At 70.4% G+C, this 114810-nt stretch carries 108 protein-coding genes and 1 pseudogene (2 of these 109 cut by a window edge); 64 read left to right on the top strand and 45 right to left on the bottom strand.

Features of this window, described 5'->3' with window-relative positions; translation table 11 throughout:
* From mshD to LWP59_RS39690, 6 genes are all read left to right on the top strand, one after another.
* A protein-coding gene (gene mshD / locus LWP59_RS39665) for a mycothiol synthase (RefSeq protein WP_144642829.1) crosses the window boundary here: on the top strand, positions 1-468 show its 3' portion. 450 nt of this gene lie to the left of the window's left edge; the window shows 468 of its 918 coding nt (coding positions 451-918); its start codon lies beyond the left edge, outside the window; its stop codon occupies positions 466-468.
* Between the two features lie 212 nt (positions 469-680).
* Complete coding sequence (pstS, locus tag LWP59_RS39670) at positions 681-1808, top strand: phosphate ABC transporter substrate-binding protein PstS (protein WP_144642871.1); 1128 nt, start codon at positions 681-683, stop codon at positions 1806-1808.
* A gap of 138 nt (positions 1809-1946) precedes the next feature.
* Positions 1947-2891, top strand: a complete 945-nt coding sequence (gene pstC, locus LWP59_RS39675) for a phosphate ABC transporter permease subunit PstC (RefSeq protein ID WP_144642828.1) — start codon at positions 1947-1949, stop codon at positions 2889-2891.
* A 3-nt stretch (positions 2892-2894) separates the two neighbouring features.
* A complete protein-coding gene (gene pstA / locus LWP59_RS39680; protein ID WP_144642827.1) occupies positions 2895-3821 on the top strand; it encodes a phosphate ABC transporter permease PstA in 927 nt (308 codons plus the stop codon).
* Positions 3822-3832: 11 nt separating this feature from the next.
* Positions 3833-4612 carry a phosphate ABC transporter ATP-binding protein PstB gene (pstB, locus tag LWP59_RS39685; protein ID WP_144642826.1) on the top strand — a complete coding sequence of 260 codons (780 nt, stop codon included), beginning with the start codon at positions 3833-3835 and terminating at the stop codon, positions 4610-4612.
* 123 nt (positions 4613-4735) lie between these two features.
* Positions 4736-5644, top strand: a complete 909-nt coding sequence (locus LWP59_RS39690) for an EamA family transporter (RefSeq protein ID WP_229857369.1) — start codon at positions 4736-4738, stop codon at positions 5642-5644.
* A gap of 94 nt (positions 5645-5738) precedes the next feature.
* Here the strand turns inward: LWP59_RS39690 and phoU are convergent, their stop codons facing one another.
* The 5 genes from phoU to LWP59_RS39715 all read right to left on the bottom strand — a co-directional run bounded on the left by phoU (position 5739) and on the right by LWP59_RS39715 (position 12857).
* Positions 5739-6404, bottom strand: a complete 666-nt coding sequence (gene phoU / locus LWP59_RS39695) for a phosphate signaling complex protein PhoU (protein ID WP_144642825.1) — start codon at positions 6402-6404, stop codon at positions 5739-5741.
* 76 nt (positions 6405-6480) lie between these two features.
* Positions 6481-7890 carry an LCP family protein gene (locus LWP59_RS39700; RefSeq protein WP_229857388.1) on the bottom strand — a complete coding sequence of 470 codons (1410 nt, stop codon included), beginning with the start codon at positions 7888-7890 and terminating at the stop codon, positions 6481-6483.
* 1887 nt (positions 7891-9777) lie between these two features.
* Complete coding sequence (locus LWP59_RS39705) at positions 9778-10515, bottom strand: GGDEF domain-containing protein (RefSeq protein WP_144646276.1); 738 nt, start codon at positions 10513-10515, stop codon at positions 9778-9780.
* A gap of 243 nt (positions 10516-10758) precedes the next feature.
* Positions 10759-11106: an MmcQ/YjbR family DNA-binding protein gene (locus LWP59_RS39710; protein WP_144646278.1), complete on the bottom strand. Its 348-nt coding sequence runs from the start codon at positions 11104-11106 to the stop codon at positions 10759-10761.
* A gap of 50 nt (positions 11107-11156) precedes the next feature.
* The gene (locus tag LWP59_RS39715; RefSeq protein ID WP_144646280.1) at positions 11157-12857 is read right to left on the bottom strand and encodes a bifunctional metallophosphatase/5'-nucleotidase; all 1701 of its coding nucleotides are present in this window, start codon (positions 12855-12857) and stop codon (positions 11157-11159) included.
* Positions 12858-13036: 179 nt separating this feature from the next.
* Between LWP59_RS39715 and LWP59_RS39720 the strand changes: the two genes are divergently transcribed.
* On the top strand, positions 13037-13669 hold the full coding sequence (locus LWP59_RS39720) for a VanZ family protein (protein WP_144646282.1): 633 nt from the start codon (positions 13037-13039) through the stop codon (positions 13667-13669).
* Positions 13670-13909: 240 nt separating this feature from the next.
* Here the strand turns inward: LWP59_RS39720 and LWP59_RS39725 are convergent, their stop codons facing one another.
* Complete coding sequence (locus tag LWP59_RS39725) at positions 13910-14542, bottom strand: class I SAM-dependent methyltransferase (RefSeq protein ID WP_144641876.1); 633 nt, start codon at positions 14540-14542, stop codon at positions 13910-13912.
* Between the two features lie 17 nt (positions 14543-14559).
* Positions 14560-14922 carry a VOC family protein gene (locus LWP59_RS39730; RefSeq protein ID WP_144641875.1) on the bottom strand — a complete coding sequence of 121 codons (363 nt, stop codon included), beginning with the start codon at positions 14920-14922 and terminating at the stop codon, positions 14560-14562.
* Between LWP59_RS39730 and mug the strand changes: the two genes are divergently transcribed.
* The 3 genes from mug to LWP59_RS39745 all read left to right on the top strand — a co-directional run bounded on the left by mug (position 14921) and on the right by LWP59_RS39745 (position 18442).
* A complete protein-coding gene (gene mug, locus LWP59_RS39735) occupies positions 14921-15475 on the top strand; it encodes a G/U mismatch-specific DNA glycosylase (protein ID WP_144641874.1) in 555 nt (184 codons plus the stop codon). The genes LWP59_RS39730 and mug overlap by 2 nt on opposite strands.
* Before the next feature lie 198 nt (positions 15476-15673).
* On the top strand, positions 15674-16468 hold the full coding sequence (locus LWP59_RS39740) for a response regulator transcription factor (protein ID WP_144641873.1): 795 nt from the start codon (positions 15674-15676) through the stop codon (positions 16466-16468).
* A gap of 132 nt (positions 16469-16600) precedes the next feature.
* Complete coding sequence (locus tag LWP59_RS39745; RefSeq protein WP_144641872.1) at positions 16601-18442, top strand: acyl-CoA dehydrogenase; 1842 nt, start codon at positions 16601-16603, stop codon at positions 18440-18442.
* Between the two features lie 220 nt (positions 18443-18662).
* Here LWP59_RS39745 and LWP59_RS39750 read toward each other — a convergent pair whose 3' ends face one another.
* The gene (locus tag LWP59_RS39750; protein WP_144641871.1) at positions 18663-18983 is read right to left on the bottom strand and encodes an ArsR/SmtB family transcription factor; all 321 of its coding nucleotides are present in this window, start codon (positions 18981-18983) and stop codon (positions 18663-18665) included.
* Between the two features lie 112 nt (positions 18984-19095).
* On the opposite strand from LWP59_RS39750, the gene LWP59_RS39755 reads away from it, so the two are divergent.
* Positions 19096-19371, top strand: coding sequence for a GlsB/YeaQ/YmgE family stress response membrane protein (locus tag LWP59_RS39755; protein ID WP_144641870.1), 276 nt, complete (start codon positions 19096-19098; stop codon positions 19369-19371).
* A gap of 54 nt (positions 19372-19425) precedes the next feature.
* Here LWP59_RS39755 and LWP59_RS39760 read toward each other — a convergent pair whose 3' ends face one another.
* The 4 genes from LWP59_RS39760 to LWP59_RS39775 form a co-directional block, all read right to left on the bottom strand.
* On the bottom strand, positions 19426-19803 hold the full coding sequence (locus tag LWP59_RS39760) for a hypothetical protein (RefSeq protein WP_229857368.1): 378 nt from the start codon (positions 19801-19803) through the stop codon (positions 19426-19428).
* 58 nt (positions 19804-19861) lie between these two features.
* Positions 19862-21730, bottom strand: a complete 1869-nt coding sequence (locus tag LWP59_RS39765) for a VanW family protein (RefSeq protein ID WP_144641869.1) — start codon at positions 21728-21730, stop codon at positions 19862-19864.
* An 18-nt stretch (positions 21731-21748) separates the two neighbouring features.
* A complete protein-coding gene (locus LWP59_RS39770; protein ID WP_144641882.1) occupies positions 21749-22042 on the bottom strand; it encodes a GroES family chaperonin in 294 nt (97 codons plus the stop codon).
* Between the two features lie 61 nt (positions 22043-22103).
* Positions 22104-23465 carry a carboxypeptidase regulatory-like domain-containing protein gene (locus LWP59_RS39775; protein ID WP_144641868.1) on the bottom strand — a complete coding sequence of 454 codons (1362 nt, stop codon included), beginning with the start codon at positions 23463-23465 and terminating at the stop codon, positions 22104-22106.
* 56 nt (positions 23466-23521) lie between these two features.
* Here LWP59_RS39775 and LWP59_RS39780 point away from each other — a divergent pair, with 56 nt between their 5' ends.
* Entirely contained in the window at positions 23522-24115 is a 594-nt protein-coding gene (locus tag LWP59_RS39780) for a TetR/AcrR family transcriptional regulator (RefSeq protein WP_144641867.1), read from the top strand.
* Here the strand turns inward: LWP59_RS39780 and LWP59_RS39785 are convergent.
* Positions 24093-25889 carry an NHL domain-containing thioredoxin family protein gene (locus LWP59_RS39785; RefSeq protein WP_144641881.1) on the bottom strand — a complete coding sequence of 599 codons (1797 nt, stop codon included), beginning with the start codon at positions 25887-25889 and terminating at the stop codon, positions 24093-24095. The two genes, LWP59_RS39780 and LWP59_RS39785, sit on opposite strands and share 23 nt — an antisense overlap.
* 312 nt (positions 25890-26201) lie before the next feature.
* Here LWP59_RS39785 and LWP59_RS39790 point away from each other — a divergent pair.
* Positions 26202-26631: pseudogene (locus tag LWP59_RS39790) on the top strand (FxsA family protein).
* Here the strand turns inward: LWP59_RS39790 and LWP59_RS39795 are convergent.
* Positions 26615-27178 (bottom strand): SCP2 sterol-binding domain-containing protein, encoded by a 564-nt coding sequence (locus LWP59_RS39795; protein ID WP_229857367.1) that lies wholly within the window; start codon positions 27176-27178, stop codon positions 26615-26617. The pseudogene LWP59_RS39790 and the gene LWP59_RS39795 sit on opposite strands and share 17 nt — an antisense overlap.
* A gap of 45 nt (positions 27179-27223) precedes the next feature.
* On the opposite strand from LWP59_RS39795, the gene LWP59_RS39800 reads away from it, so the two are divergent.
* The gene (locus LWP59_RS39800) at positions 27224-27877 is read left to right on the top strand and encodes a TetR/AcrR family transcriptional regulator (RefSeq protein ID WP_144641866.1); all 654 of its coding nucleotides are present in this window, start codon (positions 27224-27226) and stop codon (positions 27875-27877) included.
* On the opposite strand, the gene LWP59_RS39805 is transcribed toward LWP59_RS39800, so the two are convergent.
* Together LWP59_RS39805 and LWP59_RS39810 are read right to left on the bottom strand one after the other, a co-directional pair.
* Positions 27837-28739 carry a MaoC family dehydratase gene (locus LWP59_RS39805; RefSeq protein ID WP_186383364.1) on the bottom strand — a complete coding sequence of 301 codons (903 nt, stop codon included), beginning with the start codon at positions 28737-28739 and terminating at the stop codon, positions 27837-27839. The two genes, LWP59_RS39800 and LWP59_RS39805, sit on opposite strands and share 41 nt — an antisense overlap.
* Complete coding sequence (locus tag LWP59_RS39810) at positions 28739-30082, bottom strand: 3-oxoacyl-ACP reductase (protein WP_144641864.1); 1344 nt, start codon at positions 30080-30082, stop codon at positions 28739-28741. The genes LWP59_RS39805 and LWP59_RS39810 overlap by 1 nt, the downstream gene beginning before the upstream one ends.
* A gap of 85 nt (positions 30083-30167) precedes the next feature.
* Between LWP59_RS39810 and LWP59_RS39815 the strand changes: the two genes are divergently transcribed.
* Positions 30168-31439 carry an acetyl-CoA C-acetyltransferase gene (locus tag LWP59_RS39815; protein ID WP_144641863.1) on the top strand — a complete coding sequence of 424 codons (1272 nt, stop codon included), beginning with the start codon at positions 30168-30170 and terminating at the stop codon, positions 31437-31439.
* Position 31440: 1 nt separating this feature from the next.
* Here LWP59_RS39815 and LWP59_RS39820 read toward each other — a convergent pair whose 3' ends face one another.
* A complete protein-coding gene (locus LWP59_RS39820) occupies positions 31441-31947 on the bottom strand; it encodes a DoxX family protein (RefSeq protein ID WP_229857366.1) in 507 nt (168 codons plus the stop codon).
* 184 nt (positions 31948-32131) lie between these two features.
* Here LWP59_RS39820 and LWP59_RS39825 point away from each other — a divergent pair, with 184 nt between their 5' ends.
* The 4 genes from LWP59_RS39825 to LWP59_RS39840 all read left to right on the top strand — a co-directional run bounded on the left by LWP59_RS39825 (position 32132) and on the right by LWP59_RS39840 (position 35057).
* On the top strand, positions 32132-33328 hold the full coding sequence (locus tag LWP59_RS39825) for an ATP-binding protein (protein ID WP_144641862.1): 1197 nt from the start codon (positions 32132-32134) through the stop codon (positions 33326-33328).
* A 169-nt stretch (positions 33329-33497) separates the two neighbouring features.
* Entirely contained in the window at positions 33498-33659 is a 162-nt protein-coding gene (locus tag LWP59_RS39830; RefSeq protein WP_186383367.1) for a hypothetical protein, read from the top strand.
* Between the two features lie 185 nt (positions 33660-33844).
* Positions 33845-34774, top strand: coding sequence for a bifunctional helix-turn-helix transcriptional regulator/GNAT family N-acetyltransferase (locus LWP59_RS39835; protein WP_144641861.1), 930 nt, complete (start codon positions 33845-33847; stop codon positions 34772-34774).
* 1 nt (position 34775) lies between these two features.
* The gene (locus tag LWP59_RS39840) at positions 34776-35057 is read left to right on the top strand and encodes a hypothetical protein (RefSeq protein ID WP_144641860.1); all 282 of its coding nucleotides are present in this window, start codon (positions 34776-34778) and stop codon (positions 35055-35057) included.
* Positions 35058-35090: 33 nt separating this feature from the next.
* Here the strand turns inward: LWP59_RS39840 and LWP59_RS39845 are convergent, their stop codons facing one another.
* From LWP59_RS39845 to LWP59_RS39855, 3 genes are read right to left on the bottom strand one after another with little or no spacing between them, the layout of a single operon-like run.
* Positions 35091-35651, bottom strand: a complete 561-nt coding sequence (locus tag LWP59_RS39845) for a peroxidase-related enzyme (RefSeq protein WP_144641859.1) — start codon at positions 35649-35651, stop codon at positions 35091-35093.
* A 1-nt stretch (position 35652) separates the two neighbouring features.
* Entirely contained in the window at positions 35653-37317 is a 1665-nt protein-coding gene (gene mctP, locus LWP59_RS39850) for a monocarboxylate uptake permease MctP (protein WP_144641858.1), read from the bottom strand.
* The gene (locus LWP59_RS39855; protein WP_144641857.1) at positions 37314-37592 is read right to left on the bottom strand and encodes a DUF3311 domain-containing protein; all 279 of its coding nucleotides are present in this window, start codon (positions 37590-37592) and stop codon (positions 37314-37316) included. Before LWP59_RS39855 ends, mctP begins: the two co-directional genes overlap by 4 nt.
* A gap of 181 nt (positions 37593-37773) precedes the next feature.
* On the opposite strand from LWP59_RS39855, the gene LWP59_RS39860 reads away from it, so the two are divergent.
* Positions 37774-39378, top strand: coding sequence for an alpha/beta hydrolase (locus LWP59_RS39860; protein ID WP_144641856.1), 1605 nt, complete (start codon positions 37774-37776; stop codon positions 39376-39378).
* Here the strand turns inward: LWP59_RS39860 and LWP59_RS39865 are convergent.
* Entirely contained in the window at positions 39333-39509 is a 177-nt protein-coding gene (locus LWP59_RS39865) for a hypothetical protein (RefSeq protein ID WP_186383363.1), read from the bottom strand. The two genes, LWP59_RS39860 and LWP59_RS39865, sit on opposite strands and share 46 nt — an antisense overlap.
* 123 nt (positions 39510-39632) lie before the next feature.
* Here LWP59_RS39865 and LWP59_RS39870 point away from each other — a divergent pair, with 123 nt between their 5' ends.
* Positions 39633-39878, top strand: coding sequence for a helix-turn-helix domain-containing protein (locus LWP59_RS39870; RefSeq protein WP_144641855.1), 246 nt, complete (start codon positions 39633-39635; stop codon positions 39876-39878).
* Positions 39879-40010: 132 nt separating this feature from the next.
* On the opposite strand, the gene LWP59_RS39875 is transcribed toward LWP59_RS39870, so the two are convergent.
* From LWP59_RS39875 to LWP59_RS39895, 5 genes are all read right to left on the bottom strand, one after another.
* Positions 40011-41834 (bottom strand): phosphoenolpyruvate carboxykinase (GTP), encoded by a 1824-nt coding sequence (locus tag LWP59_RS39875; RefSeq protein WP_144641854.1) that lies wholly within the window; start codon positions 41832-41834, stop codon positions 40011-40013.
* A gap of 340 nt (positions 41835-42174) precedes the next feature.
* Complete coding sequence (locus tag LWP59_RS39880) at positions 42175-42858, bottom strand: DUF6802 family protein (RefSeq protein WP_144641853.1); 684 nt, start codon at positions 42856-42858, stop codon at positions 42175-42177.
* 98 nt (positions 42859-42956) lie between these two features.
* Positions 42957-44783, bottom strand: coding sequence for a dynamin family protein (locus LWP59_RS39885; protein ID WP_144641852.1), 1827 nt, complete (start codon positions 44781-44783; stop codon positions 42957-42959).
* Positions 44780-45223 (bottom strand): nucleotide exchange factor GrpE, encoded by a 444-nt coding sequence (gene grpE / locus LWP59_RS39890; protein ID WP_186383362.1) that lies wholly within the window; start codon positions 45221-45223, stop codon positions 44780-44782. Before grpE ends, LWP59_RS39885 begins: the two co-directional genes overlap by 4 nt.
* 5 nt (positions 45224-45228) lie before the next feature.
* Entirely contained in the window at positions 45229-46743 is a 1515-nt protein-coding gene (locus LWP59_RS39895; protein WP_186383366.1) for a dynamin family protein, read from the bottom strand.
* A 179-nt stretch (positions 46744-46922) separates the two neighbouring features.
* On the opposite strand from LWP59_RS39895, the gene LWP59_RS39900 reads away from it, so the two are divergent.
* Both LWP59_RS39900 and LWP59_RS39905 read left to right on the top strand, forming a co-directional pair.
* Complete coding sequence (locus LWP59_RS39900; RefSeq protein WP_444541906.1) at positions 46923-48083, top strand: sensor histidine kinase; 1161 nt, start codon at positions 46923-46925, stop codon at positions 48081-48083.
* Positions 48080-48736, top strand: coding sequence for a response regulator (locus LWP59_RS39905; RefSeq protein ID WP_144641849.1), 657 nt, complete (start codon positions 48080-48082; stop codon positions 48734-48736). The genes LWP59_RS39900 and LWP59_RS39905 overlap by 4 nt, the downstream gene beginning before the upstream one ends.
* Positions 48737-48773: 37 nt before the next feature.
* Here the strand turns inward: LWP59_RS39905 and LWP59_RS39910 are convergent, their stop codons facing one another.
* Positions 48774-49673 carry an SDR family NAD(P)-dependent oxidoreductase gene (locus LWP59_RS39910; RefSeq protein ID WP_373299417.1) on the bottom strand — a complete coding sequence of 300 codons (900 nt, stop codon included), beginning with the start codon at positions 49671-49673 and terminating at the stop codon, positions 48774-48776.
* 223 nt (positions 49674-49896) lie between these two features.
* Here LWP59_RS39910 and LWP59_RS39915 point away from each other — a divergent pair, with 223 nt between their 5' ends.
* The 4 genes from LWP59_RS39915 to trmB all read left to right on the top strand — a co-directional run bounded on the left by LWP59_RS39915 (position 49897) and on the right by trmB (position 53301).
* Complete coding sequence (locus LWP59_RS39915; RefSeq protein ID WP_144641847.1) at positions 49897-50838, top strand: ABC transporter ATP-binding protein; 942 nt, start codon at positions 49897-49899, stop codon at positions 50836-50838.
* Between the two features lie 14 nt (positions 50839-50852).
* Complete coding sequence (locus tag LWP59_RS39920; protein ID WP_144641846.1) at positions 50853-51623, top strand: ABC transporter permease; 771 nt, start codon at positions 50853-50855, stop codon at positions 51621-51623.
* 291 nt (positions 51624-51914) lie between these two features.
* On the top strand, positions 51915-52490 hold the full coding sequence (locus tag LWP59_RS39925) for a hypothetical protein (RefSeq protein WP_144641845.1): 576 nt from the start codon (positions 51915-51917) through the stop codon (positions 52488-52490).
* 106 nt (positions 52491-52596) lie between these two features.
* Complete coding sequence (gene trmB / locus LWP59_RS39930; RefSeq protein ID WP_144641844.1) at positions 52597-53301, top strand: tRNA (guanosine(46)-N7)-methyltransferase TrmB; 705 nt, start codon at positions 52597-52599, stop codon at positions 53299-53301.
* 46 nt (positions 53302-53347) lie between these two features.
* Here trmB and LWP59_RS39935 read toward each other — a convergent pair whose 3' ends face one another.
* Together LWP59_RS39935 and LWP59_RS39940 are read right to left on the bottom strand one after the other, a co-directional pair.
* The gene (locus LWP59_RS39935; protein ID WP_144641843.1) at positions 53348-55561 is read right to left on the bottom strand and encodes an FtsX-like permease family protein; all 2214 of its coding nucleotides are present in this window, start codon (positions 55559-55561) and stop codon (positions 53348-53350) included.
* The gene (locus tag LWP59_RS39940; protein ID WP_144641842.1) at positions 55558-56259 is read right to left on the bottom strand and encodes an ABC transporter ATP-binding protein; all 702 of its coding nucleotides are present in this window, start codon (positions 56257-56259) and stop codon (positions 55558-55560) included. The genes LWP59_RS39935 and LWP59_RS39940 overlap by 4 nt, the downstream gene beginning before the upstream one ends.
* Before the next feature lie 108 nt (positions 56260-56367).
* On the opposite strand from LWP59_RS39940, the gene LWP59_RS39945 reads away from it, so the two are divergent.
* The 3 genes from LWP59_RS39945 (at position 56368) to LWP59_RS39955 (ending at position 60091) form a co-directional block, all read left to right on the top strand.
* Complete coding sequence (locus LWP59_RS39945; protein ID WP_144641841.1) at positions 56368-58074, top strand: sensor histidine kinase; 1707 nt, start codon at positions 56368-56370, stop codon at positions 58072-58074.
* Complete coding sequence (locus tag LWP59_RS39950) at positions 58071-58721, top strand: response regulator (protein ID WP_144641840.1); 651 nt, start codon at positions 58071-58073, stop codon at positions 58719-58721. Before LWP59_RS39945 ends, LWP59_RS39950 begins: the two co-directional genes overlap by 4 nt.
* Before the next feature lie 65 nt (positions 58722-58786).
* Positions 58787-60091, top strand: a complete 1305-nt coding sequence (locus tag LWP59_RS39955; protein ID WP_144641839.1) for an amidohydrolase family protein — start codon at positions 58787-58789, stop codon at positions 60089-60091.
* A 28-nt stretch (positions 60092-60119) separates the two neighbouring features.
* On the opposite strand, the gene LWP59_RS39960 is transcribed toward LWP59_RS39955, so the two are convergent.
* A complete protein-coding gene (locus LWP59_RS39960) occupies positions 60120-60809 on the bottom strand; it encodes an SDR family oxidoreductase (RefSeq protein ID WP_144641838.1) in 690 nt (229 codons plus the stop codon).
* 55 nt (positions 60810-60864) lie between these two features.
* Here LWP59_RS39960 and LWP59_RS39965 point away from each other — a divergent pair, with 55 nt between their 5' ends.
* Positions 60865-62193 carry an MFS transporter gene (locus LWP59_RS39965; RefSeq protein WP_144641837.1) on the top strand — a complete coding sequence of 443 codons (1329 nt, stop codon included), beginning with the start codon at positions 60865-60867 and terminating at the stop codon, positions 62191-62193.
* On the opposite strand, the gene LWP59_RS39970 is transcribed toward LWP59_RS39965, so the two are convergent.
* Both LWP59_RS39970 and LWP59_RS39975 read right to left on the bottom strand, forming a co-directional pair.
* Complete coding sequence (locus tag LWP59_RS39970) at positions 62190-63407, bottom strand: MFS transporter (protein WP_144641836.1); 1218 nt, start codon at positions 63405-63407, stop codon at positions 62190-62192. The two genes, LWP59_RS39965 and LWP59_RS39970, sit on opposite strands and share 4 nt — an antisense overlap.
* Positions 63397-63849, bottom strand: coding sequence for a MarR family winged helix-turn-helix transcriptional regulator (locus LWP59_RS39975; protein ID WP_373299416.1), 453 nt, complete (start codon positions 63847-63849; stop codon positions 63397-63399). Before LWP59_RS39975 ends, LWP59_RS39970 begins: the two co-directional genes overlap by 11 nt.
* A 64-nt stretch (positions 63850-63913) precedes the next feature.
* Here LWP59_RS39975 and LWP59_RS39980 point away from each other — a divergent pair, with 64 nt between their 5' ends.
* Entirely contained in the window at positions 63914-64549 is a 636-nt protein-coding gene (locus LWP59_RS39980) for an HAD family hydrolase (protein ID WP_144641834.1), read from the top strand.
* On the opposite strand, the gene LWP59_RS39985 is transcribed toward LWP59_RS39980, so the two are convergent.
* From LWP59_RS39985 to LWP59_RS39995, 3 genes are all read right to left on the bottom strand, one after another.
* Positions 64546-65196 carry a TetR/AcrR family transcriptional regulator gene (locus LWP59_RS39985; RefSeq protein ID WP_144641833.1) on the bottom strand — a complete coding sequence of 217 codons (651 nt, stop codon included), beginning with the start codon at positions 65194-65196 and terminating at the stop codon, positions 64546-64548. The two genes, LWP59_RS39980 and LWP59_RS39985, sit on opposite strands and share 4 nt — an antisense overlap.
* A 160-nt stretch (positions 65197-65356) precedes the next feature.
* Positions 65357-66448, bottom strand: a complete 1092-nt coding sequence (locus LWP59_RS39990; RefSeq protein WP_144641832.1) for an inositol-3-phosphate synthase — start codon at positions 66446-66448, stop codon at positions 65357-65359.
* A gap of 60 nt (positions 66449-66508) precedes the next feature.
* Positions 66509-67093: a PadR family transcriptional regulator gene (locus LWP59_RS39995; RefSeq protein ID WP_144641831.1), complete on the bottom strand. Its 585-nt coding sequence runs from the start codon at positions 67091-67093 to the stop codon at positions 66509-66511.
* 236 nt (positions 67094-67329) lie between these two features.
* Between LWP59_RS39995 and LWP59_RS40000 the strand changes: the two genes are divergently transcribed.
* The 3 genes from LWP59_RS40000 to LWP59_RS40010 all read left to right on the top strand — a co-directional run bounded on the left by LWP59_RS40000 (position 67330) and on the right by LWP59_RS40010 (position 71999).
* A complete protein-coding gene (locus tag LWP59_RS40000) occupies positions 67330-67728 on the top strand; it encodes a DUF5318 family protein (RefSeq protein ID WP_144641830.1) in 399 nt (132 codons plus the stop codon).
* 63 nt (positions 67729-67791) lie between these two features.
* Entirely contained in the window at positions 67792-70386 is a 2595-nt protein-coding gene (locus tag LWP59_RS40005) for a transglycosylase domain-containing protein (protein WP_144641829.1), read from the top strand.
* 68 nt (positions 70387-70454) lie between these two features.
* Positions 70455-71999 (top strand): glycosyltransferase family 87 protein, encoded by a 1545-nt coding sequence (locus LWP59_RS40010; protein ID WP_229857365.1) that lies wholly within the window; start codon positions 70455-70457, stop codon positions 71997-71999.
* Between the two features lie 7 nt (positions 72000-72006).
* On the opposite strand, the gene LWP59_RS40015 is transcribed toward LWP59_RS40010, so the two are convergent.
* Positions 72007-72780, bottom strand: a complete 774-nt coding sequence (locus LWP59_RS40015; RefSeq protein ID WP_144641827.1) for a deoxyribonuclease IV — start codon at positions 72778-72780, stop codon at positions 72007-72009.
* Positions 72781-72896: 116 nt separating this feature from the next.
* On the opposite strand from LWP59_RS40015, the gene LWP59_RS40020 reads away from it, so the two are divergent.
* The 12 genes from LWP59_RS40020 (at position 72897) to dnaB (ending at position 82431) form a co-directional block, all read left to right on the top strand.
* Positions 72897-73655, top strand: a complete 759-nt coding sequence (locus LWP59_RS40020) for a hypothetical protein (protein ID WP_144641826.1) — start codon at positions 72897-72899, stop codon at positions 73653-73655.
* Between the two features lie 80 nt (positions 73656-73735).
* Positions 73736-74602, top strand: coding sequence for a hypothetical protein (locus LWP59_RS40025; RefSeq protein WP_144641825.1), 867 nt, complete (start codon positions 73736-73738; stop codon positions 74600-74602).
* A 127-nt stretch (positions 74603-74729) separates the two neighbouring features.
* A complete protein-coding gene (locus tag LWP59_RS40030; RefSeq protein ID WP_144641877.1) occupies positions 74730-75599 on the top strand; it encodes a hypothetical protein in 870 nt (289 codons plus the stop codon).
* 78 nt (positions 75600-75677) lie between these two features.
* Complete coding sequence (gene rpsF, locus LWP59_RS40035) at positions 75678-76001, top strand: 30S ribosomal protein S6 (RefSeq protein ID WP_144641824.1); 324 nt, start codon at positions 75678-75680, stop codon at positions 75999-76001.
* 7 nt (positions 76002-76008) lie between these two features.
* Positions 76009-76503, top strand: a complete 495-nt coding sequence (locus tag LWP59_RS40040) for a single-stranded DNA-binding protein (protein WP_144641823.1) — start codon at positions 76009-76011, stop codon at positions 76501-76503.
* Positions 76504-76539: 36 nt separating this feature from the next.
* Positions 76540-76788 (top strand): 30S ribosomal protein S18, encoded by a 249-nt coding sequence (gene rpsR / locus LWP59_RS40045; protein ID WP_144641822.1) that lies wholly within the window; start codon positions 76540-76542, stop codon positions 76786-76788.
* A 13-nt stretch (positions 76789-76801) separates the two neighbouring features.
* Positions 76802-77260 carry a 50S ribosomal protein L9 gene (rplI, locus tag LWP59_RS40050; RefSeq protein WP_144641821.1) on the top strand — a complete coding sequence of 153 codons (459 nt, stop codon included), beginning with the start codon at positions 76802-76804 and terminating at the stop codon, positions 77258-77260.
* A gap of 148 nt (positions 77261-77408) precedes the next feature.
* Positions 77409-77819, top strand: coding sequence for a hypothetical protein (locus LWP59_RS40055; RefSeq protein ID WP_144641820.1), 411 nt, complete (start codon positions 77409-77411; stop codon positions 77817-77819).
* Positions 77816-78427, top strand: coding sequence for a DUF3558 domain-containing protein (locus LWP59_RS40060; protein ID WP_144641819.1), 612 nt, complete (start codon positions 77816-77818; stop codon positions 78425-78427). Before LWP59_RS40055 ends, LWP59_RS40060 begins: the two co-directional genes overlap by 4 nt.
* 15 nt (positions 78428-78442) lie before the next feature.
* Positions 78443-79789, top strand: a complete 1347-nt coding sequence (locus LWP59_RS40065) for a PPE domain-containing protein (RefSeq protein ID WP_191334790.1) — start codon at positions 78443-78445, stop codon at positions 79787-79789.
* A 1-nt stretch (position 79790) separates the two neighbouring features.
* A complete protein-coding gene (locus LWP59_RS40070) occupies positions 79791-80573 on the top strand; it encodes an ESX secretion-associated protein EspG (protein WP_144642910.1) in 783 nt (260 codons plus the stop codon).
* Between the two features lie 454 nt (positions 80574-81027).
* Positions 81028-82431: a replicative DNA helicase gene (gene dnaB / locus LWP59_RS40075; RefSeq protein ID WP_144642909.1), complete on the top strand. Its 1404-nt coding sequence runs from the start codon at positions 81028-81030 to the stop codon at positions 82429-82431.
* Position 82432: 1 nt separating this feature from the next.
* Here dnaB and LWP59_RS40080 read toward each other — a convergent pair whose 3' ends face one another.
* Positions 82433-82825: a hypothetical protein gene (locus LWP59_RS40080; protein WP_144642908.1), complete on the bottom strand. Its 393-nt coding sequence runs from the start codon at positions 82823-82825 to the stop codon at positions 82433-82435.
* 126 nt (positions 82826-82951) lie between these two features.
* Here LWP59_RS40080 and LWP59_RS40085 point away from each other — a divergent pair, with 126 nt between their 5' ends.
* Positions 82952-83728: a dioxygenase family protein gene (locus LWP59_RS40085; protein ID WP_144642907.1), complete on the top strand. Its 777-nt coding sequence runs from the start codon at positions 82952-82954 to the stop codon at positions 83726-83728.
* 69 nt (positions 83729-83797) lie between these two features.
* On the opposite strand, the gene LWP59_RS40090 is transcribed toward LWP59_RS40085, so the two are convergent.
* Together LWP59_RS40090 and LWP59_RS40095 are read right to left on the bottom strand one after the other, a co-directional pair.
* A complete protein-coding gene (locus LWP59_RS40090; RefSeq protein ID WP_144642906.1) occupies positions 83798-86806 on the bottom strand; it encodes a hypothetical protein in 3009 nt (1002 codons plus the stop codon).
* A gap of 168 nt (positions 86807-86974) precedes the next feature.
* Positions 86975-87925 carry a hypothetical protein gene (locus tag LWP59_RS40095; RefSeq protein WP_144642905.1) on the bottom strand — a complete coding sequence of 317 codons (951 nt, stop codon included), beginning with the start codon at positions 87923-87925 and terminating at the stop codon, positions 86975-86977.
* A gap of 385 nt (positions 87926-88310) precedes the next feature.
* Between LWP59_RS40095 and LWP59_RS40100 the strand changes: the two genes are divergently transcribed.
* Genes LWP59_RS40100 through LWP59_RS40115 form a run of 4 tightly spaced genes read left to right on the top strand, consistent with a single transcriptional unit; the run spans position 88311 to position 91943 of the window.
* Complete coding sequence (locus LWP59_RS40100) at positions 88311-89489, top strand: AI-2E family transporter (protein ID WP_229857364.1); 1179 nt, start codon at positions 88311-88313, stop codon at positions 89487-89489.
* Positions 89486-90631, top strand: coding sequence for a MacS family sensor histidine kinase (macS, locus tag LWP59_RS40105; protein WP_144642904.1), 1146 nt, complete (start codon positions 89486-89488; stop codon positions 90629-90631). Before LWP59_RS40100 ends, macS begins: the two co-directional genes overlap by 4 nt.
* Entirely contained in the window at positions 90628-91272 is a 645-nt protein-coding gene (locus LWP59_RS40110) for a response regulator (protein ID WP_144642903.1), read from the top strand. Before macS ends, LWP59_RS40110 begins: the two co-directional genes overlap by 4 nt.
* A gap of 53 nt (positions 91273-91325) precedes the next feature.
* Complete coding sequence (locus LWP59_RS40115; protein WP_144642902.1) at positions 91326-91943, top strand: DUF1707 SHOCT-like domain-containing protein; 618 nt, start codon at positions 91326-91328, stop codon at positions 91941-91943.
* On the opposite strand, the gene ptsP is transcribed toward LWP59_RS40115, so the two are convergent.
* On the bottom strand, positions 91909-93552 hold the full coding sequence (gene ptsP / locus LWP59_RS40120) for a phosphoenolpyruvate--protein phosphotransferase (protein ID WP_144642901.1): 1644 nt from the start codon (positions 93550-93552) through the stop codon (positions 91909-91911). The two genes, LWP59_RS40115 and ptsP, sit on opposite strands and share 35 nt — an antisense overlap.
* 417 nt (positions 93553-93969) lie before the next feature.
* Here ptsP and LWP59_RS40125 point away from each other — a divergent pair, with 417 nt between their 5' ends.
* Positions 93970-94713, top strand: coding sequence for a TetR/AcrR family transcriptional regulator (locus tag LWP59_RS40125; RefSeq protein WP_144642900.1), 744 nt, complete (start codon positions 93970-93972; stop codon positions 94711-94713).
* A gap of 4 nt (positions 94714-94717) precedes the next feature.
* Here the strand turns inward: LWP59_RS40125 and leuS are convergent, their stop codons facing one another.
* A complete protein-coding gene (gene leuS / locus LWP59_RS40130) occupies positions 94718-97549 on the bottom strand; it encodes a leucine--tRNA ligase (protein ID WP_144642899.1) in 2832 nt (943 codons plus the stop codon).
* Positions 97550-97601: 52 nt separating this feature from the next.
* Here leuS and LWP59_RS40135 point away from each other — a divergent pair, with 52 nt between their 5' ends.
* The gene (locus LWP59_RS40135) at positions 97602-98000 is read left to right on the top strand and encodes an SdpI family protein (protein ID WP_144642898.1); all 399 of its coding nucleotides are present in this window, start codon (positions 97602-97604) and stop codon (positions 97998-98000) included.
* On the opposite strand, the gene LWP59_RS40140 is transcribed toward LWP59_RS40135, so the two are convergent.
* The gene (locus tag LWP59_RS40140) at positions 97997-98569 is read right to left on the bottom strand and encodes a YqgE/AlgH family protein (protein WP_144642897.1); all 573 of its coding nucleotides are present in this window, start codon (positions 98567-98569) and stop codon (positions 97997-97999) included. The two genes, LWP59_RS40135 and LWP59_RS40140, sit on opposite strands and share 4 nt — an antisense overlap.
* A gap of 296 nt (positions 98570-98865) precedes the next feature.
* Here LWP59_RS40140 and LWP59_RS40145 point away from each other — a divergent pair, with 296 nt between their 5' ends.
* Genes LWP59_RS40145 through LWP59_RS40155 form a run of 3 tightly spaced genes read left to right on the top strand, consistent with a single transcriptional unit; the run spans position 98866 to position 103078 of the window.
* Positions 98866-100104, top strand: coding sequence for an MFS transporter (locus tag LWP59_RS40145; protein WP_144642915.1), 1239 nt, complete (start codon positions 98866-98868; stop codon positions 100102-100104).
* Positions 100105-100132: 28 nt separating this feature from the next.
* Positions 100133-101230: a TNT domain-containing protein gene (locus tag LWP59_RS40150; RefSeq protein ID WP_144642896.1), complete on the top strand. Its 1098-nt coding sequence runs from the start codon at positions 100133-100135 to the stop codon at positions 101228-101230.
* A 9-nt stretch (positions 101231-101239) separates the two neighbouring features.
* Positions 101240-103078 carry a TNT domain-containing protein gene (locus LWP59_RS40155; RefSeq protein ID WP_144642895.1) on the top strand — a complete coding sequence of 613 codons (1839 nt, stop codon included), beginning with the start codon at positions 101240-101242 and terminating at the stop codon, positions 103076-103078.
* Here the strand turns inward: LWP59_RS40155 and LWP59_RS40160 are convergent.
* The 3 genes from LWP59_RS40160 to LWP59_RS40170 form a co-directional block, all read right to left on the bottom strand.
* On the bottom strand, positions 103075-103407 hold the full coding sequence (locus LWP59_RS40160; RefSeq protein WP_144642894.1) for a hypothetical protein: 333 nt from the start codon (positions 103405-103407) through the stop codon (positions 103075-103077). The genes LWP59_RS40155 and LWP59_RS40160 overlap by 4 nt on opposite strands.
* Before the next feature lie 97 nt (positions 103408-103504).
* Complete coding sequence (locus LWP59_RS40165) at positions 103505-104755, bottom strand: sensor histidine kinase (RefSeq protein WP_233922009.1); 1251 nt, start codon at positions 104753-104755, stop codon at positions 103505-103507.
* A 91-nt stretch (positions 104756-104846) separates the two neighbouring features.
* The gene (locus tag LWP59_RS40170; RefSeq protein WP_267903810.1) at positions 104847-106268 is read right to left on the bottom strand and encodes a CCA tRNA nucleotidyltransferase; all 1422 of its coding nucleotides are present in this window, start codon (positions 106266-106268) and stop codon (positions 104847-104849) included.
* A gap of 132 nt (positions 106269-106400) precedes the next feature.
* Between LWP59_RS40170 and LWP59_RS40175 the strand changes: the two genes are divergently transcribed.
* The 7 genes from LWP59_RS40175 to trxB all read left to right on the top strand — a co-directional run.
* On the top strand, positions 106401-106925 hold the full coding sequence (locus tag LWP59_RS40175) for an NUDIX hydrolase (protein WP_144642892.1): 525 nt from the start codon (positions 106401-106403) through the stop codon (positions 106923-106925).
* A complete protein-coding gene (locus LWP59_RS40180) occupies positions 106922-109048 on the top strand; it encodes a DUF6049 family protein (protein WP_144642891.1) in 2127 nt (708 codons plus the stop codon). The genes LWP59_RS40175 and LWP59_RS40180 overlap by 4 nt, the downstream gene beginning before the upstream one ends.
* Positions 109049-109362: 314 nt before the next feature.
* Complete coding sequence (gene murJ / locus LWP59_RS40185) at positions 109363-111195, top strand: murein biosynthesis integral membrane protein MurJ (RefSeq protein WP_144642913.1); 1833 nt, start codon at positions 109363-109365, stop codon at positions 111193-111195.
* An 82-nt stretch (positions 111196-111277) separates the two neighbouring features.
* Complete coding sequence (locus LWP59_RS40190) at positions 111278-112855, top strand: protein kinase family protein (protein WP_144642890.1); 1578 nt, start codon at positions 111278-111280, stop codon at positions 112853-112855.
* Between the two features lie 10 nt (positions 112856-112865).
* Entirely contained in the window at positions 112866-113471 is a 606-nt protein-coding gene (gene sigM, locus LWP59_RS40195; protein WP_191334789.1) for an RNA polymerase sigma factor SigM, read from the top strand.
* Positions 113472-113523: 52 nt separating this feature from the next.
* On the top strand, positions 113524-114270 hold the full coding sequence (locus tag LWP59_RS40200) for a hypothetical protein (RefSeq protein WP_144642888.1): 747 nt from the start codon (positions 113524-113526) through the stop codon (positions 114268-114270).
* 96 nt (positions 114271-114366) lie between these two features.
* Positions 114367-114810: the 5' portion of a thioredoxin-disulfide reductase gene (gene trxB, locus LWP59_RS40205; RefSeq protein ID WP_144642887.1), read on the top strand. It continues 552 nt past the right edge of the window; only the first 444 of its 996 coding nucleotides appear in the window; the start codon lies at positions 114367-114369; the stop codon falls past the right edge of the window.

Here is a 114810-nt window from a genome sequence, read left to right on the forward strand (position 1 = left end):
CCGTCGCTGCCCCAGGGCGTCACGCTGCGCACGTTCGTCCCCGGACAGGACGAGCAGGCGGTCGTCGACGTCAACGCACGCGCCTTCGACTGGCACCCGGAGCAGGGCGCGCTGACCGTCGAGGAGCTGCGCGCGACCGAGGAAGAGGACTGGTTCGACGCGGCCGGGTTCTTCCTCGCCGAGCGCGACGGCAAGGTGATCGGATTCCACTGGACCAAGGTGCATCCGGCCGATCCGGACCGGTTCGACGGCGAGCCGGTGGGCGAGGTCTACGTCGTGGGCGTCGACCCGGGGGCGCAGGGCGGCGGCCTCGGCAGGGCGTTGACGCTGGCCGGCCTGCGTCATCTGCGCGAGCGAGGTCTGGGACACGTCATCCTCTACGTCGAAGGTGACAACGCGCCGGCGATCGCGGTCTACTCGCGGCTGGGCTTCACCCGGTACGCGGTGGACGTCCAATACGCACGGTAATCGCATCACGGGCGAGGTTAACCGACGGCCAACGACCCGTCACAGACGGCGAACTCCCTGGTCACAGCTAGGACACAGGGCGCTTTCGGTGGCGTACACCACGCTGTTCCAGCACCTCTGTTCACCTTGCGTTCATCCATCCACGGTCACCCGTCCACCCTGTCTGCCTAGTGTCCGATTGCGACAAGCTCAGACAGCTGGAGGACATGACAGTGAAGATCATGCGGCCGATGGGCGCAGTCGGCATCGTGGCGAGCGCCGCCCTCGTCCTTGCCGCCTGCGGCTCGGACCCGGCCTCGAACAGCAGCGGCACCCCCACCTCGGGTGCGGCGGCTGCGGCGACCGGCACGGCCAACGTGGTGTGCGGGGGCAAGACCCCGCTCTCGGGCGAGGGTTCCACCGCCCAGAAGACCGCGGTGGACGTCTTCGCCCAGCAGTACGCCAAGGCCTGCCCGGGCCAGGTGGTCAACTACAACGCGACCGGTTCGGGCGCGGGCGTCAAGCAGTTCAACGCCAAGCAGGTCGACTTCGGTGGCTCGGACTCGCCGCTGAGCGGTTCCGACGCCGACGGCGCGAAGGCCCGCTGCGCCGGCAACCCGGCCTGGGACCTGCCGATGGTCATCGGCCCGATCGCGATCGGCTACAAGCTCGACGGCGTCACCTCGCTCACGCTGAACGGCGAGGTCTCGGCGAAGATCTTCAACGGCCAGGTCAAGACCTGGAACGACCCGGCGATCGCCGCCCTCAACCCCGGCGTGAACCTGCCCGCGAAGCCGATCCAGGTGTTCTCGCGCTCGGACGACTCGGGTACCACCGACAACTTCCAGCACTACCTGGCCGCCGCCTCCAAGGGCGCGTGGACCCAGGGCACCGGCAAGGCGTTCAAGGGCGGCGTCGGCAACGGTGCGTCGGGCTCGAACGGCGTGGCCTCGGCCATCCGCGCGGCCGACGGCGCGATCGGCTACCTGGAGTCCTCCTACGTCAAGGACGGCATCACCGCGGCCAAGATCGACAGCGGTTCCGGCGGGGTCGAGCTGAGCCCGCAGAACGTCGGCAAGGCGCTCGACGCGGCGGTGTTCAAGAGCCCGGGCAGCAACGACCTGGCGATGGACCTCGACAAGATCTACGCCGCCAACACCCCGGGTGCCTACCCGCTGCTGCTGGCCACCTACGAGCTGGTGTGCTCGAAGGGCTATGACGCGGACACCGCCAAGGCGGTCAAGGCGTTCCTGACGGTCTCGGCCACCACCGCCCAGCAGCCGATCGCGGACAAGGGCTTCGTGCCGCTGCCGCAGAGCCTGCAGAACAAGGTGCTGACGGCCATCAACGCCATCTCGTAGTACCGGAAGACCCGGAATTGGGTTGGACTGGACATACCCGATGAGCGAGCCAACCTCGACGCGGAAGCCCACCGGACACCCCGGTGGGCTTCCGTCGTCGTCCGAAACCCCCCGGAGGCCACGATTTCGGCGCAACCAGTGACCCGGGACCGGACCAAGGTCCGGCCAGGCGATCGCATCTTCAAGAACCTGAGCACGGGCGCGGGCGTCTTCGTCGTGGCCCTCATCGGACTGATCGGCCTTTTCCTGCTGGTGCAGGCGATCCCGGCGCTCAAGGCCGACAACGTCAACTTCCTGACCTCGCGGGCCTGGTCGACCGGCGACCCGGGAAACCTGCAGTTCGGCATCCTCGACCTGTTGCTGGTCACCGTGTACTCGTCGCTGGTGTCGCTGGTGTTCGCGATGCCGATCTCGCTCGGCATCGCGCTGTTCCTCACCCAGTACGCACCGCGACGGCTGGCCCGGCCCTTCGCCTACGTCATCGACCTGCTGGCCGCGGTGCCGTCGATCATCTTCGGCCTGTGGGGCATCCTCGTGCTCGCGCCCGTGCTCGCGCCGGTCTCGCAGTGGATCAACCGCACGCTCGGCTGGATCCCGGTCTTCGGGCAGGGCAACGTGTACCCGAACTTCACCGGCACGATCTTCACCGCGGGCGTGGTGCTCGCGGTGATGCTGCTGCCGATCATCACCTCGCTCTCGCGCGAGGTGTTCGAGCGCACGCCCACCACGCACATCGAGGGCGCACTGGCGCTGGGCGCGACGCGCTGGGAGGTCATCCGCACGACGGTGCTGCCGTTCGGCAAGGCCGGCTACATCGGCGCGTCGATGCTCGGCCTCGGCCGCGCGCTCGGCGAGACCATCGCCGTGACGGTGATCCTGTTCATCCCGCGTGGCGGGCACTTCGACTGGACGATCTTCGACGGCGGCGCGACCTTCGCCTCGCAGATCGCCACGAACGCCAGCGAGTTCAACAACCCCACCTCGGCCGGTGCTTACATCGCGTCGGGGCTGGTGCTGTTCGTGCTGACCTTCGCGGTGAACTTCGGGGCGCGAGCCATCATCGGTGACAAGAAGGGCGACTGAGTCATGACGAGCACGCTCTCCGAGACCGAGCGGCCGGCGATCTCACCGGCGTTCCAGCAGATCAGCACCGCCCGCAAGGTCAAGAACGGCGTCGCGACGGTGCTGGTGTGGCTGTCGTTCCTGGTCGCCGTTGTGCCCCTGGTGTGGGTGCTCTACACGGTGGTCGCCAACGGCATCAAGCGCATCCCCTACACGAACTGGTGGACGCAAGACTTCGGCTCGGTGCTGTCCGACGAGGTCGGCGGCGGCGTGCTGCACGCGATCATCGGCACCCTGGAGCAGGGGCTGGTGTGCGCGGTCGTCGCGGTGCCGCTCGGCCTGCTGGTCGCCATCTACCTCGTCGAGTACGGCCGCGGCACCAGGCTCGCGAAGCTCACCACGTTCATGGTCGACATCCTCTCCGGGGTGCCCTCGATCGTGGCCGCGCTGTTCGTCTACGCGCTGTGGATCACCACGCTGGGCATGCCGCGCAGCGGGTTCGCGGTGTCGCTGGCCCTGGTGCTGCTGATGATCCCGGTGGTCGTGCGGTCGGCGGAGGAGATGCTCCGCATCGTGCCGGACGACCTACGCGAGGCCTCGTACGCGCTGGGCGTGCCGAAGTGGAAGACGATCATGAAGGTCGTGCTGCCCACCGCGTTGTCCGGCATCATCTCCGGCATCATGATGGCGCTGGCCAGGGTGATGGGCGAGACCGCGCCGCTGCTGGTGCTGGTCGGCTACTCGGCCTACGTCAACTGGAACCTGTTCGACCACGAGCAGGCCGCGCTGCCGCTGCTGATGAACAACGAGCGGGCGACCAACACCATGGATCCCGGTAGCGTCGGCTTCGACCGCATCTGGGGAGCTGCGCTGACGCTGGTCCTCATCATCGCCCTGATCAACCTCGTCGCCACGGTGGTCTCCCGCCTGGTCGCACCGAAGAAGAAGTGAGCTGATCCGCCATGGCAAAGCGAATCGACGTCAAGGATCTGGACATCTACTACGGCAAGTTCCACGCCGTGGACAGCGTGACGCTGTCGGTGCCGCCGCGGATGGTCACCGCGTTCATCGGGCCGTCGGGGTGCGGCAAGTCGACAGTGCTGCGCACACTGAACCGGATGCACGAGGTGATCCCGGGCGCCCGCGTCGACGGCGAGGTGCTGCTGGACGGGGAGAACATCTATGCGTCCAATGTGGACCCGGTGCAGGTGCGGCGCACCATCGGCATGGTGTTCCAGCGGCCCAACCCGTTCCCCACGATGTCCATCCGGGACAACGTGGTCGCCGGGCTGAAGCTGGCGGGCGGGGCGGGCAACAAGAAGCAGCTCGACGAGATCGCCGAGCGGGCGCTGCGCGGGGCGAACCTGTGGAACGAGGTCAAGGACCGGCTGAACAAGCCGGGCGGCGGGCTCTCGGGCGGGCAGCAGCAGCGGTTGTGCATCGCGCGGGCGATCGCGGTGCGCCCCGACGTGCTGCTGATGGACGAGCCCTGTTCGGCACTGGACCCGATCTCGACGCTGGCGATCGAGGACCTGATCGGTGAGCTGAAGAAGGACTACACGATCGTCATCGTCACCCACAACATGCAGCAGGCGGCGCGGGTTTCGGACCAGACGGCGTTCTTCAACCTCGCCGGCGTCGGCCAGCCCGGCCGGCTGGTCGAGCTGAACGACACGGAGAAGATCTTCTCCAACCCGAACGAGAAGGCGACCGAGGACTACATCTCCGGCCGCTTCGGCTGAGGTTCTGCGGGTTTGCGGCGGCTCGGCGACCGGCGGCGCGGTGCGCGGCCCGCACCGCGCCTGACCCGTCATCCCGGAAGACCTCTGTCGGAAACTGTCGGACCCCCCGGTTACGGTCGGGACGTGGTTTCGGTACACGTGGAAGACGCCGGGAACCGGCTGCCCCGGCCCCGGCCGCCGGCGAGCGCCGGCCGGGTGCTGGGTCTCGTCCCGGCACCGCTGCAGGTCCTGGTCGGGATCGTCAGCGTGCAGGTCGGCGCCTCGCTGGCCAAGCAGCTGTTCTCCGTCGCGGGCCCGGCGGGCACGGTCGCGGTGCGGCTGTTCTTCGCCGCGCTGGTCCTGCTGCTCGTGTGGCGTCCGGCGCTGCGGCTCGGCCGCCGCGCGTGGCCGGTCGTGCTCACCTACGGCGTCGTGCTGGCGCTGATGAACCTGAGCTTCTACCAGGCCCTCGCCCGGATTCCGCAGGGCATCGCCGTGACGATCGAGTTCCTCGGCCCGCTGGTCGTCGCGCTGGCCGGGTCACGCAGGCTGATCGACGCGCTGTGGGCGCTGCTCGCAGCGGGCGGCGTCGTGCTGCTCGCCGAGACGCGCGGCGACCTGTCCACGGCCGGTCTGCTCTTCGCGCTCGGCGCGGGCGTCTGCTGGGGCGCGTACATCCTGCTCAGCGCGGCGCTGGGCAGCCGCACGTCCGAGGGCAAGGGGCTCGCACTGGGCATGGCCGTCGCGGCGATCATCGCGATGCCCGCCGGCGTCACCGAGGCCGGCACCGGGCTGCTCTCCCCGTGGATCCTGCTGATCGGGCTCGCGGTGGCGCTGCTGTCGTCGGTGATCCCGTACTCGCTGGAGCTCGAGGCACTGCGCAAGATCCCACCCCGCGTGTTCGGGGTGCTGATGAGCCTCGAACCGGCGGTGGGCGCGCTGGCGGGCCTCGTGCTGCTGGGCGAGTCGCTGCACGCCCTGCAGTGGGCCGCGCTGTGCTGTGTCGTGGCGGCCTCGATCGGGGCCACGCGCTCCGCCAGGCCGGAGGTGTGACCTCGACTCAGCGAAGTGACGGCAGGACCGTGGACACGCTGCGGTACAAGGGACTCGAGCCGAGCATGTCCGTGCTGCGCAAGCGAATTCGCCGCTAGATGTCCTCGGCGGAGCCGTAGCCGGGCATCTTGCCGGTGGCGACGAAGACCATCCGCTTGGCGACCGACACCGCGTGGTCGGCATAGCGCTCGTAGAACCGGCCCAGCAGCGTGACGTCGACGGCGGCGGGCACGCCGAACTCCCAGTCCTTCGCCATGATCACGCTGAACAGGTGGCGGTGGATGTCGTCGACCTTGTCGTCCTCGGCCTCGAGCGAACGCGCGGCCTCGACGTCCCTGGACTTGATGACCTCTTCGGCGCGCAGCGCCAGCTTCACGACCGCGTCGCCCATCTCGGCGAAGTACGGGCGCACCGGCTCGGGCAGGGCGTGCTCGGGGTGCCGGCGGCGGGCCGCCTTGGCCACGTGCAGGGCGAGGTCGCCCATCCGCTCCAGGCTCTCCGCCGCGTGGATGACCGCGAGCACCGTCCGCAGGTCGGTCGCGACCGGGGCCTGCAGCGCCAGCAGGGCGTAAGCCTGCTCCTCGCACTCGGCCCTGATGTCGTCGATCTTGGCGTCGTCGCCGATCACCTGCTCTGCCAGGGCGAGATCCGCCCCCAGCAACGCCCGGGTGGCCTTCTCCATGGCGTTCGCGACCTGAACGGACATGCCCGCCAGGTTCCCGGCCAGCTGTTCGAGTTCGACGTGGTAAGCCTCGCGCATGGCCACACCTTACGGGCTGAGCAGGGCGAACACCGCATCGCAGGATGAACCGGCGGTGAACCCCGCCTAACGAATGCTACTGATCGGACTGGTGGCTGCCGGCCGCCGTGCCGTTGCCGGCCTGGTTTTCCGGCGGAGGCGACGCCGGGGCGGTGCCCGGTAACGCTGTGTTGTCGATGAGCGCCTGGAACACCGCCTTGGCCTTGCTCTCCAGCAGCACCTCGTTGCCACGCGAGTTCGACTCACCGGTCGTCGGCACGGTCATGAAGTTGACCTTGGACGGGTCGAGGCCCTTCATCGACTGGGCCAGGGTGAGCATCTGGTCCACGCCGATGTTGTCGCCGAAGGTCGACTTGGCGAACGCGGTGACGAAATCCGACAGCTGCGTCGGGTTGGTCAGCACGCCGTGCGACATCACCTTCGCCATCAGCGCGCTGATGAACTCCTGCTGACGCTTGATACGGCCGTAGTCCGAGGTCGGGTCGCCGATCACGTGCCGGGCCCTGACGAAGCTGAGGGCCTGGTCGCCGGAGATCGTCACGTCGCCGGTCTGGGAGACGACCATGCCGAGCACGCTGTCCTTGATCGGCGAGTCGACGTGCACGGTCACACCCTGCACGGCGTCGACCATGTCCTTGAACCCGCTGAAGTCGATCCCGACGAAGTGGTTGATCTTCATCCCGGTCAGCTGCTGCACCCACTTGGTGAGGCAGCGCGGGCCGCCGACGGCGTACGCGGTGTTGAGCTTGACCTTCGTCGCCGCGGGGACGAGCTCGCTGGTGTAGTCGTTCTTGGCGGAGTCGAACCGCTCGCAGGCGGGCCGGGAGATCTCCAGGTCGCGCGGGAACGAGATGACCACGGCGCGCTTCCGGTCGGCCGGGATGTGGGCGAGCATCACGGTGTCGGACCGGGCGCCCTCGACGTCGTCGGCGCTGCCGACGTTCTCCTCGGCCGTCGCGCCGGCGCGGGTGTCGGACCCGGCGATGATGAAGTTCTCGTCGCCGAGTTGCGCGTTGGCGTTCTGGATGTCGGTCGAGTTCTCGTCCAGCGCGGCGATCTGGGTGAACTTGCTGTTGAACCAGGTCTTCGTGCCCCACGCGGCGCCGGTGCCGAGGAAGACGAGCACCGCGAGCACGACGACGGTGATCCGTCCGATTCGGACGGTGCGTTCGTTGTGCCGCTGTTTCTTTTCCTGCAAACGGGTTTGTGGCGCGACCTCTTCGGCGGACTGGGCTTCTTCGACGGCTTCCGCCGGGGCGACCATGCGAGTGGCGGCGTCCTTCGCGGGACCGACGACGCGCTGCAGCCGGGTGCGGGTCTGCTCGAGCAGCTGCGCGGGGCGCGCGGTGAGCTTTTCGAGACGCTGCTTGCGTTTCGCCTCTTCGGCCTCGAGCTGGTCGTGGGCCGCGGAGAACCGGGCGAGGGTATTGTCGATCTTGCGACGCACCATGGTGCTGTCGTCGATCGGCTCCATCTCGTCGGTCATCGTCAGCCGGTCCTCCGGCGTGACGACGCGAGCCTTGGGTCTGGCCGGGCGAGCGGGGCTCGCTCCCTCGGCCGGCAACTCGGCCACCGGCTGCCCCGACGCCGCGTCGGCAGTGGGGCGGCCGTCCGCGCCGGCTTCCGGCGACGGGGCGGCACGCCGCGGCGGCTCGGCCGGCCCACGACGACCACCCGGCACCGGCACGTTGGCACCGACGGGACGACCGTTCGCTTCGGCCACGGGAGGCTCGGCGGGCCCGCGGCGATTGCCGGGCAACGGCATGTTCGGTGCCGACCGGCGGCCTTCCGGTTCGGCGGGCAGGTCGGTCGCCGAGCGGCGGGGGTCCGGCTCACCGGCGAGGCGGCGGACGGCCGGCGGCTCCGCCGCGAACCGCCGGGACTCGGGTTCCGGCGCCGCACGCCGGCCCGCGGGAAGCGGGCGGGAGGTCGGGCCCAGTGCTGGCTCGGCCCCAGCGGGACCGGGCCCCGCCTGCCGCGGGCCGCCACGCCGGGCATCCGGCGGCGGAGCCTGGCGGGATTCGGAGGGCTCCGGCGCAGACCAACGCCCCTCCAGCGACTGCGGCCCACCCCGCCGAGCCTCCGGCGGCGGAGCCTGGCGCGCATCAGGTGGCTGCGGGGCGACTCGGCGTTCCGGCGGCGGAACCTGGCGAGACTCCGAAGGCTCCGGCGCTGACCAGCGCGGCGGCGCAGGCGTCGCGTGGCGGGATTCCGGCGGCGGCACAGCACGACGCGATTCGGAAGACTCCGGCGCGGACCAGCGCGGCTCGGGAGGCAGTGGCGCAGCATGGCGCGACTCGGTCGCTTCCGGCGGCACAGCACGACGCGACGCGGGCCCCGGCGCACGGCGAGGATCCGAAGGCTCGGGCGCAGCACGGCGAGAGTCGGCGGGCGGGGGAACCGCACGGCGGGACTCGGAGGTCTCCGGCGCGGACCAGGGCTGTCCCGGCGCAGCGCGGCGCGCACCGGAAGGCGGCGGTACCGCGCGGGGCGGCTCCGGCGCGGAATGCCGGTTTTCCGGGACCTCCGGAGCGCCACGGCGACCATCGGGGCGCGGGCCCGAAGGCGCACCGGAGTGAGGTGGAGCGGGTGGCTCGGGCACCGCGTGGCGGGACTCGCCAGTCGCTCCGTGCTGCGGCTCCGGCCGCGCCGGCGGTTCGGCAGGCACACCCCGCCGCGCATCAGCAGGCACACCACGCCGGGACTCGGGCCGCGCGGGCGGCTCGGCGGGTACACCGCGTCGGGGCTCCCGCGGCGACGGCTCGCCACTCACACCGGGCTGTGGCTCCACCGGCACCGCGTGCCGCGACTCCGGCTGCTCGGCGCCGTGCCGGGGGGCGGAGTGGCGGGACTCGGGCGGGTCCGGGACCACGCGCAGCGGCGGGCGGCGCGTCGCGGGGGGCGGGGCCGCCGGCCGCCGGGGGACCGGGGGGTCCGCCGCGGGACGACGGTTCGCCGGGGGCAGCGACGGGTGCGAGTCCTTCGCATTGCGTTCGTGGGAGCTGGGGGTCTCCGTCGCCTCGAAGGTCGGCCGGATGCCGGTGTGCTGGGCCAGCACGTCGGACACGCTGATCCCGCCATGGGTGTCTATCGAACGACGCCGACGGGCACGCGAGTGCCCACCACTGCCACGGGAACCGGGGCCGGCGGCATGATCGTCTGGCACCCGGTCTCCTTCCAGTCTCTATCGACAGGCGAAATGCTGTCCCAAACCTTGATCGCCCGAACGGCGAGCATCGTTATCGTACGGATACTTGCTGTTCCTGACGACACCCTCCCGCGACTTTTTTCACATAGAGTGCGAGAAGGGGTGCGAGCTGCGACAAACGGGGTGAACCGATTGGCCTAATACGGAGGAAATACCCTCCGGAAACTACGGACAGTATTCGACGACCTGGTCGCCCGTCCGGTCCCGGTAAGCGACCCGATTGCGCCCCGCGTGCTTCGCGGCGTATAGGAGGTCATCCGCCTCCAGCACCTGCCCGCGATTCGCGACCGCCTCTCCCGATTCGTACGCGAGACCCACGCTGATCGTCACCGAAAGCCCCTGACACAGAGCTGACCAGGGATGATCTTCGACTCGTGCCCGTGCCAGCTCGGCGATGCGGACCGCGGTGTCGGGTGGGACCGCGGGCAACACCAGCATGAACTCCTCGCCACCGTAGCGTGCGCAGAAGCCGTGCGACGGGAGGCCTTCCCGCAAGAGCGTGGCGACCCGCCGCAGCACCTGGTCGCCGACGACGTGACCGAACGTGTCGTTCACGTTCTTGAACAGATCGATGTCGACGAGCGCGACGGCGAGCGGCTTGTGGGCATCCGACAGCAGATCCTCCAGCCGTCGGTCGAGATACCGCCGGTTGTACACGGCGGTGAGCGCGTCGCGCAGGCTCTCCTCGCGGGCCTGCGCCCGTTCGCGGCGCAACCGGTCCACCTCACGGCGCAGCTGCTCGGGAATCGACGGTTCGGCGCGGGCCAGATCCAGCGCCACCCGCAGGTGTTCGTACGCGCGACGCCAGTCGCCCTGCGAGGCGAGCGTGCCCGCGATCGACTCGTGCAGGCTTGCCTCGCCGGGCGCGACCTGCTTCGGCGTCACCGCTTCCACCTCCGTCACCCAGTTCTTGTCGTCTACATAGAGGCACGGCTTGAGTGATGAGTACGAGCAAACACGAATATCGCTCAACCGGACGACGACAGGTGGCTCTGTGTGTCCGTCACTACGACAGACGAGGCCCGTCGGCCCTTGCCCGAAGTGGCGTCGATCACCACCCGCAGCAGGTGAAATCCTTGTCTCAAAAGGAAAGTAACGAGGCCCGGCGGTTTCGGGTGAAAAGCTGGCGAGTACTCGGAGGGAGAATTAATGGCTTTCCGAATCGAATGCGTTGCGTAACTTCACCGAAGCCCTACGGCGCCAGGATTCCGTAATCAGCTCGGCCAGTTGTGTGCGGCCGACCCGCTCTAGATCGACGAGAATCGACGGGTAGCCGTCGTAGTGCGGGGTGGTGAAGAAGGCCGGGTCACCCGAAGCGAGCAGCGCTTCCTTCTCTGCGTGATCGCACATCAGCACCAGGCCGCCCTCGGCCTCGGTGCGCAGCCGGGCAAAGCCCTTGCCCGCGACCTTCAGCGCCGGGGTGCGGTACCACGTCGACTCCTCGACGCCGGGCAGCGCTACCCCGATCGCCACCACTTCTTCCCAGGTCGGCATGCGGCCCATTGTGCGCGAGCCACATGCCGACCGGCTTGGAGAAAACGGAACTACGGCACCACGGTGATGCGGTCCGCCGGCGGCGGGGCGATGCCCGGGTGCGTGCCGAGGTAGGCGACCAGCGCGTCGAGGTCGACCGGGCCACCGGCGAGATCCGTGCCCTTGGTGAACTCGGTGAACCCGTCCCCACCGGCGGCGAGGAAGTTGTTCACCGACACCCGGTAGCTCCCGTTCGGGTCGACGGGCACCCCGGCGACGGTGATGGCCGAGACGCGGGAGCCGATCGGCGCCGACTGCGAGTACGTGTAGTGCAGCGACGAGGAGATCTGCAGGATCCGCGTACTGGTCGCGGTCCACTGCTGCTCCAGCACGTTCTTCAGGTTCGCCCCGGTCAGCGTGATCGTCTGCATGATGTTCGAGAACGGCTGCACGGTGAACGCCTCGCCGTAGGTCACCACGCCGTCGCCCTCGCCGTTCGGCGAGGACGCGTAGGTCAGGTCGGCGCGGATACCGCCCGGGTTGGTGATCGCGAGCTGCGGGTTGTTCGCCGCGGTGCCCTCGAGCTGCGCGTCGGCGATCACGTCGCCCAGCGCCGACTCGCCGGACGGCGCGCCCGCGGCCCTCAGGTCCGCGGTGATGGTGCCGACCTGCTTGTTCGCGGTGGGCGCCGACTCCGTCGTCGCCTTGTCGACCAACTTCTGCACCGCCGGGTCCGGGGTGACGTCGCGGGTGACGATCTCGTTGTGCGCCGTCGTGGCCGAGCGCACCACGTCCCGGGTCCTGGTGTCGATCTTCAGGTCGACCACCGACAAGAGCCTGCCGAACGAGGCGCCCTGGATGACTGTGCGCGGGTTGCCCGCGGGGTCGTTGATCACGCAGTTGTACTGCTGGTGGCTGTGCCCGGTGAAGATCGCGTCGACGCTCGCCGAGACGTTCTTCGCGATCTGCGTAGCGGCACCGGGCGTGACGTTGCAGTCGTCGGGACCGCCGGTGGGCGCGTTGTCGCCCTGGTGCAGCAGCACGACCTGCGACCTGATGCCCAGCCGGTCGAGCCAGCCCGAGGTCCGGTTGATCGCCTCGACCTCGTCGTCGAACTTCAGGCCCTCGATCGCGGTCGGGGTGACGACGGTCGGCAGGTCCTCCAGCGTCGCGCCGATGACGCCGATCGGCATGCCGCCGGAGATCTTCACCGTGAACGGCAACAGCGCGGGCAGACCGTTGTCGAAGTAGACGTTGCTGCCCAGGAACGGGAAGTTCGCGCCCCGGTAGGACTTCTCGTACTGGCAGCCGTCGGTCGGGTGGCAGCCACCGAACTGCATGCGCTGCAGCTCCTGGTACCCCTCGTCGAACTCGTGGTTGCCGACCACGGAGGCCTGCACACCGATCTCGTTCAGGAAGTCGATCGTCGGCTCGTCGTGGAACAGCGCCGAGGTGAGCGGTGAGGCGCCGACGTTGTCGCCCGCCGACAGCAGCAGCGAGTTGCGCACCTGCGACTCCAGCTGCTTGACGTGCGTCGCGAGGTACGCCGCGCCTCCGGCGTCCACGGTGGTGCCGTCCGACAGCGTGACGCGGCCGGACGAACCGGCGGGAGGCTCGAGGTTGCCGTGGAAGTCGTTGAGCGTGATCAGCCGGACATCCGTGGTCGGGTCGGGCCGCTGCGCGGACGCCGGTGCGGCGGTGGCCACGAGACCGGCGAGCACCGCGGCGGTCACCGCTACCGTTCGCCGCAACAGGCGGGGTGAAAGCGTCATTTTCCCTCCAAAAGGCGCACAACCCGCTGGATCTTGCCTCCGCACCGCAACGGCCACCAGGTCCGAACGGCGGAAGCCGGCGTAAACGTCAGGTGATCGGCCATCCGGCCGATGCCGGACGCCCGGGTCCGGCTGGTCGACCGATCCGCGGCGGCACCTCCCGGCCATACGGTCGGATCATGACATCAGCGCAGGTCACGGCCTTGGCCACCGGACTACTCGTGTTCCTCGGACTCTGGGCGACCGTGCTCGTCCCGCAGCTCATCGTGCAGCGGGCGCGGTTCGGCCGGGTCGTCCCCGGCCGGGTGGCGGCAACCGCGGCGCTGCTCTGCTACGCGTGCCTGGCACTGGCGGTGGTGTTCCTGCCGCTGCCCGGTCCGCACGCGCGCCAGCTCTCGCAGACCATTCAGCTGGTGCCGTTCCAGTGGATCGCCGACGTGCACCGGGACGCGGCCGGCCCCGGCCTGCTCAACGCGCTGAGCACTACGGCGTTCGAGCAGATGACGCTGAACGTCGTGTTGTTCGTGCCGCTGGGCATCTTCGCGCGGATGCTGTGGCGACGCGGCTTCGTCGGGACGACACTGCTGGGCTTCGCGTGCTCACTGCTGATCGAGGTCACGCAGCTCACCGCGAACTGGGGCACCGCGCCGTTCCAGTACCGGATCTTCGACGTCGACGACCTGATCACCAACACCAGCGGTGCCGCACTCGGCTGGATCGCCGGTGCGTTGATGCTGGCCCTGCGGGCTTCAGCGGTCCGTGCGGAGACGCGCCGCGGGGTCGAACTCAGTGGCGCGCAGCGCCTCCGTTGAGGGTGGCGGTGGGAGACGGGCGGGCGGGTCCACCTCACCCAGGCGCGCTAGCCGCGCGGCTCGGCGAACGGCTTCCCGGCGAGCGGCCCGACGGTCCTCGAAGGCCACAGTCACCCCAGCGGCCGCGAAGATCAGCACTACGAGGCCGAGGACGATCGCGAGTTCCACGCCGCCTCCCTTGGCGTCGTCCTTGTGTGGCAGATCACACAGAGTACGCCTTCGGTGTGCTTTTAGCCACTGTTAGTCCGAAGAGGCGGAGAACCAGGTGGCGGTCGGGGTGAGGAAGCGGTCGAACACGAGGCCGGCCCCGGCGAGCAGGGCTTCGAGTTGTGGCTGATCCAGGCGCCGCGCGGTGAAGGACTGGGCCCACGAACGGCCGTGAGCCGTGTATCGAACAGTCGCTTCAAGAAGGTCGGCGTCGCGGGCGATCCCGGACAACCTGATCCCGACCTCGCCCAGCACGCCGCCCGCCCCGTCCTCGACGGTGTCGAACCACGCGGGCGGATGCCATTCGACGATCGCCCGGCCGCCCGGCGCGAGGTGCCGCGCGACCGCGGCGAGCACCGGAGCGCTGTCCGGTGCGTTGATCAGGTGGCTCGCCAGCAGGACCGCGTCGAAGCGGCGGTCCAGCCGCAGGTCCTCGATGCGGGAGCAGACCCGCTCCGCCCGCACGTGCGCCAGCATCTCCGGCGAGTCGTCGACCGCGGTGACCGGATGGCCCAGTGCCATCAGCCCGTGGGCGACGCGGCCGGTGCCGCACCCGAGGTCGAGCACGGCCGCCCCCGCGGGGACGGCGGCGTGCACGATCTCCGCCTCGCCGGCGGGTGGCAGGAGCGTGTAGAGCTCGACCGAACAGCCGTCCGCGGTCGTCATCCCGCCAGCCTGCCAGGTCAGCGGGCGGGCAGTACGCAGAACTCGTTGCCCTCCGGGTCGGCCATGACCACCCACGGGAACTCCGGCTCGTCCGCCAGCTGCTTCGCGCCGAGGCCGATCAGGCGCCGGACCTCGTCGGACTGGCCGCCCTCGACCGGGAAGAGGTCCAGGTGCAGGCGGTTCTTGACCACCTTCTCGTCGGCGACCGGCTGGAACAGCAGCATCGGCTCGCCCTCGCCGCCCTCGATCTCCACGTACTCGACCCCCTTCGCGTCCTTCCAGCGCTTCGTCACGCGGTAGCCGAGCGCGCCGCACCAGAAGGCGGCCAGCGCTTCGGCATCACGGCAGTCAACGGCGATGGCTAGGATCCGGCTGTTCATGACTTCCTTCCGACCGACCAAGGCGCAGCTCGCGGCCGCCCACGGCACGACGATCCCCGATCTCGTCGCGCCCGGCCTGCGAGTGCTGTTCTGTGGCATCAACCCGGGGCTCTACTCCGGCGCGACCGGATACCACTTCGCCCGTCCCGGTAACCGGTTCTGGCCGGCCCTGCACGCGGCCGGCTTCACCCCGCGCCGGCTCGACCCGAGCGAGCAGCACGAGCTGCCGGCCCTCGGCCTCGGTATCACCAACCTCGTCGCGCGCGCCACGGCCCGTGCCGACGAGCTGACCGACGCCGAACTGCGCGAAGGCGGCGAACTCCTGACGCAGAAGATCGAGCGGTACCGGCCGCGCTGCCTCGCCGTGGTCGGCATCACCGCCTATCGCAGTGCGTTCGGCCGGCCGAAAGCCACGATCGGCTTACAATCCGATTCGATTGCCGAAACTGCCGTTTGGGTATTGCCCAATCCGAGCGGGCTGAACGCCCACTGGACACCCGCGACGCTCGCACAGGCGTTCGCCTCGCTCCGGGAAAAATTCTACTCAGAGTAGTCCTGCACTCGGCTGGGTGAACCCGCGTCACACCCCTCCGCCCGGCTACTCCCACAATGGACGAGGAGTCAGGCCCGGCCGGTCCCAGCAGGGGGGATCGGATTGTGGCGCCGGGAGCGCCCGGAAGGACCGTCGAGGGGGCGGCCCGTCCGGACCCGGCGCCCCCAGGCGCTGACCGTGCGAGACGGAGTTGTTCTGATGACGCGCAGTAACGAACCCAGCCGGGCGCCACAGGGCTCTCCACCGGCCCGCAGCCTCGGCGTCGCGGCCGTCGACCCAGTTCCGTTCTGCCGCGAAGGACTCTCCTCGATCGTCCAGCGCACTCCCGGCCTGCACTGGGCCGGGCACGCGGGGAATCCGCACGCCGCCCTGCAGCTCGCCGAACAGGTGCATCCGGACGTCATCCTGCTCGACTCCGGGCTCGACCCGAACGGTCATCTGACCAAACTGCTCGTCGGCGGTGACCCGGCATTGCTGGTCATCGTGCTGGTCCGGGAGGCGCACCGGACCGCGGCCTACCTGCAGACCGCGACACTCGCGGGCGCGCACGGCGCGCTGCCGCGGACGGCCGAAGGCCGCCGCCTCGTCGAGGCCATCCGCCGCGTGCACCTCGACCGCCGTTACCTCGACCCGGCGCTGGCGCCCCTGACGAGCCAGCAACGGCAGGGCGGCCTGCGGCCCGGCGACCCCGTCGTCGCGGCCCGCCGGCCGCGGATGCCGTTGTCGCGGCGGGAGTTCCAGGTGCTGCAACTGGTGGCCGAGGGCCTGGAGAACGCGGCGATCGCGAAGATCCTGTACCTGTCGGTCGAAACCGTGCGAACGCACGTGAAGAGCATCCTGCGCAAGCTCACCGCACGAGACCGCACGCACGCCGTCACGATCGCCTTCCGCGGCGGCATCCTGATCGCCCAGCCCGAGGACTCGCCCGAGCTCGGAACGCCTGGTCAGACGCCACTTCCGCCGTCCGGGATGGCCGAGCACCGGGCGCGCTGACCGGTGATCTCCGGATCACAACGGGCTGGTTTTCCTTGCCGTGGTTACCGGTAGGTAATATCCTGAAGTTACCGGCCAGTAGGGGACCAGCATGCGCCCAGCCGGAAGACTCGATACCAACGGAGCGACGACATGGGCCACTACAAGAGCAATGTCCGAGACCTGGAGTTCAATCTCTTCGAGGTGCTCGGCGTCCAGAACCGCCTCGGCAAGGGCGTACTCGCGGACTCCGACGAGGAGACCGCGCGCGGCGCGCTGGCCGAGCTGAACAACCTCGCCACGGGCCCGCTGGCGGAGTCCTTCGCCGACGCCGACCGCAACCCACCGGTGTACGACCCGAAGACCTTCTCCGCGACGCTGCCGGAGTCCTTCAAGAAGAGCTACCAGCAGCTCTGGGACGGCGAGTGGTGGCGGCTGGGCCTGACCAACGACCTCGGCGGCCTCGGGCTGCCCCCCACCGTGCAGTGGGCCGCCTCCGAGCTGATCCTCGGCGCGAACCCGGCGCTGTTCATGTACCTCGCGGGCCCGAACTTCGCGATGATCCTCGACCGCAACGGCACCGAGGAGCAGCAGCGCTGGGCGCGGATCATGATCGAGCGCGGCTGGGGCGCCACGATGGTGCTCACCGAGCCGGACGCCGGCTCCGACGTGGGCGCGGGCCGCACCAAGGCCATCAAGCAGGAGGACGGCTCCTGGCACATCGACGGCGTGAAGCGCTTCATCACCTCCGCCGAGCAGGACATGACCGAGAACATCATGCACCTGGTGCTGGCCCGTCCCGAGGGTCCCGGCATCGAGTCCCGGCCGGGCACCAAGGGCCTGTCGCTGTTCCTGGTGCCGAAGTTCCACTTCGACACCGAGACCGGCGAGCTCGGTGAGCGCAACGGCGCCTTCGTCACCAACGTCGAGCACAAGATGGGCCTGAAGGTCTCGACCACCTGCGAGCTCACCTTCGGCCAGCACGGCACCCCCGCCAAGGGCTGGCTGCTCGGCGAGGTGCACGACGGCATCGCGCAGATGTTCCAGGTCATCGAGTACGCCCGGATGATGGTCGGTACCAAGGCCATCGCGACCCTGTCGACCGGCTACCTCAACGCGCTCGAGTACGCCAAGGAGCGCGTGCAGGGTGCGGACCTGACCCAGATGCTCGACAAGGCGGCGCCGCGCGTCACCATCACCCACCACCCGGACGTGCGCCGGTCGCTCATGCTGCAGAAGGCCTACGCCGAGGGCCTGCGCGCGGTGTACCTGTACACGGCGTCGTTCCAGGACCAGATCTGGACGCAGGAGGGCGACGAGGCGTCGCTGAAGCTGGCCGAGCGGGTCAACGACCTGCTGCTGCCGATCGTCAAGGGCGTGGGCTCCGAGCGGGCCACCGAGCAGCTCGTGCAGTCGCTGCAGACCCTGGGCGGCTCCGGCTTCCTGCAGGACTACCCGATCGAGCAGTACATCCGCGACTCGAAGATCGACTCGCTGTACGAGGGCACCACGGCCATCCAGTCGCAGGACTTCTTCTTCCGGAAGATCGTCCGCGACAAGGGGCAGGCGCTGGGCCACATCGCGAACGAGATCACCCAGTTCATCGAGTCCGAGGCGGGCAACGGCCGGCTCAAGAACGAGCGGCAGCTGCTCAAGCAGGCCCTCGAGGACGTGCAGGGCATGCTCGGCACGATGATCGGCTACCTGACCGCCTCGCAGGAGGACGCGAAGAACCTGTACAAGGTCGGCCAGCACACCGTGCGGTTCCTGCTCTCGGCCGGTGACCTCCTCGTGGGCTGGCAGCTGCTGCGCCAGGCGGAGGTCGCGCTGACCAAGCTGGACGGCGCCTCGGCCAAGGACCAAGCGTTCTACCAGGGCAAGCTCGCGGTGGCGTCGTTCTTCGCCAAGAGCGTGCTGCCCGAACTGACCGCACGCCGCGCGGTCGTCGAAGGCGCCGACAACGACCTCATGGAGGTTCCGGAAGCGGCCTTCTGATCCGCTCTCACCGCGAAGGGCCCCGTCGACGCGACGGGGCCCTTCGTCGCTTCAGGACCAGGCGGGTCACCGTCCTCGGCCAGCTCGTAGCGGACCACGCTGTCCTCCACGATGCGCTGGTGCCACTCGTGTTCCAGGACGTGCGGAGGGCCCCGGACCAGGATCTTCCCGGTCATCCGCTTCGCGCCGGGTGGCGCGGGCGGATCGTCGGCCAGCGAGGTCATCGCTCGTCGGGGGACTCCGTCCGGGAGAGGTGCGCTTGCAGTGCGTCCAGGTGCCGCGGCCAGTACCGGCGGTACCGGCTGATCCACGCGTCGATCTCGAACAGCTTGTCCACACGCAGGGCGTAAATACGCCGCTGACCGTCCGGTCTGACCTCGACCAGCCCGGCCTCGCGCAGGATGCGCAGATGCCGGGAGACGGCGGGCTGGGTGAGCCCGGGCAGGCTCGCGACCAGCTCGCCCGCGGGGCGCTCACCCTCGGCGAGCAGGTCCAGCAACACCCGACGGTGTGGTTCTGCCACCGCTTCGAACACATCCACCTGCGAATTATCACATCATGCGTATATAAGCGTCAACGTATATATCCCTGTCCGGTTTGGCAACGGAACCACCGCGGTATCCCCAAGCAAGCCAGCGACATAAGGAGTTTCGATGACCATCACCAACATCATCATGGCGATCATCGTTGGTCTCATCATCGGCGTGCTCGGACGCCTGCTCGCCCCTGGCAAGCAGAGCATCCCGATCTGGCTGACCATCGTGATCGGCATCGTCGCCGCCTTCATCGGGACGGCGATCGCGCGAGGCATCGGCTATGCGGACACCAAGGGGTTCGACTGGCTCGAACTCATCACCCAGGTGGTGCTGGCCGCGATCGGAGTCTCGCTGGCGAGCGGCATGTACGGCCGCCGCAGGGTCAACAGGTAGCTGCTTTCCCGGGACCGGTGGGGGAAGGCGCGGCGGGCGCCTTCCCCCACCTCTTCATGCCCGGAAGACCGCGCAGCCGACGGCCACGTAGGACTTCTGGGGCGCACGCCAGGCCACCTCTGCCCACCGGTTGTCGGTGAGCTGCTTGCCGTCCGACCCGACGCAGGTGTAGACCCCGCCGGTCGCGTACGGCCCGCACGGCACGTCCGTCGCCGAGACGCACGTCGTGTAGTTGGTGCAGCTCAGGGTGGCGAGCAGGGTCGAACCGACGTCGGCGCCGGCCCGCACGTTGAGCTTGCAGTCGTTCTGCGGCGAGGCGTGCACCAGCGCCTGTTCCGGTTCCGCCGCGCTCGCCGCGTGCGGCAGGACCACCATCGCACCCGCGACGCTCGCCCCGACGACGAGCAGCTTGGCGGGTGACCACGTTCTCAAGACAACAACCTCCAGAGCACAGAGTTACAACTGGCAACGGAGAGTATCGGGAGTGGCGCTAGCAGATGACTGCCGCCCTCGGCGCATACGTCACGGCGCGGCTGTCTCGGCGGACCTCGGCGCCTGAGGCCAGGTCGTAGAGCACGCGGGTGTCGCTGGTGCTGAAGCCGACCGAGCCGGGCGAACGTTGGCAGCCCGGAGGGGCCGGCTGGATCGGCGGCGGCGTGAAGTTGGTGCGCGGGCCGGTGCTGCTCTCAACGCGGTACTTCCGGGTGCCCCAGATCCGGACCGTCACCGTCGAGCCCGACGAGTAGGCCTGGATCGCGACGCCGCTCGCCAGGTTGTCCGTGAACTTCAGGTCCACGGGCGAACCGTCGTCCCCGATGGCCGTCGCGTCGCGGGCGGGCGGGTAGCGGTCGAGGTAGTAGGGGTGCTCGCTGTGCCCGGCGTCGGCGAGGCCCGCGAAGTACTCGGCGTTGTACAAGGTCGTCGCGAACTGGGAGACGCCACCGCCCCTGACGACGGGGCCGGTGCCGTCCTCGTTCACCGGCGCGGGCACGAAGCCCGAGCCGAACGAGCCGGTGCGGGCGAGCAGGCTGAACGTCTCGCCGGGCTTGAGCAGCGCGCCGTTGACCTTCGCCGCCATCGCCTGCACGTTGCTCGCCGCGGCGCCGGAGAGGCCGCCGGTGCTGAACTCGCCGACAACCTCCTTGACGCCCAGTGCGTTGGCGTCGTCGGTGCTCAGCTTCGGTTTCTGGGTCTGGTACCGGACCGGCACCTCGCGGCCGTCGGCCTTGACGAAGATCGTCATGAGCGGTTTGAGCGTGTCGGTCCAGTCGATCCGGCGCGCGTCCTCCGACGGCTGGACCACCGGTGCCCCACCGGCGAACACGATCTGCGCGTCCTTGCCCGGCTTTTCCGTCATGCTCAGCTGTGGCTGCAGGTTCTGTTGCAGCTTCGCGGGATCCACCCGGACGTCGAGCCCGCCGTCGGCACGCGCGACGAACCGCATCGCGGCGGAGATGGCGATGGGCTGGAGGACCCCGTCCGCACCGTCGCCGTGGACCACCACGGGCTTGGCCACCGCGGGACGCACGATGGTGTCCAGTGCCGCGTGCACGCCGGCGGAGGTGGCTTTGACGGGGGTGAGGTCGACCGGCAGCCGCACCCCGCTCTTGTCGAGCCAGCGCGCCTTCACGATGCTCGCGGCGCCGGGCACGTCCGTGAGCGTCTGACCGGCGCGCGGCTCGATCGCGAACGCGCTCACGCCACCGTCGTTCCCTTGTGCGGGGCGGAAACCGATGCTGCCCTCGGTCGGCGGGTGGTCGAGCTGGTCGCTCGCGAGCCTGCCGACGGACCGGCTCAGCGAGTCCGGGTCCACCGTGGTCACGACCTCGACGTCGCGCTTGGTGAAGAACGAGCGGATCCGGGCGAGCGGGTCGAGCGGCTGGTGCCCGGCCTGCGCAAGGGTGGACGGCCAGTCCAGCCCCAGCCCGGAGTGCACGGGGTCGAGGCTCGTCCGCACGTCGCCGGCGACGACCGGAACCGGCTCGGTCAGCCGGGGCTCCAGCTCGCGCCGGAGCTTCGCCTCGGCGTCGGCGCGGCTCAGCCCGCCGACCTCGACCCCGGCGACGACCACGCCACGCGGCACCTCGCCGGCGCTGAGCAGGAGATCCACCGCGTAGAGCACGACGCCGACGATGAGCACGCCGCCGGTGACCATGAGCACGCGGGCGAGAAAGCGCTTTCCGGCAGACCGTGGCGCGAAGACTTTCCGGTCGCCCTGCAGCAGTTCCTCGACCAGCGCGTCCTCGTGCGCGTCGAGCGGTTCCTCGGCCAGGAACTCGGGCGATGTCTGCGGGCCGATGATCCGCTCTGTCGGCTGATCGTCGAAGTCCCAGTCCGGCCAGTAGTGCTCCTCGCGCACCGCGCCCCTCCCGGCGAGCTACAAGTACAGCCCCGTTCCGTGCTCCGTGCGTTCCGTCGCGACCGCGTGGATGTCGCGCTCCCGCATCACCAGGAGCGCCTCGCCCTGGACCTCGACCTCCAGCTGGTCCTCGGGGTTGAACAGCACCCGGTCGGAGACCTTCACGTTCCGTACGTTACTGCCCACCCCCAGTACATCGCCCCAGGCGAGGCGACGCGCCACCTGGGCCGTCGCGGGGATCACGATGCCTCCACTGCTGCGGCGCTCGCCCTCGTCGGAGGACAACCGGACCAGTACCCGGTCGTGCAGCATCTGAATCTCTAGTTTCGGGCTGGGACCCGGCAGACTCGTGGCATCCGACACCCGGGTAATGCTACGCACCCGCCCCGGCCGCTACCGGCTGACGCCTGTCCTCGAGCGCGAAGTCCTCGCGCCGGGTGACCCCCTCGCGGACGGGGATCCGTCGCACCGCCGAAAGCAGCCCGGGAGCCGAGACCACCACGTCGACGAACTGCTCGGTCAGCCCGGTCACCGCATAGGCGCCGTCGTCGCCGGCGATCGTGCGCACGAGTTGCTGGCCTCGCCCGTCGGTGATGGTGACGACCGCCCGGCGCACCGGTTCGCCGTCGACGGTCCGGACGGTCCCGCGGACCATGGGCTCGAGCCTGCCGAAGTGGCGCGAGTGCGCGGGAAGTGCCGTGGGGCGCGGCATTTCCAGGGCCGGGTCCTCCACCGGCGGCTCGGCGACGGCCTCCACGGCTTCGTCGCTCCGGCGCCGCTGCCACAGGGCGTGCCCGGCGATGAGCAGCACACCGACCAGCACCCACGCGCACAGCACGAGGACCGGTCGCAGGACCCCTACGCCGTGGAAGTAGAAGACACCGCGGGCGGCTTCGATCAGGTTGCCCATCGGCATGAACGGGTGCAGCGCGCGGAAGAAGCCGGGCACCAGCTGCACCGGCACCGCGCCACCGCTCGACGGCATCGACAGCAGCACGAACAGGCCCATCGCCACGCCGGGGAAGAACTGTTTGGCGAGCGGAACGAGCCCGAAGGAGGTCAGCGAGATGCCGAGGCTGAGCAGGAAGGCCAGCGGGATGATCTGCGGGTCGTTCGGGATGACGTGCATCGCCAGCCCGCCGAGGTAGCCGGCGACGCTCAGGAACGCGGCCCAGCCGACGAGGGTCCACAGCTTGGCGCGACGGGTCATGGTGACCGCACGCAGCAGCATCATCACCACGATGTAGCTCGGGATGTTCCACACCAGCACCAGGTAGAACATGCCGGTGCCCATCGGGTCGCCGCTCGCGGTCGGGGCGAGCTCGACGGTCGCGAGCGTGCCGCCGCCCTGCGCGGCGATCGGCGTGAACGTCTGGGTCAGGATCGACTCGAGCATGTAGCCGTCGGCCTTGGCGACGTACAGGGTCGGGTGCGCCGGGTCGGCGGAGAACCCGGCGGTGGCGTCGCGGTCGAGCACCGACTGGCGGGCGGCGTCAGCGGTCGGCGCCGACACGACGTCGAACGCGCCCGGGCTGGCCTTGCCCAGCGCGGACTCGATCTTCGTGGCGGCGGCCGGGTCGGCGACGGCGACCTTGACGTGGTGCGGCGTCGGCTGGTGGAACGCGAGCAGGTAGCAGACCAGGAACCCGCAGAAGAAGAACACTGGGAACCAGAGGCTCTCGGCCAGGGTGCGTACGAGTGACTGCTTCGGTTCCGTATCCGCTTGTTCCGCCATGGGTACCACCGTACCACTTTTTGCATTATCTGCAAAAATGCATTAGTGTAAGAAGGGTGACAGAACCGGGACTCCGTGCGCGGAAGAAGGAAGCGACACGAGAGGCGCTGCGGCACGCGGCGATCACGCTCTATCGCGAGCACGGGCCGCAGGCTGTCACCGTCGAGGACATCTGCGCGAAGGCCGACGTCTCGCCCAGGACCTTCTTCAACTACTTCGAGACCAAGGACGAGGCGGTGCTCTCGCTCGACGTCAGCGCGCCGATCGTGCGGCAGCGGATCGTCGACCGGCCTGCGGACGAGAGCCCGCTCACCGCGCTGCGGGCCGTGTTCGCGGAGCGGTTCGCGCAGGTGACCGGCAGCGAGACGTTCCGCGAGCGCACGCTGCTGCTGCGCGAACACCCCGAACTGGTGCCCCGGCTGACGCACACGAACAAGGCCTTCGAGGAGGCCGTCGTCCAGGGTGTCGCCGAGCGCGTCGCGCTGCCGCCGGAGGACGTCTACGTGCGCACCACGGCGGCCGCCGGGTTCGGCGCCAACCGGGCGGCGCTGATGTGCTGGCAGCCCGACGAGGGACCCGACCTGGTGACACTGCTGCACCAGGCGATGGACGTCCTCGAGCGGGGTTTTACGCCGTCCCGGCCAGGATGAGCTGGAGGCTGCCCGGCCCGCCGTCCTCGAACCGGATCGGCACACCCCAGTCCTGGCGCGTCACGCGGCAGACCGGGTGCTCGGCGTCGGAGTCGCAGCTCGCCGCCTGCGCGACGACCTGCAGCACACCCTCGCGGTGGCCTTCGGCCAGCGTGATCCGGCGGGTCAGCTCGGTGCCCGTGCCCCCGCCGTCGACGAGCAGCTCGGGCGGCGACGCACTGACCTCCAGCCGGGTCGACGGGCCGAACCTGTCGTCGAGCTTCTCGCCGGGCGGCGGCGTGAACACGACGGACAGCTCCACCTCGCCCGGCGCGAGCACGCTCGGCGGGCGGCGCACCGCGTGCGCGTCCCCGGCGTGCTGGGTGCCGTCGGCCGAAAGCGAGAGCGTGCGCAGCTGGTGTGCGGCCGACTCGACGACGAGCAGGGCGTCCTCGGTGACGAGCAGTCCGGACGGCTCGGCCAGGCCGTTCGCGAGCGTGGCCACCTCGCGGCTTTCCGGGTCGTAGCGGCGGATCGCGCCGTTGTAGGTATCGGCGACGGCGATCGTCCCGTCGGGCAGGGCCGCGACGCCCAGCGGGTGCTGCAGCAGCGCGTCGTCGGCGTCCCCGTCGCGGTGCCCGAAGGAGAACAGGTCCGTGCCGACAGCGGTGTGCACCTCGCCGTCCTCGATCCACCGCAGCGCGGAGGTCTCGGCGTCGGCCAGCCAGAGCCGGTTCCCCTGCACGGCGAGACCCGAGGTCTGCGCGAAGAACGCCTCGGCGAGCGCGCCGTCACGAAGGCCCTCGACCGTGGTGCCCGCGTAACGGGAGATGGTGCCCTTGACGGGGTCGAACAGGTCCAGCGTGTGGTTGCCCGCCATCGCGACCACGACACCGCCGGCCGGCTCCCACCACGCGACGTCCCAGGGACTGGTGAGGTCGATCTCGCGGGCCGGGCCGTCGGTCTCGCCGTTGCGCCACTGGTTGCCGGTACCGGCCACAGTGGACACTTCGCCGTTGATGAGGTTGATGCCGCGCAACAGATGTCCGGCCGTGTCCGCGACGAGCAGGTGGTAACCGACCTGCTCCGCGACCGCTGCGGGCAGCAGCGTCAGGCCAGAGGGCTCGGCGAAGGTGGCGATGTCGAACGCGCCGTCGGCCGCGCCACGCCCGCCGCTGCCGAAGCGCCGGACGACGGTCTCCCCGTCGGAGGCGAACTCGACGACGGAGTGGTGTGCGGTGTCGGCGACGAGGATGCGGCCCTCGGCGGTCGCGACTGCCTTGCTCGGGAACGCCAGTTCCGCCTGCTGCTCCTCGGCCGGCACGTACAGGCTGCCGCCGCGGCGGAGTGTGCCCTTCGCCTCGTGCTCGGCCACCAGCTCGCCGATCACCCGGCGCAACCCCTCGGCGTGCCCCTCACCGGCGGCGACGTGCACGACGTAGCCCGCCGGGTCGACGAGCACCAGCGTCGGCCACGCCTTCACCGCGTACTGCGACCACGTCCGCATGTCCGGGTCGTTGAGCACCGGGTGGTGCACCGCGTACCGGCGGACGGCCGCCTCGATCGCCGCGGCCTCGCCCTCGTGCAGGAACTTCGGTGAGTGCACCCCGATCGTCACCAGGACGTCGGCGAACTCCTCCTCCAGCGGCCGCAGCTCGTCGAGCACGTGCAGGCAGTTGATGCAGCCCGAGGTCCAGAAGTCGAGGAGCACGATCTTGCCGCGCAACTCCGCCAGCCGCACCTGCTTGCCGCCGGTGTTGAGCCACACGTCACCTGACAGCTCGGGCGCGCGCACGCGGGCCTGGCGTTGCACAGAGTTCACATCCAGGAGCAACGAGGCGTTCACGGCGGGTTGTTCCCGGTGACGGGCATGTGGAACTTCACAGCGTTCGTGCCACGCTGACGACGTGAGACTGGTCTTCGTGCACGGCGCGCTGGTCCGCGACGGGGCGTGGTGGTGGAGACGGTGACTTGCACGACGCCGCCGCGGCGGGGGCGACGGCACGGCTGACCGAGCAGTCGGAGGTGGTGTTCAGCCAATCTCCGCGGTCGATCGGGTGGCGTCCGCCGCCGGGAGCAAACCGGGCACGCTGCGCGTTGAAGGGGTATGGCTGCTTTGTTCCTGCTCTACGTGGTTGCCGAGGTGGCCGCCGTCTGGGCGGTGGGCTCGGCCGTGGGCGTGCTCGGCACGCTCGGGTTGCTGCTGGCCGGCGCCCTGCTCGGCTCCTGGCTCGCGCGCCGGGAAGGCGCCCGTGCCGGTCGCGCCTTCATGGCCGCCGCCCGGGCGGGACGGTCGCCGCAGGCCGAGGTCACCGACGGGATGCTCGTCGGCCTCGGCGGCCTGCTGATCCTGGTGCCCGGGTTCCTCAGCGGACCTCGCCGGGCTGCTGCTGCTCCTGCCGCCGTCCCGCGGTGTACTGCGCCGCGCGTGGTTGCGTCGCGCCGAGAAGCGGATGACCGCGAGCGATCGCGTGATCGTGGTCGACAGCGAGGTCGTGCCGGACGACCGCGCGCATCCGGTCATCGAGGGGCGCTAGGAATGTCGAAGTAGCCGGACAGCCGCACCGCCGGGGCGTACTCGCCCTTCACGCGCACCCGGCCGGTCACGAACATCGTCGCGACCGCCGCGTTGCCGGTCGCCACGCGGAAGAAGTCGTCCGCCGCCATGGTGATCGTGGTGTCCGGCTCGCGGCCGAGGTCCGCCCCCGACACGCACATCCCGTCCTCGATCACCGTCTGGAACCGGTCGTAACCGCCGTCCCCGTCGCCGCCGGAGAACCGCCAGTTCACGACGACGGACGAGTACCTTGCCTTTTCCGGCAGGAAATGGTCCGTCATCCGCCGGAAGATCTCCTCCAGGAACACCCGCCGCAGCTCCGGATGCTCCGCCACCGCGTGCAGCTGCTCCTTCGACGCCCGGCCCACCACGTCGACCAGCGTCTCCGTCGACATGCCGCGCATCTCCACCCCGGCTCCCGCCGAGCCGAGCATGTGCAGGGTTTCCAGCAGCCGGATGAACTGCCCGGCGCTCAGCTTCGACAGGTCGAGCCGGCGCGCGAACGCGTCGATCACCTCCGAAGACACGGGAAGGATCGTACCGGTGCGGAGCCGACGATGTAGCTTCTCACTGTGACCGACGACGTGAAACCCCCGCCGCCCCGGTCGCGGCGCCTGCCCAGAGCCGTCCGCGAACGGCAGATCCTCGACGCCGCCGTCGAGGTGTTCTCCCGGCACGGCTACCACTCGGCGTCGATGGACGAGATCTCCGACGTCGCGGGCGTCTCCAAGCCGATGATCTACTCCTACCTCGGCGCCAAGGAAGACCTCTTCGCCAAGTGCATCCGGCGCGAGGCCACTCGTCTGCTGGAGGCGGTGCGCGAGGGCGTGCGCTCCGAACTGCCGCCGGACATGCAGCTGTGGTACGGCCTGCGCGCGTTCTACCGCTTCGTCGCGGAGTACCGCGACTCGTGGACGGTGTTGCACCGTCAGGCGCTCACCGTCGGCGGCCAGTTCGCGGGAGAGATAAACCTGTTGCGCAGCAAGGCGATCGACATGGTCGCGGCGCTCGTGGTCACCGCGGGCACCAAGAAGGGCCTCGGCCAGATCGCCGAGTTCTCCGGGCCCGCGCTGGCCGTTTCCCTCGTCGGCGCCGCCGAATCGCTCGCCGACTGGTGGCTGGACCATTCCGACGTGTCCGACGGCGTGCTCGCGTCGTGGTTGATGAACCTGGTGTGGCTGGGGTTCAACGACCTGATCGAGGGTGAGGTCTGGCAACCGAGCTGATCGTGCCTTCCAGGTGTGGCTTGGGCTTCTTCGCGTTCCAGAGTTCGAACGCCCACCCCCCCGACCGCCGCCCCTCATCGGGGCGCTCCGCGCCGCTGTTATCCGTCTGCCACGAGGTGAACGCCACCTTCGCGGGCAGCAGCACGGGCAGCTTGAACCGCACGTCCACGGTGTAGGCCTCGGGCAGCCTGCCTTCGAACGCCGCGAGCGTGCGGGCCTTGGTCCACATGCCGTGCGCGATCGCGGCCGGGAAGCCGAACAGCCTGGCCGTCAGCGGATGCAGGTGGATCGGGTTGCGGTCACCGGAGACCTCCGCGTAGCGGCGGCCGATGTCGCCGGGCACCCGCCAGATCGCGTTCGGCGACGGCGCGGCGAGCTGCTTGCCCTGCGAGGAACCCGCACCGCCACCGCGCCGGAGATAGGTGGAGACCTCGCTCCACACCACACCGTCCTCAGTGGACAGTTCGCTCAGCACGTCGAACTGGCGGCCCTTCTCGTGCGGCCGCAGGTTTTCCGCGCGCACCCGGACGGTCGCCCGCTCGCCGAGGCGGACGGGACGGAGCTGGGTGATCCGGTTGGCCACGTGCACCATGCCCAGCAACGGGAACGGGAAGTCCTGCTGGGTCATCAGCGCCATCTGCAACGGGAACGCGAGCATGTGCGGGTAGGTCGCCGGCAGCTCATCGCTCAGCCGGAACCCGCACACCTGGTTGTACGCGGCCAGATGCGCCGGATCGAACTCGATGCCCGAGCGCACGTATTCGGTGTCGGGCAACGCCTCGCCGCCGTGCGAGGGCAGCAACGCCTTGGCGTACAGCGGCGCCAGCCGTGGTGCGCCGTGCAGTTCCTTCGTCGTCGTCATCACGCCCCCAGCAGAGCCTGGCCGCACACGCGGACCACGTTGCCGTTGACCGCGGCCGACGCGGGGTTCGCGTACCAGGCGATGGTCTCCGCGACGTCCACGGGCAGCCCGCCCTGGCCGAGGCTGGACAGCCGACGCCCGGCCTCGCGGATGAACAGCGGCACCGCGGCGGTCATCTGCGTCTCGATGAACCCGGGGGCGACGGCGTTGATCGTGCCGCCGTACTCGGCGAGCTTCGGCGCGCCCTCGTTCACCATCCCGATCACGCCCGCCTTGCTGGTGGCGTAGTTGGTCTGGCCGACGTTGCCCGCGATCCCGGCGATCGAGGAGACGCCGATGATGCGGCCGTTCTCGCGCAGCACCTTGTCCGCGAGCAGCTTGTCGTTGACGGCGAGCTGCGCGGCCAGGTTCACCGTCAGCACGGCGTCCCAGCCGCCTTCGGTGAGGTTGCCGAGCGTCTTGTCCCGCGTGATGCCCGCGTTGTGTACAACGATGTCGACGCCGCCGTGCCGCTCCTTCAGGTACGCGGCGAGCTTCTCCGGCGCGTCGGCGCCCGTGATGTCCAGCTGCAGCGCCGAGCCGCCGATCTTGTTCGCCACCCGCGACAGGTCCGCGCCCTGCGCCGGGATGTCGAGCGCGACGACGTGCGCGCCGTCGCGGGCGAAGACCTCGGCGATCGCCGCGCCGATCCCGCGGGAGGCACCGGTGATGAGCGCGACCTTGCCCGCCAGCGGCTTCTCCCAGTTCTCCGGCGCGGACACCGCCGGAATGCCCTGCGCGCCGACGCGGATGACCTGGGCGTCGACGAACGCCGACTTGGCCGACAGCACGAACCGCAGGGTCGACTCGGCGGCCTCCTCGGCGCCGGGCGCGACGTAGATCAACTGCGCGGTCGCGCCCCGCTTGAGCTCCTTGCCGACCGACCGGACGAAGCCCTCCAGCGCGCGCTGCGCGATCCGCTCGCGGCCCTCGGCCAGCTCGGGCGGGGTGCCGAGCACCACGACCCGGCCGGACGCGCCGACCTTGCGGATCACCGGGTGGAAGAACAGGTACATCTCCCGCAGCTGCGCGGGATCGGTGATACCGGTGGCGTCGAAGACGAGCGCGCCGTGACGCCGGTCGTCGGCGGGCACGGTCAGCACCTCGATGCCGGCGTCGGACAGCTGCGTCTTCACCGTCTTGTCCAGCCGTCCGCCGGGCGCGGCACCGAGAAGTGCGGGACCATCGAGTGGCGGCTGACCAGGCCGGTAGCGGCGCAGCGTGGTGGGATTGGGCAGGCCCAGCTTGGGTACCAGGAACTTCCCGACGGGTGTCTTGGTGAACTGCTGATAGCGGTCGGCCATCAGGCCCTCCTTGCGCTCGCACACAACCTACTCATCAGTAGGTTACACTGTTCGCAGAGTTCCACCATCGGAGCGGGAGGAAACCATGGACGTCCGCAAGGTCGCGATTCTCGGCGGCAACCGCATCCCGTTCGCGCGCTCGAACGGGCCGTACGCCCAGGCTTCGAACCAGGACATGCTCACCGCCGCGATCGACGGGCTGGTCAGCCGGTTCTCCCTGCAGGGCGAGCGGATCGGCGAGGTCGCCGCGGGCGCGGTGCTCAAGCACGCACGCGACTTCAACCTGGCCCGCGAAGCCGTGCTCGGCAGCAAGCTCGCGGCCGAGACCCCCGCCTCGGACGTGCAGATGGCCTGCGGCACCGGCCTGCAGGCGATCGTCAACGTGGCGAACAAGATCGCGCTCGGGCAGCTCGACTCCGCCATCGCGGGCGGCGTCGACACCACCTCCGACGCGCCGCTGGCCGTGAACGACGACCTGCGCCGGATCCTGGTCCGGGTCAACGCGGCGAAGTCGCTGGGCGAGCGGCTGCGGCTGCTGACCAAGATCCGCCCCGGCCAGATCGCGCCGGAGATCCCGCGCAACGCCGAGCCGCGCACCGGACTGTCGATGGGCGAGCACGCCGCGCTGACGGCGAAGGAATGGGACATCTCCCGCGAGGCACAGGACGAGCTAGCCGCGACGAGCCACCAGCGGCTCGCGGCCGCGTACGACCGTGGCTTCTTCGACGACCTGGTCACGCCGTTCCTCAAGCTGACCCGGGACCAGAACCTGCGCGCGGACTCGACGGCCGAGAAGCTCGGCAAGCTCAAGCCGGTGTTCGGTGGGTCGTCCGGCACCATGACGGCGGGCAACTCCACCCCGCTGACCGACGGCGCGTCGACGGTGCTGCTGGCGAGCGAGGAGTGGGCGAAGGCGCACAACCTGCCGGTCCAGGCGTACCTGACGTTCTCGCAGACCGGCGCGGTCGACTACGTCCACGGCGGCGAGGGGCTGCTGATGGCGCCCGCGTACGCGGTGCCGCGGATGCTCGCGCAGGCCGGGCTGACGTTGCAGGACTTCGACTTCTACGAGATCCACGAGGCGTTCGCGTCGCAGGTGCTGGCGACGCTGAAGGCGTGGGAGGACCCGGGCTTCGCCAAGGAGAAGCTGGGTCTGGACGCGCCGCTGGGCTCGATCGACCGGGCGAAGCTCAACGTCAACGGCTCGTCGCTGGCCGCGGGGCACCCGTTCGCCGCCACCGGCGGCCGGATCGTGGCCACGCTCGCGAAGCTCCTGCACGAGAAGGGCTCCGGGCGCGGGCTGATCTCGATCTGCGCCGCCGGTGGTCAAGGCGTCACCGCGATCCTGGAGAAGTAGCTCAGCCGGGGAGGATGTCCCGGGCCGCGCCCGCCGTGTCGGCCACGTGCTTGGAGGCCTTCCTGGTGGCGCGGCGGGCACGCCAGCCCAGCGAGGGCTTGCCCTCGGTGTCCGCGGCCGCGATCAGCAGGCCGCCCGCGAGACCGGCGTTCTTCAGGAAGTGGATGATCTGATCCTGCTTCTCACCGTCGTCCTTGGCCTCCCAGAACGGGTGGCCGGCGGCGGTGGTCGGCACGAGGCTGCCGATCAGGGCGAGGGCGGACAGCCGCGGCAGCTTGCCGAACGCGAACGCGGTGCCGGCGACGATCTTCACCGCGGCGTCCACCTTCACCAGGGTCACCGGATCGGTCGGCAGCTGCTCCGGCAGCTTGCCCTGCTGCTGACCGACGGTCTTGTCGAGCAGCGGTTTCGCCACCTCGGCGTGCCCCTCCGCCTGGCGCAGGGCGTTGATTCCGCCGTAGATGAAGATGGAGGCCAGCATGGGCCTGGCCAGTCGACGCAAGATCACGGTCGTCGCCTTTCTCCGGTTGCCGTTCTGTTGCTCCGCGAAGTACCCATTCCACCGCGTCTTCAAAGCTCTAGGCAATTATTGGCTAGATCCTAGATAGTTCTATAAAGCGGTAGCGACACGCCGATAGCACTATCTCGGCAAATATCCGGCGAGCACTAGAAAGCTGGATACCGTCGTAGCCGTGGATCCCATCCGCAACCCCTTCGCGCCTGGCGCCGGGCAGCGGCCACCCGAGTTGGCCGGACGGGAACGTGAACTTCACGCGTTCGAGGTGGTGCTGCAGCGGGTCGCGCGGGGGAGGCCCGAGCGGAGCCTGATCCTGACCGGGCTGCGTGGTGTCGGCAAGACGGTGCTGCTCGGCGAGCTGCGGTCGATGGCGGTGAAGCACGGCTGGGGCGCGGGCAAGATCGAGGCGCGGCCGGACGCCGAGCTGCGGCGTCCACTGTCGGCGGCGTTGCACCGGGCGATCCGCGACCTCGCGGTCCGCCATCGCGCGCCGGACCGCGTCGAGGAGGTCCTCGGCGTGCTCAAGGCGTTCGCGCTCAAGGCCAACAAGCCCGACGCGAAGCTGCGGGACCGCTGGCAACCCGGTATCGAGGTGCCCGCGGCGCAGGGGCGCGCCGACTCCGGCGACATCGAGATCGACCTCGTCGAGCTGTTCACCGACGTCGCCGAACTGGCGGCGGACGTGGGCACCGGTGCCGTCATCCTCATCGACGAGATGCAGGACCTGAAGGCACCGGACGTCTCGGCGCTGTGCGCCGCGTGTCACGAGCTTTCCCAGTCCGGCGCGCCACTGGTCGTCGTGGGCGCGGGCCTGCCGCACGTGCCTGCCGTGCTGTCCGCGTCGAAGTCGTACTCCGAGCGGCTGTTCCGGTACGCCCGGATCGACCGGCTGGACCGCGACGACGCCGACCGCGCGGTGCTCGCGCCGATCGAGCGCGAGGAAGCGGACATCGAGCCGGAAGCACTGGACGCCCTGTTCGACGCCTCCGGCGGCTACCCCTACTTCATCCAGGCGTACGCGAAGGCCGCCTGGGACGCCGCGCCGGCGGACCCGATCACCATGCAGGACGTGCAGGTCGCGGCACCCGAGGCCGAGCAGGAGCTGGCTGTCGGCTTCTTCGGCTCCCGCTACGAGCGGGCGACCCCGGCCGAGCGCGAGTACCTGCTCGCGATGGCCGAGCTGACGCAGGGTCGCGACGAGGGGGCCGGCACCTCGGACATCGCCGTCTACCTGGGCCGGAAGCCCTCGTCGTTGTCGCCCGCGCGCGACAACCTGATGAAGAAGGGCCTGGTGTACTCCGCGGAACGCGGGCTCATCGCCTTCACGGTGCCGCACTTCGGGCACTACCTGCTCGGTCGCACCGACGATTGATCGGGTCTTCTACGAATTTCTAGGTTTTTGACTAGATATCAAGATCGTTCGCAATAGGGCTCCTCAGCCTACGAATCATCGGCCCGTGCGCCAGATCACCGGACGATCGTTGGTACCCTTGTGAAAAAAGGCGCATACTGGGAGCACAACCACCAAGACATCTGAGGGGATGCGAAAACCCATGGGCAACATCGCCGCCAAGCTCCGGGCCCGCCGCGCGGAGACTCGTACCCGCCGCGCGGTGAACCGGGCGATCGACACCGCGGCCAGCGCCACGGTGCGCCAGGAGCTCATCGCGATCGCGCAGGCGCATCAGACGCACATGCGCTGAACGAGTGACCTGGACCACATAAGATTCTTGGTGTAACGCCGGCCCCGAATGCGGCGATACCCCTTACGACCCCGTGATGCTGGCGGACCCCCGACCTGGCAGCATCACGGGGTTTTCCATTGCCCTTTTCCGGTTGACTCGCTCGCTACTCTTTGACTAAGTCAACGAGTTGGTTGAGGTGGGCAATGAACGATCGGAAGCTGCTGGACCGCGTCACCCGTGTCCGCGAGTTCAACAGGCTCTACACCGGTGTGATCGGCGTGCTCGACGAAGGACTGGTCGGCACGGAGTACTCGCTCAGCGAGGCGCGCGTCCTCTACGAACTCGAACAGCAGGGCGTCACGGAAGTGACGGAGCTGCGGCGCAGGCTCGCCATGGACGCCGGCTACGCGAGCCGTCTGCTCGGCAAGCTCGAAGGCCGCGGCCTGCTCACACGTGAACGCTCGGACACCGACGCCCGCCGCCAGCTCGTCCGCCTCACCGAGGCCGGTCGCGCCGCGCAGCATTCGCTCGAGGAGCGCACCATCGAGCAGATCGGCGAGCTGCTGGGCCGGTTCACCGACGAGGACCAGCACCGCCTCCTCAGCTCGATGGCAGCGATCACGACGGTGGTCGGCGAGCGCGCGCGGGACAGCGCAGTCGTCCTGCGGCCGCCCCGGCCCGGCGATTTCGGCTGGGTCGTGCAGCGCAATGGCGCTCTCTACGCCCAGGAGTACGGGTGGGACGCGACCTACGAAGCGCTCGTCGCCCGCATCGTCGCCGACTACGTCGACAAGCACGACCCGAAGCGCGAAGCGGCGTGGATCGCCGAAGTCGACGGCGAGCGCGCGGGCTGCGTGTTCTGCGTCCGTGGCTCCGACGAGCACACCGCGAAGCTCCGGCTGCTCATCGTCGAACCGAGCGCACGCGGGCACGGGCTCGGCAAGCGGCTCGTCGCCGAATGCGTCGCGTTCGCCAAGGCCCACGGCTACCAGGGCATGGAGCTGTGGACCAACAGCGTGCTCGTCGCGGCGCGGGCGATCTACGCGAAGACCGGGTTCGAGCTCGTCGCGAGCGAGCCGCACCACAGCTTCGGCCACGACCTGGTCGGCGAGACGTGGCGACTGGAGTGGTGAGGTGTTCCTCGTCTACTGCCCGACCTGCGACCGGCACAGCCTCCTCGGCGTCGACGAGGTCGACTGCGTGCACAACCTCTCGCCCGGGGTGATCTCGGTGTCGGGCACCTGCCCGCGCGGGCATCCGGCCGTGCTGCTGACCGGCGAGGCCTTCACCCCGCGCGCGGACCCCAGGGTCTGGCAGCCCTCGCCGTGGGTGCGCCTGGCCGGCCGGCAGCGGCGCTGGTGGTCGCGGCTGTTCGAGATCCGCCGCGACCTGCCGGCGATGTTCGCCCGGTTCTAGCCGGTCGAGCAGGCCGCCGAGAACTGGCCAGGCCTAGCGGCCCATCCCGTAGAACTCCGGGTTGGGCCGCAGCGCGGTGAGGTGCGCGAGCCGGTTGGACATCGCGAACAAGGCCGTGATCGCGCCGACGTCCCAGATCTCGTCCTCGGTGAGGCCGGCTTCGCGTGCCGCGGCCAGGTGCTGCTCACCGAACAGGTGCGAGTCCTGCGCGAGCGCCAGCGCCAGTTCGACGATCGCACGGCCGCGCTCGTCCAGCTCGACCTGCCACGGGTTGCTCGACACCTTGTCGGCCAGCTCGGGGTCCTTCGCGCGGATCCGCAGGATCGCACCGTGCGCCACCACGCAGTAGGTGCAGTGGTTCGCGCCCGACGTGGCGACCACGACCAGCTCCCGCTCGGCCTTGGTCAGCCCGTCGGCGCGATCCATCAGGGCGTCGTGGTAGTCGAGGAACGCCCGCAGCTCCGCCGGCCGGTGCCCGAGCGCCCGGAAGATGTTCGGCACGAACCCGGACTTCTCCGCGATCACGCCGACCCGGTCGTGGAGGTCGTCGGGCAGCCCGTCGAGCTCCACGACCGGGAAACGGCTCACTGCCATGTCAGTGCACCCCGATCGCGCGGAGGTCCTTGTCGTGCTCGTCGGCGTGGTAGTCCGTCCCCTCGGTGTCGTCGGTGCCGTTGAAGATCTTCAGCTGCCGCGCGATCACCGTGCCGATCACGGCGACGACGAGGTTCGCGACCAGCGCGACGAACCCCGGGTAGATCTGCGTCGTGACGCCGGAGAACGGGTGCCAGCCGAAGATCGACAGGTTGCCCAGCGGCATCGCCGAACCACCGAAGTGCGCCTTGCCGGTGTTCGGGTTGGGGATGTTGTAGAGCATGATCAGGCCCCAGCCCATGCCGACGACCCAGCCCGCGATCAGGCCCCAGCGGTGCAGCCAGCGGGTGTAGAGCGAGATCGCCACCGCGGGCAGCGTCTGCAGGATCAGCACGCCACCGATCAGCTGCAGGTCGATGGAGAACTGCGGGTCGATGAACAGGATGAACGCCACCGCCCCGAACTTCACCACCAGCGAGGCCAGCTTCGCCTGCTTCGCCTCCTGCCTCGGCGTCGCGTCCCGCCTCAGGTACTCCTTGTAGATGTTGCGGGTCCACAGGTTCGCCGCCGCGATCGACATGATCGCCGCCGGGACGAGCGCGCCGATCCCGATCGCCGCGAACGCGATGCCCGCGAACCACGACGGGAACTGCAGGTCGAACAGCACCGGGATGACGGTGTTGGAGTCGGCGTTGCCGGTGGCCGCGTTGGTGATCGGCTTGACCCCGGCCGCGATCGCCACGTACCCGAGCAGCGCCAGCAGGCCCAGCAGGAACGAGTACGCGGGCAGCGCCATCATGTTCCGCTTGATCACCTTGCGCCCGCGCGAGGCGAGCACGCCGGTCACCGAGTGCGGGTAGAGGAACAGCGCGAGCGCCGAGCCGAGCGCCAGCGTGATGTACTGCAGCTGGTTGGTCCCGGTCAGCAGCACCGACCCGGCGGGCTTGCCGGTCTTGGGGTTCGGCTGCGCCAGCTTCGCGGCGGAGGTGTCGATGATGTGCGACCAGCCGCCGAGCTTCGCCGGCAGGTAGAACACCGCCACCAGGATCACCACGTAGATCAGCCCGTCCTTGACGAACGCGATCAGCGCCGGCGCGCGCAGCCCGGACTGGTAGGTGTAGAGCGCCAGGATGATGAAGGCGATCAGCAGCGGCAGGTGCCCGACGATGCCCGAGCCGTTGAGGCCCATCGTGCGCAGCACCGCCTCGAGGCCGACCAGCTGCAGGGCGATGTACGGCATCGTCGCGACGATCCCGGTGATCGCGATCAGCAGCGCGAGCGTCGGCGAACCGAACCGGCCGCGCACGAAGTCCGCCGGCGTGACGTAGCCGCGCGAGCGCGAGACCGACCACATGCGCAGCGCCGGCAGGAACACGATCGGGTAGAGGATCACCGTGTACGGCAGCGCGTAGAAGCCGAGCGCGCCGGCGCCGAAGACCAGCGCGGGCACGGCGACGAAGGTGTACGCGGTGTAGAGGTCACCGCCGACTAGGAACCAGGTGACCCAGGCGCCGAACTTGCGCCCGCCGAGGCCCCACTCGTCCAGGTGGTCCAGCGAGGCGGCCGACTTCCAGCGCGCCGCCACGAACCCCAGCACCGTCACGAGCAGGAACAGCACCACGAAGACGCTCAGCTCGGTCCACTGCAGCCCACTGCCCGGTGTCATCGCTCGTTCCCCTCGTCCAGCTCCTCCATGGCCAGCCGGTCCGGCTTGCCCTTCACCACGGGCGCGTCCTTGGTCATGACGTAGACCAGGGCGACCGAGGCGACCCCGACGAACACGAAGACGAACTGGAACCAGTAGAAGAACGGCAACCCGAGGAACCTCGGCTTGTCGAAGTTGAACCACGGCGTGACCAACATCAACAACGGGATCAACAGGACAAGGTTCCACGGGCTGAACTGCAACCCGGTCACCTTGCCGGGCGCTTTGCCAGACATGGGACCTCGCTAGGACGATCGGACGGCCGTCAGAACCTTAAGTCCTCCGGCGGGTCCCGTCACGCATGTCCGGTGTATCGATTCGATCGGCGAATGCCCGACCAAGGCAGGTTGCCGGGATCTCCCCCGACCGATATCAATGTGCGACCGATCGGTGCCGTCAAGTGACGAAGGGGAGAGTATGAGGTCGTTACGCTACGCGGTGGTGATCCCGGCATTGGCCGGCACCCTGCTGGCGGGAAGCACCGTGGCCTTCGCGGCCCCGGCCGGGCCAGAGCCGTTGAACTCCACCGGCATTCCCGGCAGGTACGCGAGCCAGACGCTCGGCTGGCACACCTGCACCTCCGACGAGTTGTCGGGCCAGACCCCGCCCGCCGGCGCCGAGGGCATCGAGTGCGCCACGTACCGGACCCCGCGCGACTGGTACCACCCGGGCGACAACGTCGACCTGACCATCGCGGTCAGCAGGCTCAAGGCGACGGGCGACGCGACCGCCAGCGTGCTGGTCAACCCCGGCGGCCCCGGCGGCCCGGGACTGATCTTCCCGGCGCGGCTGCGCAACCAGGCGAAGCTGCGCGCGCACCAGGAGATCGTCGGCTTCGACGTGCGCGGCACCGGCAAGAGCACGAACATCACCTGCGGCGGCGCGATCGACACGGGGAAGACGCTCGACCCGCGCGACCGCAGCAAACCGAACCTCAACCTGATCCTGGACGCGACGAAGTACGCCGCCGACTCGTGCCAGGTGAAGTCGGGCGACCTCGGGCCGCTCATCAACACCGACCAGACCGTGCACGACCTGGACCTGCTCCGGGTGCTGCTGGGCAGGCAGAAGGTCAACTGGGTCGGCTACTCGGCGGGCACCTGGCTGGGCGCGCACTACGCGCAGGAGTTCCCGGACCGGGCCGAGCACTTCGTGCTGGACTCGAACACCGAGTTCACCACCACCTGGCAGAAGTCGTTCGACTGGCAGCCGCTGGGCTTCGAGCGCCGCTGGCGCGAGGACTTCCTGCCGTGGCTGGCGAAGTACGACAGCCTGTACCACTTCGGCACCACCGGCGACACCGCACGGCAGACCTACGAACAGGTACGGGCGGCGCTGGCGAAGCAGCCGGTCGACGTGGACGGCACGCCGCTGTCGGCGAACGAGTTCGACGCGTTCATCTCGTCGGAGCTCTACAGCAAGCGCTCGTTCCCGGACCTGGCCGACTACCTGGTCAACGTCCGCACGCTGACGCAGGGCGCACCGGCGGACCAGCAGGTCACCGCGAAGCAGAAGGTCAAGGCTTCGGGCGCCGACGAGAAGGCGCTCGGCCCACAGCCGCTGGTCGTGCCCGACGACTACGACGACGCGTACGACGCGAGCTTCTGGTCGATCCCCTGCAACGAGGGGCCGTGGTTCGGCAACCGGCAGAGCGCGGTCCAGCAGTCGGCGCAGCTGGGCCCGAAGTACCCGCTGCTGGGCTGGGGCTGGCTCATCCAGCCGTGCATCTTCTGGAAGAACCGGCCGGTCCAGCTGCCCCTGCTCGACGGCCGTGGCGTCCCGCCAGTGCTGATGGTCCAGTCCACCCACGACCCGGCGACGCCGATCGAGGGAGCACAGCGTGCCCACCAGGCGTTCAAGGGCTCGCGGATGATCACCGTGACCGGTGAGGGCGACCACGGGATCTACGCCGGCGGGAACGCGGCCGTGGACAAGGTTGTGGAGGACTACCTCGTGGACGGCATCGTGCCGAAGGATCAGAGCCTGCCGGGGATGCCGCTCCCGGTGCCACCGGGCGCCTGATCACCCTCTCCCAGGACCCCGTCGGGCTTCGGCTCGGCGGGGTCCTGCGCGTTGCGGAACCGACCGCACAGCACGGCCGCCACCAGGTAACCGAACGCGAGGAGGAGCATCGCGCTCGCGGCGATCGCCATGACCGCCACCCCCTTTCCCGCCCTGTGCAAGGTGAGACGCGTCGATCAAGGAAAACGTTGCCCACAGGCTGTGCACAGACTTGTCCACAGCCTGTGGGCAACTGAGGTGGATAGACTGGGCGCATGGTGCGAGTGCCGCTGACCGAAGCCGAACGTGCACGCGGCGAGCGGCTCGGCGCCGTCCTCCGGGAGGCGCGGGGCGCCCGGAGCATGGTCGAGGTGGCGGCCGAGGCCGGGATTTCGGTGGAAACGCTCCGCAAGATCGAGACCGGCCGCATCCCGACGCCCGCCTTCTTCACGGTCGTCGCGGTGGCCGACGCCGTGGGCCTGCCCCTGGAAGCCCTGCGCGGCGCGGTGCCGACGGGTTAGCCGAGCAACTCGATGACCGGCGCGAAGGCGTCCAGGTCACGCTGACCCGGCTCGGCCCGAGCTTGTCCCGGTTCTCCCGCACGCGAAAACAGCCGGCCTTCCGAAGAAAGCCGGCTGTTTTCGCGGAACGAATCAGGCGAGGCGCTGCTTCAACTGCTCCAGCTCGTCATGCAGGTTCGACGGGACCTTGTCCCCGATCTTCTCGAACCACTCCTCGATGAGCGGGATCTCCTGACGCCACTCCTCGGGCTTGACGTCCAGCGCGGCCTGGATGTCGGCCAGCGGCTCCTTCAGGCCCTCGGTGTCGAGGTCCTCGGCGCGCGGCACGAAGCCGATCGGCGTCTCGGCGGCACCCGCAGTGCCCTCGATTCGCTCGACGACCCACTTGAGCACGCGCGAGTTCTCGCCGAATCCCGGCCACAGGAAGCGCTTGTCGTCACCGCGACGGAACCAGTTGACGTAGAAGATCTTCGGCAGCTTGGTGCCGTCGGCCGACTTGCCAAGCTCGATCCAGTGCTTGAAGTAGTCCGCGGCGTGGTAGCCGAGGAACGGCAGCATCGCCATCGGGTCGCGCCGGACCTCGCCGACCTTGCCCGCGGCGGCCGCGGTCTTCTCCGAGGACATCGTGGCGCCCATGAACACGCCGTGCTGCCAGTCGCGGGCCTCGTTCACCAGCGGCACCGTGGTGGCGCGGCGGCCGCCGAACAGGATCGCCGAGATCGGCACGCCCTTCGGGTCGTCCCACTCGGGCGCGAGGATCGGGCACTGCGACATCGGCGTGCAGTAGCGCGAGTTCGGGTGCGCGGCAGGCTCTGTCGACTCCGGCGTCCAGTCCTGCTTCTTCCACGAGGTCAGGTGCTCGGGCTTGCCCTCCATGCCCTCCCACCAGATGTCGCCGTCGTCGGTCAGGGCCACGTTGGTGAAGACCGTGTTGCCCTTCTCGATGGTGCGCATGGCGTTCGGGTTGGTGTGCCAGTCGGTGCCCGGCGCGACGCCGAAGAAGCCGAACTCGGGGTTGACCGCGTACAGCCGGCCGTCCTCGCCGAAGCGCATCCACGCGATGTCGTCACCGAGGGTCTCGGCGCGCCAGCCCGGGATGGTCGGCTGCAGCATCGCGAGGTTGGTCTTGCCGCAGGCGCTGGGGAACGCGGCCGCGATGTAGTACGCCTTGTTCTCCGGCGAGATCAACTTGAGGATCAGCATGTGCTCGGCGAGCCAGCCCTCGTCGCGGGCGATCACCGAACCGATGCGCAGCGAGTAACACTTCTTGCCCAGCAGCGAGTTACCGCCGTAGCCCGAGCCGTAGCTCCAGATCGTCCGGGTCTCCGGGAAGTGCGTGATGTACTTCGTGTCGTTGCACGGCCAGGACACGTCCTTCTCGCCCGGCTCCAGCGGCTTGCCGACCGAGTGCAACGCCGGCACGAACGAACGCTCGGTGCCGTCCTCGGCGACGAACTTGTCCAGCGCCGCCTTGCCCATCCGGGTCATCACGCGCATCGAAGCCACGACGTAGGCGAAGTCGGTGACCTCGATGCCCAGCTTCGGGTCGTCGGCGCCGAGCGGGCCCATGCAGAACGGGATCACGTACATCGTGCGACCCCGCATGCAGCCCCGGTAGAGCTCGGTCATGGTCGCCTTCATCTCGTCCGGGTGGACCCAGTTGTTGGTCGGCCCGGCGTCCTCCTCCCGCTCGGAGCAGATGAAGGTGCGCTCCTCGACGCGCGCCACGTCACTGGGGTCCGAGGCGGCCCAGAACGAGTTCGGCTTCTCCTTCAGTGGAACGAAGGTGCCCGCCTCGACGAGTTCGGAATTGATCCGCGCGGCCTCTTCCTCGGAGCCGTCACACCACACCACTCGGTCGGGAGTGGTGAGCTCGGCAACCTCTCGCACCCACGCAAGCACTCCGCTGTGCGAGGTCGGCGCCTTGTCCAGTCCCGGGATGGCTACTGCAGTCATTCCTTCTCCTGACTTCGACGGGAGGAGCCCGCGACCGGACGCTGGATGTCCTGACGCGGGCTCCATCGCCGGCGACCGAATGGCTTCGCGCACCGGTTGGCGACCGGTGTGCTGGAAATTGGGATTCCTTGAGAGTAGCCAAGCCCAGGCCCCATAACCGACCCCTGAGCTGTCGGTTCTCTCACAAGAACGATCAGGGAATCGATTCAGATATCGCTGAACCGGCCTAGCCGAAAAAGTTTTCCGGTGCGGTCGTGATCTCCCTGATACCTGCGTTGGTCCGGATGAACGACAACGGGCCGGCTTCCTGCGCGGAAGACCGGCCCGTTGCGAGGAAAATTCAGTTCTGGGAGATCCACTGTCCGGTCACGGAGTCGATCTTCGCGACCCCTTCGACGACGGTGTCGTGGCCGACGCCGCCCCACAGTTGGTCGCTGTCGGCGCTGGCCCCGTTGCCCGCCGTCTCGGTCCACTCGCCGGGACCGGTGTGCTCGTAGGTGTGTGACTCCCCGTCCGGCGTGATGATCGTCTGCACGTCCGCGGTGCCGTCGCCGTCGGTGTCGGTGAACAGCCGGGTGTTGCCGTCGGCGTCGGTCACGATCGCCGTGTCCGCGGTGCCGTCGTTGTCGCTGTCGACAGTCGCGTGCCCGAGGTCGACCGTGCCGTCGGACATGTCCGCGGTGATGTCGCCCTGGTGCCCCGCCTGGCTGTCGCCACCGGGCGAGCCGGGGCCGTCGGTGTCGGCGACCCAGTCCCCGGTGGTGGCGTCGAGCCGGGCCATGTCCACGACGTTGCCCTCGGTGTCGGTGTGCATGTACTCGTCGGCGCGGCCGTCCCCGTCGCTGTCCACGTACGCGGTCATCGTGCCGTCGGAGTTGTCCAGGCGGACCGCGTCGTCATGGCCGTCGTGGTCGATGTCGAAGTTCTCGTCAGCGGTGTAGGTCTGGCCCTCGACGGAGATCTCCAGCTCGCCGTCGTGCCCGGTGCCCGTCGTGTCCGCGCCACCAGTCTCGTCGATCCACACGGCCCGCTTCTCCCCACTTCGAAGTAAGTGATCTCCGAACTTGGACTCACCGTATGCCGGTTCGGTTCCCGGACACAACCGAACCGTTCCGACGGTGCTCAGTGCTGGTCACGAAGCGTCCGAATCCTGGACAGGAAGCTCTCCGCGCGGTCCCGGCCGTCGCCGACCTCCCGCACCCGGCGGTTCAGCTCGGCGAGCTTGCGCGCGCGTTCCTGGGTGTCCATCTTGATCGCCTTGTCGACTTCCTTCAGCTCGGCCTCGATCGTCTCGATCCGCCTGGCCAGCGCGTCGTCCAGGGCCAGCGAGAGCTGCTGCTCTGCCTCGATGAGCTGCTCGGCGACCAGCTGGTCCAGCGTCGAACGGGCGTCGGCGATCGACTCGACGAGCCACTGCTTCATGTGCTGCTTGTCCGCCGCGTGCTTGCGCGTGCGGGCCATCCACCAGCCTGCGCCGAGCCCGATCACGATCGTCGCGGGCAGCACGACCGGGTTGAGCAGGGCGACCCCGGCCAGCGGCAGCGCGGCGATCTTTCCCGCGCCGACCCCGCCCGAGACACCCATGAACACCAGCAGCTTGTCCTCGGGCGTCGGCGGCCGCTTGTCCGGCGGCCGCAGCACGACCTGCGGGCCGCCGGCACGCAGGAACTGGGCGCGGATGACGTCGAGCTCCTCGGTGGAGAACAGGTCCGACAGCGCGATGTCGGTGACCCGGTTGAGGCGGTGCGCCATGGTCCCGGACACCCGCTGCGAGATCATCTGCAACGCCGCGTCCACCTGCTGCGGCAGCTCGTGCAGCTGGTCGCGCTTGGCCGCCTCGATCTGCTGGCGGAACCAGGACTGGGCGTCGCGCATCTGCCGGCTCGACTCGTGCCCGAGATCGACCCTGGCGCGCTGGATCTCGCCGCGCAGCTTGAGCTGCCAGCCGCGGGTGGAGGAGCGGCGCTCGACCGCGAGCTGGTCCCGGCGGCCGCGCAGCACCTCGGCCTCGGCCTCGCCGGAGGACAACGCGCGCTGCTCCGCCTTCAGCTTCGCGTGCTGCTCGCCCAGTGCCGTGGCGAGCGCGCGCATGGTGTTGGCCTCGCCGAGCATCGCCGACCGGCCGACCAGCTGCTCCTGCATCGCCGCCTGTAGCGCGATCACCCCGGACTGCTCGCGCAGCATCGTGGCCGCCTGCTCGCTCGGCGCGCGCGCCGCCAGCTCGAACATGCGGGGCGAAACGGGATGGAACACGATGTCGGCGAAGCGCGGCGCGTGCTCGTCGAGCAGCCGGCGGTCCGCGTCGAGGACCTCGCGCCAGCCGCGGAACTGGTCCGTTTTGGACAGTGTGAAGAGCACCGTCTCGACCCGGTCGCCGACCTTGCGCAGGAAGTCCAGCTCCCCGGCGGTGAACGGGGCCGAGGCGTCGACCACGAACACCAGCGCGGTCGCGTTCGCGGCGGCCTCCATCGCCAGCTCACCGTGCATCGAGTTCAGCCCGCCCACACCTGGTGTGTCCACTATGGACACCCGCTCGAGGATCGGCACCGGCCCGGCCACCTCGACGTAACGCGGCGGCAGCTGGCCTTCGGGCAGCTCGTGCGCGGCCGACACCCAGCGGACGAGCTCCGTGAGCGGGATCCCGACGGGCGCGAGCTGCCCCGGATAGCAGGCCTGCGCCGTCCACTCGGGCGCGTGCTCGAACACCAGATACGTCGCGGTGGCCACGTCCGCGTCCACCGGGGACAGTCCCGGCGTCGCGAGCAGCGCGTTCACCAGCGAGCTCTTGCCGCGGTTGGTCTCGCCGACCACCACGACGGACGGCTTGCGCGGCCGCGCGCGGCGGATGTCCTCGACCCACTTCGCCGCCTGCGGGTCGTTTTCGCGCAACAGCGTCAGCAGGGCGTCCCGGGCCTGCTTGACCTGGTTGGGCAGCGTGGCGGCTGTCATCGCTTCGTGTACACCGTGACGACGGGCGCGCGCAGCAGCTGTTCGTGGTCGGCGAACCCGACCACCTCCGTCTCCGCGACCACGCCGTCGAGCGCCGGGTCGTCGGTCAGCACCGCGCCGCCCGCCTCGTGGCACGACGGGTCGAACCGCTGGCCGTCCGGGCGGACCGCGGTCACCCCGATCCCGGCCAGACCCTGCTCGATGCGCTCGACGACCCCGCCACTGCGGGCCCGGTCCAGCGCGTACAGGCACAGCTGGATCAGCGCCTGGCGATCGGCCAGTGCCCGCGTCAACACGGTCTCCACATCGGCGTCCGACGCGTCGGGGGACTCGGCGGTTCCGTCGGCCTCCTCGATGATCTGCGCCATGTGCACGGCCGGGATCTGCCCGGTCGGGTCGTCGGTGTCGGCGTCCGGCTCCCGGCGGAACCACGCAGGCATCCCGCTCACCTCCGGTTCTCGCGCAGTTGTTGCCAGATCAGGAAGTACGCGCGATGCACGACGTGGGCCACCCTGCTCTGCGCCGGCGTCGCACCGAAGGACGCGAACGAGCGCCACCAGCCCGCCCGTTCGAGCGCGTGCGCGGCGAGGTCCGCCCGGGTGCCGCCGGGAAGGCCGAGCTGGGCGTCGATGTCGGCGTTGCTGCCGACCCGCAGCACCTCCTCGGCGAGGTCCTCCGGCATGTCCACCGCGCCGGCCACCACCAGCGTCAGTGCCTCCAGCAGGCGCAGCTGGTGTGCCTCGGGCTTGGCGAGCAGCACCTCGATCGCGTCGTGCACCCGCTGCCGCTCGGCCGGATTGCCCGAGGCGTGCGCGAGCGCCGTCACCGACGCGAGCGCGGCGGCGGCCTTGATGCCGTCGGCGCGCGCGGCGAACACGACGTTGAGCCGGGCCCGGACCCCGGCGAGACCCGACGCTTCGAGCAGCATCCGGCGCAGCGAGCCCGCGGTGATCTGCGGGTCGGCGCGGATCGCGTCGATCGCGCAGCGGACGCCGTAGAGGTCGAGCTTCTCCAGCAGCCGCAGCCGCGTGCCGGTGGGCACGTCGCATTCCCAGCTGGTGAAGATGTCCGTCGCGACGAGCATGGTCTCCAGCACGGCTTCGTCCAAAGTGGACAACTGTCGCAGCGCCTCGGCGTCGGCCGAGGTGAACTGGCCGGACTCGGCGGACTCGGCGATCAGCCCGATCACCGGCAGCACGTCGGCGACCCGGGGCTTGAGCAGCGCCGCCTGCTTCTCGGCAAGGATCGTGGCCGCCTTCCAGATGTCGTTGCCCGCGCCCTGCACGGACTCCGGCGCGATGGTGTCGGCCTTGTTCAGCACCGCGATCGCGTTGACCGGGCCTGCCTCGCGGCCGGCCGTGGCGGCGGTGAACGCCGCGAGGACCTGCTGGTCGTCCGCGCGCACGCCCTGGGTCACCACGTAGAGCACCGCCTCCGCGCCGGCGACGGCGTTGTGCGACGTGCGGTCGAGCTCGCCCGGGTTCTCCGCCCCCTCGTCCTGCTTGGCGGCACCGAGCAACTCCTCGGTGCGGGAGACCGAGGCGGCGTCGAGCGAGCCGAGCCCCGGGGTGTCGATGACGGTCATGCCCTGCAGGACCGCGTTCGTCAGGTAGGCCTCGATGTGCGAGACCTCGGCGATGTCCACCCCCAGCTCGGCGGGAATGCTCCCGTCGGGCGCGAACGGCAGCACCTGCTTGCGGCCGCCCGCGAACACCACCTCGATGCGGTCCACGGTGCCGTACTGGAACCGGGTGACCAGCCGGGTGCACTCGCCGACGTCCGTCGGCGCGACCCGGCGCCCGATCAGGGCGTTGACCAGGGTGGACTTGCCGGACTTGATGCGCCCGGCGACCGCGACCTGCAGCGGCGCGCTCAGCCTGCGGACGACCTCGGCGAACCCGGCCGCGGTGCGGGCGGACACCTGCGGCTGCAACCGGTGGCAGAGGTTGGCCACCGACATCGACAGGGGGCCCGCCAGCCGGCCCTGGTCCGTCACGTCGCCCCCTCCCAGACCGGGTTTCCAGAGCCCGAATCCTGCCACGGATCGTCCCCTGGTCCTACCGAAGGTGCTACCGGCGGATGACGCGCAGTCGACGGGGGCGGACCTAGGGTGAACAGGTGCGGCGACTGAGTCTGTGGATGCGAGCGCACCCGATGGCCGGGGACACCCTGCTCGCCGCGTTGCTGCTGCTCTTCGACCTGCTGCTGCTGATCGCCGCGGCGCCGGCCAGCTCGATGAAGCCGTGGTACGTCGCGGTGCCGGTGGACCTGGCGATGACGGTGCCGATCGTGTTCCGGCGCCGGTCCCCGATGATCGTCGCGTACGTCGTGCTGGCCGTCAGTGTCGTGCACAGCTCGTTGCACCTGGGGTCCGCCAGTCTCACCGCGAGCGCGATCTCGCTGTACACGCTGATCGTCTACGTGGGACGCAAGCAGGCGGGCCTGTACCTCGGGGCGCAGGTGATCTGCACCGGCGTGCAGCTCGCCCTGGGCTGGGAGGCGGGCAACTGGGTCATCGTGATCATCGCGGCACTGGTGGGGGCGTTCACCTGGGTGCTCGGCGAGTTCGTCGGGGCGCGGCGGGCCTACCACGCGGAGGTCGAGGCGCGGCTGCACCTGCTGGAGACCGAGCGCGACCAGGCCAGCCGCATCGCCGTCGCACAGGAGCGGGGCCGGATCGCCCGCGAGCTGCACGACGTCGTGGCGCACGCGGTGAGCGTGATCGTGGTGCAGGCCGACGGGGCGTCGTACGCCGTGCGGTCCAACCCCGAGCTGGCCGAGCGGGCGGTGCAGACGATCTCGAACACCGGGCGGGAGGCGCTCGCCGAGCTGCGGCGGCTGCTGGAGGTGCTGCGCAACGAGGACGGCGCGGGCGTGCCGCGCATCCCGCAGCCGGACGCCGAGTCGCTCGCCGAGCTGGTCGAACGCGTGCGGCAGGCCGGGGTGCCGGTCCGGCTGGAGATCGAGGGCACGCTCGCCGGGCTGCCCGCCGGGGTGTCGCTCGGGGTGTACCGGATCGTGCAGGAGTCGCTGACGAACACGCTCAAGCACGCGGGCCGGGGGGCGCGGGCGGACGTGCGGATCGAGCGCGGGGAGGAGCTGGTGGACGTCGTCGTCACCGACGACGGGGCCGGCAAGGCGCGTGAGCTCGTGCCCGCGGAACGGCAGCTGCCCGGCGGCAACGGCGTGATCGGGATGCGCGAGCGCGCGAACGTGTACGGCGGTTCGCTCGACGTCGGTCCCGCGCCCGGTGGCGGGTGGCGGGTGCACGCGCGGCTGCCCATTAGGTTGGCGCAGTGATCAGTGTTGTCGTCGTCGACGATCAGGAGCTGATGCGGGCCGGGTTCCGCATGGTGCTCGGCGCGCAGGAGGGCATCGACCTGGTCGGCGAGGCCGCCGACGGCGCCGAGGCGGTGCGGCTGGCCGAGCGGCTGCGGCCCGACGTGGTGCTGATGGACGTGCGGATGCCGGTGCTGGACGGGGTGGAGGCGACGAAGCAGATCGTCGAGGCCGGGACCTCGCGGGTGCTGGTGATGACGACGTTCGACCTGGACGAGTACGTGTACGCGGCGCTCCAGGGCGGGGCCAGCGGGTTCCTGCTGAAGGACACACCCCCGGCGCACCTGGTGTCGGCGCTGCACGCGGTGGCCGGCGGGGAGGCGGTGGTGTCGCCGTCGGTGACGCGGCGGCTGCTCGACCGGTTCGTCGGCGCGGGCGGCGGCACGCTGCGGGACGAGTCGGAGCTGCAGCCGCTGACCGAGCGGGAGCGGGAGGTGCTCGTGCTGATCGCGAAGGGTCTGTCGAACGTCGAGATCGCGGAGACGCTGTTCCTCTCCGAGGCGACGGTGAAGACCCACGTCGGGCGGATCCTGTCGAAGCTCGGCCTGCGGGACCGGGTGCAGGCGGTGGTGCTGGCCTACGAGACGGGGTTGATCCGGCCGGGACAGGGCTGAGTGCTGCGGCGCGTGGTGCTCGCCGAGCCGGTGCCCCTCAGCGGAACAGGGAGGCGGCCACCGTCGCCGGGTCCACGCCTGTCTCGCGGACCTCGGTGAGCCATCGGCCGAAGTCCGGCTGGGTGCCGTCCGTGTCGGTGAAGCCGTAGGTGTGCATCAACGTCCATGACGCGAGCGTCCGGCCCGCGAACCGGGAAACGTCGGGATCGCTCGCCAAAGCGGCGACGCCGCGGGCGAGATAAGTAGGAGTTTCCGAAACCGCGAAATCGACCGGCGCAATTTGACCCACCGCATCGCGCCAATCGCCCTCCGTCACTCCGAAGATCTCGAGCATCATTTCCGACCGCAGAAATCCCGGTGTCACCGCCAGCCCGGTGGCGCCGAATTCCGCGAGCTCCACCCCGAGCGCCCGGCCGATGGCGCGAATACTGCTTTTCGACACGTGATATCCGATGGTCGGCCCCACGTATGCGTCGTTGTCCCCGTCGGTCACCTCGAGCACCAGGCCGCCGGGCTCGGCCAGCACCAGCGGCAGCAGCCGGTGCAACGCGATCAGATGCGAGTCCACCCCGTTGTGCACCATCGACAGCGCCTTGTCGAGATCGGCCTCCCAGTACGGCACCTCCCACTCGATGAACCTGTCCCCGCCCCAGACGTCGTCGACCAGGACGTGCACCGGACCGCCGATCGCGTCGCGCAGGGCGTCCACATCGGACACCGACGTGAAGTCGCAGCGCACGGGTATCCCGTGGCCACCCGCCGCGTCCACCAGCTCCGCGGTCTCCTCGATGGTCTCCGGCCGCCCCATCGGCGAAACCGACTCCCGCGTCGTACGCCCCGCGGCGTACACCGTCGCGCCGAGCCGGCCCAGCTCGACCGCGATCGCCCTGCCACATCCCCTGGTCGCACCCGTGACGACTGCGACCTTTCCCGCCAGTGTGTCGGTCATGGCCGGACCGTACCGGGCACCCCCGACAAAACCGGCCCGAAAGCTCAGGGGCGACTCAGGGTCATTCCCGATCGCGCCCGACCCCGGGCCACGGGAGGCTACTACCGAAGTCGGGTGGAAGTTAGACCTCCAGGATGACGCGCTCGCACCGCCCGATCGGAAAAGATGAGCACCGAGGGGCAATCGAAGACCTGACCACAGGGGAGCAGTCATGATCGAGGCAGTTGGCCTCACCAAGCGATACGGCAGGACACTGGCGGTGAACAACCTCTCGTTCAGTGTCGAATCCGGCCAGGTCACCGGTTTTCTCGGGCCGAACGGAGCCGGGAAATCCACCACAATGCGAATGATTCTCGGGCTCGACAATCCGACTTCCGGTCAGGTGCGCATCGGGGGAAAGCGCTACCACGACCTGAAGCAGCCGCTGCGCACCGTCGGCGCCCTGCTCGACGCGAAGTGGGTGCACCCGAACCGGTCCGCGCGCGCCCACCTGGCGTGGATGGCCAGGTCGAACAAGCTGCCCGCCCGCCGCGTCGACGAGGTGCTCGACACGGTCGGTCTCAGCAGCGTCGCCGGCAAGCGCGCCGGGGGCTTCTCGCTGGGCATGTCGCAGCGGCTCGGCATCGCCGCCGCCCTGCTGGGCGACCCGGAGGTGCTGCTGTTCGACGAGCCGGTGAACGGCCTGGACCCGGAGGGCATCCTCTGGATCCGCAAGTTCATGCACCGGCTGGCCGACGAGGGCCGCACGGTGTTCGTCTCCAGCCACCTGCTCTCGGAGATGGCGCTGACCGCGTCCAACCTCATCGTGATCGGCAAGGGGGAGCTGATCTCGCAGAGCACGACGAAGGAGTTCGTGGCCCGCGCCGCGGAGAACACCGTCAAGGTGCGCAGCCCGCAGCTCGACCGGGTCCGCGCCCTCGTGCAGCAGGCGGGCGGCACGGTCACCGAGTCCGACGACGGTCTGCTCGTCTCCGGCATGGAGAGCGACAAGATCGGCGAGCTGGCCGCGGAGAACCGCCTGGTACTGCACGAGCTGAGCCCGCAGACGGGTTCGCTGGAGCAGGCGTTCATGCAGATCACCGGCGATGCCGTCGAGTACCACACCGGCCTGGAGGCCGAAGCACAGCAGGTGCTCGAGGCGAGCGCCAAGTAGGGGAGACGAAAACCATGACGCTGCTCGCAGTGGAACGCATCAAACTGTTCACCACGCGCTCGCCCTGGTGGTGCGCGCTCGTCACGCTCGTGCTGACCATCGGCTTCTCGGCGCTGGTCGTGGGCAACTCCAACGACGGCGAGTTCGCCGCCACGGTCGCCTCGACGCAGTTCGGCTACAGCTTCGGGATGGCCGTGATCATGGTGCTGGCCGCGCTGGCCGTCACCACCGAGTACCGCTTCGGTACGATCCGCGCCACCTTCCAGGCGATCCCGCACCGCACCTCGGCGCTGCTGGCCAAGACCACCGTCGTCGCGGTGCTGGCGCTGGTCATCGGTGAGCTGAGCGCCTTCGGCTCCTGGGGCGTCGCCAACCTGCTCAAGCCGAACGCGGACCTCGCGCTCAACAGCGGGGCGGACTGGATCAACGTGGCCGGGGTCGGCGTCGTCTACGCGCTGGCCGCCGTCATTGCGGTCGCCGTCGGCATCCTGATCCGGCACAGCGCGGGTGCCATCGCGCTGCTGCTGATCTACGCACTGGCCGTGGAGAGCCTGATCCGGCTGATCCCGAGCGTCGGCGAGGACATCTTCAAGTGGCTGCCGTTCAACGTCGCGGAGAAGTTCCTGACCGGGGACGGCGCGTCGAACATGGGCCGCAACGCCGCTGCCGGGGCGCCGCTGTCGACGGCGACGCTGAGCCAGGGCTGGGCGCTGGCGTACTTCGCGGCCTTCGCGGTCGTCCTGCTGATCGGCGCGATCACCGCCGCGAACCGGCGGGACGCGTAGGACCCACCACAGGGGAACCCCGGCAACGAGCGCGAAATTCGGGGCGCGCCGAGCCGGACAAGGGGGAAGAAGGAAAAGGCCCGGGCCACCATTCGGGGGGTGGCCCGGGCCTTCCCACGTCCGGTGCACGGACGAAATGCACGTGCGTTCGATTAATCTTCGGTGACTGTTGGCCTATCTAGGTTAATTGCCCGTAAATGATCTGTGCTTGGCCTCACAGGGGGCAGACATCCCCGGTTCTGACCAGGGAATATGGAGTCACCACGTCAGGAAACCCGATGGAGGTGACCCTTGACGGTGGACATCGGACGAGAAATCGGTATCCCCGTTCCCGCGCCGCGCAGTGCCGCGCATCAGCCTTTGCTCGAACCCCTGGACGGCCTTCAGTGGTCGCAGGCGATCGAGCTGCCGCGGGACGCCGCGATGGCGACCAGACCCGCGGAGATCCGCCGAGCCTGGATCCACCGCGCCCCGGAGAGCGAGGTCCTGAGCCTGTTCCGCGCGGTGACGGCGAGCGGTGAGCCGATCCCGTCCCCCTGGTGGTTGCGCGCGCTGGCCGACGGGCGGCTGCAGTCGCGTGCCGACGGGTTCCGCGTCGAGGACCGGACAGCGCAGCTGCTGTCGCGCCGGCCGGGCTGGGAGTACGTGCCGTGGGCCGCCGACGGCGAGTCGGGGTACTGGGAGTTCATGCCGTCCGAGCGTGGCCGGTCGGGCCACCGGATCCCGACCACCTTGCTCAACACCAGCAGGCACTCGGGCTGGCTCGACGTGCTGCCCGCGCACAGCGGGACCACTCCGGAGCCGATCGCGGTCGCCGGCCTCGCCGGGCTGCGCTCGCGACTGGGGGAGTTCGAGGCAGTGCGCTAGGCCGGTTTCCGAAGCGGCGAAGCCGGTTTCTCCACCCGGGCGGCCGGCACCGCCGCTCGCACCGCCCCGCAAGCTGGGTTCAGACATCCCCGGCTAGTTTGGGCGGGTGGAGAGCGAGCACCAACCGCGGCTGCGCAGTGTTGTCAGCTACGTGCAGCGCGGGGGCCGGATGACTGTCGGCCAGCAGCGTGCGTGGGAGCACAACTGGCCGGACCTCGGCCGCAAGGTGGCCGGGCTGCCGCCGGGGCCCGTCGACTTCGCGGAGTGGTTCGGCCGCTCCGCGCCCGTGCTGCTGGAGATCGGCTCCGGCATGGGCGAGACGACAGCGCAGCTCGCCGCCGCCGAGCCGGAGGTCAACTACGTCGCCGTCGAGGTGTACGAGGCGGGGCTGGGCCAGCTGATGCTCCGTGCCGAGAAGCTCGCGCTGGAGAACCTCCGGCTGCTGCACGGCGACGCCGTGGTCCTGCTGACCCGGCACATCGGGCCCGAGTCCCTGTCGGGCGTGCGCATCTTCTTCCCCGACCCGTGGCCCAAGAAGCGGCACCACAAGCGGCGGCTGGTGCAGCCCGAGTTCATCTCGCTCGTCGCGTCGCGGCTGGCGCCCGGCGGAATGCTGCACCTGGCCACCGACTGGGCGCACTACGCCGACCAGATGCTCGAGGTGTGCAGCGCGGAACCGCTGCTGCGCAACCGGTTCCCGGACTGGGCCCCGCGCCCGAGCTGGCGCCCGGTGACGAAGTTCGAGCAACGCGCGAACGAGGAAGGCCGGGTCAGCCGTGACCTGATCTTCGAACGGCTGCCCGGCAGCTGAGCCGGGGTGCCGCCCTTCCCCCGACGAAAGGGCGGCACCCGGGAGCTCACTCGTCGGCGAGCGGCTCCGCGCGGACGCGGTTGAGCGCCGGCGTGCACACCGACGCGGCCAGCACGGCGACCCCCAGCCCGAGCACCACCGGCGCGAGCAGCCAGGGGGTCAGCACCGCGGAGACGCCTTCCCGGCCCTCCTGGATCATGCTGAACAAGCCGAGCCCCACGAGCATTCCGACGACGCCGGCGCCGACCGTCGCGGCCAGTGCGGGCAGTGCCGCTTCCGCGCGCAGCGCCCGGGACAACAGCCGGACGGGCGTGCCCGCCGCCATCAGCGCGCCGAAGGTGCGGCGCCGGTCGAGCACCGAGCCCGCGGTCGCGATCGCCGCGCTGCAGCCCGCGAGCACCGCCGCCGCGACCAGGCCGATCACCGTGACCCGTCGCAGGTCGTCCAGCTCCGTCTGCTGACCGGCCAGGTAGACGTCCCGGCTGTAGACGCTCTCCCCGCTGGCGGCCAGCGCCGTCCGCACCGTCTCCGGGTCACTGCCCGTCGTGGACACCGCGACCTTGGCCTGGCCGGGTACGACTCCCGCGGGCAGCGCCGCCGGATCGACGATCGCGTCGACGCTGACGTCGGAGTCGAGCGGCCGCAGGCTCCGCACCTGTGTACCCGCCACGAGCGGCACGCCCGGCTCGTCGTAGTTGCCGCTCACGCGGTACCCGGACAGGTCCCCGAGCCCATACACCGCGGGCGCGGAATCGCAGGTCAGCGCGACGCGCAGCAGCTCGTTCGCCTGCGCGCACGGCACCACGAGGGCCTGCAGCCGCGAGCCGTTCACCGACGACAGCACCACCTCGCCGACCTCGGCCGCCCGCGCCCGCTGGCCGTAGCCGGCGAGCCGGGCGTTCGTCTGCGCGGTGACCTCGCGGGCGCGTTCGGACGAGGTGCTCACCGACAGGACCGGGTCGCGGAAGGTGCCGCCGCCACCGGCCATGCTCTCGAAGCTGGGCATCAGGGTCAGCGCCATCGAGCCGATGAACACCGCGAGCACCACACCGGCCGAGGCGCGGTAGGCGCCCCGCGGGTCGTCCAGCAGCCGCCGCCCGGCCAGCAGCCCGGCCGGCCTGCGCCAGCGCTGCACGAAGATCCGCCCGACGGCGAAGGTGATCCACGGTCCGACGAGCACCGCCGACGCGACCACCAGTAGCAGCCCGAGCAGGACCATCGCCGCGCTGGAGTCGTTCGAGGACACCACGAAGAAGAAGAACGCCCCGGCCACCGGCAGCGCGAGCAGCCGCCACGCGTGCAGCGGTTTCGGCGTGTGCGAGGACGCCGCGCCGATCGGGTTGCCCACCACGCGGCGCAGCCCGAGCACGGCCGCGGCCAGCACGAGCACCGGCATCGCCACGACCAGGAACACCGTCACCCCGGCCGGCAGCCCGAAGTCGCTCGGCAACCAGGTGCCGCCGTCCCACGGCACCAGGGTCGCGAGCGAGTGCAGCAGCGGGCTCACCGCGAGCCCGATCAGGGCGCCCACCACCGCGGCGACCCCCGTCTCCGCCGCGACGATGCCGGTGACCTGACCCGGGGTGGCGCCCGCGAGCCGCAGCGCCGCGAGCCGTCGTTCCCGGCGCGCGGCGGTCAGCCGCGACGAGGAGGCGACCAGCACCAGGCTCGGCACGATCAGCACCACGACGCCGACCCCGGCCAGCAGCTCCAGCAGCGGATCCACCTCCGCGTTGGCCGCGGGCTGGAAGCCCGCCACCTGGTAGGAGCCCGCCGGCTGCTGCTCCGGGCTGTGGCCGACGAGCGCGACCAGCTGGTCCGGGTACCTCAGCGCGCGGTCGTCCAGTGTGCCGACGACAGTGCCCTGGAACCGGTCGGCGAGCTGCGAGGCGGGCAGTTCGTGCATGCGCTCGAACAACGCGGGCGACACCAGCACCTGGCCGGCGCCGGGAAAGCTCGGCACGCCCGCGGGCAGCGCGATGGTGTGCGGGTCCACTGTGGACGACACGTCGAGCCGGGTGATCTCCTGGCCCCCGGTGAAGTCCGTGCCCTGCACGATGAGCATCGCCGAGCCGGAGGAGCGGTAGTCGACCTCCTGCCAGATGGACCGTTCCGCCCTGGCCTTCGTCGCGAACGGGAGGCTCACCAGCAGCAGCACCAGCCCGGTCGCGACCGCCACGCCGACGGCCGTGAGGACCGTCGAGGTCCGGGTGCGCCCGTCGACGCGCAGCACCCGGAACGCGAGCTGCACCGGGTTCACGCGACCGCCCCCACGCCGGTCGCGGCGATCCGGCCGTCCCGGATGGTGACGGTCCTCGGCAGTGAGTCGGCCAGCTCGCGGTCGTGCGTCACGATCAGCACCGACGCCCCCGCGTCGGCGGCCGCGACCAGCAGGGCGTCCATGGTCTCCTTGCCGGTGCGGGTGTCCAGCGCCCCGGTCGGCTCGTCCGCGAAGATCACCTTCGGCCGGTGCGTCAGCGCCCGCGCGATCGCGACGCGCTGCGCCTGCCCGCCGGACAGCTCGCCCGGCCTGCTGCCGCCGCGACCGGCGAGGCCGAGCCGGTGCAGCCACTCCCGCGCGGCACCGAGGGCCTGCTTGCGCCCCGTGCCGCCGAGCAGCATCGGCAGCGCGACGTTCTCCTCCGCCGTCAGCTCCGCGACCAGCATCCCCTGCTGGAAGACGAAGCCGAACTCACTGCGGCGCAGCTCGCTGCGCTTCTTCTCGGAGAGCTGGTCGATCCGTTGTCCGCCAAGGAAGATCTCCCCCTCGTCGGAACGCAGGATGCCGCCCAGCACGTGCAGCAGCGACGTTTTGCCCGATCCCGACGGCCCCACGATCGCCACGGCCTCGCCCGGCTGGACGTCGATGTCCACCCCCGCCAGCGCGAACTGCGTGCCGTACCGCTTCACGAGCCCCCGTCCGGACAACACCGCCCGGTCGTTCCACTGTGGATTCATGCCTGCAGGTTCCCAACGCGGCCGGGGCCGCCGGATCGGCCGATCGGCCGATCCGGGGTGGCCGCACGGCCAAGGTGCGCGGGCCCGCGAATCCTCTACCGTTCCGTTGTGCCGTTCTCCGACCGACTACAACCGACCTGGCGCAAGCTGGGCCTCGAAGGCGTCGTCCTGCTCGCGGCACTGCTCTGCGACCTGGTGATCGTCCTGCCCTCCGCGTTCGACAACATCGGCCCGCGGGGGCGGGATCTGCTCCTGCTGCCCGGGATCCTCGCCGTCTCCGCCTGCGCACTGTGGGCCCGCGAGCATCCGGCTCGGGGCGCCTTCGCCGGGGCCGCGGTGCTCGTCGGCTCCACCGCGTTGATCCGGATCACCGACGCCGCCGCGTTCTCGACGCTGCTGACCGACCTGTCGCTGACCGAGACGGTCGCCGGGTTGGAGCTGGTCTACTTCGCGGTCCGCCGGCTGCGCCCGGGAATGGCCGCCGCCGCGACGATCACGCTGGTGGTCGCCGGGCTGTTCGCGGCGACCACGCGGTCGGGCTACTCGATCTCCTCCGGACGCTTCGAGCGGACCATGCTGCTGGGCGCGGTGCTGCTCATCGCGGCGGTGGCGGTCGGCCTGCGGTTCCGGCTCGCGGGCGGGGCGAGGGCGTCGAGCCGGGCGGCCGAGCTGTTGCGCAGCCAGTGGCCCCTGATCGGGGTGCTGTGCCTGCCGTTGTTCCTGGACCTCTACCAGGTGCTGAACGACGGGCCGCGGCTGCTGCCGCTGTGGCTGTGCTCGGCGGCGAGTGCGGCGCTGGCCGTGTTCGCCTCCCGCAAACCGGTCGTGTCAGGTGTGCTGGTCTCGGCCGTGTTCGCCGTTTCGGTGGTCGCGGTCTGGATCGCCCCCAAGTCCTACGACATGCCGTTCGACTCCCTGCCGACGACCGAGATCCTGGCCGGCACGGTGATCGTGGTGTTCCTCGTGCGCTCGGCTCGCCCGGCGCAGGCCTGGCCGGTCATCGCGCTGATGTCGGCCGTCGTCGGCGTGACGACAGCGGTCAACGTCACGTCCGGCCGCGGCCTGTACGACCTGCATTCGCTGTTCATCGCGGCCCTGCTGGTGCTCGGGACCGCGGTCGCGGTCGGGCTGTACTTCCGGGCGCGGGACTCGGAGCGGACGAAGGTGGTCGAGGCCGCGGTCACCGAGGCGCAGACGTCGGAGCGGATGGCGCTGGCGCGCGAGCTGCACGACGTCGTCGCACACCACGTCACCGGGATCGTGGTGCAGGCGCAGGCCGCGAGGATGATGGGCGGCAAGAACCCGGCGCTGGCGATGGACGCGCTCGGCCGGATCGAGGAGGCGGGCACCGAGGCGCTCGTCGCGATGCGGCGGCTGGTGCGCAGCATGCGCAGCAACGCCGCCGCCACCGAGCAGGCGACCACCGATCTGGACGCGGACCTGCGCCGCCTGGCCGAGACGGCGCACCACGGCGTGCCGACCGAGGTGGAGCTGCACCTGACGCCGGACATCCCGCAGGAGGTCGCGCGGTCGGCGTTGCGGCTGGTGCAGGAGTCGCTGACGAACGTCGGCAAGCACGCCGCGGGCGCGACCAGGGTGGCCGTGCTCGCCGAGGTGCTCGACGGCGAGCTGCACGTGCGGGTGAGCGACGACGGGCGCACGGGAGACGAGCGCCCGGCCGGTGGCAGCGGGGGATACGGTCTCGTCGGAATGCGTGAGCGGGTCGAGCTGCTGCACGGACGGCTCACCGCCGGTCCGGCCGGCGGCGGCTGGACCGTGGAAGCGTGGCTGCCGCTTGAAGGGGAGACCGAATGATCCGGGTGCTCATCGCCGACGACCAGAGCATGGTGCGCACCGGGTTCCAGATGATCCTGGAGAGCCAGGAAGACATCGAGGTGGTCGCGGACGTCGCGGACGGGGTGGCCGCCGTGACGAAGGCGCGCGAGCTGCGGCCCGACGTGTGCCTGCTCGACATCCGCATGCCGGGGCTCGACGGGCTCGAGGTGACTCGCCGGCTGGCCGGTCCCGATGTCGCCGACCCGTTCAAGGTGGTCGTGGTCACGACCTTCGACCTCGACGAGTACGTGCACACGGCGTTGCGCAACGGCGCGAGCGGCTTCCTGCTCAAGGACGCCGGGCCGGCGCTGCTGATCGAGGCCGTGCGCGCGGCCGACCGGGGCGACGCGCTGGTGTCCCCGCAGATCACCGTCCGGCTGCTCAAGCACTTCGACGGCGGCGGCGCCCGGCGCGCCGTCGACCCGCCGAAGGAGCCGCTGACCGCACGCGAGCTCGACGTCGTGCGCGCGGCGGCACGGGGGCTGACCAACACCGAGATCGGCGGAGAGCTGTTCCTGTCGCTGTCGACGGTCAAGACCCACCTCGCTGCCGTCCAGGGCAAGATCGGGGCGCGCAACCGGGTCGAGATCGCGGCATGGGCCTGGCGAAGCGGTTTGATGGACTGACAGTCGCGCGAAGCGCGGCCGCTGCGGTGGTGGAGGGGAAGCGGCCGGCCTCCTAAGATCGCCTGATGTCGTCGAGATTCACCGCTCCTGTCGTCCTGCCCTGCGACCCCGCCTGTTCGGTCGTACGAGACGGGGTGGTGGACGTCGACGACGACGGCCGCATCGGGTACTGCGGGCCCGCTGAGGCGGCGCCCATGTCGGCCGCGCCGGTCACCGCGTTGTCCGGGATCCTGTTGCCCGGCCTGGTGAACGCCCACGCGCACAGCCCGATGACGTTGCTGCGCGGGATGGGCGGCGACCTGCCGCTGCTGCGGTGGCTCAACGAGATCATCTGGCCCGCCGAGGCGAAGCTGCGTGCGGAGGACGTGCACGCCGGGATGGTGCTCGGGTCGCTGGAGATGCTGTCCCACGGCGTGACCACCAGCGCGGAGATGTACTTCCACCCCGAGGAGATGGCCGAGGCGGTGCTGACCACCGGGGCGCGGGTGGTGCTCGGCGGCCCGATCATGGACCTGCCCGGCCTGGACTGGCGCGCGATGATCACCGCGACCGGACGCTGGATCGACGCCGACGGCCTGCGCTTCGGGCCCGGCGAGCGGATCGAGCTGTCCTTCGCCGCGCACTCGGCGTACATGCTGCCGCCGGAAGCCCTGCGGCTGACGGCGGAAGCGGCCGCCGCGCGGGGTGCGCTGGTGCAGATCCACGTGGCGGAGGCAGCGGACGAGGACCAGAAGCAACGCGTGGAGTTCGGTTCCGTGCCGCGGCTGCTCGACGAGGTGGGCCTGCTGGACGGGCGGGTACTGGCCGCGCACGCGGTGCATCTGTCCGATGAGGACATCGCGCTGTTCGCGGCGAGGGGGGTCGGGGTGGCGCACTGCCCGGGTTCGAACGGGAAGCTCGCGTCCGGCATCGCCCGGCTGGCCGACCTGCGGGCGGCGGCGATCGCGGTCGGACTGGGCACGGACGGGCCTGCCAGCAACGACGACCTGGACCTGTGGGAGGAGCTGCAGCTCGCCGCGATGCTCGCTCGTTTGTCCACGAAGGACTCGACCGCGCTGGACGCGCCGGCCGCCCTGCTGCTGGCCACCCGTGGCGGCGCGGCGGCGCTCGGCCGGGACGACATCGGGGCGCTCGAGGCGGGCCGGTGGGCGGACATGGTCCACATCGAGACGGACGGCTTCGCCTTCGCGACGGGACTGGCGGTGCCGGACGCGCAGCTGCTGTCGAACCTGGTGTGGGCGGCGGGTTCGCGGCGGGTGCGGGACGTCTGGGTCGCCGGCGAGCAGGTCCTGGCCGACGGCGAGTCCACTCGCACCGACCGGAGGAAGGCGGCCGAGGCGGCGAAGGAATCCGCGGCACGGCTGCGCTAGCGGACGGCAACGGACCGAGCCGGCCTCCCTAGCGGCGGCGGGGGCGGACGATCACGTCCGTCGGGTGGGCGTCCGGGGTGGCGGAGACCGCGCCGAGTACCGCGGCGGCCACCGAGTCCGGGCTGAGGTAGTCGTCCGGGCTGTACGGGATGCCTTCGGCCGCGGTGACCGCCTCCTGCATCTCCGTCGCCGTGCGGCCGGGGAACACCGACGTCACCCGCAGGCCGTTCGGCTCCTCCTCCAGCCGCAGGGTGTCGGCGAACGCGCGAGCCGCGAACTTGCTCGCCGAGTACGCGCCCCAAGCCGCCTTCGTGTTCATGCCCGAGCCCGAGTTGATCACCACGACGTGCCCGCCCGCGGCCCTCAGCGCGGGCAGCAGCAACCGGGTCAGCTCCACCACCGCGAGCACGTTGATCTCGTAGTTCCGCCGCCAGGACGCGCTGTCGGACTGCTCGATGGTGCCCAGCTCGGCCACCCCCGCCGAGTGCACCAGCACGTCGAGCCGGTCGATGCCGGCGACCGCGGTGCCCAGCGAGGCGAGGTCGCCGAGGTCCGCCGGCCAGGCCTGCGCGTCCCGCAGCTCCTCGGCCACCTTCCCGAGCGCGTCGGCGTCACGGCCGCCGAGCAGCAGGCGGTGCGTGGGCGACAGGGCGCGCGCGACGGCGGCGCCGATGCCGCGGGAGGCGCCGGTGACCAGGGCGAGGGGGGTTTTCGACATGCCTACACGGTAATTGGTTCTTGACGAACAGCCGGAGGTGGCCTGAAATGCGTGGATGTCGACGAGGACTGCCACCGCGGGCGATCGCGTGCTCACGAAGGTCGCGGTACGCATCATGCCGTTCCTGGCGCTGCTGTACTTCGTGAACTACCTCGACCGGGTCAACATCGGTTTCGCCGGCCCCAACGGGCTCAACAAGGAGCTCGGGCTCTCCGCCACCGCGTTCGGCTTCGCCTCGGGCATCTTCTTCCTGGGCTACCTGATCCTCGAAGTACCGAGCAACCTCGCGCTGCACCGCTTCGGCGCGCGGCGCTGGCTCGCCCGGATCATGCTCACCTGGGGGATCGTCGCGACCGTGCTGGCCTTCGTGCCGAACGCGACGACGCTGGTCGTCCTGCGGTTCCTGCTCGGCGTCGCCGAAGCCGGGTTCTTCCCCGGCATCATCCTGTACCTGACCTACTGGTTCCCCGCCGCGCAACGGGCCAAGGCGGTCGCGCTGTTCATGGCCGCGATCCCGGTGTCCTCGGCGCTCGGCTCCACCATCTCGAGCCTGCTGATCGTGCACGGGCACGGCATCTTCGGGTTGTCCGGCTGGCGGTTCATGTTCCTGGTCGAGGGCGTCCCGGCGATGCTGCTCGCGTTCGTCACCTGGTTCTACCTCACCGACCGCCCGGAGAAGGCCAAGTGGCTGACCGAGGACGAGCGGCAGTGGCTCGCCGGCGAGCTCGACCGCGAGCACCGCGCCACCGAGTCCGAGTTCCACTGGCCGCTGCGGAAAGCGCTTACACATCCGCGGATCCTGGCGCTGGCCTTCGTGTACTTCGCGATCGCCTACGGGTTGTACGCGCTGGGCTTCTTCCTGCCGACGATCATCGCGGGCTTCGGCGCCGAGTTCGGCACCAAGCTGTCGGTGATCCAGTCCGGCCTCGTGACGGCGGTGCCGTACGTGATCGCCGCATTGGTCATGGTGTTCTGGGCCCGGCACGGCGACCGCACCGGCGAACGCAAGTGGCATGTCGCGCTGCCGATGCTGATCGGCGGCGTCGCGATCCCGATCGCGCTGTACCTGGGCAACCCGTACGCGGCCATGGCCGCGGTGACGATCTGCGCCGTCGGCGTGTGCTGCGCGCTGCCGACGTTCTGGGCGCTGCCGTCCAACTTCCTCGCGGGCGCGGCGGCCGCCGGCGGCATCGCGCTGATCAACTCGCTCGGCAACATCAGCGGGTTCGCCGCGCCCTACATCACCGGCTGGCTACGCGACCTGACCGGCAGCCAGCGCACCGGCCTGTGGGTCGTCGGCGTCTGCATGGTCGCCGGCGCCGTCGTCGCGCTCGCGCTGGGCGCCAGGCCGCGCAAGTCCCTGGCGCCCGACGGAAACCGCTAGAGCTCCTCGCCCACCAGTGCCGACCCCGCGGGTATTTCGCGGGGATCCGCCGTCTTCTCCTTCACCAACAGCAGGCCACCGGCGATCACGCAGAGCACCGCCGCGACGACGAACGGGGCGTGCGGCGAACCGAACCAGCTCGCCACGTGACCGACGAGGGTCGCGGCCGCCGCGCCGCCGAGCCACCGGCAGAAGTTGTAGCCCGCGCTGGCGACCGGCCGCGGCGCGTCGCTGATCGACATCGCGGTGCCGGTGAACAGGGTGTTGAGCAGGCCGGAGATCAGCCCCGAGACGATCACCCCGGCCACCACGACCGGCTTGCTCGGCACGGCGAGCACGACCATCAGCACGGCGTACCCGAGCACCGAAACGGCGGTCGCGTGCCGCTCACCGAGCTTGTGCGCGAGCTTCGGCGCGAGCACGACGCCGGCGACCGCGACGCACAGGCCCCAGCCGCAGAAGATGAGGCCCACCGCGACCGCGCCCCATTCGAGCACGAACGGGGTCCAGGCCAGCACGGTGAAGAACGCGGCCGTGTAGAGCGCAGAGCCGATCGAGGTCCGCAGCAAACCCTTGTGTGCCAGAGCCCGCAACGGGTCGGTCAGCCGGATCCGGGGCCGTTTCTCGTGCGAGTCGCGGGCCAGGAAGATCGAGCACAGGACCAGGGCGGCCGCCATCAGCACCGCGGTGCCGACGAACGGCCCGCGCCACGAGATGCTGCCCAGCAACGCGCCGAGCAGCGGTCCGACCGCCAGGCCGACACCGAGCGCCGCCTCGTAGAGCAGGATCGCGCCTGCCTGACCACCGGTGGCCGCGCCGACGATCACCGACAACGCGGTCGCGATGAAGAAGGCGTTGCCGAGCCCCCACACCGCCCGCAGCGCGACGAGCTGCCCGATCGAGCCCGCGGCCGCGCACAGGGCGGTGGCGAGCACGATCAGCACGAGCCCGGTGAGCACCGTGCGCTTCGGGCCGAACCGGGCGCTCGCGGCGCCGGTGATCAGCATGGCCAGCACCTGCACGCCGAGGTAGGACGAGAACAGCAGGGTGACCTGGGACGCCGTGGCGTGCAGCCCGTCGGCGATGGACAGCAGGATGGGATCGACCAGGCCGATCCCCATGAAGGCGATCACGGCCGCGAAGGCGGTGATCCAGACCTGTTTCGGCTGGCCCTTCAGCGCGTCCAGCAGACTTCCGTGCGCTTTAGTGCTCATCCAGCAACTCCTCCTTCTTCGCTGGATCAATGAGCCGTCTCAGGGCGGGCAGCGCGGCGTCGATGGCCGCGCGCTCGCTCGGGTCCAGAGCGGTGAGCCGCTCACGAAGGAACTCCTCCCGCGCCACGACGACCTCGTCGAGGTACCGCACGCCCGCCTCGGTGGCCGCGACCAGCACCGCGCGCCGGTCGCCGGGATCGGCCGTCCTGGTCACCAGTCCGAGCCGTTCCAGCCGCCGGACCAGGTCGGTCATCGACGGCTGCCGGACGCTCTCGAGCTCGGCGAGGACGCTCATCCGGCGCGGGCCGCCGTTGACCAGCTCGGTCAGCACCGAACCCTGGGCCAGCGTGAGCTGGTGCTGGGGCGTGAGACGGCGGACCATGTAGTACAGGCGAAAGACGAGGGGGCGCAGTTCGTGCGCGAGCTCGTGCACTCCGGACATCACTTAGCTATCCTAAGCAATTTTAGTTAGGATGTCGAAGTAACTCGGCTCACAGGGAGCGGTATTGGACGCGGTGGTTTTCGACCTCGACGGAGTGCTCGTCGACTCCGAACGAACCTGGGACGAGGTGCGGCGCGCGGTCGTCGCCGAGCACGGCGGGCATTGGACGGACGCGGCGACCCGTGCGATGCAGGGGATGAGCACCCCGGAATGGGCGCGGTACCTGGTCGAGGAGCTCGGCGCGCGGCTCACGCCGGAGCGGATCGCGGAGGTCGTGGTCGACGAGATGGCCAAGCGCTACGCGGACGGGCCGCCCGTGCTGCCGGGAGCCGAGGAGACCGTGCGCGCGGTCGCCGAGCGCTACCCGGTGGCGATCGCCAGCTCCTCGCCACCGGTGCTGATCAAGGCGTTCCTCGAGGCCACCGGGCTCACCGGACTCGTGCGGACGGCGGTGTCCAGCGAGCAGGTCGCGGCGGGCAAGCCGGCCCCGGACGTGTACCTGCGGGCGGCGGAGCTGCTCGCCGTCCGGCCGCAGACCTGCGCGGCCGTCGAGGACACCACCAACGGGATGCGCTCGGCGCTCGCCGCGGGGATGGCGGTCTACGCGGTGCCGAACCCGCATTTCCCGCCGGACCCGGCGGTACTCGCCGAGGTCGCTTTCGTGCTGGACGACATCACGGAGCTTCCCTCCCGCCTCTAGAAGCCGCGGTCGGTCGCCCGCAGCCGCCCCGCCAGCCCGGGTTCCGCGCCTGACAACGTTGTCTTCGGCTCGGCGAGCTCGTACATCCGGTACAGCCGGCGGCGGACCTGCTCCACCGGGTACTGCGGGCCGTAGACCACGGCCTTGTAGATGACGCCTTCGAGCACGCTGCGCAGCATGATCTCCTCGACCGCCGGGTCCTCGGCGCCGCGCTGCTCGAACAGCTCGCGCAGGCTGTCCTCCAGGAGGCTCAGCCGCTCGTCCTTGCGGGCCTCGACCTCGGCGAAGATCGGATGGGTCGAGGGCTGCACGACCAGGCTCAGGATCACGCCCTGCACCGGCAGGTTCGACATCATCCCGCCCAGCACCCCGTCGATGATCCCGCCGAGCCGCTCGTCCGGACCGCCCGGTACGTCGATGATCGCCGCGACGCCGTCGAGGTAGGCGTCGAGCAGCTCCTCGACCAGCAGGTGCTTGTTCGGGAAGTAATAGGAGGCCAGTCCGCGGGACACCCCGGCGCGCTGGGTGATCTCGGTGATCGTGGCGCCGTGGTACCCCTTCTCGGCGAACACCTGCAGGGCCGCGGCCAGGATCTTCTGCCGCGCCTGGGTACGCATCTCCTCGTTGGCGCTGGACGATCGGGGCACCGGACTCCTTCACTGACGAAACCGGCGCTCGCCGGCAGACCCCCTCTACTCTGCCTGCCGGTGAGCACCGGAACCCCGGGTTCAGCGTTGACTGTACGTACATCCAGTTGAAAGGGTGACGACTCTCCCCCGGCCGGGGAGGCCAGGGGAGAGTGAGAGGTCAGCGCTCGACGTCGCCGCGGATGAAGGCCTCGACGGAGTCGCGGGCCTGCGAGTCGTTGTACTGCACCGGCGGCGACTTCATGAAGTACGAGGACGCCGACAGCAGCGGGCCGCCGATCCCGCGGTCCAGCGCGATCTTCGCGGCGCGGACGGCGTCGATGATGATGCCGGCCGAGTTGGGGGAGTCCCACACCTCGAGCTTGTACTCCAGGTTGAGCGGGACGTCGCCGAACGCGCGGCCCTCGAGCCGGACGTAGGCCCACTTGCGGTCCTCGAGCCACTGCACGTAGTCCGACGGGCCGACGTGCACGTTCGCCTTGCCCATGTCGCGGTCGACCTGGGAGGTCACGGACTGGGTCTTGGAGACCTTCTTGGACTCCAGGCGCTCGAGCTCCTTCATGTTCTTGAAGTCCATGTTGCCGCCGACGTTGAGCTGCATCGTGCGGTCGAGCTGGACACCCCGGTCCTCGAACAGCTTCGCCAGCACCCGGTGCGTGATCGTGGCGCCGACCTGGGACTTGATGTCGTCGCCGACGATCGGCAGACCCGCGTCGGTGAACTTCTGCGCCCACTCCGGGTTCGAGGCGATGAACACCGGGATCGCGTTGACGAACGCCACGCCCGCGTCGATCGCGCACTGCGCGTAGAACTTCTGCGCCGCGTCCGAGCCCACCGGCAGGTAGGACACCAGCACGCTCGCGCCCGACTCCTTGATCGCGGCGACGACGTCGACCGGCGTCTCGTCGGACTCCTCGATGGTCTCCTGGTAGAACCGGCCGAGCCCGTCGAGGGTGTGGCCACGCTGCACCGGCACGCCCAGCGGCGGCACGTCGGCGATCTTGATCGTGTTGTTCTCGCTGGCCAGGATCGCCTCGGACAGGTCGTGCCCGACCTTCTTCGCGTCCACGTCGAACGCCGCGACGAACTCCACGTCCCGCACGTGATAAGGGCCGAAACGCACATGCATCAGCCCGGGCACCCGCGCGGCCTCGTCAGCGTCCGCGTAGTAGTGCACCCCCTGCACCAGCGATGCCGCGCAGTTGCCGACGCCAACGATGGCCACCTTGACGCGGCCGCTGTTGTCGCCCATGCCGGATTCTCCTTCGGTCGTTTCTTGTTCAGGTCAGTGCTGCTCGTCCGCGGGCGGCCGCTAGTTCTGCGCGCCGCGCTGCTCGGCCTGCTCGTGCGCGATCAGCTCGTTGAGCCAGCGGACTTCGCGCTCGCTGCTCTCCAGGCCCAGCCGGTGCAGCTCGCGGGTGTAGCGGTCGATCTTCTCTTCGGCTCTGGCCATGGCCGCCCGCAAGCCCTCCCGGCGCTCTTCGACGCGCCGGCGACGGCCTTCCAGGATGCGCATGCGGACATCGGCCGGGGTCCTGGAGAAGAACGCCAGGTGCACCCCGAAACCCTCGTCGTCCCAGGTCTGCGGACCGGCGTCGCCGAGCAGCTCGGCGAAGTGCTCCTTGCCCTCGGCGGTGAGCTTGTACACCCTTCGGGCACGCCGGACCCTGGGCCTCGGCTGGGTCTTGGCGACGGTGTTCGTGGTCTTGTCGTGCGCACCGACCTCATCGGCCTCCTCGACGATGAAGCCCGCCCGCTGCAGTCTCCGTAGAGTCGGATACAGCGAGCCGTACGAGAACGTGCGGAACATGCCGAGCGTCTCGTGCAGTCGTTTGCGCAGCACGTACCCGTGCATGGGCGCCTCGTGCAGCAGCCCCAGTACGGCGAACTCCAACACGGTGCACCCCCTCTCGGGCGACAAACGACGACATAGCGTCAACCTAACGCCAGAGTATATCGGGCCGATACATCGAAGTGGCGCAGCTAACGACTCGGAGCATCGGAAGTTCGCCCGGATGGAGTGGTGGAGTTCACCAGAGAGTTATCGAACCGTCGGCGTGTTCCTCCACCTCGCCCAGATCTTTAGACCCAACAGCTCATGGCGGCCCAACATCGGGCACGTACGCTGTCCTCGTGCAGATGCAGCGACACGTCGTGGACTACGGGCTACAGCGCCGGGCGCTGCTGTCCGACTTCCGCGCCGGTCGCCTCGGTAGGAAGGACGTCTGCGACGCAGACCCGTACCTGCTCAGGGCGGCGAAGTTCCACGGCGAGCCGACCGACACCCAGTGTCCGGTCTGCCTTTCGCCTGCGCTGACGCTCGTGTCCTGGGTGTACGGCGACGAGCTCAAGCACGTCGCCGGCTCGGCGAAGACACCGGCCGAGCTCGCCAGGATGGCCGCGCTGTTCGGCGAGTTCACCGTGCACGTGGTGGAGGTCTGCGGGACGTGCCGATGGAACCACCTGGTGCTGTCATACGTCCTGGGCACGGGAACACCGCACGGGACGTCGAAGAGGACCGCCGGGCAGTGACCGAACGAAAACCGTGACCGTGCCAGCGGCGTACCCCGAATCGCCGGTCTGGGAGGCTCCTTCGTGAACGACGAGTACAACCGCTCCTGGCCAGGTCAGGAGCCTGATGAGCCCCGTCCTGCCCCGCGGCAGGGCGGTGGCGCGCCGCGCCGTCCGCAGCCGGGCGGGCCGCAGTGGCCCGGCGAGGGCCAGCAGCCCGGCTGGCCCGCCGGCGGTGACCCCGACGGCGGCCCCACCCAGCGCCGCGTCCCGCCCGCCGGTCGCCCGACGCCGCCTCGTCAGCCAGGAACACCGCCTCCCGGTCCGAACCGCGGCGGCTACCAGCCGCCGCCTCCGCCTTCCGGTCCGCCGAACCGCGAGCCCGGGCTGCTCACGCACAGCCCGCTGGGCGGCGCGGGTGGTTACCCCGAGGACGACTACGACGACTACGACGACGAGCAGGACCGGTTCAACGAGTTCGGCTCGGGCGACGAGTCGTCCGAAGAGGAGCCCACGGTCAAGGACGACAAGGCGGCGCTGACGCCCAAGCAGCGCAAGAAGCGCCGCTGGAAGATCGTCCGCCGCACGTTGTACGTCCTTTTCGGCCTGTTCGTGATCGTGCCCGCGATCGGCTTCACGGTGTCGTACTTCCTGGTCGACGTGCCCACCCCGGAAGAGGTGCTGGCGCAGCAGAGCCAGGTCGTGACGTACTACTACGGCGACAACTCGGTGATGGGCAAGGAGGTCCCGGACACCGGGAACCGCGAGATCCTCAAGCCCGGGCAGATCCCGGAGACCGTCAAGCACGCGGTGTACGCGGCGGAGGACGCCACCTTCGAGACCAACAACGGTTTCGACGTGATCGGTATCGCACGCGCCGCGTACAACAACGTCACCGGCGGCTCCGGCGGTGGCTCCACGATCTCGCAGCAGTACATCAAGAAGGCCACGGAGAACGAGGCGCCGACGCTCACCCGTAAGGCCACGGAGCTGGTCAAGTCGTTCAAGATGAACCAGACCCAGCCCAAGGAAGACATCATCACGGCGTACCTGAACATCGTCTACTTCGGACGAAACGCCTACGGCATCCAGGCCGCCGCGCACGCGTACTTCAACAAGGACGCCGCGCAGCTGAGCCCGTCGGAGGCGGCGCTGCTGGCCGGGCTGATCCAGGGCCCGAGCAAGTCGGAGAACACCGAGTACGCCCAGTGGCGCTGGAACTACGTGATGGACAACATGGTCAAGTACCAGTGGCTGCCCGCCGCCGAACGGCAGGCCGCGCAGTTCCCGACCCCGTTGCCGAAGGACCAGACCAAGCCGCAGGCGATCAAGGGTCCGGAGGCGTTCATCCAGGCCCAGGTCGAGGACGAGCTGGACGCGGCGGGCTACTCCAAGGAGAAGCTGCAGGCAGGCGGCTACAACATCTACACGACCATCGACCCGTCGGCACAGAAGCTGATGGAGGACACCGCGCACAAGTACATGGACGACCAGCCGGCGGTGTTGAAGAACGCGATGGTGGCGGTCGACCCGAAGACCCGCGGGGTGATCGCCTACTACGGCGGGCCGAACGACAAGACCAACGCGGTGGACTGGGGCGGTACGAAACGCAACCCCGGTTCGTCGTTCAAGGCGTTCGACGTGACGGCGTTCTTCAAGATGGGCAAGGGCCTCGGCGAGACGTTCGACGGCACCACGCACCGGCAGTTCGGCACGGTCAACGGAAAACCGCGCTACATCAACAACGCGGGCGCGTCCAACAGCTGTTCGAAGGAGTGCACGGTCGCCGAGGCGATGATGCGCTCGACGAACACCGTGTTCTTCGACCTGGTGGCGAACGTGACCGGGCCGCAGGCGGTCAAGGACGCGGCGAAGGAGGCCGGGGTCACCGGCCTCGACAGCACCGCGGTCGACAACAACATCGCGCTCGGCGGTGGTACGACCGAGGTCACGCCGCTGGACATGGCCTCGGGATACGCCACGTTCGCCGACGACGGAATCGCGATGCAGCGGCACTTCGTGTCGAAGGTGACCGACCCGGGCGGCAACGTCGTGTTCCAGACGCCGAGCAACCCGGCGCCGGCGTTCGCGGACAACAACGCGGACAAGAGCAAGCAGATCGCGGGCAACGTGACGATGGCGCTGAAGCCGGTCATCGACTTCTCGAAGCTGAAGTGTCCGCCGAACCACGAGTGCGCGGGCAAGACCGGTACCCAGCAGTACGACGCGAGCGGCCCGAACGCCAGCGGCAACTCGAACGACAACTCGCAGGTGTGGATGGTGGGCTACACCCCGTCCATCGCGGTCTCGTCGTGGGTCGGCACCGGTGGCAACCAGCCGCTGAAGGACAAGAACGGCAAAGCGGTCGGCAGTGGTGGTCTCCCCGCCCAGATGTGGCAGGAGTTCATGAACAACTACCTGAAGGACAAGCCGGCGGAGAAGTTCTCGACGGTGCAGCCGATCGGCAAGGCCGCGACGGCGTCCGGCGACGAGTCGACGACGACGAAGCAGACGACGACCACCACGACGACCACGCAGTCGAGCACGACGACACAGCCGACCACGACCACGGAGTCGCCGAGTTCGAGTTCGCGTACCCGGCCGAGCATCCCGACGGGGATCATCCCGACGGGCCCGGGCCGCAACGGCTTCGGCGGCACGACGGTGCCCACGGGCTGAGGACAGCACCCGGCCGGATGAGACTGCCTTCAGCCGGAACCAACCCGGCTGCCCGTAACATCGCGCGGGTGTCCAGCCCGACCGACCAAGCAGCCGAGCCCGTGCCGTCGTCACTGAGCCAGGGGCAGCGGATCGCGCCGACGCTCACCGAGCCGTTCGTCGCGGCCGCGAGCAGACCGGTCGGCGGGCCGCTGGGCGAGCACGCGGCGGTGGGCAGGCACTGGTTCTGGTCCCCGCAGCGGGTCGGCCTGGCGATGGCGACGCTCGCGCTGCTGCTGTGCTGGTTCGGCAAGGCCAGCTGCATCCAGCAGTACACCGACGACAACGGGCAGAACCAGCTCGACTGGCGGGCGGGCCGCCCGTACGTGGCGATGTGCTACTCCGACATCGTCCCGCTCTACACCGCGGAACGGCTCGACCAGCCGGGCACCTTCCCGTACCGGACGAGCTGGGTCGACAACGAGGGCACGCCGAACGCGCACCTGCGGTACATGGAGTACCCGGTGCTCACCGGCCTGTTCCAGTGGGTCGACGCCAAGCTGACCGCGGGCTGGGTGTCGATCTCGAACGCGGGCTGGCTGCCGGGTGCGCTCCCGGTGGCGGTCTACTTCAACATCACCGCGTTCTGGCTCGCGGTCGCCTGGCTGGTCACGGTCTGGGCGGTCGGCCGCACCGCCAACCGCAGACCGTGGGACATGGTGCTCGCGGCGATCTCCCCACTGGTGCTGGTGCACGCCTTCACCAACTTCGACACGCTCGCGACCGCGTTCGCCGCGACCGGCCTGCTGGCCTGGGCACGGCGAAAACCCGTGCTGGCCGGGGTGTTGCTCGGGCTCGGCGCGGCGGCGAAGCTCTACCCGCTGTTCCTGCTCGGGCCACTGCTCGTGTTGTGCCTGCGGGCGGGCAAGTTCCGCTACTGGGCCCGCACGGCCGGCGCGACGGTCGTCGTGTGGCTCGCGGTGAACCTGCCGGTCGCGTTCACGCTGAACGCGGGCTGGCGCGAGTTCTTCCGCCTCAACACCGAACGCGGGATGGACCCGGACTCCGTCTACAACGTCATCTCCTACTTCACCGGCTGGGCGGGCTTCGACGGTCCACTCCAGCCCGGGCAGACCCCGACGTGGCTCAACATCGTCAGCGGTGCGCTGTTCCTGATCTGCTGTGCGGGGATCGCGTACGTCGGTTTCGCGGCGCCCGTCCGGCCGCGACTGGCACAGCTGTGCTTCCTCGTGGTGGCGGCCTTCCTGGTGACGAACAAGGTGTGGAGCCCGCAGTACTCGCTGTGGCTGGTGCCGCTCGCGGTGCTCGCGATCCCGCGCTGGCGCCTGCTGCTCGGCTGGATGCTGCTCGACGCGCTCGTCTGGGCGCCGCGGATGTTCTACTACCTCGGCGTGGACCACAAGGGACTGCCGGAGGACTGGTTCCTCAGCTTCGTCGTGGTGCGCGACCTGGCGGTGGTCGGGCTGTGCGTGCTGGTGATCCGCGAGATCTACCGCCCGGCGCTGGACAAGGTCCGCCTCTCCGGCGACGACGACCCCGCGGGCGGGGTGCTCGACGGCGCCCCCGACGTCTTCGCGATCAAGTCCCGGAACAGGTCGCTCGCGGTGCAGTGAGCGGCGCTCAGCCGAGCGCTTCCCGCAGGTAGGCGATGTCGTCGGCCTGGCCGTCGGACGGCGTCTCGACGATGACGGGCGCCTGGGCCTCCTTCGCGACCGCGACCAGCACCTCGGGGTCGATCGTGCCGCCGCCGTGCACGACGTTCGCGTGCCGGTCGCGGGTGGAGCCGAACTCGTCGCGCGAGTTGTTCAGGTGCACGAGGTCGATCCGGCCGGTGATGGCCTTGACCTTCGCGACGATGCCGTCGAGCTCCCAGCCCGCGGCGAACGCGTGACAGGTGTCCAGGCAGAACCCGGCGCCGAGGTCGCCGACCACGTCCCACAGCCGGGCGAGCATGTCCAGGTGCCGGGCCATCGCCCCGTCGCCGCCGGCGGTGTTCTCGATCAGGATCGGCACGCCGAACCCGCCCTCTTCGGCCTGGCGCTCGAACAGCTTGCCCCAGTTCAGCAGGCCCTGTTCGGGATCCTCCTCCTTGCGCACGTGCCCGCCGTGCACGATGAGCCCCTTCGCGCCGATCTCGCCCGCCGCCGCCGCGTGCTGCGCCACCGCCTTGCGCGAGGGGATGCGGATCCGGTTGTTCATCGACGCCACGTTCACCACGTACGGCGAATGGATGAAGACCGCGACCCCGGCGGCCTCGATCTCGGCCGCGGACGGCGTGGGCACCGGCTTCTTCCAGCCCTGCGGATCGGCCAGGAAGAACTGCACGACCTCGGCGGCGCGCTCCTGGGCGGCGGACAACGGGTCGTCATCGCGGACATGGGCACCGATCTGCATTCGGCGAGACTACAGCCGGAAACGACCGGGGTTAACGGCCACGCGTTAGGCCGGATGCAGTAGCGTGAACGCGGTCCGTTGGCGAGCGTGACACGCCGGAACCGGAGGGGGAAAACATGGGGAAGTTCGGCAGCAGAGTCCTCGCGCTCGGCTTCCTCATGGCCGCCTCGGCGGGTGTGGCACTGCCCGCCACCGCCCACGCGGACCCCGATCCCGTTCTTTCCGGCGACTGCGCGAGCACCCTCGGCGCGGACGGCGGCAAGGCACTGACGATCGACGCGGGCGCCGCGGTCGACAAGCCGGGCGCACTGGCGGTCGGCACCGGCTCGGATTCCGCGAACGACCCGGCCGCGCACCTCGACGTCGCCGATGCGGCGAAGGCGCTGCACGTCAACAGCGTCCCCGGCACGGACGCCGTGCGAGTCCTCTGCGCCGACGCGCAGGGCGCGGTGAACAACCTGTCTGCCACCACGCAGACCCTCCTCGGCGGTGAGCCGGCGCCGGCCACGCCGCCCACCGGGCCCTCGCAGCCACCGACCACACCGGCACAGCCCGTGCCCGAGGCGCCCGACGGCCCGGACAGCTCGCCGGACCTCGGCGGCGTGCAGTTCCTGTCATTCCCGCTCGACGCGACCTCGCCGCTGTCGGTGTCGGACCTCTCGTCGCTCATCCCGCCGGTCTCGCTTCCCCCGGCCGCCGAGGGCGTCACCCCGCCCACCGGCACCACCCCCGCCGGCCAGGACTCCGGCAGCGCGCAGGCACTGCCCGCGTCGTCGGTCACCCCGGCCAGGCTGCCGCTGCTGCTCGCGGCGATCGCACTGGCCCTGGCCGGTGCCGCGCTGGCGCACACCTGGCTGCGTCGCAGGCCGCTCTGAAAATTCGCCGCCGTGCGCCCGTCACTCCGCTGGGTTACCGTCGTTATCTCAGTGAGTGATGTCGTCACTGGAGGGCACGGATGCAGGGTCGAACGCGCAAGGTCGCGGCGGTCGGGGCGGCCGCCTTCGTACTGGCCGGATCGGCGGTTCTGGCCACTCCCGGCACGGCGGGCGCGGCGGAGACCATCACCGCGAAATGCGGCGACACGGTGACCGCGCACCCCGGCGACACGATCAAGAGCCCGCTCGGCCTGCAGACGGTGACCGACGGTCTCACCTCGATCGTCGGCGGGCTGCTGTCCGGGCTGTGCAAGATCACGGTCAACGTCGTGGACACCGTGGTCGCGCCCGTCCCCGTGGTCGGCCCGCCGGCCGCCGGTGCCATCGACAAGACGGTCGCGGGCGCCACGAACGGCACGACCTCGGCGATCCAGGGGGCCGCCGGCAGGCCGGCCGGCGGCAACCAGCAGCCGGCGCAGCAGAACCCGCCGAGCGGCGGGTCCGCCCAGTCCGGTCCCGGCAGCAGCCCGGGCAACCAGGGCGCGAACCTGGGAAACCTGATCCCCGGTTCCAGCAGCCCGGTCCTCGGCGGCGGCGACCCGGGGATGTTCAGCCTGCTGCCCTTCGGCTCCACCGGTTACGCGCCGATGCGCGACTACAGCAACATCCCCTACGCGCTGGCCGGGCTGTTCGCCCCGTCGCCCGGCGTCCGCTACGGCGGGCAGATCCCGGGTTACGCGCCGGAGGTCGGCGCACTCGGCGACGACGGATCGAGCCAGCAGGGCAAGGGCGTGCAGAACGCCGGTCAGGCCGAGGCCCTGCCCAGCGACGGCGGCACCGGGCTGCCCGGTGACGTCGGGCTGCCGATGCTGATCGCGGTGCTGGCGCTCTCCGGTGTCAGCGCGGCTCTGGTACGCACCTGGGTTCTCCGGGGAGGTTCGGCATAGGACAGCGGTGCGAAGCGTCTCCCGTGCGGCGGGGGCGGGAAAGCGGCTGGCCTAGTATCTTCGTGGCCTGCTTTTCGTTGTCCCCGTGGATGACGCCTGCGACCACTGAGGAGAAGCACCCGTGCGGATGCCAACGCGGACCGACCTGACCAGGACGACGCGACGGATGCTCACCGCCGGCGCGCTCGCGGCGCTCTTCGGCGGAGCCCTGTTCACCGGCACCGCGTCCGCCAGCACCGTGCTCGCCCAGGGCTGCACGGGCAGCGTCGTCGGCAACATCGGCGACCAGATCGCCGTGCAGGGCAAGGACCTCGCGGACCTGGTGCGCACCGGGGCCAAGGAGCAGGAGGTCTTCCTCCACCTCAACGGCGTCGACCCGGACGGGCTCGCGGACACGATCACCAAGCAGGGCGCGCTCGCCGTCGGCGCGGTCCCCAACGCGGCCACCGGCACCATCACCGGGCAGAACGTCGCCGCCGCCGTGTCGCAGGCGCTGCAGAACGCGAGCGGGCTCGGGGTGACCTCGGACCAGAAGCAGAAGACGCTGAACTCGATCGGCACGAAGGTCGCCGGCAACTGCGGCATGACCACCTACGCGGGCAACTACTCGGCGGCCACCGCGCTGCCGTCCGGCGGTGCCGGCGGCACGATGCCGGTGCCGGGCGGCACGCTGCCCGGTACGACCCTGCCGGGCACCGGTACGGCGACCGCGCCGCCGCGCGACTACGGCAACATCCCCGCCGCGGTGCCCGGGATCGCCGTGTCCCCCGGTGCGCGCTACCCGGCGGGTGCGCCGATCGCCGGGCTGCCGAGCCCGGAGCTCCTCGGCGGCAACTCGGCCGGTCAGACCGACGTGCGCAACACCGGCAACGCCGACGCGCTGGCCGCCGAACCGTCGTCGAACACGGTGCAGCTGCCCATGCTGCTGGCTGTCGTCGCGCTCGCCGGCGTGAGCGCCGCGCTGGTCCGGACCTGGGTGCTGCGAAAACTGTCGTAGCGGCCGGTTACGCTTGTGGGGACAAACCCTCCTGCCACGGACAGTCCGTGGCCGCGAGCCCACAGGAGGTGAGTGGTTGTGTCACGCCATTACGAGGTAATGGTCATCCTCGATCCCACGCTCGACGAGCGCACGGTCGCCCCGACGCTGGACACGTTCCTCAACGTGATCCGCACGTCCGGCGGCAGTGTGGAGAAGGTCGACGTGTGGGGCCGGCGGCGGCTGTCCTACGAGATCAAGAAGCACGCCGAGGGCATCTACGCCCTGCTCGACGTGAACTCCGAGCCCGACGCGGTGAAGGAGCTCGACCGGCAGCTGTCCCTGCAGGAGAACATCCTGCGCACCAAGGTCGTGCGCAAGGTCGCTCCGCGCAAGGCCGCCAAGGTCGCGGCGAAGGCCTGAGGCGACCATGGCCGGAGACACCGTCATCACCGTGGTCGGCAACCTGACCGCCGACCCCGAGCTGCGCTTCACCCCGTCCGGAGCAGCGGTCGCGAACTTCACCGTGGCCTCCACCCCGCGCACCTTCGACCGCGCCAGCGGTGAATGGAAGGACGGCGAGGCGCTGTTCCTGCGCTGCAACATCTGGCGCCAGGCCGCGGAGAACGTGGCCGAGAGCCTGACCCGCGGCGCGCGCGTCGTGGTGCAGGGCCGGCTCAAGCAGCGGTCGTTCGAGACCAAGGAAGGCGAGAAGCGGACCGTCGTCGAGCTCGAGGTCGACGAGATCGGCCCCTCGCTGCGCTACGCCACCGCCAAGGTGAACAAGGTCAGCCGCGGCACCGGTGGTGGTGGCGGCGGTTACGGCGGCGGCAGCGGTAGCGGCGCGCCGGCGGACGACCCGTGGGGTTCGGCCCCGCCTGCCGGGGGCGGCGGCGGCGGTTTCGCGGACGAGCCCCCCTTCTAACCAACCACTCTTTCGGAATTACCAGGAGCACCCACCGTGGCCAAGCCACCCATTCGCAAGCCCAAGAAGAAGGTCTGTGTGTTCTGCAAGGCGGAGCAGAAGGGCCGCCCGGAGACCATCGACTACAAGGACACCAACCTGCTGCGGAAGTACATCTCCGACCGCGGCAAGATCCGTGCCCGCCGGGTGACCGGCAACTGCAGCCAGCATCAGCGTGACATCGCCATCGCGGTCAAGAACTCCCGCGAGATGGCGCTGCTGCCCTACACCTCGACCGCGCGCTAAGGGAGGCACGTCAATGGCGAAGATCATTCTGACCACCGACGTCGCCAACCTCGGTGGCCCCGGCGACATCGTCGAGGTCAAGGACGGTTACGCGCGCAACTACCTGCTCCCGCGGGGCTACGCCATCCAGGCGTCCAAGGGTGCGGAGAAGAACGTGCAGACCATCCGCCGCACCCAGGAGTCGCGCCGGATCCGGGACCTGGACCACGCCAAGGAGATCAAGAACGCCCTGGAGCAGCTCGGCACCGTCGAGCTGACCGCCAAGGCCGCCGAGGGCTCCAAGAAGCTGTTCGGTTCGGTGACCACCGGCGACATCGCCGCGGCGATCAAGGCCGCCGGCGGCCCGCTGCTGGACAAGCGCATCCTCGAGACCGACGGGCACATCAAGACCGTCGGCAAGCACCAGGTCACCGCCCGTCTGCACCCGAACGTGCAGGCCGCGGTGCGGCTCGAGATCAAGGCCGTTCAGTAAGTTTTCCCGGTAGCGAAAAGCCCCCTTTCGATGTCCGAAAGGGGGCTTTTCCCTTTCGCATACGGGAACCGGCGGGCCTGCGCTAGCATCCAAGTTGCTGATCTCGCACGGTGTGGGGACGCGGGACGTAGCGAAGGGGATTGCCGCCATGACGCAGCCAAACTCGGCCAACGCGCCAGTGGACACGCTGACCTCCGTACCACCGCCGGCCCCCATCCAGGTGGGCAGCAACGGCAGCCCCGGCGGCTACAAGTTCGACCCGGACCAGGTCCAGGGCGTCATCAACAAGTGGCAGACGCTGCTGGACGGCGTCAAGCAGGACATCCAGCAAGCCAACATCATCTCTGGCGTACGCGCGCCGGGGCAGGAGTTCGCGAGCGGCGATTTCATCCAGAAGGGCGCCGGCCCTTCCGGTGACACGCTGCTCCAGCAGCACGAACGCATGCGCACGTACATCGAGCAGTACATCCAGGCGTTGCAGCAGGCGAGCGGGAAGATCGCGCAGTCCGAAGACGACGCACGGCAGACGGCCGCGCAGCAGGGACGGGAAATCGTATGAGCAAGACCCGGGCCTTCCAGCTCGGCGCGGCCGCGCTGGTGGCCGCCGGTGTGCTGTCCGCGTGCTCCGGCGGCGGAGGCAGTGCGGGCAGCATCCCTCCCGCCACATCCGCTTCGAGCGCCGCTTCGTCGAGCAGCTCGGGTGGTGGCCTCGCGCCCTCGGTTGCCAACCCGCTGCCGACCGACGCGATCGTGGCGAACCCGTGCAGCGCGCTGTCCGCCGCTCAAGTGACCCAGATCGGGCTGACCGGCTCCGGTGACCTCTCCCACCACGATGTGGGCCCCACCTGCGAGTGGAAGTCCGCCACTTCTTCGCTGAACTCGGTGTACATCGCACCGGTGACGGCGGACAAGAACGGGCTGAGCGACGTCTACGCCACCCGGCAGAACGACAAGTACTTCGAGCCGACGACCGTCAGCGGCTACCCGGCTGTCTATGCGGGCGTCTCGGACCGCTCCGACGGCGACTGCTCGCTGTGGGTCGGCGTCACCGACCAGCTCACGATCAACGTGCAGGCCCAGATCGGCAGCGGTCCCAACAAGTCCAACCCGTGTCCGGTGGCCGAGCGTGTGGCCACGGCGATGGTGCAACATCTGCAGGGCTCATAGGAGGGGATGGGCGACATGGGTAATCCCGCGATGACGGGGATGACCATCGGCACCGTGATCATGCCCGGTGCCGGGACGGTCATCGGCGCGGCGACCGGTGGGCTGGTCGGGCTGTTCTCCGGGCCGGACGCGCAGCAGCAGTCCGCCAACGTCGGCGGCCGGACGATCGACGCGCGCCAGATCTGGGAGCAGATCCACGGCGGCAACTCCGACTCCCTGCACCAGGGTGCCTCGGCGGCCACCAGCCTCCAGTCCGTGCACGACGACCGCGCCGGCCAGATCGACGAGATCAACAAGGCCATGGACGCCGCCTGGCAGGGCGACGCCTCGATGCAGGTGCAGGCCGGGGCGCACCCGCTCGGGGTGTGGCTGCGCGACTCCGCCAGCAACCTGCAGAAGAGCGGCAGCTACCTGACCAGCCAGGGCGAGGCCTTCGACAGCGCGCACGGCAAGGTGCAGGAGATCGCCTCGACGCCGCCGCACGCCGGGTTCATGGACCACATGAACCCGTTCAGCGACAAAGACGACGAGATCAACAAGTACAACGAGCAGGGCCAGACGAACGTGCAGGCGTTCCAGGCCTATTACCAGGCCAGCGCGCAGAACGCGGCCGGGATGCCGCAGTACAGCGCCTGGCAGGGCAACAACTTCTCCGAGGGCAAGGACAAGAACGACCACAGCAAGGACCCGACCGACCACACGAGCACCCTGCCCACCCAACCCGGCGGCAACTACCCACCCGCCAACATCGGCACCCCTCCCGGTATCGGTAACGACGGGAAGCTTTCGCAGTACGGCACGCACCTGCCCGGCACGGGCGACGGGAACGGCAGCGGGAACGGCAGCGGCCAGGACGGCAATCAGACCGGCTACCCGGGCTTGGACGACCTCGGCACGAAGACGCCGAACTGGAACGACGGCACCACGGCCGCCGGGTACACCCCCAGCACATCGGGCACCGATCTCGGCAGCAGCAGTGGCTTCGGCCCCGCCGGCTCCGGTTACGGCGGGCTGGGCGGCGGCCTCGGCAGCGGATCCGGCTCGGGCTCCGGTGGGTCCGGCGCGGGCGGCGCCGGGGCGCTCGGCGGCTTCGGTCCCGGCGGTTCGGGTTCGCTGGGCGCAGGTGCCAGCACCGGCGCCGGCGGAGCCACGGGCGCGGGCGCGGGTCGCGGTGGGGTCGGCGCGGGTGCTGCCGGTGCGGCCGGCCGGTCCGGGACCTCCGGCATGGGCGGGATGGGCCGTGGTGGCCAGGGCAAGGGTGGCGACGACGACGAGCACCAGACGAAGTACCTGGTCAGCGAGGACCCCAACGAGCTGTTCGGCACCGACGAGCTCACGGCGCCACCGGTGATCGGCGAGTGAAGTGCTGACAACTCCGATCAAGCTCGCCACCCCGATCTTGCTCAACCTGATCCGGCGCCGGGGCGGCGAGCCGCATCCGACGCTGTCGAGCATGCCCACCTGGCACGACGAGGACGCTCAGCGCACCGTCGACCAGGAGGTCAACTCGCTGCTCACGCAGTACGGGCTGATGGGGGCGCGCGGGATGGACCGCGGCCTGCTCAACGCGATCGAGTCGATCTCGCGCCCGCAGGTCGAGTTCTACGGCTGGTTCGAGGGCCAGTTCCCCGGTGCGCCGGGGAACTTCGCCGTGCTCGCGGGCAGTGGCGCCGGTGGCGCGTTCGTGCTCGTGCGGGTCATCGGCGAGGAGTCGGTCATCCTCGCCCCGGAGCGGCCGGAAGAGCTGCTGTCCGGGTTCGTGAACCAGATCCCGGTGGCGCGGCCGGCGGCTGGCCAGCCACTGGTCACCACCAAGGCCGAGTTCCAGGCGGGCCGGGACGCGGTCGCCGACGGCGAGTACAGCGTGCTGCGCTCGGGCCGGGACGCGCCGCCGGCGCCTGCCAAGGAGATGAAGCGGATCATGGAAGCGCCCCGCACGGGTGCCGGCACGTTGTACGTCGCCGCGCGCACCCGCAGTGGCAGCAGGCGCCGATGTGAACGGCCGCTGAACTTCGTGGACACGGTGGAAGGCCGCTGGCTGATGGAGGAACGACCGGGCCGTGGTGACGCTCTGGTGGTCTTCACGCCCGCATCGCCGCAGGTCCTCGGCGAGCGGTTACGGAACGCACAGAGCGCACTCGGCTGACAGCGGGTCGCACCACTCACACAGCCCAACAGGCTGACGACCTACCCTCCGTAGTTTTCATCCACAGGTCCGTGCGTACCTTCGGGTTGCTCGTGGGTACGACACGCCGAGCGCAGGTACTGCCGCGACACGCCGAGGACTTTTCCGCAATGTTTTCCACAACTTGCCCACAGGGTTTGACCTGCAGATTTGCCTGACGGGGCAGTTTTTGTCCCCAGGTTGTACACAGCTTGCCCCGAGCTTGTGATTGGTTCAGCCCACCCTTCCACAGTTTGTCCACAGGGTGTCCCCAGTCGATCAACAGGCGAGTTTGCGTTGGTCCTTCCGGGCGATCTAGCGTGCGCCGCGAAGTGGTAGCGCGCAGTGCGCGACACGCCCGCCGAGAGGGCGGGCGACGGGCCGGAGATCCGGCATAATCGAACTGGTGTTCGCCTGACGAGGAGGTGTCCGCGCGGTGGCGCTGACGGACGACCGCGGTCCCGCCTACTCATCGGACCCGGGGCCGGAGGATCCCGGTTCCCGGCGAGGTGAGTTCGACCGGCAGCCGCCCCAGGACGTGGCGGCCGAGCAGTCGGTGCTGGGCGGCATGCTGCTGTCGAAGGACGCGATCGCGGACGTCGTCGAGGCGCTGCGCCCCGGTGACTTCTACCTGCCGAAGCACCAGGCGGTCTACGACTGCGTCCTCGACCTCTACGGCCGCGGCGAGCCGGCGGACCCGATCACCGTGTCGGCCGAGCTGGAGCGGCGCGGCGAGCTCGCGCGCGTCGGGGGCGCCCCGTACCTGCACACGCTGATCGCGACGGTGCCGACGGCGGCCAACGCCGGGTACTACGCCGAGATCGTCGCCGAGAAGGCGATCCTGCGGCGGCTGGTCGAGGCCGGCACCCGGATCGTGCAGTACGGCTACGGCGCGGCCAACGAGGGCGCCGAGATCAACGAGGTGGTCGACCGCGCGCAGGCCGCCATCTACGAGGTCACGGAGCGGCGGACCAGCGAGGACTACGTCGCGTTGGAGGAGCTGCTCCAGCCGACCATGGACGAGATCGACGCGATCGCGTCCCGCGGCGGCACCGCGCAGGGTGTGCCCACCGGGTTCATGGACCTCGACGAGGTGACCAACGGCCTGCACCCGGGTCAGATGATCATCGTCGCGGCCCGGCCAGGTGTCGGTAAGTCGACATTGGGGCTGGACTTCGCACGCTCCTGCTCGATCAAGCACGGCATGTCCAGCGTCATCTTCTCGCTGGAGATGAGCCGCATCGAGATCGTCATGCGCATGCTCTCGGCCGAGGCCCGCATCCGCCTCGCCGACATGCGTGGTGGCCGCATGTCCGACGACGACTGGACGCGGCTCGCCCGGCGGATGAGCGAGATCAGCGAGGCGCCGCTGTTCATCGACGACTCGCCGAACATGACCATGATGGAGATCCGCGCGAAGGCCCGGCGGCTCAAGCAGCGCAACGACCTCAAGCTCGTGGTCGTCGACTACATGCAGCTGATGACCTCGGGCAAGCGCGTCGAGTCGCGGCAGCAGGAGGTCTCGGAGTTCTCGCGGCAGCTGAAGCTGCTGGCCAAGGAGCTCGAGGTGCCGGTGGTCGCGATCAGCCAGCTGAACCGTGGTCCCGAGCAGCGCACGGACAAGCGGCCGATGCTGTCGGACCTGCGTGAGTCCGGCTCGCTGGAGCAGGACGCCGACATGGTGCTGCTGATCAACCGTCCCGACGCCTGGGAGCGGGACGACCCGCGCGCGGGCGAGGCGGACCTGATCCTGGCGAAGCACCGTGCGGGTCCCACCAGCACGATCGTCGTCGCGCACCAGCTGCACTACAGCCGGTTCGCCGACCTCGCGCAGGGCTGAGTCAGGGCACCGCGAGCCCGCAACGGCGCAGGCTTTCCTCGACGCGGAGCCGTTCGACCTCCCGCTCCACGCCGTCGGGCACGGTATCGAGCCAGTGCTGCTCGCCGACGGCGTGGCAGGCCTGCGCGAGCAACGTGTCGTAGGCCTGGTTCGTCGCGCGACGGCGCACCACCGGGGCGTTGTCGGGCAACCGTTCGAGCGCGCGGTGCACCCGGCGGAGATCCGCGGCGAGCCGTTCGATGGGCGGCCCGTCGGGCGGCGGCAGGCGGCGCCGGCGGAGGTACTCGCCTGCCGAGTCGATGAGCCGGGGCACCTTGGCGGACAGCCAGAACATGGCGGGCGGCACGATGCACACCGCCGCGTAGCCGAGCACGTTCCCGATGGGGACCGCCATGACTGAGGATAGGCGCCGCCGCCCCCGCCCTCGCCACACTTGACCGATCTCGCTCGCGCGGAATATCGCAGCCGCCCGCGGCGTAACACAGACTAGTTGTTGAACTTTCAAACGTAGGAGGCTGCGATGAGTGCGACCCCGGTGCTCTACCTGAGCCATGGCGCGCCGCCGCTCGCCGACGACACCACCTGGACCCGCCAGCTCGCGGACTGGTCGGCCGAGCTGCCCAGGCCGAAGGCGATCCTGGTCGTGTCGGCGCACTGGGAGGAAGCCCCGCTGACGCTGGGCGCCACCACGACCGTGCCGCTGGTCTACGACTTCTGGGGTTTCCCCCGGCACTACTACCAGGTGACCTACCCGGCACCCGGCGCGCCCGAACTCGCCGCGAAGGTGCGCAAGCTGCTGCACGGTCCGGGCACCCCGGTGCACGACGCGCCCGACCGCGGACTGGACCACGGCGCCTACGTGCCGCTCGTGGAGATGTACCCGGACGCGGACGTCCCGGTGCTGCAGCTGTCGATGCCCTCACTCGACCCGCGTGAGCTGTTCGAGCTGGGCCGGAAGCTCGAGCCGTTGCGCCACGAAGGCGTGCTGATCATGGGCAGCGGCTTCTTCACCCACAACCTGTCCGCGATGCAACAGGTCGACGGCACCGACGGCAGACCACCGCAGTGGTCCGCCGAGTTCGACCACTGGGGCGAGGAGATGCTGCGCACCGGAAACGTGGACGCGCTGCTGGACTTCCAGCGCAAGGCTCCCGCGGCCGCGCTCGCGCATCCGCGCATCGAGCACTTCGCGCCGCTGTTCGTCGCCCTCGGCGCCGGTGCCGGCGACGCCGAGCCCGAGACCGTGATCGACGGTTACTGGTACGGCCTCGCGAAGCGGTCGGTGCAGCTGGGCTGACCGCGGGCGCGGAAGCGGGCCCGGGAGCGTCGTTGCTCCCGGGCCCGCGTTCACTTCAGGCCGCGGAGATCAGCCCTGGATGTGCATCCCCTTGCCGCCGGCCAGGTCGGTGACCTTGGACAGCACGGCGGTCGGGTTGGCCTGGTCCAGGCTGGGCAGCGCGGGCAGCTGCCCGGTCGGCAGCTGGGCCTGCGGCAGCGCGCCACCGATGTTGGTCGGCAGCACGTCCGAACCGGTCAGCGCGCTCGCGCCGGGGGCCAGCGGCAGCTGCGGCAGCACCGCGGTCACCGCCTCCGCACCCGGCACCGACGACAGCGAGGGCGCCCCGCCGGCCACCGGCAGGACCTGCGCGATCTCGGTCAGGTCGGTCCGCTCGGACCGCTTCTGCACCGGCAGGCTCTTCAGCGACGGCAGCTTGGGCAGGTTCGTCGCCGACAGCTCCGAGGTGGTGACCGGCAGGTCGAACTGCGGCTCGTGGTTCGCCACCGCGATGTCCGTGACGTTGCTGGTGGTCGAGCTCACGACGGCGACCAGACCGGCCGGGATGTCGAAGACCTGCGCCACCACGCCGATCGGGACCTGCTTGTTCAGCCCCGACAGCGCCTGCTGCGGACCGGCGGTGGTGTCGGTGCCACCCACGGTGCCGACCGTGGTGTTGTCCGCGACCGCGTGTGCGACCCCACCGAGCGAAGCGGCGACGCCGAACACCTGGGCCACCGCGGCCACCGGCAGGTCGAAGATGTCGCCGGACAGCGCGCCACCGACACCGGAGGTGGTGATGTCGCCACCGGAGTTGGTCTCGGTGCTGTTGATCCCGGTGCCACGCGCGGTGCCGATCAGGCTGGCCGCGTCGCCGAACACCTGCGCGACGGGCATCAGCTGGGCGCTGACCACGTCACCGGCGATCGAACCGCCGTCGCCGTTGGTGGCCGAGTCGCCACCGGCGCTGGACGCGACGTCGTTGGTGGCGTCGCCGTGGGCCACGCCGCCCCAGACCGCGCCGAGGCCGAACACCGAAGCGGCGGCACCGGCAGGCACCTGCACGATGTTGCCGGCGATCGAGCCGCCCGCACCGGTCGCGGTGGCGTCGCCACCGGCCGTCGAGTCGGTCAGGTTGTCGCTCTCGCCGAACCCGTTGCCGATCCACGAGCCGCCGATGCCGTGCAGCTGCGCGGGCAGCGAGACCGGAACCTCGCCGAGGTTGCCGGCCAGGAAGCCTTCCTTGCCGTCGGCGTTGAGGTCGCCGCCCGCGGTCGACGTGGTGTCGGTCGTGGCGGTGCCGTGGCCCTGGCCGATCCAGGCGCCCCCGATGCCGAACGCCTGCACCGGCGCCGAGATCGGCGCCGCGATCAGGTTCGAGCTGCCGGCGCCGTGGTCGTCCTGGGTGTTGCCGCCGCCGCCCGCGGTGATGTCCTTGGTCTCGCCGGCGGTGCCGCTGCCCTGGCCGATCCACGAGCCGCCCACGCCGAAGACCTCGGCGGGCAGAGCCACCGGGACCTGCACGACGTTGCCGGAGCCGGACGACTCGTTGCCCTGGCTGCCGTTGTAGCCACCGGCGGTGACCTTCTTGTTCTCGGTCGCCGAACCGGACGCGTTGCCGATCCAGGAACCGCCGACGCCGAACACCTCGGCGGTGCCGGCAGGCTGCGCGTGGACGCTGTTGCCACCGAGGAAGCTGCCGTTGCCGTTGGTGTAGGTGCCGCCGCCCGACGTCGCGTCGACGTCGTTCTCGCAACCGGTCGCGTGCGCGTTGCCGATCCAGGTGCCGCCGACGCAGAACACCTCGGCGGGGATGGCGGCCGGCGCGTCGACGATGTTGCCCGACCCGGCCGCACCGCGGCCCGCGGTCGAGGAGAAGCCGCCGGCGGTCGCGCTGGTGCCGATGACGTTCGCGGCGCGCTCGACCTCCGTGCCCGCGGCCGAGTTGCCGATCCAGGCCGCGGCGTTGCCGACGACCGTGGCGGGCACGGCGCCCTGCGGCTGCACGATGTTGCCGGCGAGGAACGAGTCGTCGCCGTGGGTCTGGATGTAGCTCGGGATGCCGTGCAGGCCCGGAGTGGTGTCCCCGGCGGTCGCGTCCGAGGTTTCGCTGCCGGTTGCGTCGGCGTCGCCGCCCCAGGAGACGGCGTTGTTCGAGGCCTTCACCGGAAGGGCGACCGGCACGGCGGCCACGTTGCCGGTGCCCGCACCCTTCGACCCCTCGGTGACGATCCAGCCGCCGGAGGTGGCGTCGCTGTTGCCGTCGAAGTCGGTCTCGGCGTGGCCGAGGAACCAGCCGAGCGCGTTGCCCGAAACCTGCACCGGGGTGGCGCCCTGCGGGCTGACCACGTTGCCGGCCACGCCGCCGTTCGTGCCATCGGTCTGGACGTCACCGGTGGTGGCCGCGGACTGCGCCGCACTGCCGGCGGTCTTGCCGCTGCCGACGAGGCCGAGCGCGTTGCCCGAGATCTGCACCGGCAGGGCCCAGTCGAGGTTCACCACGTTGCCGGCGAAGCCGCCGCCCGCACCGTTGGTGTGCACGTCGGTGTTGTGCCCGTAGGTCTGCGTCTCGTCGGAGTCGACGGTCGCGTTGCCCAGCACACCCACCGCGTTGCCGGTGATCTGGATCGGCAGCGCGAGGTTGCCGACCACCTTGTTGCCCATGAAGGGGTCACCGGTCGACTCGACGGTCGACTCGCTGACCTGGTCGGCGCGCTTGCCGGCGGCGTGGCCGAGCGACTGGCCGATCGTGCTGGCCGCACCGGTGACCTTGGCGGTGGCACCGTTCGCCGCGCTGATCGCGGGGGCCGCCGACTTGAACGCCTCGGTCTTGCTCACCGGGGCGAGCGCGCCGTTGAGCTTGTCGGTGACCGGCTTGGTGCTGATCTCCTTGTGCACATCCGGCAGGTTGACCTGCTTGCCGAGCGACCCGACCGCGTTCTTCGAGATGTCGACCGGAATGCTCGCGTTGACGTCCAGTGGCCCGGCCGGAGCGTCCGGGTTGACGTTCTCGTCGGCAGACGCGATGCCAGTACCCAGCATCAGCAGGCCACCCGTGACCAGCGCGGTTTGAATTCCACGCTTTGCCCAGGTCTGCATTGAGAATTTCTCCTTTTCCTTGGGTTCCCTTGCGGGGCTTGTGGGGTGGGTGAAGTCACCCGGGTTCGCGAAAAGAGGTTCGCGAGGACAAGCGGGGGTGCAGGGAACGCGCAGCCGGGCGGAAGAAGGCACGGCGAACAGGGCGCGTCCAGCTACCCCGTGCGCAGATCAGTCAGGCGTGACGCCGGGCTGCGAGCCCGGCTGGACCGGCGTGTGCCGGATGCCGAAGCGCACGGCACGCAGGCCGTGGGCGTCGACGACGGTCAGCGCATTGGCGGGAACGCCGAGAAGCGGACCGTCGACATGGCCACCGGCGACCGAACCGCCGGGGACGAAGGGGACCCCGGACGGGACCAGCGGGCCACGCGTCGGGGCGAACGGGAACCTGTCGGACTGCGCGCCGTGCCGGCGAGCGCCCGAGTCGTCCCGGAGATCGGGGTGTGCCGCGGCAGCGTGCCCGGAGGGCAGCGCGGCGGCGATCGGGCCCATCGGCCCGGCCGGCGCCGGGGCCACCGGGGCGAGCTCGACCGGCGGTGCGGCCGGGGCGCCCTTGGCACCGCTGTGCGAGCCGGTCAGCGCGGGCAGCTTGACCAGCCCGCTGCGCGACGGGTGCAGGAAGTTCAGGAAGTCCTGCGGCGGAGTCAGTGCCTGGCCGATCACCCGCGGCGCGTCCTGCGGCTCGCGGGTGATCTGCTCCGCGGAGCCGAGGATGCGGTGCGCCGGGTGGACGACCGCTGTCCGGCCGAACTCGTGCACGGCACCCGTGACGTCGTCCGCGGCCTGCTGACCGCGGGCGATGCTCTCGGGGGACTGGGCGCCGGTGCCGTAGCGGGCGGCGGCGCCTGCCGCGTCGCCCGCGAACTGCGCGCTGCCGAGCAGGACGTCGTCACTCCCGCCGAGCACGGCGTCGGTGACCGGGGTGGCCTGCTCGTCCTGCTGGACGGCGATGCCGTCCTGGGGGAGGGCGGGGGGCGCGGTCTCGGCGGAGGCGCTGGCGGTGGTGATCGCCCAGGCGGCGGCGGTGCCGGCGACGGCGCCACCCACCACGAGCAGAGCGCGCGCGAGCCAGCGACCGGCACGTGCTGTGCCTCGCTGTGCGGCCGCGTTCTGCTGCTTCACCGTTCTCCTGCCGAGGATTTCGCCGTTCCCGAACCTATTTCGAATAGAGTTCGCATTGATACGGAACGGGCTTGTACGGACGAGATAACCAAAACTCGGGACCGCCGCGCATCCTGGACACGCCTTGATCGCTCGATCGTGTGAAGAACACGGGGTGTGGTCCGATCTGACCCACGATGATCCAACTGGGCCGGGACCGGCGGAACGGCCCGTCCGCGACAGCGTTCCTGAACAGGCAGTTCCCGTGCTGAAATCCACTCAGCCGGGTGCCGCCGGGCGCGAGGACGCTCACGCGGTCGGCTGCGAAAACGCTTTCAACCGCTTCCCATCGGATGTTCCTCGAAGACCGCCACGTCCGAAACGTCCCGCTCGCTAGGGTGAGCGCGTGACGAACCGCCACGCGCCCGAGTTCCTGGGCGAGGACGCCCGCAGCACCGCCGCCGTACCCAGGGGACTGCGGGTCGCCGCCGCGTTCGCCTGGCGCTTCCTGCTGGTGACCGCGGCGCTCTACGTGATCATGTGGCTCGTCGGGCGGCTGTCGGTCGTGGTCATCCCCGTCTCGATCGCCCTGCTGCTGGCCGCGCTGCTCGCGCCTGCCGTCGCGCACCTGGTGAACATCAGGGTGCCGCGTGGGCTCGCGACCGCGATCGTGCTGATCGCCGGGCTGGCCGTGCTGGGCGGGCTGCTGACGTTCGTCGTCATCCAGTTCACCGACGGGCTGCCGCAGCTGCAGAAGCAGCTGAACAACAGCCTCTCGCAGGTCCGCGACTGGCTGATCAACGACCTGCACCTGCGCCAGGAGCAGATCCAGCAGTTCATCGACAACTCGATCAGCTTCCTGCAGAACAACCAGGCCGCGATCACGACGAACGCGCTGACCACCGCGAGCACCGTCGGCGAGATCCTCACCGGGTTCCTGCTGACCCTGTTCGTGACGATCTTCTTCCTCGCCGGCGGCGACCGGATCTGGCACTTCCTGATGTTCGGCGTCCCGCACCACGTGCGCGACCGGGTCGACGTCGCCGGCCGTCGCGGCTTCGCGTCGCTGGTCGCCTACGTGCGCGCCACGGCCGCGGTCGCCGTGGTGGACGCGGTCGGCATCGGCATCGGGCTGTGGATCGTGCGGGTGCCGCTGGTGGTCCCGCTCGCCACGCTGGTGTTCCTGAGCGCGTTCGTGCCGATCCTCGGCGCGGTGCTGGCCGGGGCGGTCGCGGTGATGGTCGCGCTGGTGACCAACGGGTTCGTCACCGCGCTGATCGTGCTGGGCATCGTGATCCTGGTGATGCAGCTGGAGAGCCACATCCTGCAGCCGCTGCTGCTGGGCCGTGCGGTCAGGCTGCACCCGCTCGCCGTGGTGCTCTCGATCGCCACCGGCCTCGTCGTCGCCGGGATCGCCGGTGCGCTGCTCGCGGTGCCGCTGCTGGCCGTGCTCAACTCCGGTATCCGCTCCCTGCTGCACGAGACCGACCCGCATCCGGAGGAGGTGGACGTGCTGCACGACCAGGAGGCGGCCGCGCCGAACGACGATCCGGCCGAGGCCGCGGACCAGCCCGGACAGTCGTGAGACAGCGGTTCGGCCCGACGGCGGTCGAGCCCGCCACGCCGTTGTGGTGGGGCGCGATCGGGCTGCGGGTGCTGACCTGGCTGTTCGCGCTCGGCGCGGTGGTCGTGCACGACGACGACTACCGGCGTCCCGGCCTGGCGTGGGTCGTGCTCGGCGCGATGGCCGTGTGGACGATCCTGACCAGCCTCGTCTACTCGCGGGAGGCACTGCGCTGGCGGTGGCACTGGTTCGTGGTGCTGGACGTCGCGGTCGTGTGCGGGCTGATGCTGACCTCGCCGCTGATCCTGAGCCCGGCGCAGCTGGCCGGGGTGGACCCGCTCATCACCACGGTGTGGGTCGCGGGCGTACCGGTGGCCGCGGGCACCCGCTTCGGCGGCTACGGCGGGATGGCCGCGGGTCTGGTCCTCGGCGCCGGGACGGCGGTGGCGCGGCAGGCGTTCACCCTCGATGTCGCCCGGGACGGGGTGCTGCTGGTGGCGACCGGGCTGCTGATCGGCATGAGCGCGACGACCGCGCGCAGGTCCGCGGCGGCGCTCGCCGAGGCGTGGCGCAAGGAGGTCGCGACCGCCGAACGGGAACGGCTCGCCCGCTCGATCCACGACAGCGTGCTGCAGGTGCTGGCGCGGGTGCGCCGTCGCGGCGCCGAGGTCGGCGGCGAGGCGGCCGAACTGGCCGAGCTCGCCGGTGAGCAGGAGATCGCACTGCGGGCGCTGGTGACCACCGAGCCGACCAGCACCAGCGCCGGGGAGAGCGACCTGCGAGGGGCGTTGCAGCTGCTCGCGACGTCGAAGGTGCAGATCGCAGCGCCCGCCGGGGACGTGCTGCTGCCCGCCGACGTGACGGCTGAACTGGTCGCCGTCGTCCGCGAAGCCTTGTCCAATGTGGACAAGCACGCGCCGGGCGCGCGGGCCTGGGTGCTGCTGGAGCACCTCGCCACGGAGATCGTGATCACCGTCCGGGACGACGGGCCCGGCATCCCCGAAGGCCGGCTCGAAGCGGCGGAGGCGGACGGGCACCTCGGCGTCGCCCGGTCCATCCGCGCCCGGGTACTTGAGCTGGGTGGGACCATCTCCCTGGAGACAGCTCCGGATCGCGGGACCGAATGGGAGGTTCGGGTGCCGAAGGCGGGGAAGAAGCGATGATCTCGGTCATGGTGGTGGACGACCACCCGATCTGGCGCGACGGCGTGGCACGGGACCTGAGCGAGAACGGGTTCGACGTGCGGGCCACCGCGCCCGACGGTGTCGCGGCCGTCCGGATCGCCAACACCGTGCGCCCCGACGTGGTGCTGATGGACATCAACCTGGGCGAGACCTCGGGCGTGGACGCGACCCGCGAGATCACCATGGCCCTGCCCGAGACTCGCGTGCTGGTGCTGTCGGCGAGCGGCGAGCACAGCGACGTGCTCGAAGCGGTCAAGGCGGGCGCGTCCGGGTACCTCGTGAAGTCGGCGTCGGCCCGGGAGCTCGTCGAGGCCGTGCACAAGACGGCTCAGGGTGACCCGGTGTTCACCGCGGGCCTGGCCGGGCTCGTGCTCGGGGAGTACCGGCGGATGGCCGACGCGCCCGCCGGCGGAGCGCCGCCGCCACGGCTGACCGAGCGCGAGACCGACGTACTGCGCCTGGTCGCGAAGGGGCTCACGTCCCGGCAGATCGCCGAACGGCTGGTGCTGTCGCACCGGACCGTGGAGAACCACGTGCAGTCGACGCTGCGCAAGCTCCAGCTGCACAACCGGGTCGAGCTCGCGCGTTACGCCATCGAGCACGGTCTGGACAAGGAGTAAGTCCGGGTTTTTCCCGGATCCGCACCCTGATTCGCCGCCTTACGCTTTCCCGCATGGGCGAAGACACCGAGACGACACTGGACCCGCGCGACCTCCGGGTCTCGGATGAGGAGCGCGAGCACGTCGTCGGGGTTCTGCAGAAGGCCATCGGCCGCGGCATGATCGATCTCGACGAGTTCACCGAGCGCACCGACATCGCGCTCGCCGCCCGTACGCGCGGTGAGCTGAACGCGGTGCTGGTGGACATCCCCGGCCTGGTGAACCGGGACATGGGCGCGCCACAGCCGATGACCACGCCGCTGATGTCCTCGGACCGGCGGCTCGTGCTGTCCGCGAAGTACTCCTCGCTGGTCCGCCGCGGGCACTGGCTGGTGCCGCCCGAGGTGGTCGTGCAGAACAAGTACGGCTCGACGAAGCTGGACTTCAGCGAGGCCCAGGTGTCGAGCCCGACCGTGCACGTCGAGCTGGACAGCAAGTGGGGCTCGGTCGAGGTGATCATCCCCGAGCACGCGTCGGTGGACCTCAACGCGATCAACGAGATCAAGTACGGCTCGCTGGAGGACAAGACCGGGTCCGACGGCAGGCCCGGCACGCCCCGGCTGGTGTTCTCCGGGCGCGTGCACGGCGGCTCGCTGACTATCCGGCATCCGCGTCGCGGGCTCTTCTCCTAGCCTCGGCGGGGTCGGCCGCGCCCAGCGCCCGCGCCGCGATCGCTTCGCACTGCGCCAGGGTCACCGCCGCGAGACTCGCGCCGACGGCCCGGACCGCGGGCGCGTTCATCGAAAGACTGGTCACACCCAGACCGGTCAGCACGCGCGCGAGCAGCGGGTCCGCCGCCGCCTCACCGCATACGCCCGCGGGCTTGCCGGTCGCCTTCGCCGCTTCGCCGACCAGCGCAATCAGCCGCAGCAGGGCGGGCTGCCACGGATCGTTGAGCGTGGCGACCGCGCCGAGCTGCCGGTCCGCCGCGAAGGTGTACTGCGCGAGGTCGTTCGTGCCGAGCGACACGAAGTCCACCGCGGCCAGGATCTCCTTGGCGGACAACGCCGCCGCCGGGATCTCGATCATCACCCCGGCGCGGGCGATGCCGGCGCCGCGCACGCGCTCGGCGAACCAGGCGGCCTCGGCCGCCGTCGCCACCATCGGCGCCATCACCGACACCTCGGCGCCGGAGTCCTGCGCCGCACCGGCGATCGCCTCGAGCTGGCGGTCCAGCACCTCGGGCCGGTCGAACGCGACCCGCAGGCCGCGCACCCCGAGCGCCGGGTTGGGCTCGGCCTCCGGGGAGAGGAACGCGAGCGGCTTGTCGGCACCGGCGTCGAGCGTGCGCACGACAACGGGTTTTCCGGCGAACGGGGCGAGCACGGCCGCGTAGGCGGCCCGCTGCTCGGCGACGGACGGCTCGGCCTCGGCGTCGAGGTAACAGAACTCGGTGCGGAAGAGGCCGACGCCTTCCGCACCCGCGTCGGCCGCGGCCCGGGCGTCGGCCGGCGAGCCGACGTTGCCGAGCACCTTGACCCGGTGACCGTCCGAAGTGGTCCCCGTGCCGTCCCACTCGACGGGTCCACTCGCGACTGCCGTCAGCACGGATGCGCCCGCGTCGGCGACCTCGACGACACCCGTGTCACCGTCGACCAGCAACGCGGTCGCGTCGAGCGCCAGCAGGCCCCGGACCGCGACGACCGCCGGAATTCCCAGCGCACGCGCGAGGATCGCCGTGTGACTGGTCGGACCACCCTCCTCGGTCGCGAGCGCGAGCACCTTGGCCGGATCCAGGCCCGCGGTGTCCGCAGGGGCAAGATCGCGGGCCACTAGGACACTCGGTGACGACAGTTCGGGCACACCGGGAGGTTCGACGCCGAGCAACTCGGCGACCACCCGGTCGCGCACGTCTTCGACGTCACGAACGCGCTCGGCGAGGTAACCCCCGGCCGCGGCGAGGGTCTTCGCGAATCCGTTGGCGGACTCGTAGACCGCGCGCGGGGCGGGCAGGCCTTCGGCGACCACGAGCCGCTCCGCCTCGCTGACCAGCGCGGGGTCACCGGCCATCGCGGCGGTGGTGAGCAGGATCGTCGCGGCCTCACCGGATGCGGTCTCGGAAAGCGCTTCCAGCCGCGCCGCGACAGCCTGTGCCGCCGGCGCGACGCGAGCGGCCTCCGCCTGCGGGTCTTCCGGCTCGGGCGTGCTCGCGGGCTCGCCGAGCGGTTCGGCGACACGGACGACGGGGCCGCGCGCGCGGCCCGGACTCACGGCGACTCCGGACAGCCTGGTTTCCGACATGGTCTAGACCATACCCTTTCCCCGACCTCGGCGGACAGTTCGATGATCGACCGGTTCCACCTCGTCGGCCACTCGGCGGCACAGCTGGAAATCTAGTGCCGGAAAGCACCCTGTAGACGGGCGGCCCGGTGGCCCGTTGGCAAATGTGAAGAAGTTTGTAACTTCTGCCCCCATCAATGCGACACTAGGGTGAGCGTCCGGTCCGGTCACCCGAATGGGGTAATTCGAGTGTCCGGCCGTCCCGCCGGCACCACACCGGACTCTCCTGAGCTGTCCGACCCCCGGCCCCGCCGGAGGACGGGCATCGGGTCGCCGGTACCGATCGCGTAGCCCCCCGAGCGATCGGTACCGGCGGCGCCCGAGGTTTTCCTCACGCGTTCCGTACGAACCGGGCGCACCGACTTCTAGAATGCGGGAATGGACAAGCCGACGCGCCGGGGCCGCGTGCGCGTGGCAACCGACCAGGACATCCGGCGGACCGCCCGCACGCTGCTCGTCGAGCGCGGACCGGAGGCCGTGACGCTGCGGGCGATCGCACGGGAGCTCGGCATCACCGCACCCGCCTTGTACCGGTACTACGGTTCGCGCGACGACCTGATCGGGCACCTGCGGCTGGACGTGATCGCCGACCTCGCGGCCGAGCTGCGCGAGGAGGTCGGTGCGCTCACCGACGACGGCGCGGTGCAGCTGTTCGCCATCTGCCGCGGGTTCCGCCGCTGGGCGCTCACCCACACCAAGGAGTTCACGCTGGTCTTCGCCTCGCCCACCGGCGAGGTCGGCTCCGCTGCCGGCAGCGTCGCGACGCTGCACCGGGCCAGCGAGCCGTTCGGGCGCATCTTCCTCATCGCCGCCGGGCGGATCCTCGCCACCCACCAGCTCACGATCCCGCCCGCGGAGGCGGTGCCATCCGAGCTGCGCGACGACCTCACCGCGTTCCAGGACGAACTACTGTCGGTGCTGCGCGAGTCGGGCGCGGAGTTCCCGCCGGACAAGCTCGACCTCGGCACGACGTACGTGATGATCCAGTTCTGGGCGCGCCTCTACGGGCACATCACGCTCGAGGTGTTCGGGAACTACCCGATCCCGATGTCCAAGCCGGACGCCGTGTTCGACGCCCTCCTGACCGACCTCGCACACGAGATCGGCCTGGAGAGCGCCTGACGGGTCAGACGACGACGTTCACCAGGCGGCCGGGCACCACGATCACCTTGCGCGGCTCGCCGCCGTCCAGCAGCGCCACGATCTTCTCGTCGGCCAGCGCGGCCGACTGCACCGCGTCCTTGCCCGCGTCCGCCGCGACCGTGATCCGGGCCCGCACCTTGCCGTTGACCTGGATCGGGTACTCGACGGTGTCCTCGACCAGGTACTGCTCATCGGCGACCGGGAACGGCCCGTGCACCAGCGAGTCCGTGTGGCCCAGCCGCTGCCACAGCTCCTCGGCGATGTGCGGGCACAGCGGCGCCAGCATCAGCACCAGCGGTTCGACCAGTTCGCGTGGCGTGCCCTCCGCCGAGCCGTAGACCTTCGTCAGGTGGTTGTTCAGCTCGATCAGCTTCGCGCCCGCGGTGTTGAACCGCATCTCCGCGTAGTCCTCGCGGACGCCGGCGATGGTCTTGTGCAGCTGCCTGCGGTCCTCGGTGGTCGGCTCGGCCGACGACACCCGCGGCTCGCCGGTCCGCTCGTCGACCACCAGCCGCCACAGCCGCTGCAGGAACCGGTGCGAGCCCACGACATCCTTCGTCGCCCACGGGCGGGACAGGTCCAGCGGACCCATCGCCATCTCGTAGAACCGGAAGGTGTCGGCCCCGTAGTCCGCCGCCATCTGGTCGGGCGTGACCACGTTCTTCAGGCTCTTGCCCATCTTCCCGTATTCCTGCGTGACCTCTTCGCCGTGGAAGAAGAACTTGCCGTCCTTTTCCTCGACCTCTTCGGCGGCGACGTAGACACCGCGCGAGTCCTTGTAGGCGAACGCCTGGATGTAGCCCTGGTTGTACAGCCGGCGGTACGGCTCCTTCGCGGACACGTGGCCCAGGTCGTACAGCACCTTCTGCCAGAACCGCGCGTACAGCAGGTGCAGCACCGCGTGCTCCACACCACCGACGTACAGGTCCAGGCCACCCGGGTCGGTCACCCCGTGCTCGGCAGGCCGCGGGCCCATCCAGTAACGCTCGTTCTCCGGGTCGACGAACCTCTCGGAGTTGGTCGGGTCGATGTAGCGCAGCTGGTACCAGCACGAACCGGCCCACTGCGGCATCACGTTGGTGTCGCGGCGGTACTGCTTGGGCCCGTCGCCCAGGTCCAGCGTCACGTTGACCCAGTCGGTCGCCTTCGCCAGCGGGGGCGAGGGCTCGGAGTCCGCGTCGTCCGGGTCGAAGGTCTGCGGCGAGTAGTCGTCGACCTCGGGCAGCACGACCGGCAGTTCGCTCTCCGGCAGCGGGATGGGCCTGCCGTCGTCGCCGTACACGATCGGGAACGGCTCGCCCCAGTACCGCTGCCGCGCGAACAGCCAGTCGCGCAGCTTGTACTGGGTGGTGCCTTCGCCGTGGCCGTGCTCCTCCAGCCAGTCGATGATCGCCTTCTTGGCCTCCTCGACGTCCATCCCGTCCAGGAAGCCGGAATTGATCGCCGGGCCTTCGCCGGTGTAGGCCTCGCCGTCGAAACCGTCCGGCGGCTGCACGGTGCGGATGATCTCCAGGCCGAACTTCGTCGCGAAGTCCCAGTCACGCTGGTCCTGCGCGGGCACCGCCATGATCGCGCCGGTGCCGTAGCCCATCAGCACGTAGTCGGCGACGAAGACCGGGATCTCCTTGCCGTTGGCCGGGTTCACCGCGGTGGCGCCGATGAACACGCCCGTCTTGTCGCGGCTCTCCTGACGGTCCAGTTCGGACTTGCGCGAGGCCGCCAGCCGGTAGGCCTCGACCGCCTCCACCGGGGTGGCGGCACCACCGGTCCACGCTTCGTCCACATCGGACGGCCACGCCGCGGCGGTCAGCCGGTCGACCAGCGGGTGCTCCGGCGCCAGCACCAGGTACGTCGCGCCGAACAGCGTGTCGGGCCGGGTGGTGAACACCTCGATCCGCTCCTCGCCGGCGGCGAAGGACACCCGCGCCCCCCGCGAGCGGCCGATCCAGTTGCGCTGCATGGCCTTGACCTTCTCCGGCCAGTCCAGCAGCTCCAGGTCGTCCAGCAGGCGGTCGGCGTACGCGGTGATCCGCATCATCCACTGGCGCAGGTTCTTGCGGAACACCGGGAAGTTGCCGCGGTCACTGCGGCCGTCGGCGGTGACCTCCTCGTTCGCGACCACGGTGCCCAGGCCGGGGGCCCAGTTCACCGGCGCGTCGGAGATGTACACCAGCCGGTGCGAGTCGATGATTTCGCGCTGCTCGGCGACGGTCAGCTCGCCCCAGCCGCGGCCGTCCGGCGTGCGGCGCTCGTCCTGCGCGTACTCTTTCTCCAGCTCGACGATCGGCCGGGCCTTGCCCTGCTTCTCGTCGTACCAGGCGTTGTAGATCTGCAGGAAGATCCACTGCGTCCACTTGTAGTACTCGGGGTCGATGGTGGCGATCCGGCGCCGCTCGTCGTGGCCCAGGCCCAGCCTGCGGATCTGGCGCAGGTAGGTCTCGATGTTCTCTTCGGTGGTCTTGCGCGGGTGCTGGCCCGTCTGCACCGCGTACTGCTCGGCGGGCAGCCCGAACGCGTCGAAGCCCATGGTGTGCAGCACGTTGCGCCCGATCATCCGGTGGTAGCGGGCGTAGACGTCGGTGCCGATGAAGCCCAGCGGGTGCCCGACGTGCAGGCCGGAACCCGAGGGGTACGGGAACATGTCCTGGACGAACAGCTTGTCCGAGGGCAGCGGGGTCTCGGCGAGCGGGCCGACCGGGTTCGGCGCGTGGTACGAGCCGTGGTCGGCCCAGTAGTTCTGCCAGCGCAGCTCTATCCGCCCGGCCACCTCCGCGGTGTAGCGGTGGCCAGGGGTCTCCTCGGTTGCCTCACTCACACACCAATGGTATGCCGCCGGTCGAACGGGTTCCGACCCGTATCCTTACCCGGTGTTCGCAATCGCGCTGATACCCGTCGTGCTCGGTCTCGTGGTCGCCTGGGGTGGCCTGCTCGGCTGGCGCGAGAAGCTGTCGAACCGAGGCGCGGGGGTGCGCACCGAGGCGACGCTGCGCTCCGCCGAGGCGTTCCGGATCGGCAACAAGGTGGCCGGCCTGCCGACCGTCGTGGCCGGGATCATCGGGGTCTTCGCCGGGATCGCCGGGCTGGTCATCCCCACGACCGCGGGCATCGTGACCGCGACGGTGGTCGGCCTGGTCGGCATGTTCGCCCTCGTCGTCGCCGGTGGGGTGCTCGGTCACCGCGCCGCGCTGGCCGTGCCGGCGCCCGCCGCCGTGCCGGCCGGCTGCTCCGGCTGTGCGTGCGGAAGCTGCTCGCTGCAGAAGGCCTAGTTGCGCTGCAGGTCGCCGGGGTGGGTGGCCAGCAGCGCGGTCGGCACGCCTTGGCGGCGCAGCACCTGGCCCCACAGGTCCCGCTCGGGTGTGGCCAGGACGTCGCTGGGCAGCGCGGGCACGATGAGCCAGTCGCCGCGGTCGATCTCGCCCCCGAGCTGCCCGGCGTCCCAGCCCGCGTACCCGGCGAAGACCCGCAGCCCGCGCACCTTCGGCACCAGCAGGTCGGGGTCGGCGTCGAGGTCGACCAGCGCGACCGGGCCGCGTACGCCGATCAGCCCCGGCACGGCGGCCGCCGTCTCGCCGGCACGCAGCGCGGCCAGGCACAACGCCGTCTTCTTCTCCACCGGGCCGCCGACGAAGACCGACTGCGGTTCGACAACGTGCCGGCCCCAGCTGGGCAGCACGTCGTCGACCGGTACGTCGCTCGGCCGGTTGAGGACGACACCGAGCGTCCCCTCGTCCCGGTGGTCGATGACGAAGACGACCGTCCGACGGAAGTTGGGATCGAACATCGTGGGGGCGGCGACCAGGAGTGAGCCCGGTCCAACCTCGGCGTCCGCTGGCACGAGGCCATGATCCCACCCCCCACCCGGAGGATTCGACCGGCGCGGGAACAACACGCCGCCGGGGTCCGTTGGACAGAGTGGCCGGCGCGCTCCGTGTCCCCCGGGCCCACTTGAGAAGAGCCTTTGTGGAATACCGTTCGGCTGGAGCCACACTGCGCCACGCCGCCGAGAGGCGACCAAGTGCGCCGGCCCCTTCGCTCGCTCAGAGATATCGAGTCGGCACCGTATGCTGTCGAGCTGTGACAGCGAGCGCGGAACCAGAAGTCAGGAAGCCCGGTCCGCGCGCGTTCTTCGCGATGCCGGCCTTCCGCAGGCTGCTGTTCTCCCGCTTCGCCGCCCAGTGGTCCGACGGCGTCTTCCGCGCCGGGCTGGCGGGTGCGGTGCTGTTCAACCCCGAGCGCGGCGCCGACCCGCTGACCATCGCGGGCGGCTTCGCCGTGCTGCTGCTGCCGTACTCGGTGCTCGGCCCGTTCGCGGGCGCGCTTCTCGATCGGTGGGACCGGCGGCGCGTGCTCGTCCTCGCGAACCTGCTGCGCGGGCTGGCGGTCGTCGTCGCCTCCGTCGCGGTCGGGTTCGGGCTCGCCGGCGCCGAACTGTTCGTGCTCGCGCTGGTCGTCGAGGGCATCTCACGGTTCGCCGGCTCGGGGATGTCGGCCTCGCTGCCCCACGTGGTGCCCAGGCACACCCTGGTGACCGCGAACGCGCTGTCCACCACCCTCGGCGCGATGGTCGCCGTGCTCGGCGGCGGCTGCGCGATCGCGCTGCGCGCATTGTTCGGCGCGGACAACACCGGTTCGGCGTGGAGCACCTCGTTCGCGGTGCTCGGCTCGATCGTGGCCGCGTTCATCGCGTCCCGGTTCGGCCGCGGCAGCCTCGGCCCCGACTCGGTCGACGAGCCCGACGACGCGATCGTCGCGGTCGCTCGTGGTCTGGCCGACGGGGGCCGGGCCGCGCTGGCCGCGCCGACGGTCACCGCCGGGTTCGTCGCGCTGTTCGCGCACCGCGCCTCCTACGGCATCTCCCTGCTGCTCACCGTGCTCCTGCTCCGTTACTCCTTCCACGACCTCGGCCTGCTCAAGGCCGGACTCCCCGGGCTGGGACAGCTCGCCGTGATGGCGGCCGCCGGCATCCTGCTCGCCGGGTTCTGCACGCCCCGGCTGGTCGCCCGGTTCGGGCGGCACAAGGTCGTGCTCAGCTCGCTGCTGCTCGCGGCGGCCAGCCAGGCCGGGCTGGGCCTGCCGATGCGGCTGCCGACCGTGCTGGTCGCCGCGTTCCTCATCACCGCGGCCGGTCAGGTGCTCAAGCTGTGCGTCGACTCCGCCGTCCAGCGCGACGTCGGCGACGAGGCACGCGGACGCGTGTTCGCGCTCTACGACACGCTCTTCAACACCACCCAGGTGGCCGCGGTCGCCGTCGCGGCGGCCTTCGTGCCGCTGGACGGACGTTCACCGGCCCTCCTGCTCGTCGCGACCGCCGTCTACCTGCTCGGCGGCCTCGGCTATCTCCTCGCCATCCGGCGCAATCCGCGCGTCTGACGGCCCGCTCTCGCTTAGAGTGATCGCGATGGACGCAACGGCCGGACGCCCGCTCGCCGTGACCTTCCGGCAGGCGCGGGTGGTGGATGTCCACCGCCCGGGCGAGGTCCCGGTGGTGGACCGGCCTGCCGTGCCCGAGGACGAGATCCCGCGTGTGCTGCGGTACCTGGAGCGGCAGCCCGCGGTGCTCGTCGGCAGCGGGCTGGGTCCCGACATCTTCAGCGGCGGCGCGGAGTCCGACGTCCCCGAGAGCTACCACACCGACGGCACCTGGGTCTGGCACGCGTCGGTGCCGCACTACCTGCGCAAGTACGGCACCCCGCCGGAGCCGGAGTTCCTCGAGCACATCCGCGCCCAGGAGTTCCAGCCCCCGTACGTCGACAAGCTGCTCCGGCGCACGGCGGCAGCCGACCTGCTGGGCAGGCCCCGGCCCCGCGCCGACCTGCGGGACCTCGGCCCGACCAGCGGAGACGTCGCCGCCGCGCTGGAGACCCAGCCCGACCCGAAGCTCGAGGACCCGGCATTGCTCGTGGTGCTGGCGCAGCGGCTGAACGAGCAGGGCGTCTGGCCCGAGGCGTACCGGATCGCGGCGCGCGCGGACCAGGCGTGGTGCCTCAACGCGACCGACCGCGGCTGGGAGGTCGCGTGGCACGAGAACTCGGCCCCGGTCGAGCCGAGGTACTTCGACCAGGCCGAGGCAGCGGCCCAGTTCCTGCTCGGCGCGCTGCTGCTGCACCCGGCCAGGATGACGGCCGGGCAGGAGACACCGCTGGAGACCGCGGCCGAGCTCGCCGACTGGCCGATCCAGCCGACCGAGGACGAGCCGCCGCTGACCCTGCTGCGCAACAAACGCGTCGTCCGGCTCCGAGCAGGCGCCGTCGTGCTGCGGTTCGGCGGCGAGGGCGGGAACCTGGTGCACCACGACGAGGCCCGGTTCCCGACAACCTCGCTGCCGATCGAACGGGAGCGGCAGGAGCGCAAGTACCGGCTGTGCCGGCCGCTGACGGTCATCCTCGGCATCGCGATCCCGTGGGCGAAGCTGCCCGGCGGCGCGGTGAGCTACGTGCTGCCGAAGGCCATCCGCGAGCACGTCGCCGACGGCAGCTTGGAGCGTTTTGTCGGTTAAGGGGGAGAAATGCGGTATCGGGTTGAGCTGACTGCACGGCCGGACGGGCTGTACGGGGTGTGGCAGGGCCGGCCGTTCCAGGCCGAACGCTCGACGGCGGACGGAACGATGCTGCTCGCCGCCGCGGCGGATGAGGAAGCGCCCGAGGACTTCGACGGCGAGTGGCAGTCGCGGCCCGCGAAGGTCGTGCCCGAGGACCAGGTCGAGGCCACCTTCAGCCTGCAGACCCACTGCCTGTTCGACGACGAGATCTTCCTCGTCGCCCCCGACCCCGACCCGCGTGCGCTCACCCTGCGCTGGGAGGGGCAGAACGAGGCGCGCGCCCGGCAGCTCGGGTTGACCGAGCTCACCGCGACGGCCACCCCCGACGAGGTGACCGCTTTGTGGCAGGAACGGCACGACTTCCCCCGCGCCGCCCGCCCCGAGCCCGGTGCCGGCGATCCGGAGGCGCTCGTCCGGTCGATCGCGCGCGGGGTGCGGGGGATCCTGCCCGACGGGTGGGAGCGCGTCGCGGCCCAGTTCCGGCAGGTGGGGGAGTACGGGGAGATCGAGATCCGCGCCGTGGGCGACGGCGAGTCCGTGTCGCTGTGCGCGCCGCCGCAGCTCGGTCAGCTGTTCGCGCGGTTGCGCTCGGCCATGTACCGGCCGGGGGCGGGGACGTGGTTCAAGGGCACGCTGACCCTGGAGGCGCCGTCGTCGTTCCAGTTCGACTACGACACGACGAACGAGCCCAACTGGCGCCAGTCCCCGGTCGGCAGGCTCACCGCACGGGTGTACGAGGCGGAGCTGGAGCTGTTTCCGCGGGACCGCGGCCAGGTGCCCGAATGGCTGGCGGCCAAGGCTGGGCTTCCGCTGGACGTGACGTTCCGGCAGGCGCGACTGCCCGAGCAGCCGCAACCGTTGCCGCCGGAGGAGATGCGGCCGGTGCTGGACTACCTCTACCGGGCGCCGGTCGTGCTGAGCAGGCCGGGACGGTTACCGGACACGATCAACCCGAACGCACCGGCCGACGTGCCCGACGCGTTCCACACCGACGGCGCGTGGATCTGGCCCGCGGCCGTACCGCACTACCTGCGCAGGTACGGGCTCCCACCGGAGCCGGAGCTGCTGGAGCGGATCCGGGCGAACTCCTACCGGCTGCCGTACCTGTCCGCGGAGCTGCGGGCCGCGGCGGAGGCCGAGGTGCTCGGCCGGCCGCATCCACCGGCCGCCGGCGCGCCCGAGGTCGACGCGGTGACCCTGGTCGACCGGGGCGGTGAGCCGCCGATGGGCCTGCGGGCCTCGGAGGTGCTGAGCGTCCTGGAGCGGCGGCTGGCGGAGTACGGGATCCCAGGGACGGCGTACCTCATCGGCGAGTACGCCGAGGGTGTGTGGTGTCTCCGGCGGACGAAGTCGAGCTGGGAGGTGACCGGCCCCGGTGCCGGCGAGCCGGCGGCGTTCGCGCACGTGGAGGAGGCCGCGCGGTTCCTGCTGGGTTCGCTGTTGTTGTACCCGGCGCGGACGGAGGAACCACAGCCGCTCGACTGGCCGATCGCCCCCCTGCGCGGGGAACCGCCGCTGAACTTCTTCCGCGCGAAGCGGATGATCGTGCTGCCCGCGGGAACGGTGGTGGTGCGCTTCGGGAACGAGGCGGGCAACCTGGTCCACGACCCGGCAACGCGGTTCCCGGAGGCGTCGCTGGCTCCGGAGCGCGAGCAGCTGAGGCAGATGTACCGGCTGGTCAGGAGCCTGTCCGCGCTCACGGGCGTGACGTTGCCGTGGGGCCCGATGCCCGGTGGCGCGGTCGGCTACCTGCTGCCGCGGGCGATCGGCCAGCACCTGGAGGCGGGGGCACTGGAGCGGGTCTAACCGCGCTCGATGTTCGTGATCAGGGCGGTGATCTTCGACATGCCGAGGGACATCATCGTGAAGCCCTCGTCGACCTTGCGACCGAGCCCGTCGACCTTCTGCTCGAGCCGGTCGAGGCGCTGCCCATGCTCCACCTGGGTCTCGCGAAGCGCGTTCAGCGACCTGGTGTGCGCACGCAACGTGGCGCGCACATCCTGGGCGACCGTGAAGGCGCCGTCAGCGAGAATGTTGGCCATGGAGGCATGGTCGCGCGCATCCTGGGCGACCGCAATCGCCTCCGGCATTTCGTCTTCGAGCTTGGTCACGCGGCGCTCCAGTTGCTCCGTCATGCGAGCACGCTAACCACCCTGAAAAAGCCCCTGACCTGCGGATGCGCTTGATCGCGGCCACTCCGGCGAAGGTGCGCGGGGCGCGCGTGACCGCGGTCTACCGCGGCATCCAGAGCGTCACCCGGGTACCGCTGCCGGGGCTCGACTCGACGCGGGCGCGGCCGCCGGCTTCGGCCAGGCGGGCGGTGATCGACTCGCTGATACCGAAGCCCGCCGGGCGATGAGTCTCGTCGAACCCGGTGCCGTGGTCGCGGATGACGACGGCGATGCCGCCCTCCCGCTCGTCCACCCGCACGACGACCTGGTCCGTGCCCGCGTGCTTCAGCGTGTTGCGCATCGCCTCGCGCGCGGCGTCGCGGATGGCCAGCTGGCGGACCTCGTCGAGGGTCTCCTCGTCGAGTTCGGCCATCACCAGCTGCGCACGCAGTCCCTCGCGCGCCATCTCCGCCGCCAGGGCGGTCAGCTTCTCGCCCAGCGGACGGGCCGCTTCCTCGGCCGACTCGCGCTCGGCCTGCTCGATCATCTGCCGCACCTCGAGCGCCTGCGCCCTGGCGATTCCGCGCAGCTCGTCCAGCTGGTCCGCGGGGTCGCCCTTCCTGGGCAACGCCAGGATCTCCAGCGTCTGCAGCACCGAGTCGTGCAGCGCGCGATGCTGCCGCGCGCGCTCGGCGAGCCTGCCGTTGCGGATGCCGTAGGCCAGCGCGAGCCTGGTCCCGAGGCCGAGCAGGACCAGCGCGCCGGTGGCCGTCAGCGCCACCCCGAGCATCGTGCCGAGGTCGACGAACCCTTGTTTCACGTTGAACACGCCCGAGCTGAGCCACCAGGCGACCATCCGCAGCGGCAGGCTCACCACCAGCAGCCCGACCCCGTACTGCACACCGAGCGCGAGCGTGAGCAGCGCGATCCCGCCGAGCAGTTCCTTCCCCGGCACCTGCATCGCCGAGGTGAAGGACGACGCCGGCACCGATGCTGCGACGACCAGGTACGCGACCAGCGTGAACACGACGTCCAGCAACAGCAGCCGGGCCACGTTGTCGCTGTGGAACGGCGCCGTCCGCAGTAGCCAGCGCAAGCCGAAGAGGTTGAGCGCGACACACAGCACGGCCACGACGACGACCGCCGGGGCACCAGCACCGCCGCTCTGCGCGAGAAATTCACCGAGCGCGCCGAGCACCGCGACGATCCGGTACAGCAGCGGCACCATCGCGACGTACCTCGTCGCGCGGAGCAGCAGGTTGTCCTGCACCGACGGGTCGACCGGACCCGCCATGCCGCGCATCCGGCGCAGCGCGCTCATCGGTGTCGGATCGGCGATGCCGTCGTCGAGGTCGCTGGTGGCCGTCGCCATGGCGGGAGCGCCGCGCCGCAACAGCGTCAGCAGGAACCCGGTACGGCGAGGTTGGGTCACGCCCATTCAGTCCCCCGAACCCGAGCAGAAGTTACGGAATCCCGTTCTCCTCGGCCCACCGCCGCAGTTCTGCGACGGCTTCGTCGTGTGACAGGGGACCGCGGTCGAGCCGGAGCTCCTTGAGGTGGCGCCAGGCCTGGCCGACGAGCGGACCCGGCGGCAGTCCCAGCAGCTTCATGATCTCGTTGCCGTCAAGGTCCGGCCGGACCTTGGCGAGATCCTCCTCCTCGGCGATCCGCGCGATGCGCTCCTCGAGCTCGTCATACGTCCGCTGCAGCGCCATGGCCTTGCGCTTGTTCCGCGTCGTCGAGTCGGCCCTGACCAGCTTGTGCAGGCGCTCCAGCAGCGGCCCGGCGTCGGTGACGTACCGGCGCACGGCCGAGTCGGTCCACTCGCCCTTGCCGTAGCCGTGGAACCGCAGGTGCAGGAACACCAGCTGGCTCACGTCGTCGACGATCTGCTTCGAGTACTTCAGGGCCCGCAAACGCTTGCGGACCATCTTCGCGCCGACCACCTCGTGGTGGTGGAAGCTCACGCCGCCACCCGGCTCGAACCGGCGGGTGGCCGGCTTGCCGATGTCGTGCAGCAGCGCCGCCAGCCGCAGCACCAGGTCCGGGCCGTCCTTCTCCAGCGCGATCGCCTGCTCCAGCACCGTCAGCGAGTGCTCGTAGACGTCCTTGTGCTGGTGGTGCTCGTCGATGGCCAGCCGCATCCCCGGCAGCTCGGGCAGCACGTGCTCGGCGAGCCCGGCGTCCACCATCAGCTCGAGCCCGCGCCGCGGGTGATCGCCGAGCAGCAGCTTCGAGATCTCCGCCTGCACGCGCTCGGCGGTGATCCGCTCGATCTCGCCCGCCATGTCGGTCATCGCCGCGACCACCCGGGGCGCGGGCTCGAAGCCCAGCTGCGAGACGAACCGCGCGGCCCGCAGCATGCGCAACGGGTCGTCCGCGAAGGACTCCTGCGGGGTGGCGGGCGTGTCCAGGGTCCGCTGGGCGAGCGCGTCCAGGCCGTGGTGCGGGTCGATGAACTGTTTCGTCGACAACTCGATCGCCATCGCGTTGACCGTGAAGTCGCGCCGCACCAGGTCGCCCTCGATGGTGTCGCCGAAGGTGACCTCGGGGTTGCGGCTCACGCGGTCGTAGCTGTCCGCGCGGAACGTCGTGACCTCCAGCGTCGCGCCGCGCTTGGTGACGCCGACGGTGCCGAACTCGATCCCGGTGTCCCACACCCCGTCGGCCCAGCCGCGCACGATCTGGAGGATCTCCGGCGGCCGGGCGTCGGTGGTGAAGTCGAGGTCGCTGGACAGCCTGCCGAGCAACGCGTCGCGGACGCTGCCGCCCACGAGGTACAACCGGTGGCCGGCTGCTGCGAACAGCCCGGCCAGTTCGTCGGCCAAGGGCGAGATCCGCATCAGCTCGATCACCGCGTTCCGCTTGGCAGCGAGTTCATTCACTGGGACACAACCACCTGCAGGGTCCACTGTTGCCGGACGAGACACGAGAAGCCAGCCTACCGATCGACCGAAAGTGAGGGAGCAACTACGCGTTCGCGACCGCCGAGTACGCGCAACCACTAACATCACAGCATGTCTGGATCGGCCGGTCGCTCCGGTGGCGGCAAGCCGCGGCGCAGGTCGCGGCGTCGTCGCGGCAGGAAGATGACCACGGTCGACGAGACCTCCGCCGGTGGCCTTGTGGTCGACGCGGACAGGCTGCGGGCCGTGCTCATCGGCCGCCTCGACCGGCACGGCAGACTGCTGTGGTCACTGCCCAAGGGGCACATCGAGGACGGCGAGACGATCGAGCAGACGGCGCTACGGGAAGTCAAGGAGGAGACCGGCATCTCCGCGCGCGTGCTGTCCCCGCTCGGCACGATCGACTACTGGTTCGTGGCCGAGCGCCGGCGGGTGCACAAGACGGTGCATCATTTCCTGCTGGAAGCCGTCGGCGGCGAGCTCTCCGACGAGGACGTCGAGGTCACCGAGGTGGCCTGGGTGCCGATCGCGGAGCTGGAGGGCAGGCTCGCGTACACCGACGAACGTGCCCTCGTCCGCAAGGCCCGTGAGCTGTTCATCGACGAAGAGCCGGCCACCGAAGGAGTCGGAGAGTGAAACGGTTCGCCGCCGTCGTGTCGGTCGCGATCCTGATCGTCCTGCTGGCGCCGCTGAGCGCGGGCGCCCAACCGGTCACGGACACCCCCAGCAGGCTGCGGCTGGACGTCACCCAGATGAACCCGCGGACGCTCACGTCCACCTCGACCACGCTCAACATCACCGGCACGGTCACGAACATCGGCGACCGCCGGATCAGCGACCTGCAGGTGCGCCTGGAGCTGGGCGAGCGGCTCGGCAGCGAACGGCAGGTGCGCACGGCGCTGTCCGGCACGCCGGCGACCGCCGCGTCGAACACGAGATTCGTCGACATCGATCCGGGCACCCTGGAGCCGGGGCAGACCGGTCAGCTGAACATCACGGTGCACGTCGACGGGACCGGTGGTGGCCTGCGCGTGAACGGCGCGGGCGTCTACCCGCTGCTGGTCAACGTCAACGGCACCCCGGACTACGGCGACCAGGCACGGCTCGCGTCGATGAGCCTGCTGCTGCCCGTGCTCGGCGCACCCGGCAAGGCCGGCGCGCAGCCGCCGGGCCAGCCGTCGAAGGTCACCATGCTCTGGCCCATCGCGGACACCCGCCCGCGGATCGTCGCCGCACCCTTCAACGGCAAGGTCGTCCTCGGCGACGACGTGCTGGCGAGTGAGCTGCGCCCCGGCGGACGGCTCTACGCGCTGGTGTCCTCGGCGCTGGCCGTGCGGGACGAGCCGCAGGTCAGCAAGTCGCTGTGCTACGCCGTCGACCCGGATCTGCTGGACACCGTGGACGGGATGAGCCGCGGCTACGAGGTCCGCACGCCCACCGGGAACATCGCGGGCGGTGGCGTCGACGCGGCCAAGGCCTGGCTCGCGTCCCTGCGCGAGCTGGTCGCCAACCAGTGCGTGATCCAGCTGCCCTACGCCGACGCCGACCTGTCCGCGCTCTCCGGCGTCCGCGGCGGCGATCTGATGAACTACGCGCTCAACACCGCCCAGCACGTCCAGCAGCTCATCGGCGCGCAGCCGCTGCCCGGTGTGCTGTGGGCGGACGGCCCGCTCGACCCGGCCGCGCTCGCCTCCCTGCAGGCCACGGGGATCAAGACCCTCATCGCGGACCCGGCGGACATCTCCGGCGGCGGCGAGGGAGGCGTCGCGGTCAAGGGCACGTCGCTGCGCGCGCAGCCGGTCGACTCGCTGGTGTCGACCGGGCTGACCGGCGCCTCCGGCAACTCCGCGGCGTTGACCCCGCCCCAGGATCCGGCCATCGGGGCACAGAACGGGCTGGCCACGCTGGCCTACCGCGGGCTGACCGGCGGCGGTGACTCCGTACTCGTGGCGCCGCCGCGCCGCTGGTCGGTGCCGGAGTCCGAGCTGACCCAGCTGCTGCAGGCGCTCGGTGACCTGCTCGACCACCGGATGCTGACGGCCGCGTCCCTCCCGCAGGTGCTGAACACGGCGCCGACGGGCACGGCGTCGATGAACTACACCGCCGAGGACGTCGCCTCGGCCACCCCGGCCTCGGTGACCGGCTCGATGGGCTCGGTCGAGGCCACGATGGCGGACATCCGGGGCGCGATGGCCGTGGACCCGACGGCCCAGGTCGACCCGGACCAGCTGCTGATGCCGCTGCGGTACGCGCTGGTGCGCAACTGCTCGACCGCCTGGCAGGGCAGCTCCGACGCCGCGGAGGTCTCCGCCAACGACTCCCGCACCCAGCTGCACGCCCTGCTCGGGCAGGTCACCGTGGACACTCCGGCCGTGCCCATCTCGCTGGCCTCCGGCTCGGCGCCGCTGCCGGTGTTCCTGCAGAACATGCTGCCGGTGCAGGTGACCGTGCGGATCACCCTGAACAACAGCACCGGCCTGCGCACGGGCGACATCGACGACCAGCTGCTGCCGGCCGGCCTCGGCGCGAACCGCAAGATCACCATTCCCGCCGAGGCGTTGCGCGCCGGCCGGTTCAGCGTGACCGTCGCGCTCAGCACGCCGGGCGGGACACAGCTGGGCAACCCGGCGCGGTTCGAGCTACGGTCCAACCAGTACGGCGTGGTGACCCTGGTGCTGACGATCGCGGGCGGGGTGGCGCTGGTGCTGCTGTCCGGGCGGCAGATCTATCGCCGGGTCCGGGCTCGCGGCGCCAGGTGATTACCCTGGAGTGACCGTATCGACCGCCGAAGATGGGGCACGCGTTGGACAGAGAGCCGGGGTGGCCACCCGAGCCTCCCGCCGACCGTGTCGCACGGCGGCCGCCGCCTGACCGCGCGCCGGCGCCCGAACCGCCCCGGCGGCGGGTACCGCCACCGCCCGCCAACGGGCGGCGCAGGCAGGTCCCGCCGCAGGCACAGCAGGGCCAGGTCCCGCCGGTGCGGCAGCAGCCCCCGCCGCGCCAGCCGCCGCCCCCGCCGCCGCGCCGTCAGCCGGTGCGGCCCTGGCGCCAGGAGCGCGAGCAGCAGGACAGCATGCCCTTCGGGGCGCCGCCGCTGCCGCCGAACGACCCCGACGCGACGGTGTTCATCCCCCGCGTCGGCGGTGTCCCGGCCAGCTCGAAATGGCCGGTCGCCGACCCGGACTCGATGCGTCCGTACGACTCGCTCGCCACCCGGATGCTGCCGCGGCTGCCCAGCGCGTCCCAGGGTTCGTTCGGTGAGGGCCCCGGCCTCGACGCGACCGGCTACCTGCCGAAGGTCGAGAAGCCGGCCGCCGCGGCGCCGTCGCTGGTCAAGTCGAGCAGCCGGATCGCCGTCGCCTCGCTGATCAGCCGCATCACCGGCTTCTTCTGGAAGATCATGCTGGTGTGGGCGGTCGGCACCGGCATCGTCAACGACTCGTTCAACATCGCGAACACGCTGCCCAACATCGTGTTCGAGCTGCTGCTCGGCGGGGTGCTGAGCAGCGTCGTGGTACCGCTGCTGGTGCGCTCCCAGGACGACCCGGACGGTGGCGAGGCCTACACGCAACGGATGCTGACGGTGGCCTCCGTGCTGCTGCTGTTCGGCACGATCGTCGCCGTCATCGCCGCACCGGCGTTCACGTCGCTGTACACCGACGGCGGGTCCGGCGAGGCGAGTCCCGAGCTCACCACCGCGTTCGCCCGCCTGCTGTTGCCCGAGATCCTGTTCTACGGCCTGTTCGCGCTGCTCTCGGCGGTGCTCAACGCCAAGCAGATCTTCGGTCCCGCCGCCTGGGCCCCGGTCGTGAACAACCTCGTGGTGATCGTGACGCTGGGCCTGTTCATGGTGCTGCCCGGCGAGATCAGCACCAACCCCGTGCGGATGGGCGACACCAAGCTGCTCGTGCTCGGCGTCGGCGTCACCATGGGCATCGTCGTGCAGGCGATCATGCTGGTGCCGCCGCTGCTGCGCACCGGCTTCCGGTTCAAGTGGCGCTGGGGCCTCGACGCGCGGATGCGCGAGTTCGGCGGCCTCGCCCTGTGGATCCTCGGCTACGTCGGCGTCAGCCAGATCGGCTTCACGATCAACACCCGGGTGCTGACCAGCGGGGACGCGGGCGGCGTGACGATCTACTCCAACGCCTGGCTGCTGTTCCAGCTGCCCTACGGCGTGATCGGGGTGTCGCTGCTGACCGCGATCATGCCGCGGCTGAGCCGCAACGCCGCCGACGGCGACACCCGCAAGGTCGTCGCGGACCTGTCGTACGCCTCGCGCATCTCGACGGTGATGCTCGTGCCGATCGCCGCGGTGATGAGCGTGATCGGCTCCTCGGTCGGCATCGCGTTGTTCAGCGGTGGTGCGAACTCCTCCGTGCAGGCGGAACGGCTCGGCGAGGCGCTGGCCATCTCGGCGTTCGGGTTGCTGCCGTACGCGCTGGTCATGTTGCAGCTGCGGGTGTTCTACGCGATGAAGGACGCCCGCACCCCGACGCTGATCATGATCGTGATGACCATCGTCAAGATCCCGCTGCTGTATCTGTGCCAGGCGCTGCTGTCGGACCAGAACATCGTGCTCGGCGCCATGATGGTCAACTCACTGACCTTCGTGGTGGGCGCGATCATGGGGCAGGTGTGGCTGTGGGTGAGCCTCGGCAACCTGCGCAGCAAGCGGGTGCTCGGCGTCATCCTGTTCACCGTCGTGGCGAGTGCGCTCGGCGTGGTCGCGGCGGTGCTCGTCGGCGGGATCGTGCCGGACTTCGGGGTGCGGATCACCGCCTGGCTCAAGCTCATCCTGCAGGGGATCGTCGGCCTCGGCGTCTCGTTCGGCGTGCTCGCGGCGCTGAAGGTCGAGGAGCTCGCACCGGCCACGAAGCGCATCACCCGTTTGGTCAAGCGCCGGTAACGATCGACACACCGATAACCCTGAATGACCCGTGGTACTCGCGTACCCTCATCTCTTAGGTGCGCGAAAGAGAGAGCGTGGGGTGAACGAGAAGCGGAGCGAGCAGGTCGGGATCCGCGCGCGGGGTGGATCCCTCGCGCCCGGAAGTGTCGTCGGCGACGGCAGGTACCGGCTCCTTGCCCAGTTCGGTATCGACGAACGTGCCGGCGCTCACCTCTGGCGAGCGCGGGACGGCCAGCTCCGCCGTGATGTCGCGCTGACACTGCTGGTCGGCGACCCGGCGGACGCGGAGTCCGCGCGGATGGCGCGCCGCACCCTCGAACGCGCCGCCCACGCCGCGAAGTTCACGCACGAAGGCGTCGCCCGCGTGCTCGACGTGCTCAGCCTCGGCACCGGCATCACCTCCAGCGAGGGCCTGCTCGGCGTCGTCGTCACCGAGTGGACCAAGGGCACCGACCTCATCGACCTGGTCGCCGAACACCCCGTCGCCCCGCTCACCGCGGCGCGGATGGTGCAGAAGCTGGCCGAAGCGGTCGAGCGCGCGCACCACTCGGGCCTCGTGCTCGGCCTCGACCACCCACAGCGCCTGCGGCTGACCACCGACGGCACGCTGCGGCTGGCGTTCCCCGGCCCGCTGCCGGACGCCACCCTGCGCGACGACGTCAAGGCGATCGGCGCGGTGCTGTACCTGTTGCTCACCGGCCGGTGGGCGCTGCCCGGTGGCCCGGCCGCGATCCCGGCGGCGCCGCAGGCGCCCAACGGGCGGCTGGTCCCGCCGCGCTCGCTGGTGCCCGCGGTGCCGACGGAGCTGTCGTCGCTGGCGGTCCGCACGATCGAGGACGGTGGCCATGGCGGCATCCGTACCAGTGCCGCGATCCTGCGGGCGCTCGAAGTCGCAGCCGAAGCCGAGGAGCGCACCCAGTTGATCAACGCCGCCGGCGTGAAGCCCGACGACGACGGCACGATCTGGACCACTAAGAAGCCGGTCAAGGACAAGGCGCACCGGCGCAAGCTGGCGCTGGGCGTGACCGTGCTGGTCGTTGCCGCGGTCGGCATCCTGGCCTGGCTCGGCATGCTCGCGATCAGCTTCTTCCAGGACACCCCCAGCGGCGGGCCGCCGATCAACGTCGCGGCGCCGACCACCACCGCGGCCCCGCCGTCCACATCGCCGGCGCCCCCGCCTGCCAGCAGCAACAACCCGCCCGGACAGGCGCAGATCGGCGCGGCGGTCGAGCCGAGCGGTGCCACGGTCTACAACCCGGACGGCGATGGTGACAACACCAGCCGCGCGAAGAACCTGATCGACGGCGACCCGGGCACCACCTGGCGCACCGACCAGTACCGCCAGCAGTTCCCGACGATCAAGCAGGGCGTCGGCATCCTCGCGAGCTTCGACAACCCGATCAACCTGGCGAAGGTGACGATCGCCGGCGGCACCGCGAACACGGTGGTCGAGCTGCGGGCGGCCGACTCGAAGAACCCCGACCTCGGCTCCACCCGGGTCCTCGGCACGGCCACGCTGAACGGCCAGTCCACCGACATCGCGCTGCCGCAGCCGCAGCCGGGTCAGTACTTCGTCATCTGGATCACCAAGCTGGGCAGCAGCGGCGGGAAGTACCAGTCGCAGATCGGCGAATTGACCTTCTTGCCTGCCCAGTAGTGTGTCGCGGGTGACCGCAGCCGTACCCACGGACGCCGATCTCATCGCGGCCCACGCCGCCGGGGATCCCTCCGCGTTCAGCGAACTGGTGCGGCGGCATCGAGACCGGATGTGGGCCGTCGCGCTGCGTACGCTGCGCGACCCCGAAGAGGCGGCCGACGCTCTGCAGGACGCCTTCATCTCCGCGTTCCGGGCCGCCGGCAACTTCCGCGCCGAGTCCCAGGTGACGACCTGGCTGCACCGGATCGTGGTGAACGCCTGCCTCGACCGCATGCGCCGCAGGCAGGCCCGCCCGACGGTGCCACTGCCGGAGACCGGGTTCAACGAACCGGCGACGCCGCGGGACTCGATGGCCGACCGGGAGACCCGGCTGGTCATCCAGTCCGCGCTCGACCAGCTGCCCGAGGACCAGCGGGCGCCGATCGTGCTGGTCGACGTCGAGGGTTACTCGGTGAGCGAGACGGCGAAGCTGCTCGGGATCGCGGAGGGCACGGTCAAGAGCAGGTGTGCCCGGGGTCGCGCCAAACTCGCCAAGGTTCTTGGTCATCTGCGGAACCCGGATGCGATTGCGAACGTCCCAACTTCCGAAAGCAAACGCCGAGGGGAGGCTCGATGAACGGGGTACCCCCGCTGCAGCGGGCCGGTCGGGCGCAGGCACAGGAGGGACGATGACGGACGAAAGTCGGGGGATCGAGGCCGTCGGCCCGCCCTGGTCTGTCGATTTGCTCGCCGACCTGCACGCGGGCGTGCTGGACGACCACGAGGCGGCGCAGCTGTGGCCGCGGGTCCAGGCCGACCCGGAGGCGCGCGCGATCATCGAAGCCCTCGAGGCGACCACCACGGACCTGGCGAGCCTGGCCACCGCGCCCGCGCCGCCGATGCCGGCCGAGGTGGCCTCGCGGATCGACGACGCCCTCGCACAGGAAGCCCGCGGTGCCACCGGGGTCGCGCCGGTGGTGGATCTCGCCGCGGCGCGCCGCAAGCGCAACCAGCGCATCGGCTGGATCAGCGGGGTCGTGGCCGTCGCCGCGGCCGCGGTGGCGGCGATCGCCATCGTCGTACCGGGCTCGGGCGAAACCACCGGTACGCCCGTCGCCGCACCGCCGCCGAGCGCCCAGCCCGGTGGCTCGGCGCTGGCCGTGCGCAGCGACCAGCCGCAGGCCGCGGTCGGCCGGCTGAGCACGGGCGTGAAGGACTACGGCCCGCTCGGGAACGCACAGCGTCTGAGCAGCTGTCTGCAGGAAGCCGGCTTCGCGCCGACGGCCTCGCCGATCGGGGTCCGGCCGGGCACGCTCGACGGGCAGCCCGCCGTGCTGGCACTGCTGACCACGGGCAAGCTCGCCGAGTTCCGGCTCGTCGCGCTGTCCCCGGAATGCGGCCTGAAACCCCTGCTCGACCAGGTGGTCGGCCGGTAGTCTTCCGCGTCACGCGACAGGCGTCACCGCCGGGAACACCTGACCCTACGATCGTGTTGAGCCTGGTACGCAGGTCATGACGAGCGGAGGTCACGGGTGGCAGCGGAAAACGTTCGGAACCTGATCATCGTGGGATCCGGACCGGCTGGGTACACGGCGGCGATCTACGCCGCGCGCGCCCAGCTCGAGCCTCTGGTGTTCGAAGGATCCCAGTTCGGTGGCGCGCTGATGACCACGACCGAGGTGGAGAACTACCCCGGCTTCAAGGACGGCATCCAGGGTCCCGACCTCATGGACGAGATGCGCAAGCAGGCGGAGCGCTTCGGCGCGGAGCTGCGTGCGGAGGACGTCGAAGAGGTGGAGCTGACCGGCGACGTCAAGTACGTCACCGCGAATGGCGTCCGCTATGCGGCCAAGGCCGTGGTCCTCGCGATGGGCGCCGCAGCGCGGTACCTCAACGTGCCCGGCGAGCAGGAGCTGCTCGGCCGCGGCGTGTCGGCCTGTGCGACCTGTGACGGCTTCTTCTTCCGCGACCAGGAC

It is taken from the genome of Amycolatopsis acidiphila, assembly GCF_021391495.1.
Classification (GTDB): Bacteria; Actinomycetota; Actinomycetes; order Mycobacteriales; family Pseudonocardiaceae; genus Amycolatopsis_E; species Amycolatopsis_E acidiphila.

Excerpts from the sequence above, each read along its gene's own strand:
- LWP59_RS39950 (WP_144641840.1), top strand. The coding sequence starts at position 58,071 with ATGATCCGGGTGCTCATCGCCGACGACCAGAGCATGGTGCGCACCGGG.
- LWP59_RS40040 (WP_144641823.1), top strand. The coding sequence starts at position 76,009 with ATGGCCGGAGACACCGTCATCACCGTGGTCGGCAACCTGACCGCCGAC.
- LWP59_RS39730 (WP_144641875.1), bottom strand. The coding sequence starts at position 14,922 with ATGAACAGCCGGATCCTAGCCATCGCCGTTGACTGCCGTGATGCCGAA.
- LWP59_RS39920 (WP_144641846.1), top strand. The coding sequence starts at position 50,853 with ATGACGCTGCTCGCAGTGGAACGCATCAAACTGTTCACCACGCGCTCG.
- LWP59_RS40085 (WP_144642907.1), top strand. The coding sequence starts at position 82,952 with ATGAGTGCGACCCCGGTGCTCTACCTGAGCCATGGCGCGCCGCCGCTC.
- LWP59_RS39815 (WP_144641863.1), top strand. The coding sequence starts at position 30,168 with ATGGACGTCCGCAAGGTCGCGATTCTCGGCGGCAACCGCATCCCGTTC.
- LWP59_RS39830 (WP_186383367.1), top strand. The coding sequence starts at position 33,498 with ATGCGAAAACCCATGGGCAACATCGCCGCCAAGCTCCGGGCCCGCCGC.
- LWP59_RS39955 (WP_144641839.1), top strand. The coding sequence starts at position 58,787 with ATGTCGTCGAGATTCACCGCTCCTGTCGTCCTGCCCTGCGACCCCGCC.
- LWP59_RS39755 (WP_144641870.1), top strand. The coding sequence starts at position 19,096 with ATGACCATCACCAACATCATCATGGCGATCATCGTTGGTCTCATCATC.
- LWP59_RS40125 (WP_144642900.1), top strand. The coding sequence starts at position 93,970 with ATGGACAAGCCGACGCGCCGGGGCCGCGTGCGCGTGGCAACCGACCAG.
- LWP59_RS40030 (WP_144641877.1), top strand. The coding sequence starts at position 74,730 with ATGCCAACGCGGACCGACCTGACCAGGACGACGCGACGGATGCTCACC.
- LWP59_RS39745 (WP_144641872.1), top strand. The coding sequence starts at position 16,601 with ATGGGCCACTACAAGAGCAATGTCCGAGACCTGGAGTTCAATCTCTTC.
- LWP59_RS39915 (WP_144641847.1), top strand. The coding sequence starts at position 49,897 with ATGATCGAGGCAGTTGGCCTCACCAAGCGATACGGCAGGACACTGGCG.
- LWP59_RS39805 (WP_186383364.1), bottom strand. The coding sequence starts at position 28,739 with ATGACGACGACGAAGGAACTGCACGGCGCACCACGGCTGGCGCCGCTG.
- LWP59_RS39770 (WP_144641882.1), bottom strand. The coding sequence starts at position 22,042 with ATGCTGCACGACCGGGTACTGGTCCGGTTGTCCTCCGACGAGGGCGAG.
- LWP59_RS40150 (WP_144642896.1), top strand. The coding sequence starts at position 100,133 with ATGGACGCAACGGCCGGACGCCCGCTCGCCGTGACCTTCCGGCAGGCG.
- LWP59_RS39940 (WP_144641842.1), bottom strand. The coding sequence starts at position 56,259 with ATGAATCCACAGTGGAACGACCGGGCGGTGTTGTCCGGACGGGGGCTC.
- LWP59_RS40020 (WP_144641826.1), top strand. The coding sequence starts at position 72,897 with ATGGGGAAGTTCGGCAGCAGAGTCCTCGCGCTCGGCTTCCTCATGGCC.
- LWP59_RS40025 (WP_144641825.1), top strand. The coding sequence starts at position 73,736 with ATGCAGGGTCGAACGCGCAAGGTCGCGGCGGTCGGGGCGGCCGCCTTC.
- LWP59_RS40080 (WP_144642908.1), bottom strand. The coding sequence starts at position 82,825 with ATGGCGGTCCCCATCGGGAACGTGCTCGGCTACGCGGCGGTGTGCATC.
- LWP59_RS39875 (WP_144641854.1), bottom strand. The coding sequence starts at position 41,834 with ATGACTGCAGTAGCCATCCCGGGACTGGACAAGGCGCCGACCTCGCAC.
- LWP59_RS40065 (WP_191334790.1), top strand. The coding sequence starts at position 78,443 with ATGGGTAATCCCGCGATGACGGGGATGACCATCGGCACCGTGATCATG.
- LWP59_RS40165 (WP_233922009.1), bottom strand. The coding sequence starts at position 104,755 with ATGGCGACGGCCACCAGCGACCTCGACGACGGCATCGCCGATCCGACA.
- LWP59_RS39965 (WP_144641837.1), top strand. The coding sequence starts at position 60,865 with ATGTCGACGAGGACTGCCACCGCGGGCGATCGCGTGCTCACGAAGGTC.
- LWP59_RS39835 (WP_144641861.1), top strand. The coding sequence starts at position 33,845 with ATGAACGATCGGAAGCTGCTGGACCGCGTCACCCGTGTCCGCGAGTTC.
- LWP59_RS39865 (WP_186383363.1), bottom strand. The coding sequence starts at position 39,509 with ATGGCGATCGCCGCGAGCGCGATGCTCCTCCTCGCGTTCGGTTACCTG.
- LWP59_RS40090 (WP_144642906.1), bottom strand. The coding sequence starts at position 86,806 with ATGCAGACCTGGGCAAAGCGTGGAATTCAAACCGCGCTGGTCACGGGT.
- LWP59_RS40015 (WP_144641827.1), bottom strand. The coding sequence starts at position 72,780 with ATGCAGATCGGTGCCCATGTCCGCGATGACGACCCGTTGTCCGCCGCC.
- LWP59_RS39740 (WP_144641873.1), top strand. The coding sequence starts at position 15,674 with ATGACGCGCAGTAACGAACCCAGCCGGGCGCCACAGGGCTCTCCACCG.
- grpE (WP_186383362.1), bottom strand. The coding sequence starts at position 45,223 with ATGCCTGCGTGGTTCCGCCGGGAGCCGGACGCCGACACCGACGACCCG.
- murJ (WP_144642913.1), top strand. The coding sequence starts at position 109,363 with ATGCCCTTCGGGGCGCCGCCGCTGCCGCCGAACGACCCCGACGCGACG.
- LWP59_RS39855 (WP_144641857.1), bottom strand. The coding sequence starts at position 37,592 with ATGTCTGGCAAAGCGCCCGGCAAGGTGACCGGGTTGCAGTTCAGCCCG.
- LWP59_RS40060 (WP_144641819.1), top strand. The coding sequence starts at position 77,816 with ATGAGCAAGACCCGGGCCTTCCAGCTCGGCGCGGCCGCGCTGGTGGCC.
- LWP59_RS40175 (WP_144642892.1), top strand. The coding sequence starts at position 106,401 with ATGTCTGGATCGGCCGGTCGCTCCGGTGGCGGCAAGCCGCGGCGCAGG.
- LWP59_RS40055 (WP_144641820.1), top strand. The coding sequence starts at position 77,409 with ATGACGCAGCCAAACTCGGCCAACGCGCCAGTGGACACGCTGACCTCC.
- LWP59_RS39720 (WP_144646282.1), top strand. The coding sequence starts at position 13,037 with ATGACATCAGCGCAGGTCACGGCCTTGGCCACCGGACTACTCGTGTTC.
- LWP59_RS39970 (WP_144641836.1), bottom strand. The coding sequence starts at position 63,407 with ATGAGCACTAAAGCGCACGGAAGTCTGCTGGACGCGCTGAAGGGCCAG.
- LWP59_RS39900 (WP_444541906.1), top strand. The coding sequence starts at position 46,923 with ATGCGAGCGCACCCGATGGCCGGGGACACCCTGCTCGCCGCGTTGCTG.
- phoU (WP_144642825.1), bottom strand. The coding sequence starts at position 6,404 with ATGCGCGAGGCTTACCACGTCGAACTCGAACAGCTGGCCGGGAACCTG.
- ptsP (WP_144642901.1), bottom strand. The coding sequence starts at position 93,552 with ATGTCGGAAACCAGGCTGTCCGGAGTCGCCGTGAGTCCGGGCCGCGCG.
- LWP59_RS39885 (WP_144641852.1), bottom strand. The coding sequence starts at position 44,783 with ATGACAGCCGCCACGCTGCCCAACCAGGTCAAGCAGGCCCGGGACGCC.
- mctP (WP_144641858.1), bottom strand. The coding sequence starts at position 37,317 with ATGACACCGGGCAGTGGGCTGCAGTGGACCGAGCTGAGCGTCTTCGTG.
- LWP59_RS39700 (WP_229857388.1), bottom strand. The coding sequence starts at position 7,890 with ATGACCGACGAGATGGAGCCGATCGACGACAGCACCATGGTGCGTCGC.
- LWP59_RS39715 (WP_144646280.1), bottom strand. The coding sequence starts at position 12,857 with ATGACGCTTTCACCCCGCCTGTTGCGGCGAACGGTAGCGGTGACCGCC.
- LWP59_RS39775 (WP_144641868.1), bottom strand. The coding sequence starts at position 23,465 with ATGGCGGAACAAGCGGATACGGAACCGAAGCAGTCACTCGTACGCACC.
- mug (WP_144641874.1), top strand. The coding sequence starts at position 14,921 with ATGACTTCCTTCCGACCGACCAAGGCGCAGCTCGCGGCCGCCCACGGC.
- LWP59_RS39810 (WP_144641864.1), bottom strand. The coding sequence starts at position 30,082 with ATGGCCGACCGCTATCAGCAGTTCACCAAGACACCCGTCGGGAAGTTC.
- LWP59_RS40115 (WP_144642902.1), top strand. The coding sequence starts at position 91,326 with ATGGGCGAAGACACCGAGACGACACTGGACCCGCGCGACCTCCGGGTC.
- LWP59_RS39990 (WP_144641832.1), bottom strand. The coding sequence starts at position 66,448 with ATGGGCGACAACAGCGGCCGCGTCAAGGTGGCCATCGTTGGCGTCGGC.
- LWP59_RS39960 (WP_144641838.1), bottom strand. The coding sequence starts at position 60,809 with ATGTCGAAAACCCCCCTCGCCCTGGTCACCGGCGCCTCCCGCGGCATC.
- LWP59_RS39895 (WP_186383366.1), bottom strand. The coding sequence starts at position 46,743 with ATGTCGGTGGCCAACCTCTGCCACCGGTTGCAGCCGCAGGTGTCCGCC.
- pstA (WP_144642827.1), top strand. The coding sequence starts at position 2,895 with ATGACGAGCACGCTCTCCGAGACCGAGCGGCCGGCGATCTCACCGGCG.
- LWP59_RS40155 (WP_144642895.1), top strand. The coding sequence starts at position 101,240 with ATGCGGTATCGGGTTGAGCTGACTGCACGGCCGGACGGGCTGTACGGG.
- LWP59_RS39845 (WP_144641859.1), bottom strand. The coding sequence starts at position 35,651 with ATGGCAGTGAGCCGTTTCCCGGTCGTGGAGCTCGACGGGCTGCCCGAC.
- LWP59_RS39710 (WP_144646278.1), bottom strand. The coding sequence starts at position 11,106 with ATGCCGACCTGGGAAGAAGTGGTGGCGATCGGGGTAGCGCTGCCCGGC.
- rplI (WP_144641821.1), top strand. The coding sequence starts at position 76,802 with ATGGCGAAGATCATTCTGACCACCGACGTCGCCAACCTCGGTGGCCCC.
- LWP59_RS39870 (WP_144641855.1), top strand. The coding sequence starts at position 39,633 with ATGGTGCGAGTGCCGCTGACCGAAGCCGAACGTGCACGCGGCGAGCGG.
- LWP59_RS40160 (WP_144642894.1), bottom strand. The coding sequence starts at position 103,407 with ATGACGGAGCAACTGGAGCGCCGCGTGACCAAGCTCGAAGACGAAATG.
- LWP59_RS39860 (WP_144641856.1), top strand. The coding sequence starts at position 37,774 with ATGAGGTCGTTACGCTACGCGGTGGTGATCCCGGCATTGGCCGGCACC.
- LWP59_RS39725 (WP_144641876.1), bottom strand. The coding sequence starts at position 14,542 with ATGACGACCGCGGACGGCTGTTCGGTCGAGCTCTACACGCTCCTGCCA.
- pstB (WP_144642826.1), top strand. The coding sequence starts at position 3,833 with ATGGCAAAGCGAATCGACGTCAAGGATCTGGACATCTACTACGGCAAG.
- LWP59_RS39975 (WP_373299416.1), bottom strand. The coding sequence starts at position 63,849 with ATGTCCGGAGTGCACGAGCTCGCGCACGAACTGCGCCCCCTCGTCTTT.
- LWP59_RS40110 (WP_144642903.1), top strand. The coding sequence starts at position 90,628 with ATGATCTCGGTCATGGTGGTGGACGACCACCCGATCTGGCGCGACGGC.
- LWP59_RS40200 (WP_144642888.1), top strand. The coding sequence starts at position 113,524 with ATGACGGACGAAAGTCGGGGGATCGAGGCCGTCGGCCCGCCCTGGTCT.
- LWP59_RS40145 (WP_144642915.1), top strand. The coding sequence starts at position 98,866 with ATGCCGGCCTTCCGCAGGCTGCTGTTCTCCCGCTTCGCCGCCCAGTGG.